Origin of the sequence: Novosphingobium sp. TCA1, assembly GCF_009811895.1 — a bacterium.
Taxonomy (GTDB): Bacteria; Pseudomonadota; Alphaproteobacteria; order Sphingomonadales; family Sphingomonadaceae; genus Novosphingobium; species Novosphingobium panipatense_A.
The window spans coordinates 1-110027 of record NZ_BLJH01000016.1; the positions used below are offsets into that span (position 1 = coordinate 1).

The window sequence follows — 110027 nt, forward strand, 5'->3', positions numbered from 1 at the left end:
TTCACGCGCGGCTTTACGTTGTAGTCGATCACCCGCTTCACGGGCACGAGGATCTTCATCTGATCGGGTCCTCTCAGGTTTCAGGCACGGCGTGTTTAGCCGCTCGATTAAATCCACTCAAGGCCTGCCTAATGGGCAATTGACGTATACGTCAAGCCCTGCCGACGGCGAGATGAGCCCTAAGTGGGATCACGCCGCATGCATATCGCAAATCCGCAGGAATGCGCATCGTCCGGGCAGAAACGGGAGGCCGAGAATTACTATGAAGTCGCAAAGGCGCACTTCGTCCGGTCTTCAAATGCAAACGGCGGGGGTTCGAAAACCCCCGCCGTCGCATTATCCGATAAGGATCGCGTGATCCCAGGAACGGCGCCTATCAGGCGGCGACGTTCTTGACCTCTGCCACGATCTTCTTGGCGGCATCGCCCAGGTCGTTGGCGGGGACGATCGGCAGGCCCGAATTGGCCAGGATGTCCTTGCCCTGCTGGACGTTGGTGCCTTCGAGGCGAACGACGAGCGGAACCGAGAGGTTCACTTCCTTCGCCGCGGCCACGATGCCGTCAGCGATGACGTCGCATTTCATGATGCCGCCGAAGATGTTGACGAGGATGCCCTTCACGTTCGGATCGCGCAGGATGATCTTGAACGCCGCGGTCACCTTTTCCTTGGTGGCGCCGCCGCCAACGTCAAGGAAGTTGGCCGGGAACGAGCCGTTGAGCTTGATGATGTCCATCGTGGCCATGGCGAGGCCGGCACCGTTGACCATGCAGCCGATGTCGCCGTCGAGCTTGATGTAGGCCAGGTCGTACTTCGAGGCTTCGACTTCGGCCGGATCTTCTTCGGTCTCGTCGCGCAGGGCCTGCACGTCGGGGTGACGGTACAGAGCGTTCGAATCGAAGCTCATCTTGGTGTCGAGGACGAGCAGGTTGCCGTCCTTGGTTTCGACGAGCGGGTTGATTTCGAGCATGTCGCAGTCAAGCGCCACGAAGGCTTCGTAGAGCTGCTTGGCGATCTTCTGCGCCTGCTTGTTGAGTTCGCCGGTCAGCTTGAGGGCGAAGGCAACGGCACGGCCGTGGTGGGCCTGGAAGCCTGCAGCGGTGTCGATGGTGACGGTGGTGATCTTCTCGGGAGTGTTGTGGGCAACATCCTCGATGTCCATGCCGCCTTCGGTCGACACGATCATGGCGACGCGGCTCGAAGCGCGGTCGACGACCATCGACAGGTAGTATTCCTCGGCGATGTCGACGCCGTCGGTCACGTAGAGGCGGTTCACCTGCTTGCCGGCTTCACCGGTCTGCACGGTGACGAGGGTGTTGCCGAGCATTTCCTTGGCGAAAGCTTCGACTTCCTCGACCGACTTGGCGAGACGCACGCCGCCCTTGGCGTCGGCCGGCAGTTCCTTGAACTTGCCCTTGCCGCGCCCACCGGCGTGGATCTGGGCCTTCACGACATAGAGCGGTCCGGGCAGCTGCTTGGCGGCGGCAACCGCTTCCTCGACGGTGAGAGCGGCAATGCCGGCCGGGATGCCGACGCCGAACTTCGCAAGCAGTTCCTTTGCCTGGTATTCGTGAATGTTCATCGCTGAAATCGCTTTCTGCTGGAGGTCCGTGGGAAAGGCGTGAGTAGCCCCGAACTTGATCCCGGCCGCATAAGCACATCCCTGCGCGCTTGAAAAGTCCCGTTCCCTGCGCAATGGGATCGCGCGGTCCAACGGATCGCCGGAATAATGAGAACGACTCGCGCATGATCGATCGCGACAGATTGGAACATATCGTCCGCGAAGCCGGACGGATCGCCATGGCCGGTTGGCCGGGTGACGGAAACCCCTGTGAGCACTGGGAAAAGGTCCCCGGCAGCCCGGTGAGCGCCGCCGACATCGCGGTGGATTCGTTCCTCAAGCAGGAACTGGGCGGACTGCTGCCCTCGGCAGGCTGGCTCTCGGAAGAAACCGTGGATTCGCCCGCGCGCCAGGGCCGCGAGCTGGTCTGGCTGGTCGATCCGATCGACGGGACGCGCGATTTCATTGCCGGGCGCACGGGCTGGGCGGTTTCGGTCGCGCTGGTCAATACGCGGCGCCCGCTGATCGGCCTGCTCCACGCTCCGGCGCGGGCGCGGGAGGCCGGGGGCGAGTTCTGGTACGGCGAGGCGGGCAAGGGAAGCTGGCGCAACGGCAGGCCGCTGCGGGCAAGCCACCGCGAGACGCTGGCGGGCGCGCGGGTTCCGGCGAAGAAGCTGGCGCCGGAAGATGCCGATCTCGCGCTTGTCGACCAGCCCAACTCGATTGCCCTGCGCATGGCGATGGTTGCGGCGGACGAGGCGGACCTGCTGGCAACCTTGCGCTGGGGCTACGAGTGGGACATCGCCGCCGCAGGCCTGATCGCGCGCGAGGCCGGGGCCGCAGTTACCGACGCTTTCGGCAAGCCGCTCAACTACAACAAGCACGACCCGCGCGCCTTCGGCGTGCTGGTGAGTTCACCGGCGATCCACGATGCAGCGGTCGCGCGCCTGGCGGACCGGGCGGAGCGCTATTCGGCGTAGTTTGCGTATCCCGGGCTTTCGCCCGGCAAAACGGCCATCCGGCCGTTTTGAGCGGCACCGGCCCACGCCCCCACCCGACCTCCCATCTAGGATACACTGAATGGGAGGTCGGGTGGGGGCGTGGGCCGGTGCCGCAAGCCTTCGACGGATGTCGAAGGCGTATCGAGCAAAAGGCGTACCGAACAAAGCCGTACCAAGCGAAAAGGGGCCGAACCCGCAGGCCGACCCCTTTCCCGATCCCGCTTTCCAGCGGAAACACTTTATTACGATCAGCGCGCGGCCGAGGCTTCGTCCTGGGTGACCGGCGTGATCTTGATTTCGACGCGGCGGTTCTTGGCGCGGCCTTCGGCGGTGGTGTTGTCCGCCACCGGATAGTTCTTGCCCATGCCCTGCGTCTGGATACGCGCCGAGGAAACCCCGCGCGAGATCAGGTAGCGCGCGACCGAATCGGCGCGGCGCTTGGAAAGATCGAGGTTGTAGGCATCCGAACCGGTCGAGTCGGTGTGGCCATAGACGTCCACCAGACTGTCGGGATACTTGACCATGCTCTGGGCGACGCTGTCGAGCGAGGCCTGGAACGAGGGGCTGATCTCGGTCGAATCGACGGCGAAGGTCACGTCCGGCAGGTTGAGCAGGATGCCGTCGCCTTCCTGGCTGACGTCGATGCCCGAACCGGCGGTGTCTTCCTTCAGTTCCTTGATCTGCTTGTCCATCTGGTAGCCGACCACGCCGCCGGCCACGCCGCCGATACCGGCGCCGACGATACGGGCGGTCTTGCCGCCGATCACGCTGCCGAGGAGATAGCCGAGGCCCGCGCCGCCGGCGCCGCCGATGGCGGTGCGGGAAACCTTGCGCTCACCCGTGTTCGGATCCGTGACGCAGGCCGATACCGCGACAAGCGAGAGCGCGGCCAGGGCGGACGTCATCAGGCGTGATTTCTTCATGGTCTTCCCTCCTGTTCAGAAACACTTCCACGGGCGTCTGTGTGGTAGTGGACATGAATAGCAGATGGCTGATCCCGGCGAAACGATTGCTGTCGGCTTGGGTTCCCGCCGACGTGGCCAAGTGCATTTTGCATCGTTTCTATCCAAGCTCCCTGACCGAGTCCGCGCCCAAGTCCTTCGGCCAAACCGCATTTCCAATCCGTGACGTTTATGTCGATGTGCAACAGCCGCTTCGCAGGTGCGGCGATTTCTGCTAGCGCAGGGTTACTGTGACACCATTTCCCTGGACCGACCTCCTCATCATCGCCGGCCTGATCCTGCTCAACGGCCTGTTCTCCATGTCCGAGCTGGCCATCGTGTCCGCGCGCACGGCCCGGCTGAAAGTCTCCGCCGACAAGGGCAGCGGCGCCGCGCGCACAGCGATCGAGCTGGCGGCGGACCCCGGCAAGTTCCTCAGCACCGTCCAGATCGGCATCACCCTGATCGGCATCATCGCCGGTGCCTATTCGGGCGCCAGCCTGGGCGGGCCGGTGGGCGAACGGCTTGCCGCGCTGGGCGTGCCCGCACGCTTCGCCAGCGAGGCGGGCTTCACGCTGGTGATCATCGCCACCACTTTCGCCAGCCTGGTGGTGGGCGAACTGGTGCCCAAGCAGCTTGCCCTGCGCATGGCCGAACCGGTCGCCATCATCATGGCCCGGCCCATGGCCTGGCTCGCCCGGATCATGGCGCCCTTCGTCTGGCTGCTCGACAAATCGTCCGGCCTGATCCTGCGCCTCTTCTCCATTCGCGGCGGCGGGCAGGAACAGCTCACGGCCGAGGAACTCCAGATGATCTTCGCCGAGGCCACCCGCTCCGGCGTGATCGAGGAAGAAGAGCGCGCGATGATGACCGGCGTCATGCGCCTGGCCGACCGGCCGGTGCGCGAACTGATGACGCCGCGCAACCAGATCGACTGGATCGACGTCAACGCCGGTGAGGACGCGCTGCGCGCCAAGATCGCGGCCTCGCCCCATTCCATGCTGCCGGTGGCGGAAGAAGGTTCGCCGGACAATATCGTCGGCATCCTCAAGGTCCGCGAGGCACTGGCCGCGCTGGTCGAAGGGCAGGCCGTCGATATTGCCGCCATGATGAAGAAGGCGGAAGTGATCCCCGACCAGCTCGACGCCATGGATGCCCTGCGCAAGTTGCAGCAGGCGGAAGTGACGATGGCGGTGGTCCATGACGAATACGGCCATCTGGAAGGCCTTGTCACCACGTCCGACATGCTGGCGGCGCTGGCGGGAACTTTCGTCGGCCACCAGGACGAAGGCGATGCCCCGCTGGTGGTGGAGCGCGAAGACGGATCGCTGCTGGTCTCGGGCGCGATGCCCGCCGACGCGCTGGCCGACCGCCTCGGCATGACCCTGTCCGACGACCGCGAATATGCGACTGCGGCGGGTCTTGTCCTTGCCGTGATGAAGAAGGTCCCGCGCGAAGGCGAATTCTTCGCCGACCAGGGCTGGCGTTTCGAGGTCGTCGACATGGACGGCCTCAAGATCGACAAGATTCTCGTTTCCCGCCTCGACGAAGACGGCGGGGACGACGGAGTTGCCGGAGAGGCATAAAGGAACGGCCCCCGCGCCAATGGCGTGGGGGCCGTTCTGATCCCGATACAAATCGGGCCTTCGAGGCCGGCCCTTAAAAAGGCCGGCCCTTTTCATGTCCGGATCAGCTGGCGCGGCGGACGGCGCCCTTGTGGGTGCCTACCGACTTGCCGCCGCGCGGACGGAAGCGGCGCTTGCGCTCACCCTCTTCGCCGCCCTGCTCGCGGCGATCGCCGCGCGGTGCATCGCTGCGGGGACGGTCGTCACGGCGGCGCTCGTCGCCGCGGCGCTCGGTGCGCTCACCCTGCGGACGCTCGCCCGAGCGCTCACCATGCGGGCGATCCCGGCGCTCGCCGCGCGGCTGCTGGCTGCGGTTGCCGCCGCCACGGCCGTCACGGCGGCCTTCGCCCTGACGCTGGCCGTCACGCGAACGGCCGTTGCCCTGAGGCTCGGTCGGCGCACGGCGCGACGGGGCAGGCAGGCGCGCGGCCTGCTTCTGAAAGTCTTCCGGCAGGCCGAGCGCGGCCAGCTTCACGCGGGTCAGCTTCTCGATATCGCGGATATAGGGCTTCTCGTCCGGGGCGACGTAGCTGATCGCCACGCCGTCCGCGCCCGCACGGGCGGTGCGGCCGATGCGGTGGACGTACTGTTCGGCCACGTTCGGGATCTCGAAGTTGTAGACGTGGCTGACACCCGAGACATCGATGCCGCGCGCCGCGATGTCGGTGGCGACGAGGATGCGGATCGTGCCCTGGCGGAAGCCGCCGAGCGCGGCGGTGCGCTGGGCCTGGCTCTTGTTGCCATGGATCGCGGCAGCCGGGATGCCGGCGGCGACGAGGTGGCGGACCACGCGGTCGGCGCCGTGCTTGGTGCGGGTGAAGACCAGCGCGCGGTCGATCGCGCCGTGCTCGGCCTTCTCGGCGGCGTCCTCGGCCAGGCCTTCACGCAGGCTGAGGGTCAGAAGCGCCTGCTTCTCGGCCTGGTTGATGAAAGTGGCGTACTGTTCGACGCGCTCGGCCGTGGTCGACTGCGGTGCGACTTCGACCTTGACCGGGTTGTTGATGAACTGCTTGCCCAGCTCGGCGATCGCCTGCGGCATGGTGGCCGAGAAGAACAGGCTCTGGCGCTGCTTGGGCAGGAGCGCGGCAACGCGCTTCAGCGGGACGATGAAGCCGAGGTCCATCATCTGGTCGGCTTCGTCGAGCACGAAGATCTCGACATGGCGCAAGGTCAGCGCGCGGCTGTCGATCAGGTCGAGCAGACGGCCGGGGGTGGCGACCAGGATGTCGGTGCCGCGCTCCAGCGCGCGGGCCTGCTTGCCGGCGGGCACGCCGCCGAAGATGCACTGGACCGAGAGGTTCAGGAACTTGGCATAGCCGCGCATGTTCTCGGCGATCTGGGCCGCGAGTTCGCGGGTCGGCGAGAGCACGAGCATGCGGCAGCCGGCGTTCTGGCGCGGCTTGGGATCGTTCGCCAGGCGATGCAGCGAAGGCAGCGAGAACGCGGCGGTCTTGCCGGTGCCGGTCTGCGCGATGCCGAGAATGTCACGACCTTCGAGCAGCGCGGGAATGGCCTGGCGCTGGATCGGCGAAGGATCGGTGTAGCCCTTGGCCGCGAGCGCACGGAGAATCGGCTCGGCCAGACCAAGTTCGGAGAAATAGGACATGTGTCACTTTCACAAGGTGCGGGGCGCGCGGAAGGTACTTGGCCCGCGCACACAGCAAGGTGTCGTTACGGGCGACCCTGCGTGAAGAAGGAAGCTGGTTCAAAAGGACAACCGCTCATCCGGGCCGGTCCGCATCGGGACCTCACGCTGCTCACGGATTGCGGCAGGGAAGAACCCTACGCGCCGGTTGTCGGGAGGCATTTAGTGTGCGCTGCGGAAAAACGCAAGATAATTGCGTCTGGAGTCTTTCTGGTTTGCGGCACCGGCCCACGTCCCCACCCGACCTACCACTCGGTGTATCCTTGATGGGAGGTCGGGTGGGGGCGTGGGCCGGTGCCGCAAGCTCGTCACGGATGTGACGAGCGTACTCAACAAAGACTCACCGGATTTTCAAATCAACTCGTGAACAGCGCCTTCCTGATGACAGCATGGACGCCGTAGTTGCCGTTGACGATCTGCGAGACACCGAAGTCCACGCCTACCGACAGCAGCGAGATCGCCTCGTCCTCGGTCAGCTGCTTGGCGGTCATCAGGAAACGCCGGGCCTTGCGGAAGGCGTCGCGCATGGCAGCGTCGATCGAGGACTGCTTGTAGACCTCGCTCTGCGCATCCTCGCCCAGTTCCTTGAGATAATCGGGGTGGCTGAAGCCCATGACGACCCATTCGGTCTCGGTCTCGATCAGCGGATAGTCGACATCCTTGAGCTGCTCCATCAGTCCCGCCGCCTTGTGGTGGACCACCTGAACCAGCCCGGTCATCGAGCATTCGATAGCCGTGCCGCAAAGCTCGCTGTCGCCCTGCGAGGCATGGGGATCGCCCAGCGAGAGCAGCGCGCCGGGCACCTGCACCGGCAGGAACACCCGCGCGCCCGGCCCGGTGCGCCAGTTGTCGAGATTGCCGCCGAAGCTGGCGGGCGGCACCGAATCGACCAGCCCGTTGTGAGCAGGCGCGACGGCGATCACCCCGAAGTGCGGCCGGATCGGGATCTCGACATTGCGCAGCACATCGTAATTGCGCTCGATGGTCTCGGGATCGACCGGCACGCCCGGATAGTCGTAGCGGGCATGAGTCACGCCCGAGGGATCGACTTGCGGCGTCCAGCGGTAGGAATAGACCGCATGGGCGGTGGGCAGGCGCCCGCCCGCCGCCTCTACTTCGTAGATCGTCACGACCTCGCGCTGCTTCGGTTCGGTCAGGAGGTCGTTGTAGTGGAAGCCCCAGTAGGTCGCCGCGTTCGATCCGAAGCACTTGCCCGCAAAGCGCGGATTGCCGCTGGGCCGGGGTTTGAGATCGAGGATGCGTACTTCGATCAGGTCGCCCGGCATAGCGCCTTCGACGTGGATCGGGCCGGTGCAGATGTGGACGCCGAAGCCCTCGCCCGGCCCGCGCCCCAGCGCGCTTGCATCCATCGGCCCCGCCCCGCGCCGGTCTACAGCCTTGCCGTTCTCGTCCCAGCGGTAGACGCTCTCCACGCCGGAATCGCCCTCCACCATGCGCTCGTGATCGTCGTTGGCATGGTGAGTCAGCGCCTCGATCGTCACGAAGTCGCCCGAACGGACATGGAGCGCGGGTTTCAGGTCCTTGCTGAGATAGCCCCAGTGAATCGTCTCGGGCGTGGCGGGCAGATGGTGATGGCGCGAAATGCCGGTATCGCCGAGCATCGCGGGCCCCATCGGCCGGTCGGGCTGCCCCGCCGCGTCTTCACCCGCGTCCTCAGGCGATAGTTCCGGCTCGCTTTCCGCCTCGACCTGTTCGGACCGCGCCCGGTCCTTGCGCGCGGGACGGCCCCGGCGCAGCAGTTCCACCGCCTCCTGCTCCTGCGGCGGCGCCTTGCGGTACTCGCGCGGGGATATGCCGTATTGCTCGCGAAAGGCGCGGCTGAACGAGGCGCTGTCGTTGAAGCCCCATTCGAACAGGATGTCCGAAATCGACTTCTGGACGTGGAGCGGACTGCGGAGGTCCAGTCGGCAGCGTTCGAGCCTGCGCACTTTCACATAGTGCCCGAAGCTGTCGTTGATCGATTCGAACAGCTTCTGGAGATAGCGCGGCGAGATGCCGTGCTCGGCCGCGACCTGCTGGTAGCTGAGGTCAGGGTCCGAAAGGCGGATCTCGATGGTCTGGAAAATGCGCTCCAGCAGCGCGGCGCGCATGCCCGCCGCACCGCCCATGGCTTTGGCGGGGGCATTGTCGAGCAGGCTGGTCACGAGAAATTCGGGAAAAGCCAGCTCCACCGGACGCGCCTGGTCGGTGGTGATGTCGGAGATCGTGTCCGCCAGAGAACGCAACATGCCCGAGAACACGCGCGCCGCGCCGCTTTCGGTGGCGATCTTGCGCGGCGGGCCGCTGATCGGTGTCTTGAGACGGGCGCTGAGTTCGCTGTGCGGCACTTGCACGATCAGGCTGCGGTTGTCGCCGGAGAAGGCAAGATGGACCGGACTGTCGCCGCGCCCGCAGATCATCTCTCCATCGGACAGGCGAAGTTCCTGCCCGGCGTCGCGCACGGTGGCGCTGCCGTCCAGCACCATGGCGAGCCAGTAGGTGGCGGGCTGATCGCGAAAGTCGATGGTCCACGACTGCGGCGTGCCGGTGACGCGGATGAAGTCGATCCCGGTGCTGGCGCGGAACTGGATGAGTTCGCCATAGAGCGTGGCGTCGTCCGCCTCGTCCAGCGTGAGCGACAGCCGCTTGAGCGCGAAACGCCAAGCGTCGCGCCGCTGTTCCTTGGGATAGACGTTCGTCGTGATACGCAAGCGAGGACCACCTTGAAACGGGTGGCACCCTTCCCGGACGGGCGACCAATTCTGCTGACCTTGGCGACCTTTATGACAAAGGTCTATCGGCCGGATCGGCGCGGGGCAAGATGCCCTGAAGGGTGCATGAGGCCTATTCGGGGACCTGTTCGAAAGGCGTCTCGTTACCGTACACGCTGGTCCCGGTCTGGGCCCTCGGCGCTTCCCCCCGGCCGCAGACCGCCAGCATGGTAAGCGCGTAGACGAGCGCGCTGGAGGCCATGTCCTCGGGGGTCGGCCGCCAGCGCGGCATGCCGGTGGTCACGGCAGGCACGCGGTGCATGTTGAACACGTTGTGATCGCGCCACATGCTGGAATAGACCGGGTGTGCAGGTTCCACCGCCGCGCCCCGCGCCAGCCGGGTGGCGGCATCGACGGCCCCCACCAGCGGCGCCACTTCAAAAGGGCGTGCCTCGAAGCCGTGGCGCACGACCATCGGCTCGACATCGAACGCCTCCACGTCCACGCCGCGCATGGCTTCCATGATGCCGTGCCAGGCATCGGCGGCCTTCTGGCGCGGGTTCAGCGAAACGTCGATGTAGAGCGCGCAGACCTCTGTGCCCGCGCCGAAATCTATCGGCATGCCGCCGCGCACCGAGGCGATCTGGACCTTGGGATGGATCGCGCCGCTGGCGGTCTCCATCATGGATTCGCGCTCGAACGTCTGGCCCCAGGCGTGGAGCGCGTCGATCACCGGGCCAAGCCGGTAGATCGGGTTCGGATGGCGGCGCGGATCGGCAGGCGCGTCGAGGATCGGCGAGAACACGCCCTGCCCGAATATCCGTACCCGATAGAGCGCATAGCCGCAGCCCTGCCAGGTCAGGCCGAAATCGGTGCCCTCCGCGGCGATCGCATAGTCCGGCGCGACGCCGCCGTGGTGGAACAGGTAATGCGCGCCGATATCCTTGCCGTTCCAGCCGATGCCAGCAAATTCCTCGATCGGCTCGGGGCCGATCTCACCGGGGCAGGCGGTGAGCCAGGTCTTGCCCGCCAGGCCGATACCCGCCTTGCGCAGGGCCTTGGCGGCGATCAGGAAGCACGACATCGGCCCGCGATCGTTGCTGATCGGATAGCCGCGCAGGCGCCCTTCCTCGTCCAGCCAGCACCGCGTCCACTCGGGATCGGCCAGCGTGGAATCGCGATAGCGGAACTTGTCGTGCTCCGGCATGCCGCTTGGGGATTCGGTGTCGAGATGGGCGGTGAACAGCAGGTTGGCGCCGCGTCCAGTCCCGCCATATTCGCCGATCACATTGGGCCGCTCCGGCGTGGCGCCGACCTTGCGCGGCTTGAATCCCTCCTTCGTCATCCAGTCATGGACGAACTCGGCCGCCGCCAGTTCCTCGCGCGAACGGCTGGGAATGTTGCCCAGGGTCAGCGCCAGTTCGACCAGTTCGTCGGTATCGATGGCCGCCGCAACGGCCGCGCGCTCATCCTCGCTGACGGCATAGGGCGCTTTCGCGGGATCGGCGAAAGCGGGGACGGGGTCGGGCATGTCTGCCAAAGTCATGTGCTCCGTGAACATCAGTGGCCGACCGCGAAGAGCGCTTCACGCTCCGTCTCGCGGCCGTAGCGCGGCAGCAGCATGAGCAGCAGCGCACCCGCCAGCAGCGCGGCGCCGACGCCGACCAGCGCCGGGCGATAGGAATGGCGCGCATCGAACACCAGGTCGAGCAGGATCGGCGTCGTCCCCTGCGCGGCGATCACGGCGGAATACATGGCGCCGATCACCGAGCCGAAATGCCGGGTGCCGAAATAGCGCGCGATGAAATAGGGCAGCGCCCCGAACTGGCCGCCCAGCCCCACGCCCAGCAAGGCGCCGCCGAGGATCAGCAGCGGCATGCCCTGCGCGGTTTCCAGCAGGACCAGCCCCAGCACCGCCATGAGGTACATCGGCACCGCCACGCGCGGGGTCGGGATCTTGTCCATGATGCGGCCGGTGGCGATCTGCCAGCCGGAGGTGACGAGCGCGAAGACGCTGACCACCGCCGTGCCCGTCGCCACCGAGAAACCCCGGTCGGACAGGATCGGTACGACATGGCTGAACACCGCCGTGGTGCCGCCCGCCCCTGCCGCCAGCGCGATCAGGATCAACCAGAACATCGGCGTCTGCGCCGCCTCGCCCAGAGTCATGCCGTCCCGTCCGGCCACCGCCCCGGCACCGGCCACGACGACACGGTCGCGCAGCAGCACGAACAGCAGCGGCAGCGCCACCGCCAGAATGAAAGCGGCAATGCCCAGATAGCCCGCGCGCCAGCCCCAGCCCTGCACCAGCACGGCGGCCATGACCGGCAGCAGTACCGAGCCGATTCCGCAGCCACCACCCGCACTGATGCCAAGTGCGGTGCCGCGATTCTCGTCGAACCAGTCGGCGATCACTTTCTGGAAGATCGGCGTTCCCGCCATGGCCCCGAACACCGCGAGCACGGTGAAAGTCGCATAGAACTGCACGAGGCTGCCGTTCGTCAGGGCCAGTGCCGCAATCGAGAGCGCCAGGCCGAGCGTGCCGACCAGCAGCGTCGTGCGCGCGCCCGCCTTGTCGATATGACGCCCGATCAGCGGATAGGTCACCGCGCCGACCAGCGCGAGAATGCCCAGCACGCCCGATACGCTCGCCCGGCTCCAGCCGAATGCCTCGGTCAGCAGCACCAGGAACAGCCCGAAGACGGCATGGACGGCAGGCGTTACGCTTACCGAATTGCCGAGCGTGCAGGCGAACAGCACGCCGCCCTTCGATCCGCGCGGAGAGAGGTTCACGGACATCGACGGCAACTCCTTACTGGATTCAGGGCTGGATTCGGGGCTGGATTCAGGTCGGGCGGATCAGGCGTCTGCGCCCCTGGCCCAGGCCTGTTCGACGGCCCGGGTGGTGGTGAGCAGCACGCAGTTCTTTTCCATTGCCGAGAGCGAACTTTCGTGAAGCCCCGGCTCGTAGGCGGCGCTGGCATCGGAGACGAGGAACACGTCGTAATCGTGATGGAAGGCCGATCGCGCCGTCTGGTCCACGCAGCAGTCGGTGGAAAGGCCGCAGATCACCAGGGTCTGGATCCCTCGCGCCCGCAACTGCGCATCGAAATCGGTGCCGTGGAAGCTGTCGTAGAGCAGCTTGGCGATCTCGATGTCGCCGGGCTCGGGGAAGATGCGGTAATAATCCGCCCCGCCGTCCGCGATGCGGCAGATCGCCTCGCCCCCGGGCTGGCCGCGCCGCGCCATCAGCGTCTTCAGCGCGCGCGAATCGGTTTCGGGGCTGGTGACGACGCGCATCAGCGCAACCGTGGCCCCGGCGCCGCGCGCCGCCGCCACCAGCTTCTCGCAATTGTCGATTGCCGCAGAAGCAGGCGAGAGATCGACGCCGTAGCGGCCCAGCAATCCCTGCGGCGCGGCGAAATCGACCTGGATATCGACGACGACCAGTGCCGTCGTCGCCGGGTCGATCATCCCCGCCAGCCCTGCCGGATCGACATGGGGAAGATCCTCGGTCCTGAGCGGCATCAGTTCGCCACCGGCGCGGCAACCCTGCCGGGGAAGCGTTCCCGCAGGACCGGCAGGATTTCCGCGCCGAACACCGGCAGGCTCTTGATGTAGTCGTCGAAGATCAACATCAATCCGTCGGTGCCGGAGGCTTCGAGCAGGTCGCCGACCTGCTCGGTCACGCTTTTCGCGCTGCCGATGATCTGCGCCGACATGAACGAGCTGCGCGCCTTGCGGGTGAAGTCGTTCTCCTTGCCGATCTCCGCATCGAGGAAACCGTAGGCGCGCATCATGCCCGCCAGCGCCCCTTCGTCGAGGCCCGCCGCGTAAAGTTCCGCGCGGGACTTCGCCGCCGCATCGCTCTCGTCGATCACCAGCGTCATCATCGAGTAGGTGCGGATATTGCGGCCATATTCGGCGGCGATAGCCTTGGCGCGGTCGCTGTTCTTCGCCAGTTCCGCCCCCGTGCCGCCCGAGAGGAAGATCGCGTCCATTTCCTCGGACGTCAGCCGCATGCCGATCTCCGAGGATCCGGCGCAGACCAGGAACGGGCGCTGCTCCGGCTTGGGCCAGGATTCGCAGTCCTTCAGCGTGACGTAATCGCCATGCATGGTGACCGAATCCTCGCTCCACAGCGCCTTCACGGCGCGGACCCATTCGTAGGCGAGGTCGTAGCGCTGGTCGTGATTCACATCCTCGGGCCAGGCGCCCATCTGCGCGAATTCGCCCTTGTAGGAGCCGGTGACGACGTTGAGCCCGGCGCGGCCCCCGCTCACCTGCTGAAGCGTCGCCATCATCTTGGCCGCCACGGCCGGATTCTGGAGCAGCGTGTGCAAGGTGGTGACGATGCGGGTCTGCTTCGTCACTTCGCTGAGCGCCGCCATCAGCACGATCGGATCGAGCGAGGAATCCCAATGCTTCGTATCGCCGCCGTAGCCGCGAAACTTCGACATCGACATGATGAAGTCCATGCCCGCCGCCTCGGCCAGCACCGCGCACTGGCGGTTGTAGGCATAGGAACCGTCAAGCTCGGGCTTGTTGCGCGACAGGATCCAGCCGCCGTTGGCCACCGGCAGGAACAGGCCGAGATCCTTGCCGCCATTGTCCGAAGGCAGTCCGAAAGGCGTCATGGGAAACTGGTTCATCGTATCCTCTTGTGGCCGGGCGTATCGGGGCCGGATGGGCGCGGCTTCGCTGGAAAGTCAGCTTAGGGAAGCGGCCGAAGGCTTCTTGATCGGCAGCGCATGTTCTGTTGCCGGCTTTTCGGGGGCGGGCCTTCCGACCAGATCCTCCACCGCCGCGCGCATCGGCATGGCGGGCGCGGCGCCCTGCCCCAGCGTGCAGAGCGCGGCGGCGGCGGCGGCATAGGGCAGCGCCTCCTCCAGACCGCGTCCTTCGTCCAGCAGCGCGGCCAGCGCACCGCAGAAGCAGTCCCCGGCGCCGATGGTATCGACCGGAATGACCGGCAGCGCCGGAACATGGAGATGCCGGTCGGCATGCACCGCCAGCGCCCCCGCCGCCCCCAGCGTTACCACCACCGCCTGATCCTCCCGGCACAGCAGGCCCCGTGCGGATTCGGCGATCGCGGCCATGTCGTCGTTGCCCGGCACGGCGTCGAGCCCGAGAAAGGCAGTCACTTCGTGCTGGTTCACGATCAGGATGTCGACATGCTCGAACAGCGCCCTGCCCTCTAACACCGCCGGAGCGCCGTTGAGGATGCGGATCGCCCGGGACCCGGCGAACACCGGCAGCAGCGTCGCCACCGGCACTTCGAGCTGGGCCAAGAGCACGCCGCCGGAAACCGCCGCCGCCTCTCGCCACTGGGCATTGGCGCCCGGCACGACGATGATCTGGTTTTCGCCCTGCGCATCCACGGCGATATAGGCCGTGCCGGTATCGGCGCCGGGCAGCGTGACGACGCCGCTGACGTCGATGCCGTCCGCCCTCAGGCGCGAGAGCATCCAGCGACCCGAATCCCCTTCTCCCACGGCGCCCGCCATGTAGGTTTCAGCCCCCATCCGCGCGGCGGCGACGGCCTGGTTGGCGCCTTTTCCGCCCGGCAACCGCGCCGTGGCACCGGCCATGACGGTTTCGCCGGGGCGCGGAAGATGGTCCAGCGACGTGATGATATCGAGATTGATCGAACCGAAGATGTGAACTGCCAAAGCTGCCACCCCACTTGCCCAGGGGCCTGCCTGTGTCGCGCCCCTGCTTGCATCATGGGCTGCATGGCGCCCCGATGCAGGTCAAGCGCGACCCGGCCCCGTGCGCGCTGCCGCAACAATTGCGGTCGCCAGCGCAAAGAGTGCCGCCGGTCCCTCTCCCTAGGTTCGCGATCATAGCATAGACCCGCTTTCGAAAGGATAGGCAGCATGACGAATTGGCTCATCACCGGGATCGGCGGCGGCCTTGGCCGCGCCGTGGCGAAAGCGGCGCTGGCGCGCGGAGACGTGGTCGTCGGCACCACCCGGAGTGCAGGCGATGCCGAGTTCGAGGCGCTTGCACCGGGCCGCGCCCATGTCGTGACCGTCGATCTGGCGGACGAGGCTTCCGTGCGCGCCGCCGCCGCCCGGGCGGAGGACCTGACCGGCGGCATCGATCGCCTGCTCAACAATGCGGGCTACGGGCTGGTCGGCGCGATCGAGGAAGTCTCCATCGACGAAGCCAAGGCCCTGTTCGAGATCAACGTCTTCGGCGCGGTGCGCATGATTCAGGCGGTGCTCCCGGCGATGCGCGCGCGGCGCAAGGGGCATATCGTCAATGTGACTTCGGTATCGGGCCATGCGCCGTGGGCGGGCACGGGCATCTACGGGGCCAGCAAATATGCGCTGGAATGCGTGGGCCAGACCCTGGCGCAGGAAGTGGCGCCGATGGGAATCCGGGTGACCAATGTGGCGCCCGGCGGCTTCCGCACGGGATTTGCGGCATCCGGCCTCAGGATCGCCGCCAAGGACATCGCCGACTATGAGGACGGCGCCCATTTCGCCCGCCGCAGCCTGACCGAGGGCGCCGGCAACGAGAAAGGCGATCCCGCGCGCGGGGCCGAGGCGATCCTGGCCGCGCTCGATTCGGCCGAGCCGCCGCTCCACCTGTTCCTGGGCGAGGACGCCCTGCACTATGCGCGCGATCAGATCGCCTTCGTCGGCAGGCAGATGGACGAATGGGAAGCACTGTCGCTCTCCACCGCCTTCGAACCGGCCTGAGGGGAGCCTCAGGCCCTAACCCTTACCGCTTCGACTTCGATTTCGGCGTCGACTGGGGCTGCGGCAGGGCCGCGTCGGTGGCATCGGCCTTGGCGTCGGCTTCGGCCTGCTGGCGGCGCTGCTGTTCGAAGTAGGCGTTCTCGGCTTCCTCGACGCGCTTCTGCTGTTCGGCGGCATCGGCATCGATGGTGGAAAGGCGCTTTTCGCGCTCGGCCTGGATCAGTTCGCTGAATCGCACCTCGGAGCCGTTCTTACGCTCGGCGGCGGCGCGCTGGATCAGCTTCTGGGTGCAGCCCGAAGCGCCGCCCGCGCCGACCGGCGAGCAGCTCATGTTGCCGAAGGCGCCCACGGTTTCATAGGCCTGCACCTTGTTGCTCCAGGCTTCCGACTGCGGCTGGTCGATCCCGCGCAGCGGCTCGGGGATACGGAAACGCTCTTCCTCGCCTTTGCGCGCGCAGACGGTGATCTCGTTCCCGCTCGAGGCCGGGCAGGGATCGTTGCCGAAGACGATCAGCTGGTTGACCTTCTCTTCGCTGGTGCCGAAGTCATCCGCCGACGAAGATGCCTGCTGGGACTGGGCCGCGGCGGGCAGCGCGCCCATGGTCAGCCCCAGGGCAAGAGCTGCAACAGTGGTCAGGAGGCGCGTCATGGGATTGCTCCAGCTTGGTCGAAGTGTTCGCGGGTCGAGACAGGATAACATGCCACCCTTTTCGGGCGACTCTATAACGTTCGGATTTCAGATTCTTTCCGAAAGCTTGATCGCCACGCGGCAGCCGAGCCGGATCGCGTTGAACAGCAGCGGATAGGCAGGCGCCTTTTCCGCGCCCGCCGCCAGGGCCGCATCGCGGTGCTCGCGCTCCTCGTCGCGGAACTTGCGGATCACCCCGCCCAGTTCGGGATCCTCGTCGCCCAGGTCCTCGATCTGTTCGGTATAGTGGCGGTCGATCTCGGTCTCGATCGCGGCGGTGCAGGCCATGGCCGCTTCCGGCCCGATCAGCGCCGTCGCCGCGCCCAGCGCATATCCTGCCGCCGACCATACCGGCTGGAGCAGCGTCGGCCGCACGCCGCGCTCGGCGATCATGGCGTCGAAGCGGGCCTGGTGCTCAGCCTCCTGCTCGGCCATCCCGGCGATCTCGGTCGAATGCGGGGCGCGCGCGCCCATCACCGCCAGTTGCCCGGCATAGATGCGCGTGGCGCCGAATTCGCCCGCCTGATCGACGCGGATCATCCGCGCGGCCTTCGATGACGTCATGACGGAACCTTGCGGCTGCGGGCGACGAGGCCGAAAACGGCCAGCGCGCCCAGGGTGGAAATGAGGAAGTTGAACCCGGCCAGCGAAATGCCGCCCAGGGTCCAGGGGGCCACGTCGCAGCGGATCACCGGCGCGTTCAGGATGGCCTCCATGGGATCAACACCCGCCGCGAAGGGCGTGGAGGTGCAGGCGGTCATGCCCTGCCACCAGCCATATTCGACGCCGGCGTGGAAACCGCCGATCAGCCCCGAGGTGAGGATGCCCACTGCCGCCACGGCCACCAGCGGGCGCACCGGCCGCCAGAAGAAGGCCAGCGCCGCGAAGACGATCGCGAACATGTGCGGATAGCGCTGCCACCAGCACATCTCGCAAGGGTGCAGCCCAAAGACATATTGGCTGACATAGGCCCCGCCCAGCAGGACCACGGGAACGGCCAGCGCAAGCGCGCGGGCGGCGCGCAGGGGTGCGGCAACGGCAACGGTCATCGCGGCGGCCTCAGTCCTTCTGCGCGGTCTTTGGGGCGGCGGGCACCGTCGCGGGCGGCGCGGTGTAGCGGGCCAGCGCCGGCTTGCCCGCGGTGCGCCGCAGCGTATCGATCGCGTAAGTCAGCTGGAAGTCCTCGATGCCCTGCTTCTTCAGGTCCTCTGCCGAAGCCTTGAAGCGCGGATCGTCGGCCTTGTCGGTTTCCAGTTCCTTGTCGTCCAGCGAGGCCTCGTTGATGAGATGGCCGCGCAAGTCGGATTCGCGCACCGCCCGCTCCGCACGCGCGCGCGCATCGGGATCGGAAAGCTGCGGAACCTTGATGTCCGGCTGGATGCCGCCTTCCTGCACCGAATGGCCCGAAGGGGTGAAGTAACGCGCCGTGGTGAGCTTCACCGCGCTGTTCTTGTCCAGCTGGATGAACGACTGCACCGAACCCTTGCCGAAAGTGCGCTCGCCCATGACGACCGCGCGGTGCTGGTCCTGCAGGGCACCGGCGACGATCTCCGAAGCCGAGGCCGAACCCGCATCGACCAGCACGACGATCGGCATGCCCTTTACGACATCGCCCTTGAACATCGATTCGGCCCGGTAATACTGGTTCTCGCTGGCGATGCGGCCGCGCTGGGATACGATCACGCCCTTGTCGAGGAAGAGGTCCGACAGCGCCACCGCCTCGTCCAGCGAACCGCCAGGGTTGGAGCGCAAGTCCAGCACGATGCCGTCGAGCTTGGAGCCCTTGGTCGCGGCCTGTTTCTTGAGGTCGGCAATGCCCTTGTTCACGAAATTGCCGACATCGCGCGAGAACTCGTTGACCGAGATCACGCCCACTTCGTTCTTCAGTTCCCAGGTGACCGGCTCAAGCTCGATAACGCCGCGCGTCACGCTGACGTCGAACGGTTTGTCGCGGCCGGGGCGGAAGATCGTCAGGCGGATCGAGGTTCCTGCCTCGCCGCGCATCTTGGACACCGCCTCGTCAAGGTCGCGCTCGTAATAGAGCACGCCGTCGAGATGGGTGATGTAGTCGCCCGCCTTGAGGCCCGCCTTTTCCGCAGGGCTGCCCTTGAACGGCGAGACGATCTTCACCGCCCCGTCATCTTCCACCACCGACAGCCCGAGCCCGGTGTAATTGCCGTCGATCATCGTCTCAAGACGCTGGAGCGAGGGACCGTCGAGGTAGTTGGAATGGGGATCGAGACTGGCGAGCATGCCGTCGATCGCACCCTTGATGAGCTTGTCGTCGTCAACCTGATCGACGTAGTTCGCCTTGACCAGTTCGTAGATCGTGAAGAGCTTGCTGAATTCGGGATTCACGCGGCTGTCCACCGCGGCAAGACCGGACGTCGCCACGGGAAGGGCGGCAACGGCCGACACCAGCAGGGCAGCGCGCATCAGGGGGGCGAATTTCATCGGGCGATAAGGCCTTTTCGTACGTCACGCCGGCCGGGAGCCGGGAGGAATTCCTGACTGTAATCCTACAGGGCCGCGCACACAATTGCCAAGAACGGCGTGGCGGGCATGGCTGCAATATAGGAGATCGGGATGAATGGGAGCAGTCTGTTTGAAAATCCGTTGCAGGCGGATTTTAGCGGCACCGGCGCGAGTCTTTTGTTTGGTGCGCTCGTCACATCCGTGACGAGCTTGCGGCACCGGCCCACGCCCCCACCCGACCTCCCACGAGTGTATCCTGATGGGAGGTCGGGTGGGGGCGTGGGCCGGTGCCGCATCAAAAATGCCCTTCCGGGCATTTTTGAAAAAATCACAACGAGCGAATGTACCGCAATGGGTTCACCGCCTCGCCCTGTCGCCGCAGTTCCACCATGACACGGGGGTCGCCGGGACCGGTCGTGCCGATCGGCGCGCCCGCCACGATCTGGCGCCCGACGTCGGCATCCAGCCGGGAAAGCCCGGTCACGAGCGAGGTCCAGCCGCCCGGATGCTCGATGATGACGATCCGCCCATAACCGCGATAGGGGCCGGCAAAGGCCACGCGCCCGGCGGCAGGGGCGACGACTTGCGCATTGGCCCGCGTCGCCAGGGTCAGCCCTCGCGAGGGCGCCTGCCCCGGCAGCATCTCGCCGAAACCGGTCAGCAGCCGTCCAGTGACGGGCAGCATGTAGCTGGCAAGGCCTTCGGGCACTGGCACGAACTGCGATGCCGCGATCACCCGTGTCTCTTCGGGCCGGGGCGGACGCATGGTCGGGCCCGGCAGGGCTGCCAGTTGCGCGCGCAGTTCGCCCTGTTCGCCCATGCTCTCGACCAGATCGCCCAGATCACGGGCCTTCTCCGCCAGCGCCAGCGCCCGTTCGCCCTCGCGCGCGGCAATGCCGCTGGCGGCGCGGCCCGCCAGACGCTGGCGCGATTCGAGAATCGCAAGATCCCGGCGCCGCGCGCGCATCTCGCCTTCCATCTGCGCCAGTTCATGACCGGCCGCGCGGGCCTGTTGCTCCAGCGCGCGGCCCCGCTCGATCTCGGCGCGCAAGGCCCGCGTGCGGCGCTCCACTTCCGGCAGCATCGTGTCCATCAGGGCACGCAAGTAGACGGCATCGCGCACCGACCCCGGACGCAGCACCGCCAGCAGCGGCGGACGGCGCGAAAGCCGCTGGAGCGAACCGGTCAGCCGCGCGAGCGGCGCCTGCTTTTCCGCAAGCCGCTCGCGCAAGTCCACGCGTTGCAGCGCGATCAGCCGGACTTGCGCGCGCTGGGCGGCGATGGCCGCTTCGGTTTCCTGGATGCGCGCGGCCACGGCGGCGGTTTCCCGCGCGGTCCGTTCGGCCTGCTCGCTGACCTGGCGCGCCTTCTGCTCCAGCTTTTCGGCACGGCGGCGCGCAGCATCGCTTTCGCGCCGGGCCACCAGCATCTCGCGCTGCACCGAAGTCGCATCGGCCGCCGGATCGAGCACCGCCAGCGCGCCGGTTTGGGTCAAAGCCTTCTGGGTCAGAGCCTGCCCGCCAAGCACGGCCATGCCGACCGCGAACGCGGCCGTGGCGGTGATCAGGAGGTTTCGGGACGCGGGTTTCACGCCGGGATGACTAGGCCAGCGCGAGTCCCGCGAAAAGAGGAAAGCACGCCGCTTTCGGGAGATAATCCTCGCGGCGACGGCATGCCTCTGTCCCGCGAGAAAGGTGAGCACGCCGGACTACCGTCATCCTGAACTTGGTTCAGGATCCATTTCTGACCATCGACGGCAGTTAGATCGGCAAGATGGATCCTGAACCAAGTTCAGGATGACGAATTGAGAGAAGGAAGATTCCCCTCACCCCGACCGATGATAGGGATGGCCCGCCAGAATCGCCGTCGCCCGCCAGAGCTGTTCGGCCAGCATGGCGCGGGCCATGAGATGGGGCCAGGTCATCTTGCCGAAGCAGAGCAAGTGGTCGGCGCGGGCCCGGGCCTCGTCGCCGTGGCCGTCGGCAGCGCCGATCAGGAAGCGGCACTCGCGCACGCCCTCGTCGCGCCAGCGGCCGAGCAGGGCCGCGAATTCTTCGGAACTCATGGCCTTGCCGCGCTCGTCCAGCAGGACCTCGCGGCAGGGGGTATGCTGCGGCGGGGGCACTTTTCCGCCCACGTCCGGCAGCTCGCTATGCCGGAACGGCCAGGTCAGGCGCTTGGCATAGCGATCGAGCAGTTCGCCTTCCGGCGAACGCGCAATCTTGCCGCGGGCGATGATGTGAAGAAGCATGATTGCTGGAACTCGGGACCGGAGATCGGGAAAAGCCCCGGGGACTCCGAAGACGCAACTTTATCGCCACGCCTCAGGAATGCCTGTCGGGCCCGGCCAGGGGCCGGGCATCGGCTTTATCCGCCTTCTCCGATCGACCTTGGGTGCGGCTCAGGCCGCGCCGGAAGGTCCGTCGAAGCCCCACATCCTCTCCAGGTTGTAGAAGCTGCGCACTTCGGGACGGAAGAGATGAACGACAACGCCGCCCGCATCGACCAGCACCCAGTCGGCAGCCGGAAGGCCTTCGACGCGCGAGTTGCCGAAGCCGCCATGTTTGAGGCGTTCGCCAAGCTTCTGCGCCATGGCCGCCACCTGACGGGTCGAACGGCCCGAGGCGATCACCATGAATTCGGCAATGCTCGACTTGCCGGCAAGATCGATGGTCACGATGTCCTGCGCCTGGTCGTCGTCCAGGGACTGCAGGACGAGGGCCAATTGCGGGTCGTCCGACTCGACCTTGGGGGGCGTTGCGCCGGTGGAAGCCGGCTGTATCTGTGCCTGTGGCATCTTAAGTAGGGTCTGCTCCTTTCAGCGACCGACCCGGCCGGGCATGGAATGCCCCCGCCGCGCGCGATCTGATCATTGGATTTCCGGGTACACGAAGAGAGGCATGCGAACGAGAGGCTGGAAGCCTGCTCACGCTGCATCTCCGGGTATCGGGCGGTGGGTGACGTCATCTCTCAGCGAACCGGCATTCCCGGATTCCACGTTACCCGAGCCAGCCTGCGGAAGCCTGTTCATCAGCTTCCGGGCCCACTCGGGATCGGCCTGGCGTATCGCCGTGGCCGACCGCGTATCGGGGTCGAATCGCAATGCCACCAGCGCGGGTGCGCTCCACCTTCCCGGACCACGAAGACTGGAGTGGGGCCTCCGGGACCTCCCCAACCAGGCCATCGCGGGGCTCGCGAGGGCAGCGCCATCATACCCCGGACGCGCGATAACCGCAATCGGCATGAGTCGGGCGATGGTCCGCCAGTCCTTCCACTGATGGAACTGGGCCAGATTGTCGGCGCCCATGAGCCAGAGGAAGCGGCATTTGGGATAGCGCCGGACCAGCTTTTTCAGCGTGTCGACCGTGTAGCGCGTACCCAGTTCGCGCTCGATCGCGGTGACCCGGATCGGCGCGCGGCGCGCCTGCCTGCGCGCCGAAAGCACCCGCGCGGCCAGCGGCGCCATGCCCGCCTTCGGCTTCAGCGGATTGCCTGGCGAGACCAGCCACCAGACCTCGTCCAGCCCCAGCGCCCCGGCCGCGAACAGGCTGATGCGCCGGTGCCCGCCGTGGGCCGGGTTGAAGCTGCCGCCGAGCAGGCCGACGACCGGGCCTTTGCGGTCAGGCATGGAAAGGACTCACGCGGCGGCGCGCAAGGATCAGGGCCGTTCCTGCCCGGTGCCGCGCACCAGCCACTTGTAGGTCGTCAGCCCTTCCAGCGCGACCGGTCCGCGGGCGTGGAGGCGGCCGGTGGCGATGCCGATCTCTGCGCCCAGCCCGAATTCGCCGCCGTCGGCAAACTGGCTGGAGGCATTGACCATGACGATGGCGCTGTCGACTTCCGAGAGGAACCGCTCGGCAGCAGCGGGATCGGCGGCGACGATCGCATCGGTATGGTGGGAGGAATGCGCCGCGATGTGGTCCATCGCCGCGTCCAGCCCGTCCACCACCGCCACCGACAGCACCGCGTCGAGATATTCGGTGTCCCAGTCCTCGTCGGCGGCGGGAAGCACGCGCGAATCGAGCGCCTGGGCGCGGGCATCGCCGCGCAGTTCGCAGCCCGCGTCGGCCAGCGCCCGCACCACTTCGGCCGAGGCCGGGAACTGGGTATCGATCAGCAGGGTCTCCATCGACCCGCAGATGCCGGTGCGCCGCAGCTTGGCGTTGAGCGCGATGCCGCGCGCCATGTCCGCCTCTGCCGAGGCATGGATGTAGGTGTGGCAGATGCCGTCGAGATGCGCGAGTACCGGCACGCGGGCATCGGCCTGGACGCGGGCTACCAGGCTCTTGCCGCCGCGCGGCACGATCATGTCGATCAGGCCCGCCGCCGTCAGCATGGCGCCGACCACCGCGCGGTCCTGCGTGGGCACGAGCTGGACCGCCGCAGCGGGCACGCCCGCCTGTTCGAGGCCCGAAACCATTGCCGCCAGTATCGCGCGATTCGAATGAAGCGCCTCGCTGCCGCCGCGCAGCAGCACGGCATTGCCTGAACGCAGGCACAGGGCAGCGGCATCGGCGGTGACGTTGGGGCGGCTTTCGTAGATGATGCCGATCAGGCCGATCGGAATGCGCACGCGCGAGAGCCTGAGCCCGTTGGGCCGCTCGCTCTCGGAAATAACCTCTCCGACCGGATCGGGCAGCTGCGCCACTTGCTCCACCGCATCGGCGATCCCGGCCAGACGCGCGGGATCGAGGCGCAGGCGATCGAGCATGGCCCCGGTCAGGCCCTTGGCCTCACCCGCCGCGATATCCTGCGCGTTGGCTTCCAGAATCGCCGGCTGTGCCGCGCGCAGCGCTGCCGCCGCCGCGCGCAGGGCATTGGCCTTCTGCGCATCCGTCAATCGTGCCAGCGCGCGCTGGGCAGCCCGGCCATCGGCAGCCAGACGCGCGACCAGAGCCACGGAGAGAGCTTCTGGCGCTTCCTGCGCCTGATGTTCGGCGACCTGATGTTCGGCGGATATCGTGCTCTGAAGGGTCATATGCAGCGGACTAGCACCGATGAACTGCACTGTCACCGACCGACCGCCCGCGCTTGAGCGCTAGTAAAAAGTATTTGAAAAATCGCACTTTTTTGACGAATCACCCAAAACGGTAGATGAACGGCCCGGCGTGTAATCGCCACGGGTTCCTCGCTTCGTCGCACGGAATCGTCGTTTCAGCCGGATTCCGCAAGGACTCACGGCCAGTCGATTCGCCTTGCCGCCCCGCCCCTGCTAGCCCGCCAGCCCGAGTGCAAGCCCCAATTCGGGCCGAAAAATAAGTCGCCAACGAAATTTACGCCCGGAGAAACTTACGCGGGCCAGAGAAACTTACGCGGGGTCGTTTTGAAACTCACATCTGCCGGGGCGCTGTCGAAGCGCCTGAAGGCGGCATTCCCGGATCGCGAGCTGATCGTTCGGTCGCAGGGGCAGGTCCGCTTCATTCGCATCTCTTCGGGCGTGCAGAAAGCCGCCGCAGGCGTGGCCCTCTCGCTGGCCGGCGTATGGTGCGTATCGATGGGCGCTCTGGCCTTCTCGCAGTTCTCGGCCAGCAGCGAACACGCTGCCCTCGCCGCGCGGGAGGCACAAGTCGCCACCGCCGCCGGCAAGGTACGGAAGTTCCGCAACGACCTGGACGGCACCGTGGCCGACCTTTCCCGCCGCCAGCAGTTCATCGAGAAGATGATCGACGCCCATATCGGTGAGCTTCCCGAAGAAGACGCCGGAGCGCCCGACGCCGAAGGCGGCAAGCCCGCAGCCTCCAAGATCAGCGCCTCCACCATCGACGGAAACCTGCCCGAAGCCGGAAAGCTCGCCCGGATCGAAGCCGGACAGGTCGCGCTGGTCGATCGCCTGACGCGCTATGCCGATCGCCGTGCCGCGCTGGCTTCCGACACGATCCGCAACCTCGGCCTCAACCCTGCTCCGATGATGGCCCGCGCCCGCTCCAAGGTTGCCGAAGGCGGCCCGCTGGAAGCCCTCGCCACCGGCGCCGACGGTTCGCTCGATCCGCGCTTCAAGCGCCTCGGCCTCAGCCTTGCCCGCATGGACGCGCTGGAAAACGGCCTCGCCTCGATCCCGCAGGTCCAGCCCGCCCACGTCGCCTATGTTTCCTCGAGCTACGGCTACCGCTCCGACCCCTTCACCGGAGGCGCTGCGTTCCATGCCGGTCTCGACTTCCCCGGCCCCATGGGCTCGCCGATCTACGCCGCCGCCAAGGGCAAGGTCTCCTTCGTGGGCCAGCGCCAGGGCTACGGCAACTGCATCGAGATCAGCCACGGCAATGGCCTGATGACCCGCTACGGCCACCTTTCCGCGTTCGGCGTCCGCGTCGGGCAGGCGGTGGACGGCGGAACCCGCATCGCCGCGATGGGCAGCACCGGCCGCTCCACCGGCCCCCACCTTCACTTCGAAGTCCGGGTCAACAATCGCCCGATGAATCCGCGCCCCTTCCTGGAGGCCGCCCGCAACGCTCAGCAAGAAGCCCGATAGAACCATGGTCAAGAACTTCTCCAGCCACCGTACCGGCCCGACTTCGGGCTTCTCGATGCTCGGCAACGACATCACGATCGCGGGCAACATCGAAGCCTCGGCCGATCTTCACATCGACGGCCGCGTGATCGGCGACATCACCTGCAAGGCCCTGGTCCAGGGCGAGGAAAGCGAGATCGCCGGCGGTGTTTCCGCCGAATCGGTCCGCATCGCCGGAATCGTGCGCGGCACGATCACCGCCCGCGAAGTGGTGATCCTCAAGAGCGCACAGATCATCGGCGACGTCGCCTACGACGCGCTCACCATCGAACAGGGCGCGCGCCTCGAAGGTCGCCTCAGCCCCAACGGCGGGCAGATGCCCCCCGCCCTCGCCCGCCTGCCCCACGCAGGTTCGAGCAGCGAGGCGGAAGTCGTCATCGCCGCCGAGTGATCCGCCGCCATAAGGCGCACAACGAAAAGGCCCGCGACAGTCACCTGTCGCGGGCCTTTTCGTATTCAGGTCGGTGAGGAGGAGGCGATCGCTCGCCCCCGATCACTCTTCCCCGGCAGCTTCGGCAGCACGCTTGGCTTCGAGCCATGCGGCGACTTCGGCTTCCTGCGCGGCTTCGCTGGCGGCGCGCGAGGCGGCCTCACGCTCTGCGCGCAGTTCGTCGATCAGGGCCTGGCGATCGTCGACCAGGCGCTCGTCGGTCTGGCCCTCACCCTCGATACCGGCCTTCTTGGCGGCCTTGAAGACGATGAAGTCCAGTTCGCGCTGCGAGCAGAGACCCAGGGTAACCGGATCCTTCGGCGTGATATTGGCGATGTTCCAGTGCGAACGGTCGCGGATCGCGGCGATGGTGTTGCGGGTGGTGCCGATCAGCTTGCCGATCTGCGCGTCCGAAACCTCGGGATGGTTGCGCAGGATCCAGGCGATGCCGTCCGGCTTGTCCTGACGCTTGGAGACCGGGGTGTAGCGCGGGCCCTTGGTGCGGTTCGAAGTGACCGGCACCTTGTGCATGCGCAGCTTGTATTCGGGGTTGGCCTGCCCCTTCTCGATCTCTTCCATCGTCAGCTCGCCCGAACGAACGGGGTCGCGCCCGGTGTACTTGCTGGATGCCAGATCGTCGGCCATCGCCTGCACTTCGAGCATGTGCAGGCCGCAGAATTCGGCGATCTGCTCGAAGGTCAACGCGGTGCTGTCGACCAGCCACGAGGCGGTCGCGTGCGGCATCAGCGGAGTGGGCTGGCTCATGTCTCTATCTCCGGCGGAAACAATAAGGGCCGCCCCTTCGCGGAGCGGCCGTACAGAGCCGATTTAGGCAATCTTTGTGCATTCGGCAAGCAAAACCCTTGCTTTCGGCAACTCGATTCTGCCCTTTGCCGCCACGATTCGACCGGAAACGCCGTCAGATCTCCAGCACGATCTTGCCGACATGGTCGCCCGCCTCCATCCGCGCATGGGCGGCGGCGGCGTCCTTCAGCGGGAAGCGGGCATCCATCACCGGACGCAGCACGCCTTCCTCGACCAGCGGCCAGGCATTGGCGCGGATCTCCTGCGCCAGCAGCGCCTTGAACGAATCCGACCGGGGACGCAGGGTCGATCCGGTCAGCGTGTAGCGCCGCGCCATGACCACGGCCATGTTGATCTCCGCCCTGGCGCCGCCCTGGACGGCGATGGTGACATGGCGGCCATCGGGTGCAAGGCACTTGAGATTGCGCGTGACGTAGTCGCCCGCGATCATGTCGAGCACGAGGTCCACGCCCCTGCCCTCGGTGATCCGCGCCACTTCCGCCACGAAGTCGGCCACCTTGTAGTCGATCGCATGGTCCGCGCCGATTTCCAGCGCCCGCGCGCACTTGTCGGGCGAGCCGCAAGTGACGATCACCGTAAGGCCGAACTGGCGGCAGAGCATCGTCGCCATCGTGCCGATGCCGCTGGTGCCGCCGTGGATGAGGATCGTCTCCCCCTCCCGCGCCCAGCCGCGTTCGAAGACATTGTGCCAGACGGTGAACAGGGTTTCCGGCAGGGCCGCCGCCTCGTCCATGGCCAGCGATTCGGGCACCGGCAGGCAGGCGCCGACTTTGGCCAGGCAATATTCCGCATAACCGCCGCCCGCCACCAGGGCACAGACCTTGCGGCCCACATCCAGCTCCGTCACCCCTTCTCCCAGGGCCACGACCTGCCCGGAGATCTCCAGCCCCGGCAGCGGTGAGGCGCCGGGCGGCGGCGGGTATTTCCCTTGCCGCTGCACCACATCGGGCCGATTCACGCCCGCGAAGGCTACCTTGACGAGGACCTCGCCCGGTCCCGGCACAGGCACCGGCACGGTCACGGGCTGGAGAACCTCGGGACCGCCGGGCGCTTCGAAGCCGATCGCGGTCATGGTCTTGGGTGAGTTAGCTAACATACCTATCCTGTTGCCACAGTCCCACTTTGAAGTGGAACATATTTTCTGGCCATTGACAGGTCTAAAGTACAGTCCGATGCTGCGGTGCAATGGACGAGGACGATCGACCGCGGCGGCGGTCGCCCGAAGGAGACTTCGGAGCCGCCAGCCTTCTCGCCAGCGAAAGCCTGGATCGCTTTTCGCTGGACGAACTCGATGCACGCATCGTTCTTCTCGAATCGGAAATCGAACGGATCAGGGCACATCGCCAGAAAGCCTCTGCGCACATGCGCGCGGCGGAGGCGCTGTTCAAAACCCCATTCAGGCCGGATCAAGCATGATCGGCGCCACACTGGATCCGATCCTTTCACGTCACCCTCGCAACCCTTCGGAGTGTCCCTATATATGAAATGAAACCCAGCCCTCCCAACACTCATCCGCCCATACTCTGGCCCCATACTCTGACGAGGCCGGGTTCGGGCAAGGAGAGTCCCCCTCCCAAATGAAAGTTTTCTAGATGCCAAGTTTCGCGCAAAGCCTGGAAAAGACACTGCACTCGGCCCTGTCGCACGCTTCCGAGCGCAGCCACGAGTATGCCACGCTGGAGCACCTGCTGCTCGCCCTGATCGACGATCCGGATGCGGCACAGGTCATGCAGGCATGCGGCGTGGAGCTTGGCGACCTCGGTGACGTGGTCCGTCAGTATCTCGACCAGGAATACCAGTCGCTCAAGACCGAGGAAAAGGGCGATCCCGCCCCCACCGCAGGCTTCCAGCGCGTGATCCAGCGCGCCATTCTCCACGTCCAGTCCTCGGGCAAGGACACCGTCACCGGCGCCAACGTGCTGGTCGCGCTGTTTTCCGAGCGGGATTCCTACGCCGTCTACTTCCTGCAGCAGCAGGACATGAGCCGCCTCGACGCCGTCAGCTATATCAGCCACGGCATCGGCAAGGGCGGCAAGCGCGTGGAAGACCGCAATCCCAAGGGCAGCGAGGAACATGCCCCCACGCCCGAGGAAAAGGCCGAGGCCAAGAACGCGGGCAAGAAGGATTCCGCGCTCGACCAGTTCACCGTCAACCTCAACGAGAAGGCGCTGAACGGCAAGGTCGATCCGCTGATCGGCCGCGGCCCCGAAGTGGACCGCACGATCCAGATCCTGTGCCGCCGTTCGAAGAACAATCCGCTCTACGTGGGCGATCCCGGCGTGGGCAAGACCGCCATAGCCGAAGGCCTGGCGCGCAAGATCGTCGAGGGCGAAGTGCCCGAAGTCTTGGCCGAAGCGGTCATCTACTCGCTCGACATGGGCAGCCTGCTGGCGGGCACCCGCTATCGCGGCGACTTCGAGGAACGGTTGAAGCAGGTCGTCTCCGAACTGGAGAAGATGCCCCACGCGATCCTCTTCATCGACGAGATCCACACGGTGATCGGCGCCGGCGCCACCAGCGGCGGCGCGATGGATGCCTCGAACCTGCTCAAGCCCGCGCTGTCGGGCGGCACGATCCGCTGCATCGGCTCCACCACCTACAAGGAGTTCCGCAACCACTTCGAAAAGGACCGCGCCCTGCTGCGCCGGTTCCAGAAGATCGACGTGAACGAGCCGACGGTGGAAGACACGATCAAGATCCTGCGCGGCCTGCGCTCGGCCTTCGAGGAACACCACAAGGTCAAGTACACGCCCGATGCGATCAAGACCGCCGTCGAGCTTTCGGCCCGCTACATCAACGACCGCAAGCTGCCCGACAAGGCGATCGACGTGATCGACGAAGTCGGCGCGATGCAGATGCTGGTGCCCCCCAGCCGCCGCAAGAAGACGATCACCGCCCGCGAGATCGAGGCCGTGATCGCCACCATGGCGCGCATCCCGCCCAAGTCGGTCAGCTCCGACGACAAGAAGGCGCTGGAGAATCTCGAACGCGACCTGAAGCGGGTGGTGTTCGGGCAGGACAAGGCGATCGGCGTCCTGTCCACCGCGATGAAGCTCAGCCGCGCGGGCCTGCGCGACCCGGACAAGCCGATCGGCTCGTTCCTGTTCTCCGGCCCCACCGGCGTCGGCAAGACCGAAGTGGCCCGCCAGCTCGCCTCGATCATGGGCATCGAGCTGAAGCGCTTCGATATGTCGGAATATATGGAGCGCCATTCGGTCAGCCGCCTGATCGGCGCGCCTCCGGGCTATGTCGGCTTCGACCAGGGCGGGTTGCTGACCGATGCGATCGATCAGAATCCGCACTGCGTGCTGCTGCTCGATGAAATCGAGAAGGCCCACCCGGACCTTTTCAACATCCTGCTCCAGGTGATGGACAACGGCCGCCTGACCGACCACCACGGCAAGACCGTGGACTTCCGCAACGTGGTCCTGATCATGACCACCAATGCGGGCGCGTCCGACATGGCCCGCCAGGGCATCGGCTTCGGCGACACCTCCAAGGCGGATGCCGGGGACGAGGCGGTGAAGCAGATGTTCACGCCGGAATTCCGCAACCGTCTCGATGCCATCGTGCCCTTCGCCTACCTCGCCAAGGACACGATCAGCCGGGTGGTGGACAAGTTCATCCTTCAACTGGAACTCCAGCTGGCCGACCAGAACGTCCACATCCAGTTCGACTCCGACGCGCGCACCTGGCTGGGCGATCGCGGCTACGACAAGCTCTACGGCGCGCGCCCGATGGGCCGCGTGATCCAGGAGAAGGTCAAGCAGCCGCTGGCGGAAGAACTGCTGTTCGGCAAGCTGGCCCACGGCGGCGAAGTCCATGTCTCGGTGAAGGAAGACGGGCTGAACTTCGAACTGACCCCCGCCGCCCCCAAGGTGGTGGGCAAGAAGAAGGCCCCGGCCAAGAAGTCCTCGAAAAAGCCCGGCCCACAGCCGGAAGCCAACGCGGACGATTGAGGTCATTTCTCCCGTCTCAGGGGGCTTCGACAGGCTCAGCCTGAGCGGGAGGAGATGACAGAATTCCAGTCGCTCGGGCTGAGCTTGTCGAAGCCCAGGCGTGACGTAAAAAATGGGGTGGGAACCACGCGGTTCCCGCCCCATTTTTCATCCATGGCCCGCGATTTCTCCTGGATCAGACCCGAACCCTGGGGAATCCATGTCGTCCCCGCCGATTGCTGGATCGACCCCAGCCGCCCCGTGGACCGGGCGCTGGTGACTCATGGCCATGCCGACCATGCCCGCGGCGGGCACAGCGAAACCGTGGCCACCCCGGAAACGCTCGCCATCATGAAGCTGCGCTATGGCACCGACGAAGGCGCGGTGCCGGTCGCCTACCGCGAGACGCTCCGTCTGCGCGGCGGCGTATCCGCCACGTTCGTGCCCGCCGGGCATGTCCTCGGCTCCGCGCAGATCCTGCTGGAACATGCGGGCGAGCGGATCGTGGTTACCGGCGATTTCAAGCGCCGCCCCGATCCCACCTGCCCGCCTTTCGAAGTGACGCCCTGCGACGTGCTGATCACAGAGGCCACGTTCGGCCTTCCGGTATTCCGCCACCCCCCGGTCGAGCACGAGATTGCCAAGCTGCTCGCCGCCCTCGCCGCCAATCCCGACCGCTGCGTGCTGGTCGGCGCCTATGCGCTCGGCAAGGCCCAGCGCCTGATTGCGGAGCTGCGCCGCGCTGGCCATCATAAACCGGTCTATCTGCACGGCGCGATGGAGCGCATGTGCCGGCTCTACGAGGAAATCGGCGTCGATCTGGGCGAACTGCGTCTGGTCAGCGACGTCGCCAAAGCGGATCTCGCGGCAAGCGTGGTGATCGCGCCGCCCTCAGCTCTCAACGACCGCTGGAGTCGCCGCCTGCCGGACCCGGTCACGGCGATGGCCTCTGGCTGGATGCGCGTGCGCCAGCGCGCCCGGCAGCGCATGGTCGAACTGCCGCTGGTGATTTCCGACCATGCCGACTGGGACGAACTAACTCAGACCGTGATCGACGTAAATCCGGCGGAAACCTGGATCACCCACGGCCGCGAGGAAGCGATGCTGCGCTGGTGCCAGCTGAACCAGCGCAAGGCGCGGGCGCTGGCACTGGTGGGGTACGAGGATGAAGATGACTGAGATGTCGCGAGTACCCTCGTCACGCTTCGTAAGGTTCGATATGTCTGGCCCATTGAGCCACTGCTGATGGAACGCTTCGCCGCCCTCCTCGACGCGCTGGTCTACACCCGCAGCCGCAATGCCAAGCTCCGGCTCCTGGCCGATTACTTGCGCGAGACGCCCGACCCCGATCGCGGATGGGCGCTGGCCGCGCTGACCGACGGTCTCGACTTCCCGGCCGTGAAGAGTTCGACGATCCGCAACCTGATGAGCGAGCGGATCGACCCCGTGCTCTGGACCCTGAGCCGCGACTATGTGGGCGATTCCGCAGAGACCGCCAGCCTGCTCTGGCCCAATCCCGCAACACCTTCCGATGGGGCACCCTCCGTCAGCGAGGCGGTAGACGCCCTCGCCCGCATGACTCGCGCCAACGTCATGACCGAGCTGCCCCATCTGCTCGACCGGCTCGATGCCGAGGGACGCTATGCCCTGCTGAAGCTGGCGACCGGCGCGATGCGAATCGGCATTTCCGCCCGTCTCGCCAAGACCGCTTTCGCGCAGGCTTTCGGCGTTTCGGTGGAAGACGTGGAAGAGCACTGGCATGGCCAGCAGCCGCCCTATCTCGCCCTGTTCGACTGGGCGGCGCGCGGCGCGGCCGCGCCGAGTTCCGAAGACCTGCCGCTATTCCGCCCCTTCATGCTCGCCCATCCGCTGGAGGATGCGCAGCTCGACCTTGCCGACTATGCCGCCGAGTGGAAGTGGGACGGCATCCGCGTGCAGGTGGTCCGCGTCGCCGGGGACACGCGGGTCTATTCCCGATCCGGCGACGATATTTCCGGCACATTCCCCGAGATCGCTGCCGCACTTCACGTCGATGCGGTGCTGGACGGCGAACTGCTGGTCCGGGGCATCCACCAGGGCGGCGAGGAAGGCGGCGCCGCCAGCTTCAACGCGCTTCAACAGAGGCTCGGCCGCAAGCTGGTGTCGAAGAAGATGCTGGCGGAATATCCCGCTTTCGTGCGGCTCTACGATGCCCTGATCATCGAGGGGGAGGACTTGCGCGCCCTCCCTTGGCACGCGCGCCGCGCCCGCCTTGAAGCGCTTTCGGCCCGTCTCGATCCCGAACATTTCGACCTGAGCACCGTAATCCCCGCCGCCGACTTCGCCGAACTGATCAGGATCCGCGAAGGCGCGCGGGACAATGCCATCGAGGGCCTGATGCTCAAGCGCCGGGACAGCGCTTATGTCGCAGGCCGCAAGACCGGGCTCTGGTACAAATGGAAACGCGATCCGCTGCTGATCGACTGCGTGCTGATGTACGCCCAGCGCGGCAGCGGCAAGAGATCCTCGTTCTATTCCGACTTCACTTTCGGCTGCTGGGACGGTGATCCTGATGCTGGCCCTGATTCTGGCGCCGAACTGCTCCCGGTCGGCAAGGCCTATTTCGGATTCACCGACGAGGAACTCAAATGGCTGGACCGCCACGTCCGCAGCCATACCGTCAACCGCTTCGGCCCGGTGCGCGAGACGGACAAGTCGCTGGTGCTGGAAGTCGCTTTCGATTCGGTCCATCTCAGCAAGCGCCACAAGTCCGGCCTTGCCATGCGCTTTCCCCGCATCCACCGCATCCGCATGGACAAGCCAGCCCATGAGGCGGATCGGATCGAAACCCTGAAGGCGATGGTCCGGGATTGACCCGCATCAAGTTCCACGTGGAACAGACCCGCTAGAAGGCAGGCTCCCTTCCTGCGTGTGAAAGACCTGCCCGTGCCCAGAACGCCCGACGCCCCCACCACCCCGCACGACATGATCGGCGGCGCGCCCGTGTTCGAAGCGATCGCGAATCGTTTCTACGATCTCATGGAGCAGGATCCGGCCTATGCCGCGCTGCGGGCGATGCATGCCGAGGATCTGGCGCCGATGCGCCGGTCCCTCCCCCGCTTCCTCGCCGGTTGGGCCGGAGGACCGCGCGACTGGTTCGAGGCCAATCCCGGCAAATGCATGATGAGCCTGCACCGGGATTTTCCCATCGATCGCACCACGGCCGATCAATGGGCCCAAGCGATGACCCGCGCCATTGCCGATATCGCGCCAAAACCGGCGAACGTGGCACAGGCGATGACCGATGTGCTGACCCGCATGGCCCGGAACATGGCGCGTTGACTCTATAAGGCGGCAGAGAACCACGCCCGCTCATCCTGAGCTTGTCGAAGGATGGATGATGAAGGGGCAGTCCAGTGCCCCTCCACCATGCTACGCATGGTCCCCCTCCCCGGCACGGGGAGGAAGTTCCACGTGGAACAGCTTTTCGCGGGACGTGGCGCCGCGCAGCAGTTCGACGCGGGACGGGGCCAGATCCATCGCCGCCGCGATCAGGGCGCGCACGGCCTCGTTGGCCTTGCCGTCCTCCGGCTTGGCCCTGACCTTCACCAGGAGGCGACCTTCGACGATCTCCAGCGTTTCCACTTTGGCCCCGGGGGTAACGCGCACCGCAAGGCGCCCCTCCCCATCGAGCAAAGCGCGAACGGCCTCGGCAGTCGGTAGCGCAACCTTGGCCCTGGCCATCAGTCCTTCAGTCCCAGCGCCTCGGCATGGCGGCGGCCGCGTTCGACATAGGCCTGGACGCCCGCCTGGTTCGCCGCGATCGCCGCATCATCAAGATCGCGCGCATACTTCGCCGGGCGGCCCATCCACAGCTGCCGCGCCCCGATCCGCTTGCCGGTAAGCTGCGCGCCGGCCGCCAGCATGCCGTCCGATTCGATATGACTGCCATCCATGACGATCGCGCCAAGCCCTACGAAAGCGCGGTCCTCCAGCGTGCAGCCATGGACCATGGCCATGTGCCCGATCAGCACGTCCTCTCCGATCAGGGTGGGGTAGCCTTCCGGCCGCGAAGGCTTGGGGCTGTCGCAGTGAATCACCGAGCCGTCCTGCACATTGGTCCGCGCGCCGATGACGATGCGGTTCACGTCGGCGCGGATCACGCAATTGTACCAGATGCTGACGTCCGGCCCGATCTCTACGTCACCGATGATGCGGCAGCCGGGCGCGATGAAGGCGCTCGGATGAACGCGCGGTGCCTTGCCGCCGAAAGCGAGCACGGTCACGTCGCTGCGATTCGTCATGTCCTCTGCGCACTCCATTCCGCATGGGTGATCGAATAGACGATGGTGTGGCGCAGCGGCGGTTCGAAGCGCAAATCGTCGTAGTCGAGTTCCTCACGGCGACGCATGCCGAGGCGGCACATCAGGCCCCAGCTCGGCGCGTTTTCGATCACGGTGATGGCGAAGATCTCCTTCGCGCCGAACCGATCGAATCCGGCATCGAGGGAAGCCGTGGCGGCCTCCTTCGCATAGCCCTTGCCGTGGGAATCGCTGCGCAGGCGCCAGCCGATCTCGAATTCACCGGGGAACGAGGCCCCCGGCGCATCGATCTTCTTGAGCCCGCAGAAGCCCAGCATCTCGCCGGAGAAATCGCCGCCGTCGGCCTTGCGCTCGACGATCCAGAACGTGTGGCCATGGCTCTCGTGGAGGGCCAGCATGCGGCCTTCCGAAGCCGCCAGCCGCTCCGCGTCCATCACGCCGCCCAGCCAGCGCATGACCTCCGGCGTATTGGTGACTTCGGCAAAGCGGGCCATGTCCCCGGCACGCCAGTTGCGCAGCACCAGCCGCTCGGTCTCCAGCCTGAAGTCCGTCACGGCGTCACTTTCGAAGCAGGCGCGCGGCGTGGACGGCGTGATAGGTCAGCACCCCGGAACAGCCCGCGCGCTTGAAGGCCAGCAGCGTTTCCAGCACCATCGCATCGCGGTCCGCCGCGCCGGCTGCCACTGCCGCCTCGATCATCGCGTATTCGCCGGAGACCTGATAGGCGAAGACGGGAACCTCGAACGTCTCCTTCACCCGGCGCACGATATCGAGATAGGGCAGTCCCGGCTTCACCATCACGCTGTCCGCGCCTTCGGCCAGGTCCATCTCGACCTCGCGCAGCGCTTCCTCGGTATTGGCGGGGTCCATCTGGTAGGTCTTCTTGTCGCCCTTCAGCAGCCCGCGCGTGTTCACCGCATCGCGGAACGGGCCGTAGAAGGCCGAGGCATACTTGGCGGCATAGCTCATGATCTGAACGTTGACGAAGCCCTCGTCCTCCAGCGCATCGCGGATCGCGCCGATGCGGCCGTCCATCATGTCGGAAGGCGCGATGATGTCGGCCCCGGCGCGCGCCTGATTCAGGGACTGGCCGACCAGCACCGCGATGGTCTCGTCATTGAGGACATAGCCGTCCGGCCCCAGCAGCCCGTCCTGCCCATGGTTGGTATAGGGATCGAGCGCCACGTCGGTCAGCAGGCCGATCCGGTCGCCAAGCTCCGCACGGATGGCGCGCAGGGCGCGGCACATCAGGTTGTCGGGATTGAGCGCCTCGGCGCCGTCATCACTGCGGCGCTCGGGCTGGGTATCCGGGAACAGGGCAAGGCAGGGAATGCCGAGATCGGCAGCTTCCCGGGCGCGCTCCACCAGCAGGTCCACCGACCAGCGCGAGACGCCGGGCAGCGAGGCGATCGGCTGCTCGACGCCCTCGCCCTCGGTCACGAAGACCGGCCAGATGAGGTCTGCCGGGGTCAGCACCGTCTCGCGGTACATGGCACGGCTCCAGGCCGTGGAGCGCGCGCGGCGCAGGCGGGTGTGGGGATAGGATCCGGTCATGGCCGCCTGATTGCCGGAAAAGTCCGGTCGGTTCAATGTGACGGACTGTCCAAGGGGACGCAGGCCAAGGGCATGCGGGCGATTCCCCCTCACCCCGCTCAGGCTGAGCCTGTCGAAGCCCCCGGCGGCGTGGCGCAATGCCCCCATCCTTCGACAAGCTCAGGATGAGCGCCCTTCGACAAGCTCAGGATGAGCGGAGCTTTGGCGGAAAGCAGCAGGGCATCACTTTCGGCGAAAGGCCCGCGCCTATTCCCCCGCCCCCGGCGCCAGCTTGTCGATTTCCCGCAGCGCATCCGCCTGCGTTTCCGCGGGCGCGGCAATGGCGGCCAGGGCCTCGCCGGGCTGGATGCCCAGCATCGCGCCCAACTTCGCGCGGAAGGCGTCCTTTTCCTTGCCGTCGATCTGCGGACGCGAGACGAAGCGCAGGCCTGCCGGGTTGATCGTGCGGCCGCCGCGATAGGCTTCGAAATGGAGGTGCGGCCCGGTCGAGAGTCCGGTCGAGCCGACATAGCCGATCACCTGCCCGGCCTTGACCCGCGCGCCGCGCTTCACCGCGATCCGGCTCATGTGGCCATAGCCGGTATCGAGCCCGCCGCCGTGGCCAAGGCGTACATAGTTGCCGTGGCCGCCGTGCCGCCCCGCGAAGTTCACCACGCCGTCCGCCACCGCATAGATCGGCGAGCCGTAGCGCGCGCCGTAATCGATCCCCGCATGCATCCGCACGAAGCCGAGAATCGGATGACGGCGCTTGCCGTAAGGCGAAGTCATGTGCCCGGCCACGGGCGCCCCGCCCGGCGCGCCCCGCGCCTGGGTGAGCGCGGAGGACGCGATCATCTGGCCGTCCTTGCCCCAGCGCAGCAGTTGCACGCGCGGCTTGCCGCCATGTTCGAGGCCTGCATAGAGCAGGCTGCCCACCTCGCGCTCGCCCTTGGCCGAACGCTTGTAGGCCACGACGATGTCGAACTGGTCCTGCGCGGCGATATCGCTTTCCAGGCTGAGATACTTATCGACGGCGCGCAGGTAGTCCTGGATCGCGCCGACCGGCGCCCCGGCATTGCGCGCCGAACGATAGAGACTCGAACCCACCGTGCCGCGAATGCGCAGCGGCGTCTCGTCCACCCGGATCGGATGGCGGATCAGCGCGAGTCCGCCGCCGGGGCGGCGCTCGACCGAAAGATCGAGGTCGAAGCGGGCGCGAAAATCCATCGAATCGAGCACGCGCGGCGCATGGGCCGCAGGACGGCGGCCCATGGTGATGTCGAAGCGCGTGCCCGAGGCGAGATCGTCCACCGGCACGGCCTGGCCGATCAGCCCGGTGATCTGAGAGACGTCCCCCGCGCCTACCCCGACACGCTCCAGCATGCGGGCGAAACTGTCCCCCTGCCCCAGGGTCGAGACCAACTGGATCGAGGGCCGCTCCGGCACATTGGCAAGCGGACGGACCAGCGGACTGGCCCCCATGTGGCGCCCGCTGTCGGCGCCGAGCGCCAGCGGCGAGATGGTCTGGCTGCGGAATTCGTCGCGGCTGCGATCGGCCAGCGGCGTCGCCGCCTCCACAGCGGAAAAGTCGGGCCACATCGCCAAGGCGGCGGCGCCCAGCCCCAGCATCGTCGCGAGGCCCCGGAACCAGCGGCGGCTGCCAATGTCGCAGGCCAGGTCGGGCGCGATCTCCACCTCGTGGCACCAGCGCTCGACGGCGTGCTTCCAGCGGGAGAGCCGCGGCTTTCCGGCAAGTCCTGAGGACTCGTTCGTCGCGGAATCCTGCAGCATCTGGTCGTGCGAAAGCGCCGCGACATGCGCGGTTGCTTCCCCAGAGTGCTCCAGCCCCTTGAACAAGATGCGCGTTTCCCACCGCAAGAATATGCCGCCACTAATGGCGAGAAGGACTCCTCCGATCCCGCAGGGAGCCCGATGTCCGAGGGCGCTTCTGCCCCTTCAAGGTTAATCTCCCGCTAATTCCGTGGATTTTCACCCTCCTTTCGACGAGCCGAGACTTGCGGGGGGCTGGAGGCGGTGCCACATTCGCCCTCATAATGGTTCACGACCGGCATGCCTCGTCGCGAAAGGACGCCCCCAGCGGGGTGAAGGCGGTGCTCGGTCCCACGAATACCGGCAAGACTCACCTCGCCATAGAGCGCCTTTGCGCCCATTCCAGCGGGGCCATCGGCTTCCCGCTCCGCCTGCTCGCGCGTGAGGTCTACGACCGCGTCTGCAAGATCAAGGGCGAGAAGAACGTCGCCCTGATCACCGGCGAGGAGCGCATCGAACCCAAGGACGCGCGCTACCTGCTCTGCACCGTGGAAGCGATGCCGGTAACGGAGCGCAGCCTCGCCTTCGTCGCCATCGACGAGGCCCAGCTCGGCGCCGACCGCGAGCGCGGCCATGTCTTCACCGACCGCCTGCTGCACGCGCGCGGGCGCGAGGAGACGATGATCCTCGGCTCCTCCACGCTGGAACCCATGGTGAAGGCGCTGGTGCCGGACGTGGAAGTGGTGACGCGCCCGCGCTTCTCCACCCTCACCCATGCCGGATCGAAGAAGCTTTCCCGCATCCCGCCCCGCAGCACCATCGTCGCCTTCTCGGCCGAGCAGGTCTACGCCATCGCCGAGATGCTGCGGCGCTTCCGGGGCGGCGCCGCCGTGGTCATGGGGGCGCTGAGCCCGCAGACGCGCAATGCCCAGGTCGCGCTCTACCAGTCGGGCGAAGTGGATTACCTCGTCGCCACCGACGCCATCGGCATGGGCCTCAACCTCGATGTCGAACATGTCGCCTTCGCCGGACTCTCCAAGTTCGACGGCCAGCGCCACCGCCGCCTTACGACCTCCGAGATGGCCCAGATCGCCGGGCGCGCAGGGCGGCACCAGAAGGACGGCACCTTCGGCACCCTCACCGGCTCCGGCGGACACGATTCCGAATTCGAACCGGACGAAGTCTACGCGATCGAGGAACACCGCTTCCCGCCGCTGACGAAACTGTTCTGGCGCGACCCGGAGCCGCGCTTCGACAGCGTGGCCATGCTGATTTCGGACCTCGAAACCCCGCCCGGCCGCGATGGATTGGTGCTCGCGCCCGAGGCGATCGACCTTGCCGTGCTCAAGCGTCTCTCCGAAGACGGCACGGTGATGGACAGCCTACACGGCCAGGCCATGGTGCGCCGCTTCTGGGAAGTCTGCCGCCTGCCCGATTTCCGCCAGCAGGGGGTGGAGACTCATTCGCGCTTCGTCGCCCGGCTCTGGCAGGATCTGAGACACGGCGAACTCGGCGCCGACTTCATCGCCCAGCAGATCGCCAGGCTGGACCTGACCGGCGGCGACATCGATACCCTCCAGGGCCGCATCGCCGCGATCCGGTCCTGGGCCTATATCGCCCAGCGCCCGGACTGGGTGCTCGCCCGCGAGGAAATGGCCGCCCGCGCCCGTGCCGTGGAGGCTCGCCTTTCCGATGCCCTCCATGGCAAACTCACCGAACGATTCATCAACCGCAGGACCGCCGTGCTCATGAAAAAACTCGGCCCCGACGCCGGACTGCTCTCGGTCCGCCTCGAAGAGGCGGAAGTGCTGGTCGAAGGCGAGCACATCGGCTCGCTCCACGGCTTCGCCTTCCAGGTCGATCCCGCCGCCCGGCTTTCCGACCGCAAGCTGCTGCTGGTCGCCGCCGAGCGTCACTTGCCCGCGCTGCTCCAGTCCCGCGCCGAAGCGCTGACCGCCGCGATTCACGAAGGCGTCGCCCCACTCGCGCTGGAAGGTGGCCGCCTGACCTGGGAGGACGAGAAGATCGCCGCGCTATCGGCGGGACGCTCGCTGCTCGCCCCCGTGCTGGTGCCGGACCGCGTGCTCGATGCGATTCCCGCGCCTGCCCGCAAGGCGCTGGTGGCGGCACTCGAAGCCTGGCTGGTCACCGCGCTGGAACCGCTCGCGCCGCTGCTCAAACTCGACGAGGCGAGCCGGGCCGAGGATGCCGGGCCGGACCTGCGCGCCCTGCTCATCACCCTGGTCGATCGCGGCGGCATGACCGCGCGCGACGGTTCCGGTGTGGACCGGCTCGACAAGAATCGCCGCACGATGCTGGCCAAGCTGGGCGTGCGCGTCGGCGCGCTCGACCTGTTCGTCCCGGTCATGCTGCGCCCCGGCCCGATCGCGCTCTGGCGCCAGCTTGCGAAGATCGCCGGAAAGGACGTGCCCGGCGGCGAGCCGGATCCGGCGATGCCGCCCACCATGGATGCCGCGAAACGCCACAAGGCGCCCGGCTATCGCAATCTCGGCAAGCAGTTGATCCGCCTCGACATGGCGGAAAAGCTGCTGCGCGAGGCGCACGAGGCGCGCTCCGCCGCCAGCGGCAATAGGGGCCCCTCGCGCTCCTTCTCGCTCGATCCGGCCCGCGCCGTGTCCATGGGCCTGACCACGGCCTCCTATGCCCGGCTGCTGCGTTTCGGCGGATTCCAGGCGCTGATGCCCCGGCCTCTGCCGGAAGGCGCCCACGGCGCGCCTGCGCCGGTACGCTGGCGCTGGCGCCCGCCGCAGCGCCAGCAGGAGCGCGAGGTCCAGACCGCCCGGCCCGATCCCAGGCGCAGCGACAGCGCTTTTGCGGCGCTGGGCGAACTGCTCGGCAGATAGAAAGAGAGGCAGGCATGAGGATCGACAAGCTTCTCTGGTTCCTGCGTCTCGTCAAAACGCGTCCCCTTGCCCAGACATTGGCCGAAGAGGGCCATATGCGGCTCAACGGACGCCGCGTGGAACGGGCCCATCAGAAGGTCGTGACCGGCGATGTGCTGACCCTGCCCACAGCTGGAGGCGTGCGGGTGATAGAAATCCTTTCCCTTCCAGAGCGCCGCGGGCCTGCCCCCGAGGCACAGGCCTGCTACAGAGTGCTTGACGCGGGGGCAGATGTTCCCATAGCAGCGGCCAACCGAAACGAGGCCTTCTAAGAGGAATACGCAGCCATGACTTATGTCGTCACCGACAATTGCATCCGGTGCAAGTACATGGATTGCGTCGAGGTCTGTCCGGTGGACTGCTTCTACGAGGGCGAGAACATGCTCGTCATCAATCCCAGCGAATGCATCGATTGCGGCGTCTGCGAGCCGGAATGCCCGGCCGAGGCGATTCTGCCCGATACCGAGAGCGGCCTTGAGCAGTGGCTGGAACTGAACGCCAAATATTCGGCGGAATGGCCCAACCTCACCACCAAGAAAGACGCCCCGGACGACGCCGACGCCATGCGCGGCGAGGAAAACAAGCTCGAAAAATATTTCTCGCCCGAACCCGGCGAAGGCGACTGATCGCCGCGGGGAGGCGCCCGTCCGCGAGGGCAGGTTTCCCCAAGGACTGAGGGACTTGGCGGGCCGGATTGACCCGCATCGGCACATTTCGGGGCGGGCTGCGGTTAAACGCATGCTCGCCTCTGGTAATTTTGTCACATCGATGCTATATAATCCAGCAACTGCCCGGGCCTTCTGCCCGTCTGGCAGGCATTTGCATTGCGAGGCAGGGTTCGAAAGCAAACGGCTGGGAGAGGTATCTGACCGGGCGGCGAAGGCGCTTTTGCGTTTTCAAGTCGCACCCACCCGGGTTTCTCTCACCGTAAGTATGGCAACGGATCTTGCAGGTGAAAGGACGATACATGGCAACCAGGGCCGATGCCTTCGATGTTGGAGATTACGTCGTTTATCCCAAGCACGGCGTAGGCCGTGTGATCGAGCTCCAGAAGCAGGAAATTGCCGGGATGCAGCTCGACCTTTATGTGCTGCGTTTCGAGAAAGAACGCATGACTCTCCGCGTTCCCGTGAACAAGGTCGAATCGATCGGCATGCGCAAGCTGTCGTCGGACAAGACCCTGCGCGAAGCGCTCGATACGCTCAAGGGCAAGCCCAAGGTGAAGCGCACCATGTGGTCGCGCCGTGCCCAGGAGTACGAAGCGAAGATCAATTCGGGCGACCTCGTATCGATCGCCGAAGTGACTCGCGACCTGTTCCGCGCCGACGATCAGCCGGAGCAGAGCTATTCCGAGCGTCAGATCTTCGAAGCGGCCTCGTCGCGCCTGGCCCGCGAACTCGCGGCCATGGAAAAGACCGACGAACCGGCAGCCCTCAAGAAGATCCTCGCGATCCTCAACGAGTACGCACCGAAGTATTACGAGAGCGCTGAAGCAGTCTGACCAGACGCAGCGTTAACTCGCAGGCAAAGGGGCCGCTTCCACACCGGAAGCGGCCCCTTTCGCTTTGTGGGATATTTGGACGGATCGACATTCAGCCCATGCGGGCCTGCGATATTAATTGTGGCGACAGTCGCTTCGTGACAGGTTCCGCGCGATGAACCTGCGCTCCCTGCCCTTCTTCGCCCCGGCTCTCGCTCTCGCCAGTGCCCTGCTGCTTTCCGGCTGCCTCAGCACCGCCGGCAAGATCGTGACCGCGCCGGTGCGCATAGCCGGTTCGGCAGTGGATGCCGTCACCACCAGCCAGTCGGAAGCCGATGAAAAGCGCGGCCGCCAGATGCGCGAGCAGGAAGAGAAGCTCGGCAAGATGCAGCGGCAATACCAGAAGCACTTGCGCCAATGCGACCGGGGCGACCGCCAGGCCTGCAACAAGGCGCGCGATGACTATGCGGACATGCAGTACCTGATGCCTGGCGCCGTGCCGCAGCGGCGCTGAGGATTTGCGAAGACCTTTGAGAAGCCCGCCGTCCCGGACCTGATCCGGGACCGGTGCCTGTCTTTAGGCGCGCGCTTTCGGCGAGGCGCCCCGCCGTGAGCTAGGCCGTTCACGGCCAGCGGTCCCGGATCAAGTCCGGGACGACGGCCAGCCTCAGGCCGCCGCGCGCTTCAGCCTGTCGTTGATGGCAGCGCCCACCCCCTCGCCCGGAATCGGCGCCACCGCGATCTTCGGCTGACTCGCCGCCGCGCCTTCGTGGAGCAGCGCGTAGAGCCGCGACGCCGCCTCCACGAGATCCCCCGAGGCGGAAAGGCTGGCGTCTCCCGCAATCGGGCCGAAACCGATATGGAATTCGTCCGCCTCGGCAGAGGCGGCCTCGAGCCGCACCGGCTTGCCCGGCGCGTAATGGCTGGCGAGCTGCCCCGGTGCCTCGATCGCCTGTGATATCACCGCGTCGCAATCCGTGCCGAGAACGGCGCGGATCGCCTCCTGCGGGATCGGGCCGGGCCGCAGGATCTGCCAACGGCCATCCTCACGCAAGGCGACGATCGTCGATTCCAGACCGGCCTCGCAAGGACCGCCATCGATCACCGCATCGAGATTGCCGCCCAGAGAGGCCACGACATGCTCGGCCCGAGTCGGACTTACGCCGCCGCTACGGTTGGCCGAAGGCCCCGCCAGCGCCAGCCCGGATGCCGCGATCACGGCCCGCATGAGCGGATGGGCCGGACAGCGCAGCGCCACCGTGGGCAGCCCCGCCGTCACCGCCGGAGCCACCGCCGCGCCTGCGCGCAAGGGCAGTACCAGGGTCAGCGCACCGGGCCAGAACACCTCGGCCAGCGCCAGTGCCCGCGCGTCCAGCACCGCCAGCGCCTGCGCCGCGGCGAGATCCGCGACATGGACGATCAGCGGATTGAAGCTGGGCCGCCCCTTGGCGCGGTAGATCGCCGCCACTGATTCATCCCGGTCCGCACGCGCCATCAGGCCGTAGACGGTTTCCGTCGGAACCGCGACCAGCCTGCCCTCCCCCAGCAGCGCAGCGGCGCGCGCCACGCCGCTATCGTCGGGTGCCAGAAGTTCGGGTCCAAGGTTGCGCTCCATACTCCGCCGCTATAGCCGCAGGACCGCAAAGCCAAGAAAAACCGCGCAGAGGATGATTCAAGCCATGAGCTATACGCCGCCCAGCACCGACCAGATCCTGGCCCTGCGCATCAATGCCGGGACCGAGGAGTTGGCCCGGCATCCCCGTTTTGCCGCCGCCAGCGATGATGTGGTGCAGGCCGTGGTGGAAGGCGCCGGCGCTTTCGCGGCGGGTGAATGGGCACCGCTGAACCGCAAGGGCGACATCGAGGGTGCCCGGATCGAGCACGGCAAGGTCCTGTTGCCGCAAGGCTTCGAGCAGGCCTACCGCGATTTCGTGGCGGCCGGATGGAACTCCATCGCCGCGCCCGAGGAATTCGGCGGCCAGGGCCTGCCGCAAGCGCTGGCCGTAGCCGCACTGGAATGCCTGGGCAGCGCCAACATGGGCTTCTCGCTCCTGCCGATGCTGACGGTGGGCGCGATCGAGGCGCTGGTCCATCACGGCAGCGAGGCGCAACAGGCGCGGTATCTTCACCGCGTGGTCAGCGGCGAATGGTCGGGCACGATGAACCTTACCGAGCCGCAGGCCGGATCCGACCTGGGCGCGCTGCGCACCGCTGCCGTGCCGATCACCGAAGGCCCGCACGCCGGAAAGTACCGGATCTCGGGCCAGAAGATCTTCATCACCTGGGGCGAACACGAACTGGCCGAGAACATCATCCACCTGGTGCTGGCCCGCGTGCCCGGCGCACCGGCAGGATCGCGGGGCATCTCGCTGTTCATCGTCCCGAAGTTCCACGTGGAACATGACGGCTCGCTCGGTGCCCGCAACGATCTCAAGGCGGTCAGCATCGAGCGCAAGCTCGGCATCCATGCCTCGCCCACTTGCGTCATGAGCTTCGGCGACAACGGCGAATGCATCGGCGAACTGATCGGCGCGGAGAACGAAGGCCTGCGCTGCATGTTCACGATGATGAACAATGCCCGCATCAATGTCGGCGCCCAAGGCGTCCAGATCGCCGAACGCGCCATGCAGCAGGCCATGGCCTATGCCATGGACCGCGTGCAGTCCGCCCGCGCCGGAGCCGCCGACAGGAGCCCCGTCGCCATAGCCGAGCATCCCGATGTGCGTCGCATGCTGCTGCGGATGCGCGCCCTGACCGAGGCTGGCCGCGCCCTTCTCTACTACGCCTGCGGCCAGCTCGATCGTGGCAATCTGGGTGACGAGGCCGCCCGGATGCGTGCCGAGCTGCTGGTGCCGCTGGTCAAGGCATGGTGCAGCGACATGGGCGTGGAAGTCACGAGTCTGGGTGTTCAGATCCATGGCGGCATGGGCTTCATCGAGGAAACCGGCGCCGCGCAGCACTACCGCGATGCCCGCATTGCCCCGATCTACGAAGGCACCAACGGCATCCAGGCCGCCGACCTCATGACCCGCAAGCTCGGCATGGCGCGCGGCGCTGCGCTCTTCGCGCTGATGGACGACATAGAGGCCTATGCCGCCGATCGCGGCGTCCTGGCCCTTCAGGAGCTTGCCGAGTCCTGCCGCCAGACAGCCCAGCACCTGATCGAAACCGGCACGCTCGACGACCGTCTCGGCGCCAGCGTGCCGTTCCTGGCCGCCTGCGCCGTCGCGGTCGCTGGCTGGCAGCTGCACCGTCAGGCCGATGCCCTGTCCGGCGCTTCCGACCTGTCCGAGTCCTTTACGAAGCGGAAAAAGGTAGTCGCGCGGTACTTTATCGAGCATCTGGTGCCCGAAGCCATGGGCCATCTCGCCCAGGCCCAGAAGGGTGCGAGCCTTCTCTACGAACTGACGAGCGAAGAACTGACAGCATGACCGACCGGATCGAAGTCCTCAGCCGCATTGCCGACGCCCTCGAACGCCTTGCCCCCCTGCCCGCGCCGCAGGTCGACTGGCTGGCCCATCCCGCCTACGTCTGGACCGGGCAGGAAGGGCGCGGCGTGCCCGAGCTGCTGGCCCCGCCCCTCGATCTGCTGCGCGGCATCGATTCCCAGAAGGAACGCGTGGTCGGCAATGTCGAGCGCCTCGCCGCCGGCTATGCCGCGCATGACATGCTGCTCTGGGGATCGCGCGGCATGGGCAAGTCCGCCGTGATGCGCGCCGCGATCCGGGCCGCCCAGTCCGCCCATCCGGGCCGCATCGCCCTTGTGCAAGTCGCGCAGGAAGCCCTCCACGGCGTGACCACTCTGTTCGCCCTGCTCGGCAAGGTGGACCGCCAGTTCCTCGTCTTCATCGACGATCTGGGCTTCGAGGAAAACGACGGCGCCGGGCCGCGCCTGTTGCGCTCCTGGCTGGAAGGCGGCGTAGAGGCACGCCCGGGCAACGTGCGCCTTGCCGTCACCGCCAATCGCCGCGCCATCGTCTCGCGGTCGATGGCGGAACAGGACGATCCCATCAATCCCCGCGACGTCGTGGACGACCGGCTCGCCCTGGCCGACCGCTTCGGCCTCTCGATCGGCTTCCACAACTGCGACCAGCCTGCCTATCTCTCGATCATCGAGGGCTATACCCGGCAGTTCGGGCTGGAATTCGACGAGCACGATGCGCTGGAATGGTCGCGCCGCCGTGGTGCGCGTTCAGGCCGCGTGGCCTGGCAATATGTCACCGAAGTGGCTGGTCGCGCCGGGAAAGTCATCTGAAACCATAAAAAAGGGGACCCGAGAGGTCCCCTTTTTCATTCACTGGCCGGTCGGCAACAGCTTGTCCGGGCCCTTGGTGAACCCGGCCTCGAGATTGCCGGTCGCGCCCGGAATGGTTGGATCCTTGATCTCTTCCAGGGGCTTCATGTGCTCGGTAACGACCGGCTTGATCTCCGCCGAAGGTGCCGCGCCCGGCGCCTGCACGCGCCACACGACCCCGGCCGTATCGTCGCTGACGAGAAGGCTGCCGGTCTTGTCCCAGGCCAGCCAGGTCGGACGGCCATGGGTATGCGAGGCATCCTTGAGGAAGCCGGAGAGCACGGGAATAGGCTTCACGTCCTGCGGATTGCCGTTGGCATCGAAGGGCACGAAGACCACGTCGTAGCCCACGGCCGGACGGCGATTCCACGAACCGTGGCGGGCCACGAAAGCGCCGTTGGCGAACTTGCTGCCCATGCGGTTGCCGCCGCCCGCGAAGACCATGCCGAGCACGCTGGCATGGGCACCCATCGCATATTCGGGCTTGCGGGTATATTCGAGCATGTAGGTCTGCATCGGCCACTGGACGCGCTCGTCGAACGTCGTCTTCCAGTAGACCCAGGGCCAACCGTATTGCGCGCCCACCGGCACGTTGGTCAGGTAGTCCGGCACCAGATCCGGGCCGAGCATGTCACGCTCCTGCACGGTGGCCCACATCTCTCCGGTGGAGGGGTTCCAGCCAAGCCCGTTGGGATTGCGCATGCCCGCGGCGAACTGGCGGCGGCGGGCCGTGTCCATATCCACTTCCCAGATCGCGGCGCGGCCGGTCTCTGCTTCCATGCCGTCGTCGGCGATATTGCTGGCCGAACCCACGGTGACATAGAGGTGCTTGCCGTCCTGGCTGAGCAGGAGGTTGCGCATCCAGTGATTGCCGCCTGCGGGCAGGTCTATCATCGTGCGCAGCGCCTTGCCTTCCAGCTTGGTCGCGCCGGGCTGGAAAGCGAATTCGAGGACTTTGTCGTGGTTGGCGATGTAGAGCTTGCCGTTCTGGTAGGCCATGCCCGAAGGCGAATGCATGTCGGCAATGCGGAAATCGAAGCGCTGTTCGGCCTTGCCGTCGCCGTCGCCGTCGCGCAGCAGCACGATCTTGTCGGGCGAGGCCTGTCCGGCGCCGACGCGGTTGAACATCCAGCCCATGACCATGCCCGTGATTCCCTTGGGCTTGTTGCCCGGCGGCGCATTGGTTTCCGCCACCAGCACGTCGCCGTTGGGCAGGGTCAGCATGGTGCGCGGATGGTCCAGGCCTTCCGCGAAGCGGGCCACGGCCAGCCCCTGCCCTGCCTTCGGTGCCTCACCCGCGCCCCAACCCACGGTTTCGACCAGCTTGACGCTGGGAATCCATTGCGGGTCCGGCTCGACCAGCTTGGGATCCTTGCCGACCGTATCGTCGAACGGCAGGTCGGAAGTGTTGGAGTACTGGGCCCAGGCGACAACGCCGCCGCCAACGAGAACGACCGCACCGAGTGCCAGGGCGGATTTGATGAGAATGGAGCGCATGAGCCTGAAATAGGCCGGAGGCGCCTATGCGGCAACAAGGACTTGGAGTATCGGGACCTCCATGTACGACTTTGCTCCCCAGGGCGACCAGCCCAAGCCCGAACTCTACGCAGACCTGGCCGAGGCCGCCCGGGCGCTCGTCAGCGGCGAACCCGACGGCGTGGCGAACATGGCCAATGTCGCGGCGCTGATCTGGCAGTTCCTGCCCGACCTCAACTGGGCCGGATTCTACCGCAACGTCGAGGACGAGCTGGTGCTAGGCCCGTTCGTGGGCAAGCCCGCCTGCATACGCATTCCCTTCGGCCGCGGCGTCTGCGGCACGGCGGCGGAAAGCGGCCAGACCCAGATCGTGCCGGACGTCCACGCCTTCCCCGGCCATATCGCCTGCGATGCCGACAGCCGCTCGGAACTGGTGGTGCCGGTCATGCAGGACGGCAAGGTGGTGGCCGTGATCGACCTCGACAGCCCCATTGCGGAGCGGTTCGATGCCGAGGATGCCGCCGGTATCGAGGCCCTCGCCGCGATCGTCGCGCCCTCAATCTGATCCTCATGCGGCCTCGGGCTGTCTCGCGCCGGGACTGACGGCGCGGACGCCTGAGGCTTGGCCTTTCGCCGGTTATAGTGCTAACATCGTGTTAACATACACGACTAATGCCCATAATCTGGTGAGAAGGCCCTGCGAATGCGTTCGACTCTCTGCACTGCGAGTCTCGCCCTGATCCTGTTTGGCGGCGCCAGCGCCGTCTCGGCGGCCGAAGTTGATGCCGGCGCGGACTATGTGCAGGACGCTTCCCCAGTGTCTCCTGCGCCCGCTACCGCCTCATCGATTCGCTACGAGTTCGATCCCGTCCAGCGCGATGCATGGCTCGCGGACTGCCACGGCAAAGTCGCCGCAAGCCGCCCGCGCTCGGGCACCGCACGCGAAGGCCAGGGCAACCACGGCGAGTGTGAAGCCTATCTCGCGGACTATCTCGCGCGCTATCGGCAGGGTCAGGTCATCGTGCCCGTCTACGGACAGGCCGCGCCGGGTTATGCCTATGTATATCCCGCCCAGTCGCAGCGCATGGTGTCGATTCCGGTCGTCCAGGCCATCGACAGCACGGGCGAACCGATCGCCTATGCCGAGGATGCGCAAGTCCGCCCTGCCCGCCGCTCGATCCCCCGGCGCGCGCCCGCAGAAGCCGCAAACGTCCGATAAAAACGGCGCCCGAACTGAAGTTCGAGCGCCGCAGAAAATCCGTAAATCCCGAGCGCTTCAGATCGCGCCGCCGGTCAGCCGCTGGCAGATCAGGTCGAGCTGGTCGAGCGTGGCGTAACGGATCGTCACCGTGCCGGACTTGGGATCGACATCGGCATTGATCTTCACCGGCAAGCCCAGGAATTCCTCAAGGTGGCTTTGCACCGCCACGATATCGGCATCCTCGTGCGTATTGCGGGCCGTGCGGGCGCGGCGCGGCGCAACATCGCCCCTCGCCTTCTTGCGAACCAGCTTCTCGACCTCGCGCACCGACATCTGCTTGTTGATGGCAGCGTCGGCGATCTCTTCGGCATCGTCGCAGCCGATCAGGGCGCGGGCATGGCCCATCGAAAGGCTGCCCTTCTCGACCATCGAGATCACGCCGTCCGGCAGGGCCAGCAGACGCTGGAAATTGGCGACGTGGCTGCGGCTCTTGTCGACCATGCGGGCGATCTCAGCCTGAGTCATGCCTTCGAATTCCGCCAGGCGGTTATAGGCCCGCGCTTCCTCGATGGGGTTGAGATCCTCGCGCTGAAGGTTCTCGATCAGCGCCAAGGCCATGACCTCGCGCTCGGTGAGTTCGCGCACGAGCGCGGGAATCTCGTGAAGCTGCGCCTTCTGGGCCGCGCGCCAGCGGCGTTCACCGGCAACCAGCTGATAGCGTCCGCCGTCCACCGGGCGCACGATGATCGGCTGAATCACCCCGCGATGAGCGATCGATGCGGCCAGTTCCTCCAGCGCTTCCTCATCGAAGATCCGGCGCGGCTGATCCGGGTGCGGCGTGATGTCCGCGATGGCCAGAACGGCAAGACCCCCGGCGCGCGGCAGAGCGGCGCGCCCCTCGGTGCTTCCCGGAACGCCCAGCGGCTCTTCCCGGCGAGTCTCACCAAGCAGGGCACCGAGGCCGCGGCCGAGGCCCTTGGGTTTCTGCTTGGGCGCTGCGGCGGCATTATGGGGTACGCTGATGCGGACGATCGATTCGTCGTTCATGCCGCTTTCCTCTTCTCGGGCAGTCGGGTGATAAGTTCGCGCGCCAGGGCCATGTAGGCCCGGCTGCCCGCGCAGGCATGATCATAGATCAGGGCGGGCACGCCATGGCTGGGCGCTTCGGAAAGGCGCACATTGCGCGGAATGGTGGTTTCGAAGACGAGCTGGCCCAGTACCGAGCGCACGTCTTCGGAGACCTGATCGGTCAGGCGATTGCGGCGATCGAACATGGTGAGCGCAATGCCGATGATCCCGAGATCGGGATTGAAGCGCTGCTGCACCCGCTCGACCGTCTGGAGCAGCTGACTCAGCCCTTCCAACGCGAAGAATTCGCATTGCAACGGCACTAGCAGGGTATCCGCCGCAGCCAGGGCATTGAGAGTCAGGAGGCCCAGCGAGGGCGGGCAGTCGATCAGGCAGACGTCGTAGCCAAGATCGCCGCCCAGCGCGGTACGCAGACGATTGGCGCGATCGTCGGCATTGACCAGCTCCACTTCCGCGCCGGAAAGATCGACGGTCGCTGCCAGCAGATCGAGATTGGGAATGCGGGTCGGCATGACGCAATCGGCGATACGCGCCCGGTCCACCAGCACGTCATAGGAGGTGCGGTCGCGCTCGGATGCGGCGATGCCGATTCCCGTCGAGGCATTGCCTTGGGGGTCTATATCAATGAGCAGGGTGTTCCAGCCGGTCGCAGCCAGGGCCGTCGCGACGTTGATCGCGGTCGTGGTCTTCCCGACTCCGCCCTTCTGGTTGGCGATGGCGATACGGATCACTTGGTCTTACCCCTTCCTGTCGGCCAGCTTGCCGACAATGATGCCTGCCTGCGGGTCCGTCAGGGACTGTTCCACGTGGAACATGTGCCGCCACTTGCGAAGGTCTTCCAGTTCTTGCTTTGCAGACCGCCCCTTCGGCAACAGCCAAACCGTGTCGCTTGTGGAAAAGCGTGCGGAAATCGTCAGAAGTTTTTCAAGCGGCGCAAAAGCGCGCGCGGAAATCACGCTGACCGGGAACGTCTCGACCAGTTCGAGACGCTGTCCGGCGATACGGGCATTATCCAACCCCATCGCCATCCGCGCCCGGTCGAGCCACTCGATACGGCGGTTGCGCGATTCAACCATGACCACTTCGCACTCGGGCCGAAGCGCGGCAATGACGAGGCCCGGAAAGCCCGCCCCGGTGCCGAGGTCGAGCCAGGGGGTCGATGTTTCACGTGAAACATAGGGCAGAAGCTGCGCGCTATCGACGATATGGCGCAGCCATACCTGCTCGAGACTCGCCGCAGACACCAGATTCTGCTGGAGGTTCTCTTCCACCAACATGGCGATCAGCGTCTCGAGCCGGACCCAGGCATCCTCGTCGCATTCGGGCAGCTTGCGCAGCCATTCGCGTGCTTCGTCTTCAGTCGTGATCACGCCGCCTCCCTGCGGGCATGGACCAGCAGCGCCGCCAGCGCTGCCGGGGTGATTCCGGGAATCCGTCCCGCTGCGGCAAGATTGGCCGGACGCGCCTTGCTGAGGCGCTCCACCATCTCGCGCGAGAGACCGGGAATCTCGGCATAAGGAAAGTCTTCCGGCAGCGGCAGGGCCTCGCTTGCGCGAAGGTCCTTCAGCTCGCGCTCCTGTCGTTCGAGGTAGGGCGCATAAGCCGCGTCCTCCACCATCTCTTCGACGAGCGCATCGTCTTCGAGCAGCGCGGGATCGATCCAGGGTGCGAGACCGCCGAGATCGACGCCGCCAAACCGGAGCCATTCACGCAGCGGCAAGCGCCCGACATCGGCGCGCACCGGCAGGCCCGCCTGAGCGAGTTCATGACCCGACAGCGAGGCATCGAAAGCCGCGTCGATCCTCGCGCGCTCGGCAAGGCGGCGTTCGAACCATGCGCAGCGCGCGGGCCCGGCCGCCCCGATCGCGATAGCCAGCGGCGTCAGGCGCGTGGAGGCATTGTTGGCGCGCAGGCGCAGACGGTACTCGGCGCGGGCCGTGAGCATGCGGTAGGGCTCGCTCACGCCGTGCAGGGTGAGGTCGTCGATCATCACCGCCATGTAGCTGTTTGCGCGGTCCAACGCCGGTGCCTCGCGGCCGAGCACGGCAGCAGCGGCATGCATGCCCGCGACCAGGCCCTGCGCCGCCGCTTCCTCATATCCGGTCGTGCCGTTGATCTGCCCTGCGCAATAGAGCCCGGGCATGTCCCGCAGCTCCAGAGTCGCGCGCAAGGCGCGGGGATCGATATGATCGTATTCGACCGCATAGCCGGGAACGATCATCTCGACCCGCTCCAGCCCTTCCATCGTGCGCAGCATCGCCAGCTGCACATCGGCGGGAAGCGAGGTGCTGACGCCGTTCGGATAGACCAGCGGGTTGTCGAGGCCCTCCGGCTCCAGAAAGATCTGATGGCCGTCGCGATCGGCGAAGCGGTGGATCTTGTCCTCGATCGAAGGGCAATAGCGCGGCCCGGATGCCCCGATGGCGCCCGTGAACAACGGCGAGCGATGGAGGTTCTCGCGGATCACGTCATGGGTGCGCGGATTGGTGCGGGTGATCGCGCAGAAGACTTGCGGAACCTGACGGCGGCGCCCCTTCCCGCCTTCGGACTCCGGCGCCGAAAGCGCGGACCCCGAAAGCGCGGACCCCGAAAGTGCTGACATCGTCCAGTCCTCACCATCGGAAGGCTGCTCGTCGAGGCGTGCCCAATCGATGGTACGGCCATCGAGACGTGGCGGCGTACCCGTCTTGAGCCGCGCCATCGGCAGCGCCGCATCGCGCAGCTGGCTTGCCAAGCGCTGTGCGGAATCCTCGCCGATGCGGCCGCCCGTCATCCGCTCTTCGCCTCGGAACAGGGTGCCGCCCAGGAAAGTGCCGGTGCAGAGAACCACGGCGCGCGAAGTCAGCCGCGTGCCGTCGGCCAGATCGATGCCAACCACCCTGCCCTGCTCGATCACCAGTGCAGCCGCTTCGCCGCCCACCAGAGTGAGATCGCCCTGCTGCTGGAGCAGGCGATGAATTGCCGCCTTGAAGAGCTTGCGGTCGGCCTGGACGCGCGGCCCCTGCACGGCGCTGCCCTTGGAGCGGTTGAGCATTCGGTAGTGGATCGCCGCGGCATCGGCCGCACGGGCGATCAGCCCGTCGAAGGCATCGACCTCACGAACGAGATGGCCCTTGCCCAGACCACCGATCGCCGGATTGCAGCTCATGGCGCCAACGGCATCCAGGTCGAAACTGACGAGGGCAACGCGCGCGCCCATGCGAGCGGCGACCGCCGCCGCCTCGCAGCCGGCATGGCCGCCGCCGATAACGATCACGTCGAAGGATTGCATGGACCACGCGCTTACCCGAAGCTGCGACTCACGTCAAAGCTAGCCCCGATGTTTCACGTGGAACATCGCTTATTTGCCGATGCAGAACCGCCCGAACAGCGCATCGAGCATGTCTTCGGTCGTCGCCCGCCCGATCAGGGCATCGAACGCGACCCGCGCCAAGCGCAGCGCTTCGGCCACCAGCAAGGGATCCCGCTCGCGCGTCGCCGCGCCGATCGCGTGTTCGGCTTCAGCCACTAGAGCATATTGGCGGCGATTCAACGCAGCGTCTCCGGGGCGCGGCATGGCCGAGGAAGCAGTGGCGATAAGGTCATTGCGCAAGGCGTCCAGCCCCTCCCCGGTCACGGCAGAGACACGGTGCCGGGGGCGCTGCTTATGTTCCACGTGAAACACGTCAGCCTGCGCCGAAATCTCCCAGGCACCTTCCGGCCCATCTCCTTCCGGGCCGAGCCAGAGGACCAAATCCGCTTTTCCGACTTCAGCCAGAGCGCGCGAGATACCGATGGCCTCGATCTCGTCGCCGGTCTCGTCGCGAAGGCCGGCGGTGTCACCGAAGAGGAACGGCATGCCGCCGATCGATACTGGCCGCGTCAGCACATCCCGTGTCGTACCGGCCTGCGGCGAGGTGATAGCCGCCTCATCCTCGACAAGCGCATTGAACAAGGTGCTCTTGCCCGCATTGGGTGGCCCGGCCAGTATCACGCGATAGCCCTCGCGCAGGGTTTCCGCTCTCGGCCGCTCCAGCCACCGGCGAAGCTCGCGGCCAAGGTCGTTCAATCGGGTCAGAAAGTCTACGGGCAGATCGGAGACATCGTCCTCGTCCCCAAAGTCGAGCACCGCCTCCACGGCTGCCGAAGCAGACAGTACCCGGTCGCGCCACTGCTCCACCTGCCGAGAGAAGGCCCCGCCCGCCATGGCCAGCGCGCTCTTTCGCTGCAGCTCGGTTTCGGCGGAGAGAAGATCGGCCAGCCCTTCCGCCTCGGCCAGATCGATACGGCCGTTCGCGAAGGCCCGCCGGGTGAATTCGCCCGGCACCGCGCGGCGCAGGCCCGCTACGCCGAGCAGGGCCGCCTCGATCGCCGCGACGACCGCCCTGCCCCCGTGAAGATGAAGCTCGGCGAGGTCTTCCCCGGTGGCGGTGTTTGCTCCGGGGAACCACAATACTAGGGCCTGATCCAGAATCGCGCCGTCCGCATCGCGCAAGGGGCGGTAGCTGGCCCGGCGCGGCTGCGGCAGGGTTCCCCCCAGCGCCGTGAGCGCGGCAGCGGCCGCAGGACCGCTGATGCGGACGACGGCAATGGCAGCCGGAGGAGAACCGCTGGAGAGCGCGAAGATCGTATCGGACATGCCCGGCCGCTACCCCAGAGCGGCCTTCAGGTGAACCCCTGCAAGCTGAAGCTCACTCGCCCTTCTTGGGCTTTCCTGTGCCGCTCATCGCCCCGCTCATCGCCATTGCGGCGCCGCTTTCGAGGAACTGCTGGAACAGCTTGAGTCCGAACTGGCCCATCGGCGCGACCTGCTTGCTCAGTTCCTGAAGCTGGTCGAAACTGCCCACGCCCTGCATCGCGTTGGCGAGTGCATCGACATAGACTTCGTTTGCCTTTGTAACGTCGGGCAGACCGAGGAATCGCCGCGCCTCTTCGGGCGAGCATTCAACGTCGACACTGACCTTCATGGCGGCCTCCCGGTTTGGATTTCTGTAGCTTGGGTGGCACATGGCGGTAGCAAAGTCCATCGCTCGTACCTACCCTTGCTCAACGCCTGACAGGGCCGGAAGGCTCCAGGTCCACCCCGCAGGAGACTTCCATGACCAACACCGAAATCCCGACGCTCGACGGCGACGGCATGATTCCCGCCTATGTCGCCCGCCCCGAAGGCACGCCGCGCGGCGCGATCATCGTCCAGCAGGAAATCTTCGGAGTCGATGCCGGGATTCGCCGCAAGGCGGATAGCTGGGCCGCCAAGGGCTATCTCGCGGTCGCCCCGGATACCTTCTGGCGCCAGAAGCCGGGCATCGAACTCAGCCCTTATGTCGAGGAAGAGATGCAGCAGGCGCTGAATCACATGATGGCGCACGATTTCGACATCGGCATTCGCGATATCGAGGCGGTGATTCACTGGATCCGCCGCGAGGAAGGCGTGCCGAAGATCGGTCTCGTCGGCTTCTGCATGGGCGGCAAGATCGCCTACATGGTGGCCGCGCGCACCGATATCGATGCCTCGGTGGGCTACTACGGCGTGATGATCGACCAGATGCTGAACGAGAAGCACGCAATCGCCCGCCCGCTCATGCTGCATATCCCCACCGCCGATCACTTCGTGGATGCCGCCGCGCAGAAGGCCATTCATGACGGCCTCGACGATCACCCGCGCGTGACCTTGTGGGACTACGAGGGCCTCGACCATGGCTTCGCCGCCGAGATCGGCGCGCGCCGCGACGAGGCCGGCGCCGAACTGGCCGACAAGCGCACCGCCGAATTCTTCGCCGAAGCCATCGGCTGAATCATCGAGAGCCGCCCGCCCGCGCCACCTTCGGCACGGGCGGGCGGCTTCGTATTTGCACCTAGCGTATTCAGGGATATTCAGATCATGACCACCGGCTACAGGATGATCGCAAGGACCCATGGCGGCCCGGACGTGATCGAGCGCGAGGACTTCGAGGTCCCCTCCCCCGGCCCCGGCGCGCTTCTGATCGAAACCGAAGCGGTCGGACTCAACTTCATCGACACCTATTATCGCAAGGGACTCTACGCCGATCCGCTGCCGATCAAGCTCGGCTCCGAGAGCGTCGGGCGGGTGATCGCGCTGGGCGAAGGCACGCAAGGTTTCGCGATAGGCGAGCGGGTGGGCACGACTCACGCAGGGGGCGCCTATGCCAGCCACCGACTGATCGACGCGACCAAGGCCATGCGCATTCCCGAAACGATTCCGCCGCAGATCGCCGCCGCAGTCATGCTCAAGGGCCTGACCGCCTGCTATCTGGCCGAGGATACCTACCCGGCCGAGAAGGGCCATGTCGCGCTGGTACATTCGGCGGCAGGCGGGGTCGGCTCGCTGCTGGTGCCCTGGCTGCTCGACCGCGGCGTCACCGTCATCGCCCACTCCGGCAGCGCCGAGAAAGCCGCGCAAGTGCCTGCCGAGCATTCGCTCTGCTGCGCCTTCGAGGACCTGCCTGAGGCCGTGCGCGAGATCACCCGGGGCGAGATGTGCCACGTCGTCTACGACGGTGTCGGCGCCGCCTCCTGGTCGGCCTCGATCGCCTCGCTGCGCAGGCGCGGATTCATGGTGACTTACGGCAATGCCTCCGGCCCCGTGCCGCCGGTGCCGCCGCTGGACCTGATGAAGGCCGGATCGATCTACCTCACCCGCCCGACCCTGGCCGACTATGTCGCGACGCCCGACCAGCTGGCGATCAGCGCGGGCAAGCTGTTCGACCGGATCGCCCGGGGCATCCTTACCCCGCACATCGGGCAGACCTTCCCGCTGGAGCAGGCTGCCGAGGCGCACCGGGCACTGGAGTCTCGCGGGACCACCGGGTCGACCGTGCTGATCCCTTGAAGATTCGAAGGGGAAGAGCAGGGGCCATCGCCCCTGCACCCCGTAACTGTTGACGTTGCGCCCTGCACTAAGCCGCAAGGAGCGCGCTACGCATATACTGCGCACAAGATCGACATTCCGAGGGTCTGGGGGATCATCCCCTAGGACTCCTTATTCTAATAAAAAAAGGGCCCGGAAACCCGAGCCCTCTTCCATCAGATCAGAGTGACGATCCCCAGCTGCGGATCGATCCAGCCTTCGTAGATCATCTTCACCGCCACATAGAGGATCACCGCAAGGCCGATCCAGGCGATCCAGCGATAGCGTTCGATGTAGCGGGCGATGAAGTTTGCCGCCACGCCCATCAGGGCCACCGCAAAGATCAGGCCGACGATCAGGATGCCGGGATGATCGCGCGCCGCGCCAGCCACGCCGAGCACATTGTCGATCGACATCGAGATGTCCGCCACCGCCACCGAGATCGCGGCTCCGGCGAAGCTCTTGGCGGGTTTGACGCCCGAATGCTCGTCGCCCTCGATCTCCGGCGATCCGGGTGAGTGTTCGCCGCCCCGGATCTCGCGGTACATCTTCCAGGCGACCCACAGCAGCAGCAGACCACCGGCGAAGATCAGGCCGACGATACCCAGCAGCCAGGTCACCATCAGCGCAAAGCCGATGCGCAGCACCAGCGCCGCGATCACGCCGATGGCGATGACCTTCTTGCGCTGGTCTGCGGGCAGTCCGGCGGCCAAGGCACCGACGACGATGGCGTTGTCGCCTGCCAGCACCACGTCGATCATTAGCACCTGCAAGAACGCCGACATTGCTGCCGGCGTCCCAAGGTTCGAAAAATCGTTGACGATGTGCTGCCAGATCTCGGCAGGTCCACCCAGCGAGGATGTCACCGCCAGAATCTGAAGAATGCTCAAGCCCCCGTTCTCCCCTTACTGATTCATGCCTTACTGATTCATGGTCGAGAAGAAGTCCTCGTTGGTCTTCGAGTCCTTCATCTTGTCGAGCAGGAACTCCATCGCGTCGACGGTGCCCATCTGCATGAGGATGCGGCGCAGCACCCACATCTTGGTGAGCTGGTCCTTGGGAACCAGCAGCTCTTCCTTGCGGGTGCCGGACTTGCCGACGTCCAGCGCCGGGAAGATGCGCTTGTCCGCCACCTTGCGGTCGAGGACGATTTCGGAGTTACCGGTGCCCTTGAACTCTTCGAAGATGACTTCGTCCATGCGGCTGCCGGTGTCGATCAGGGCCGTGGCGATGATGGAGAGCGAACCGCCCTCCTCAATGTTGCGCGCGGCGCCGAAGAAGCGCTTGGGGCGCTGCAGGGCGTTGGCGTCCACACCGCCGGTCAGCACCTTGCCCGAACTGGGCACCACGGTGTTGTAGGCACGGCCCAGACGGGTGATCGAGTCCAGCAGGATCACCACGTCGCGCTTGTGCTCGACCAGGCGCTTGGCCTTCTCGATCACCATTTCGGCGACCTGGACGTGGCGCTGCGCGGGTTCGTCGAAGGTGGAGGAGATGACCTCGCCCTTCACGCTGCGCTGCATGTCGGTGACTTCCTCGGGACGCTCGTCGACGAGCAGGACGAGGAGGAACACCTCGGGATGGTTGTCGGTGATGGCCTTGGCCATGTTCTGCAGCAGCACGGTCTTACCCGTGCGCGGCGGCGCCACGATCAGCGCGCGCTGGCCCTTGCCCTGCGGGCTGACGAGGTCGATCACGCGGGCCGACTTGTCCTTGACCGTCGGGTCCAGGGTATCGAGGCGCAGGCGCTCGTTCGGGTAGAGCGGCGTCAGGTTGTCGAAATTGACGCGGTGGCGGACGGCGTCGGGATCGTCGAAATTGACGCTCTGCAGCTTGGTGATGGCGAAGTAGCGCTCACCATCGCGCGGGGCGCGGATTTCGCCTTCCACGGTATCGCCCGTGCGCAGGCCCCATTTGCGGACCTGGTTCGGCGAGACGTAGATGTCGTCGGGACCGGCGAGATAGTTCGCCTCGGGGCTGCGCAGGAAGCCGAAGCCGTCGGGCAGCACTTCGATGGTGCCCTGGCCGATGATTTCCTCACCGTCTTCCGCCACTTCCTTGAGGATGGCGAACATCAAGTCCTGCCGGCGCAGCGTGGAGGCGCCTTCTACGCCCAGTTCCTCTGCCATTTCGACCAGCTCGGCCGATGATTTCTTCTTGAGTTCTTTAAGATGCATTTGTCTGGATTCCGAATGGAAATTGTGTGTCGGCCGGCGGGATCGAAGGGCTTGGGGAAAGCGGATCCGGGCAGGAGAATGGGCTCGCCGCCCTATGCCGGAACAAGGCTCAAATAGGCCTGTCCCGGCGCCTGGTCAACGAGTCAATCCGCCAAGCGGCGCCTAAGCGGGGCGAATGGAAATGTGAGGGGGAAGAGTTCCGCGTCGTCCCGGACCTGATCCGGGACCGCTGGCAATCCTTGAGACGCTCCCCATCGGGCAGGGCGCGGCTTGGATAGCGGTCCCGGATCAAGTCCGGGACGACGGATTCACTTCGGATTCGCTTCGAATTTACTGCGGATTCACAGCCGCCTCAGAACGGCTTCACCACCACCAGAATGACGATCACCACGGCCGCGAGGCCCGGAATCTCGTTGAGCAAGCGCAGCTTCTTGCCGGTCAGCAGGCGTTCGCCGCGCGCCAGCTTCTTGGCATAGCCCACCAGCCAGCCATGATAGCCCGAGAGTCCCAGCACGAAGAGCAGCTTGGCGTGAAGCCAGCCTTCGCTCCAGGCGCCCATCGCCGTGGCGGTGGCGATGCCCAGGACCCAGGTGAGGATCAGCGAGGGCGTCAGGATGATCTTGCGCAGCTTCGCCTCGCGGTCGATCCAGCGCGCTTCCTCCGCCGAACCGGCTTCCGCTTCCTGGTGATAGACGAAATAGCGCGGGAGCATGAATAGCCCGGCCATCCAGAAGATCACGAAGATGACATGTCCGGCCTTGAGCCAGAGATAGAGCATGGAAAGCAGTTCCTGCATGGGTCCCACGGGTTTCGATGGTTCAGGAGGCGCCCTCCTGCACCCTTGCCCGGCGCGGGGCAAGACGATTCCTCCATGAATCTCAGGGCTGAATCGCTGGGCTGATCAGTGGGGTGGTGGTGCGCGACCTGCGGCCTTGCGTAAGCCGCCTGTGCCCCTCCACCACCCGTTGGGTGGTCCCCCTCCCCGTACCGGAGAGGATTAGCGGGACCAGTTCCGCACTACGTGGAGCAGACGCTCGACGTTTTCGATCGGGGTGAACTGGCCGATTCCGTGGCCGAGGTTGAACACATGCGGACGGTCGGCAAAGGCGCCGAGCACGCGCTGGGCCTGAATCTCCAGCTCCGCGCCGCCCGACAGCAACAGCAGGGGGTCGAGATTCCCCTGCACCGGGAGCCCCTGCGGCAATTCGCGCGCGGCCCAGATGGGGTCGATGGTCTCGTCGATTCCGACCGCGTCCACACCGGTCTCGCGGGCATAGGCCGGGAGTTTTTCGCCCGCACCCTTGGGGAAGCCGATGATCGGAGTCTCGGGATGGCGCGCCTTCACCGCCGATACGATGGCGGCGTTGGGCGCGATCACCCATTGCTCGAACTGCGCGGGAGAGAGCGACCCCGCCCATGAATCGAACAACTGCACGGCCTCGGCGCCGGCCTGAATCTGGCCACTGAGATAATCGACAGTCACCCCCACGATAGCCTGGATGATTGCCGCGAACGCCGAAGGGTCGCGATAGGCCATGGCGCGAGTCTCATGCTGGTCCCGGCTGCCCTCGCCTGCGCACATGTAAGTGGCGACAGTCCAGGGACTTCCGGCGAAACCGAGCATTGTCTTATCGGAATCCAGTCCGGCGCGAACCTTGCGCACGGTTTCGTAGATCGGAGTCAGCCGTTCGGGAACTGCGCTCAAATTCCCCAATGCTGAATCGACGAGGCGCGGACTCAGCTTCGGGCCTTCACCGGCGAGGAATTCGAGATTCTGACCCATCGCATAAGGCACGATCAGGATGTCGGAAAACAGGATTGCGCCGTCGAATCCGAACCGGCGGATCGGTTGCAGCGTGATCTCCGCAGCCGCGTCGGTGTCATAGACCAGCGCGAGGAATCCGCCCTTTTCGGCGCGCAGGGCGCGATATTCGGGAAGGTATCTTCCGGCTTGGCGCATCAGCCAGACTGGACGCTTGCTTGTGTTCGTTCCGAGCAGGTTTTCGAGAAGGAGGCCAGGCATCGAGATTCAGGTCCGATCAAAAAAATAAAAGATTCTTAGAAGGATGATGGAGTCTGTTGGTCCTGTGGATATCGGGGACTTTTGAATCTTGCCCGATTCAATCCACGACGAACAGGTTCAAATTCGCGGAGCGACTCTCCGAGGAGTCTGAGTCAAAGACTCTTTATCCCGGTTACCCACAGGGTGTGGGCGGGAATTGAATCATGTTTACGACTCTCCCGACGAAATCGGTTCAATGTGGAGCAATTCCGGTAAGCGAGTTGTCACCAGCACTGTCCCGTGGTTTATGCCGCCACATATCCACAGCCTGCCGGGATGTCTCGGGGGTTCGTTCAAGAAAAACACCGGAAAAAAGCCCCGAATGGCGCGATTTCATCTCCACCTGCTCTCGGACTCCACCGGCGAAACGCTGGAAATGATCGCTAAGGCTGCCCTCGCCCAGTTCGACGATTCCGACGTGCTGCGGCATTTCTGGCCGATGGTGCGCTCGCAGCAGCACCTCGACCGGATCATGGGCGAAATCGCGGCCAATCCCGGACTCGTGTTCTTCACCCTGGTGAACGAGGAAACGCGCGGGCGCCTGGAAGAACGCTGCCAGCAGCTCGGCCTGCCCGCGATCGCCGTGCTCGACGGCGTCACCGATGCGCTGGAGGCCCTGCTCGGGCAGGAGGCCAAGGGGCGCCCGGGCCGCCAGCACCGCCTGGACGATGCCTATTTCGCCCGCGTCGATGCGATTCAGTTCACCATCGCCCATGACGATGGCATCGCCTGGGAAGACTGGGAGGAAGCGGACATCGTGCTGGCGGGAGTCTCGCGCACCAGCAAGACGCCGACGTCGATCTATCTCGCCAATCGCGGCTACAAGGTGGCGAATATCCCGATCGTGGTGGAGAGTCCGCCGCCGCCGCTGCTCTACGGCCTGAAGCGACCGCTGGTCGTCGGCCTCACCACCGCGCCGGAGCGTCTGATCCAGATCCGTCGTAACCGCCTGCTCTCGCTCAGCCAGTCGCCCGACACCGACTATGTGAAAAGCGACAGGGTGGAGAACGAGCTGAAATATGCCCGCCGCATGTTCGCGGACAATTCCTGGCCGGTGATCGACGTGACGCGCCGCTCGATCGAGGAGACGGCGGCGGCGATCATCAATCTCTTCAACGAGCGCAAGGCCGAAGGGACCCAGGGTCCGGTCGGCCCCAAGCCCATCTGAGTCTCGCAATGATCGTCCTCGCCTCGCAAAGCGCCTCGCGGCGCGCCATGCTCGAAGCTGCCGCGATTCCGTTTCGGGCCCGGCCTGCCCATGTCGACGAACGCGCCATCGAGGCCGGTCTGTCCGGTCGTTCTCCGGCCGAGATCGCGCTGGAACTGGCGCGCGCCAAGGCACTGGCGGTCTCCGCCGAGGAGCCGGGCGAACTCGTGCTCGGCAGCGATTCCCTGGTCGAATGCGGCGGCCGCCGGTTCGACAAGCCGGCAGACCGGGACTCCGCCGCCGAACATCTGCGTTTCTTCTCCGGCAAGGTCATGCGTCTCCACAGCGCCGCCGCCCTCGTGCGGGACGGCGAGGTGCTCTGGGCCGAGGATGCCGTGGCGGCGCTGCATGTCACCGATCTTTCGGAGGCCTTCATCGCCGAATATCTCGATGCCGAATGGCCGGAAGTGGCGGGCTGCGTCGGCGTGTTCCGCATCGAGGCGCGCGGCGTGCAGCTTTTCGAGCGGATCGAGGGCGACTATTTCACCATTCTCGGCATGCCGCTGCTGAAAGTGCAGGCGGCGCTGCGCCGTCTGGGAGAGATTGCGCCATGAATCAGCCTTACGCCGAAGTCATCGGCGATCCCATCGCGCAGTCCAAGTCCCCGGTGATTCACGGATTCTGGCTGGAAAAGCTGGGCATCGCGGGCCGCTACGATCGGCACCGGGTGCCGCTGGACGGTCTTGCCGACTATCTCGCTACGCGCCGCGCCGATCCCAACTGGCGCGGCTGCAACGTGACGATGCCGCACAAGCTGGCGATCATCCCGCTGCTCGACCGCCTCGATCCGCTCGCCGCGAAGATCGGCGCTGTCAACACCGTGGTGCGCGAAGCCGACGGATCGCTCACCGGCTATAATACCGATGCGCCGGGCTTTCTCGAACCGCTGCAGCCGCTGCTTGAACAGACTCACTTGTTCCGCATGGCACGGGTGCTGGGCACCGGCGGCGCCTCGCGGGCGATCGTCGCGGCACTGGCGGAGCGGGGATTCGTCCTCGTCCTGGCCGGGCGCGATCCGGCCAAGGCCCAGGCCATGCTCGACGAACTGACCGCGCAGGACGATCATCACGCCATCGATCTGGCCCATTTCGCAGAGCCGACCGACTTCGCTTTCGACGACCGCGCGCAGTGCCTGGACCTGATCGTCAACGCCAGCCCGCTCGGCATGACCGGCCAGCCCCCCCTTGCCTTCGACTTCACCCACGCCCCGCCCGGCAGCGTGGTCTACGACATCGTCACCAGCCCGCTCGACACGCCTTTCCTGAAGGATGCGCGCGCGGCCGGGCTCCAGACTCTGGACGGCCTGTCGATGTTGATCGGCCAGGCCGACGTCGCCTTCGAACGCTTCTTCGGCATGAAACCGCCGCGCGGCTTCGACCCGGAACTGCGCGAACGCCTGCTGGCATGAGCCGGATTCTCGGCCTCACCGGCTCGATCGGCATGGGCAAGTCGACCGTCGCGGCGATGTTTCGCGACCGCGGCGTCCCGGTCTTCGATGCCGATGCCGCGGTCCATGTGCTTCAGGGACCGGGCGGAGCGCTCGTCCCGGCGATAGAGGCGGCATTTCCCGGCACGACCGGGCCGGAAGGCGTCGTGCGCGGCAAGCTTGGCGCGGCGGTTTTCGGAAATCCCGAGGCGCTGGCCCGACTCGAGGGAATCGTCCACCCGGCCGTGGCGCAGGCGCGGATGCTGTTCCTGTCGGAGCACGATTCGGCGCCGCTGATCGTCTTCGACATCCCCCTGCTCTATGAAAAGGGCGGCGACCGGGGGCTGGACGGCGTGGCGGTGGTTTCCGCCCCGGCCGAGGCGCAGCGCGCCCGCGTGCTGGCACGGCCGGGCATGACTCCCGAAAAATTCGAGCAGATTCTGGGCTTGCAGGTCCCCGACGCGGAAAAGCGCGCGCGGGCTGATTTCGTGATCGATACCGGTACGTCGCTGGCGGAAACCCGCGAGCAGGTGGACCGCATCGTGGATGCGCTGACCGTATCAGAATAATCGCCTCAGGGCCTTGCGAAGTGGGTCCGGCAGGCAGATATGGAGAGGGATGAGAGAGATCATCTTCGACACCGAAACCACAGGTTTCGACCCCAGGGACGGGGACCGGATGGTGGAGATCGGCTGCATCGAAATGGTCAACCGGGTGCTGACCGGCAAGACCTATCACGCCTATTTCAACCCCGAGCGCTCGATGCCCGCCGAAGCCGAGGCGGTTCACGGCCTGTCCGATGCTTTCCTGGCCGACAAGCCGCTTTTCGCAAGCTGCGCCGAGGAATTCGTGGCCTTCATCGGCGATGCGCCGATGATTGCGCACAATGCCAAGTTCGACTTCCGCTTCATCAATTTCGAGCTGGAACGCTGCAGCCTTGCCCCTGTCGATCTCGGCCGCATGGTCGATACGATGGAGCTGGCGAAAGTGCGCCATCCCGGCGCCAAGCTGACTCTCGACGCGCTCTGCTCGCGCTACGGAATTGATCGAAGTCATCGTACCAAGCACGGCGCCTTGCTAGACGCCGAGCTGCTCGCGCAGGTCTACGTGGAGCTGAGGGGCGGTCGTCAGATCGGCCTGGAGCTGCTCGCGGATACCGCCGAGGTCACGGCGGAAACGCGGATCCTTGTTCGCAAGGACCGGCCTTTCCGTCAGCCGCGTCCCCACGCGGCAACCGAGGAGGAACTTCTCATTCATGCGGAGTTTCTCAAGTCGGTCGAAGCCCCGCTCTGGGGCGCCTGAATCACAGCAGAGGAGTAATCGCCCATGGACATCCGCGTTTCCGGCCATCAGGTCGACACCGGTGAAGCTCTCCAGACCCACGCCAGCGAGCGTTTGACGGCGATCGTAGACAAGTACTTCAGCCGCGCGCTGTCGTCCCAGGTCACCTTCGGCCGCGCCCCTGCCGCCGCCTTCCGCTGCGATATCGTGGTCCATGTGATGCAGAATCTCGTGCTCAAGGGCACCGGCATGGCGCAGGACGCGCATATCGCCTGCGACCAGGCCGCCGAAAAGATCGACAAGCAGCTTCGCCGTTACAAGCGCCGGATCAAGGATCGGCACGAACAGACGGCCCATGCCGTCGCAGTGGAAGAAGCCGCCTACACGATCTTCGAAGAGCCTGCGAATGAACAGGAAGAAGAATTCGACGCCGATGCTCCGGTGGTGATCGCCGAAACGCGTGTCGACGTTCCCGAAGCTACCGTTTCGGACGCCGTCATGATGCTGGACCTGCGCAACACCACGGCTCTTCTTTTCAAAAACGCTGGTACGGGACGCCATAATATGGTTTACCGCCGCGGCGACGGATCGATTGGCTGGGTCGAACCGCACTGACGCCTGAACCTGACGCCGATCGGGCGTCGATACTTCTTTTCGAAGAAGAACACATAACCCCCGGTTTTCCGGGGGTTATAAACGTTTAACCCCAGGCAATCCCGTTTGGGCCAGAACCAGAAACGCAGATGAGCAGTCTTTTTACCCTGTTGCCTGACGCCGTCGTGACCAGCAGCGCAGACAGCAAGCACGTGATTCTCGGCCGACTCGCCGACCTGTTCGCCGAGGTTTACCACCTCGATCGCGAAGAGGTTCTCGCGCGTATCATCGAGCGCGAGGAAATGGGCAGCACCGGCTTCGGCCGCCGCATCGCCATTCCCCATGCCCGCATGGCAGCCCTCGGCCGCCCGGTGGCGGTCGTTCTGCGACTGGACAGCCCGGTCGATTTCGATTCCGCCGACGGCGTGCCGATCGATCTCGTCTTCGGCCTGCTCTCGCCCGAGAATGCCGGGGCCACGCATCTCCACGCGCTGGCCGCGATCTCGCGCATGATGCGCGATGAACGCATGCATGCCGCCCTGATCGACGCGCCGGGGCCGGAAGCGCTCTACAGCCTGCTCAGCAATGTCATCGAGCGCGATGCCGCCTGATAACGCGGGTTCGATTGCGGACGCCGGGCCTTCCGGCGCCGGACTGCACTGGCGGGCGCTGGAAGGGCTCTATGCCTCGGCGCCGATCAACGGGATGTTCCGTTCGCGCCTGGAGATCCCCGGCGAGGGTCTGTCCCGGATCACCTTCGACGTGGAGCCGGACTGTTTCCACGCCGCAGGCGCCGCCCACGGCACGATCTACTTCAAGATGCTCGACGATGCGGCATTCTATGCAGCTAACACGCTTGTCACCGATCGCTTCCTGCTGACCACCTCGTTCAACCTGCTGCTGAGCAAACCGATCAAGGGCGGCACCATCGTTGCGGAAGGACGCTGGGTCAGCGGCCGCCGCCGCGTGCTGGTGGCCGAATCCCGGCTGGTGGACGAGGATGGCGACGAAGTGGGGCGCGGCACCGGCACGTTCATGCGCTCTCGCATCGCCCTTTCCGGCCTGCCGGGCTACTCGGGTGCGGTTGGCGGTACGAGCGGTCGGGCCTGAGCCGATGGAAGCCCGGATTCCCGCACATATCGAGGTTTCCGGCCTTATTCGTGCGGTCGAAGCCGAAGGCGGATTCGGCACTGTCCTGAGCAAGGGCGAGCGCGACGCCGGGACGATCATGCTCGTTCTGCTCGAAAATGGAGGCAATGCGCGGATCTATGAGCGCATGCCCCAGATCGACGGCACACGTCTTTGGCAATGCACGAAAAAGCATGAAACGAGCGAGGATCCCGCCGAGTCGCTGGACTTGAGGCTCGCATTCTCGGCCTATCTGGAGCGGCGCGGCGAACAGGATCGCGACTTGTGGATCGTCGAACTGGACGTCGCGAAGCCCGAACGTTTCATCGGGCTTGGTGTATAACTGGGTTGACTTGCACGGCGCGCAAGTTAATGGCCTCTCCACAGACGCGGAAGCGGCTCGGGTAGCATTTCGGCCAACCCGGCTAGCACGCAGACGGGGAATCGTCGGCAGGATCGTTTGGAAAGTGAACGCCCCTAAAAGGCATTCCGTTCCCGCCTGCGCCAGATTGGTTCACCGCCTTTGATCATGATTTGATGCGAAGCAAAGTTCAGTGGGCAAGCGCGATCGCGCTGGCCGCTACGGTTTTGACAACCCTATTCGGCGCACAGGGTTCGGGCGCCGCGGCCTTGGCACCGGTTCTGGTGCAGGCCAAATCGAACCTCGAGCCGATCTTCGTATCGCAGCCGGTCGTCCAGTCCCTCCCCTCGGAAGATGGGGCAGATGCGACGGACGCAAGCGAGGCTGACAACGAAGCGGTCGATCAGGACACCCAGGTCGATGCCGACACCCTGGCGCAGCTCGTTGCGCAGCAGGCGATGCCCGGCAGCCTCAGCAGCGAAATGCGCTGCCTGGCCAGCGCGATCTATTTCGAAGCGCGCGGCGAGACTCTCGAAGGCCAGCTGGCCGTCGGCCGCGTGATCATCAACCGCGCCGAATCCGGCCGCTTTCCCGCCAGCTATTGCGGCGTGGTCTACCAGCCTTCGCAGTTCTCGTTCATCCAGGGCAAGAAGATGCCCAAAGTGCGCGAGCATTCGAGCGGCTGGCGCGAAGCCGTTGCAGTGGCCAAGATCGCCGTCGAGAAGTCCTGGAAGAGCCCGGTCAAGGGCGCGCTGTTCTTCCACGCCGCCCGCGTCGCGCCGAACTGGCGCCTGACCCGCCTGGCCCGCGTGGACAACCACATCTTCTATCGCTGAGACTTAGGGCTCAGGCGACAGACGAAAAAGGGGAGCGAAACCGCGGTTTCGCTCCTCTTTTTGTGTTCGTAATACCGAGAGACTCAGTCCCGCAGTTGCACCCAGACCGCCGTGTGATCGCTGGCCTTCTCACGCCCGCGATAGGCCTTGTCGACGCCGCAGGAGACGAGGCGGTCGGCAAGCTCGGGAGAGAGCAGCGCGTGATCGATGCGGAAGCCGTGATCGCGTTGCCAGGCGCCTGCCTGATAGTCCCAGAATGTCCAGATCCCGCCGCGCGGATTATGGGTGGCGATCGCGTCGGTCCAGCCATCGCCCAGCAGGCGGAAGTAGGCATCGCGCGATTCCGGCTGCATCAGGGCGTCCGCGGCCATGGCGGGCGGCGACCAGACGTCCCGGTCGGTGGGGATCACGTTGTAGTCGCCGGTGACGATGGCAGGCACTTCCTCGGCCTTGATCTCGTCCATGCGGCGGCGCAGGCGCTCCATCCAGCGCAGCTTGTAGTCGAACTTCGGGCCGGGCACCGGATTGCCGTTGGGCAGGTATATGCAGACCACGCGCAGGCCGAAGACGTCCGCTTCCAGATAGCGCGAATGCTCGTCCTCGGGCTCGCCCGCCAGTCCGCGCTGGACTTCCACCGGCATTTCACCGTCGGCCAGGATGGCGACGCCGTTGAAGCCTTTCTGGCCGTGCCAGATCCCCTTGTAGCCGATCTTCTCGAACTCGGCGATCGGGAAGCCTTCGTCCTGGCTCTTGATCTCCTGCAGGCAGGCGACCGCCGGACGGGTTTCTTCCAGCCATTCGAGCAGACGGGGCAGGCGCGCCTTGACGCCGTTGATGTTGAACGTGGCGATCTTCTTCATACGGAGAAGCTCGAACCGCATCCGCATCCGGCCGCAGCCTGGGGATTCTCGACCCGGAATGCCGCGCCGCCGAGCGATTCCACGTAGTCGACCACACAGCCGCTCACGAGGTCGAGGCTGACCGAGTCGACCACCAGGCGCACGCCGTCGGTTTCCGCCACGGTGTCGTCGGCTTCGGGTGCTTCGGCCAGGCCGAACTTGTACTGGAAGCCCGAACAGCCGCCACCTTCCACCGAGAGGCGAAGGATCGCCGGCTTTCCTTGCTTTTCCGCGATCGCGGCAACGCGCGAGGCGGCCGAGGGGCTGAGGGTTACGGTTTGCTGGTCCATGCCCGCGATGTAGGCCTCCCCGCCCCTTGCGGCAAGGGATGCCGGGGGGCGGGGAGTCTGTTTGAAAATCCGCCGTGGGCGGATTTCGGCGGCACCGGCCCCATTGGACTCAGGCGCCCCCACCCTACCACCCAACGATAGTACCCTAGCGGGAGGTAGGGTGGGGGCGTGGGCCGGCGCCGCTAAAAATGCCCTTCAGGCATTTTTCAAACCACCTTTCAGGCCGTCTGGATATAGTCGCGCATGGCGGCGGCTTCGGATTCCACCTTTTCGAGGCGATATTTCACGATATCGCCGATCGACACGAAGGCGACCATGCGGCCGTCCGTCACGACCGGAAGGTGACGAATGCGGCGCCGGGTCATCAGGGCGAGCGCCGCGAGGGCCGTGGCCGAAGGTTCGACCGTCACGGGAGGCGCGGTCATCACTTCGCTGACCTGCATGCCCAGCACGTCCGGCCCGAATTCGCGCAGCCGGTAGATCACGTCGCGTTCCGAGAATATGCCGACGAGCCGGTCGCCCTCGAAGATCGGCAGCGCGCCGATCCGGCGATCGGACAGAAGCGATGCGGCCTCACTGACGGTGCAGTCCGCCTGGCAGGTGATAACGGCCTCCCGGCCGGCGATAATCCGCTCGATCGTCATCTTGCAGTCTCCCGTATCGGGTCCTCGACCCGCTCCTCGCGTTAGGGTCAGGACCCATTACTCACGCCTGCGAGGCACCGGAATGGCGAACAGCTCGGGCCGAAGGGGCTGCCGGGCGGGCTGGTTGCCCGTCCAAAGCCGCTTCGGTTCGAGATGGAAGCCATTCCGGTGTCCCGAAGGGATTTGATCAAAATGGCCCAGCGCAGCGTCAGGAAGTCTTGAAATATGGACATATTCCTGCGCCTTCCTTCCTCGCGATGAACCATTTTGATTCAAACCTCGCAGGCGTGAGTAATGGGTCCTGACCCTATATCCGGCCCTCTTTCGGGGCTGATCCGAAGAAGGGTATCATAGCCAGGCGCGCTGTTCCACGAGTCCCTTGCGGGCAGGCGCGCGAAGGCGCAAATGGGCGCGATGATACCCCGCTCGCCTCTGGACGATCCCGCGAAAGCCGCCCACGCCTGGGCGCGCTATCGCCGTATCATGCGCTACATGATGACGGTCACCGTGGCGCTGGTGATTGCCTCGGTGATCCTGCTCTACCGGTCCAACGGCATGGTTTCGGTCCATTTCTACATCGCGGCGGCGGCGGGCATCGGGTTCACGATGCTGCTGGCCTCGGCCCTGATGGGACTGGCCTTCCTCTCCAGCGGCACCGGCCACGACGAATCCGTCGTGGACCCGCTGGACGACGAGCAGAAATTCTAGGATCCGTTTGAAAATCCGCTGAAGGCGGATTTTGGCGGCACCGGCCCCACACCCCCACCCGACCTCCCAACGATAGTACCCTATGGGAGGTCGGGTGGGGGCGTGGGCCGGTGCCGCAAGCTCGTCACGGATGTGACGAGCGCACTCAACAAAGACTCAAGTCAGGGCAGGTCTCAGGCGGAATTCTTCAACCGGCTGGCCGCCGATCAGGTGCTCCTGGATGATCTTTTCCAGCACGTCCTCGGTGCAGGAATGATACCAGACCCCGTCGGGCCAGACGACCGCGACCGGGCCTGCAAAGCAGATGCGCAGGCAATCGGCCTTGCTGCGGGCGATCCCGCCCTTCCCCTCCTCTGTACGGAGCGGTCCGTCGAGGCCGAGCTGCTTGAGGCGCTTCTTGAGATACTTCCAAGATGCCGCGCCCTGCTCCGGCGCGCAGCATTCGCCTTTCTGGGGCTCGGCGCAGATGAAGATGTGGCGCCTGACGCTCTCGCCGCCCGCCTTGGCAAGAGCCACGGAGGCCCGCGCGATGTCCTCGGGGGAGGCGGTCATGCGCTGGCGCTTTCGGGGAGCATCCATTTTCCGGCGCTTTCGACATAGCCCTGGGTGAGCGGCGCCGGACCTTCCGGGCCGACCATGACGATCACGGTGCGGGCGAAGACGACCGGCCTGCCCTCCTGCGTGACAAGCTGGACGATCTGCTGGCTGGTCCGGCCGAGGCGCTCCACGGCGCCGTGGATCGTCACTGCCTCGGGATAGTGAGTCTCTCCGAGGTAATCGATCGCGATGCTCGCCACCATCGTCGAGAGGCCCGCGAGATGCTCGGGGCCGCCTGCCTCACGGAAAAACCGCAGGCGGGCGTCTTCGAGGATCCCGGCCATGGCGACGTTGTTGATGTGCATGTTGATGTCGAGATCGCCGAAACGCGGCTCGATCCGACAGGAAAACGGGTAGCGCGCGGGGTCTAGCAGTGCGGGATCGGGTCTTGCCATGCGCAGGGAGGTAGGGCGCCGGGCGACGATGGTCCAGAGTTGAGTCTTGGTTGGTACGCTCGTCACATCCGTGACGAGCTTGCGGCACCAGCCCCATTTGGACTCAGGCGCCCCCACCCGACCTCCCACGAGTGTATCCTGATGGGAGGTCGGGTGGGGGCGCCTGAGTCCAAATGGGGCCGGTGCCGCTCAAAAATGCCCTACGGGCATTTTTCAAAAAACGCCCTCAGCCTTTCTTGCCGACGATCCTGGCGATTTCGGCGGCGACGAGGCGTTCGACCATCGGTGGCAGGTTCTTGTCCAGCCATTCCGCCAGCGCCGGACGCAGCAGTTCGCGGGTCAGGCCTTCGAGCGAGGTTTCACCGGAACGGACGATCTGCGGCGCTGCGCTGGGTTCGGACAGCATGGCGAGTGCCGCCAGCGATTCCCGCATCGAATTGCGGGTCACGTCCTGAAGCAGCGCCGGTTCGTCCTGCCCGGCATCGTCGGGCGCAAGCTCTGCCGTTTCGGAGAGGTCGAGCACGTCGTCATCCTCGTCCTCCAGCATGACCGCGCGCAGTTCCTCCACACCGCGGCGGTGACGCTCTGCCTTTTCGGCACGCGAATCCGTACGGGTGTCGCGGGCGATCACCTGCTTGATCGACTGGAGAATCTCCTCGACCGAGGGTTCACCGCTCTGACGCATGCCTTTTGCCCCTGCCCGCGGGTCCGGCCAGAGGGGCTGGACTCGACGAAAATTGCGCTCCGAATCGGAACGGCTGATTACTGCCGCGGAATGTTCCCGTCCTGCACCGGCGTGTCAACGGTACGGGTGGAATGGGCGACGGGCTCGGGATCGTTGCCCCAGTCCATGAACTTGCCCTTCACGCGGTCGTAGTTGACCTCGGGATCGTAGAGGATGCCGCCGTCGAGGTTGAGATCGCGGGCTTCGGCCTTGCCCATCGCCGCCAGCAGGGTGAAGCCCGCGACATAGGCGTTGCGCCGTGCCGTTACCAAGGTAACCTGGGCGTTGAGCAGTTCCTGTTCGGCATTGAGAATGTCGAGGATCGTGCGGTTGCCGACCGAATTTTCCGCCCTCACGCCTTCGAGGCTGAGCGTCGCCGCTTCCACCGCCACTTGCGAAGAGCGGATGAGGTCGTTCGAGGCGTTCCACGAGGTATAGGCGGAGCGCACTTGCGCGATCACGTCACGCTCGGTGGCGATTTCCTGCTCCAGCGTGGCCGAGGCGGTGGCCTGGGCCTGACGGCGCTGCGCGGCGGGAAGGCCGCCCTGGAAGATCGGGATCGACAGCTGCGCACCGGCCTGCACGGATGAATCGCTCTGTGAAACGTTTGCGGCTACCACGCCACGCGCCAGCGTGTTGAAGTAATTGTTGTAGCTGCCCTGGCCGAACAGGCGCAGCGTGGGCAGGCGCCCTGCCCCGGCCACGTCGATGTCCTTGTCCGCGGCCTTGGTGCGCTGGCGCGCGCCGATCAGGTCGGGGTTGGAATCGAGGGCGATCGCGGCGGCGTCGTTGGCCGTGGCGGGCAGGTTGGGCAGCGGCGGCGGAGCTTCCAGGGTTTCGGGCGCCCGGCCGACGAAGCGGATATAGGTTTCCCGTGCGGCGGCGAGGTTCGCTTCGGCGGTGCGCAAGTCGCTCTGGGCGACGGCCAGGCGCGATTGCGACTGGGCGACGTCGGTACGGGTGAGATCACCGATCTGGAAACGATCGCTGGTGGCCTGGAGGTTGGTCTCCAGCACGCTGACGTTCTTGCGGTTGAGGCCGACGATCGCTTCGGTACGGATCACGTCCATATAGGCGGCGACGACTTGCGAGAAAACCGAGGCTTCCGTTGCGCGCAAGTCCGCCTGTCCGGCATCGACGCGGATCTTCGCGGCCTTGATGCGGTTCTTCACCGCACCGCCCGAATAGATCGGCACGCCCAGCTGCCCATCGGCAGTGAATGTCTTCGAGGGTGCAGTCAGCGAGTTTTCGCTCTGCTTCACGTTCCTGACGAAGGTTTCCGTCGTGGTGACGCTGGGCAGGCCCGCTGCCCGTGCGATCGGCACGCCCTCGTCGGTGGCGCGCTGCTGGGCGCGCGCCGATTCCAGCGTGGGATTGGTCTGATAGGCGGCAACGAGCGCATCGCGCAGGGTATCGGCCAGCGCCGGAGCGCTCGTTGCCAGTGTCAGACATCCCCCCGCGAGCAGCCCGGCACGCAACGCGAACCGGGCCATGCTCAGAAGCTCCAGTTTTTGGGAGCTGCGAATTCGGGCAGAACCGGAATCCCCATTTCACTGACCGGCAGCAGCGAAACCGCACCGGCAGCCTTCACGCCGGAGGCCAGGCGGGTCACGCCGCGCTCGACCAGACCGGTGACCACGCGGCCGCCATCGGCGACTTGCTCGGCAAGGGCGGCGGGAAGCTGTTCGACGGCGCCGTCGACCACGAGAAGCGAATAGCCGCCCTCGCCTGTCTTGGCGCCTGCCAGATCGGCAGCCTGGGCCGGATCGACGACGGTGAGCGCACCGGCTAGCGGACGCAGCAGCGCGGCAAGATAGCCGTTTTCCTCACCCACCAGCAGGACCTTGTCCTCGGCCGTGGGCGCGGCTTCGGCCAGGGCCTTGCCGTGGAACAGCGGCGCGGCCAGGAAACGGCCGTTCTCGAGCGGAATCGCACGGTCGATATAGGCGGCTTCGCGCATGGCGGCGGGCACAAAGTCTTCACGGGCGACGGCGGCCATGGCGCGCAGCACCCAGGGCTCGTTGACGCCGCTGGTGCGCAGCTGGCTGACGATCATCGCGTGACGTGCTTCGGTGGCGGACCGATCCTCGGTCAGGGTCATTGCGGCCTATTCCTCATGCTGTCGCGGGAAAGGACGGCGAGACGCCTGTACCCCCGCAAAATACGGACTTTATGGGGGGCCTTCTAGGCGAAGCGGCGTTTCAGGCCAAGCGGTTTGAAAGTCCTTGGTCGATCAATCGTGACGCTTTGACGATACCGTTCCCGAACTTGCAACCGGCGGCGCGTGGAACACAAGAATCGCCGCGTGAAATGCGCTTTTGCGGAAAAACCAAAGCGCGTCTAAGGAGGCCGCAAAATCACGCGATCCGAAAAACGGGAGCACAATTCCATGACGCAGATGGTGACGATCCGCGAAGACGACCTCATCGAGAGTGTCGCCGACGCCCTCCAGTATATCAGCTACTTCCACCCGATGGACTATATCCGCGCGCTGGGCGATGCCTACGAGGCGGAGCAGGGCCCGGCGGCCAAGGACGCCATCGCGCAGATCCTGACCAACAGCCGCATGTGCGCGGAAGGGCATCGCCCGATCTGCCAGGACACCGGCATCGTCAACGTCTTCATCGAATGGGGCCAGAACTGCCGCCTCGAATCCGAGAAGTCGCTGCAGGAAGTGGTCGATGAAGGCGTGCGCCGCGCCTACAACAATGCCGAGAACAAGCTCCGCGCCTCGGTGCTGGCGGACCCCGCCTTCACCCGCCGCAACACCAAGGACAACACGCCTTCGGTGCTCTCGGTCAGCATGGTTCCCGGCTCCAAGGTCTCGGTGGACGTCGCGGCCAAGGGCGGCGGCTCGGAGAACAAGTCGAAGTTCAAGATGATGAATCCCAGCGATTCCATCGTCGACTGGGTGATCGAGATGCTGCCGCAGATGGGCGCCGGCTGGTGCCCGCCGGGCATGCTGGGCATCGGCATCGGCGGCACCGCCGAGCACTGCGTCAAGCTCGCCAAGCAGAGCCTGATGGAGCCGATCGACATGGCGCAGCTCAAGCAGCGCGGCCCCCAGAACGATATCGAGGCGCTGCGCATCGAGATCTTCGACAAGGTGAATGCGCTCGGCATCGGCGCGCAGGGCCTCGGCGGCCTGGCCACCATCCTCGACGTCAAGATCATGGACTGGCCGTGCCATGCTGCGGGCAAGCCCGTCGCCATGATCCCGAACTGCGCCGCCACCCGCCACGCGCACTTCACGCTGGACGGTTCCGGCCCGAGCTTCCTGGAAACCCCGAACCTCGACGAGTGGCCGCAGGTGGAGTGGGCTCCCGATGCTGGCGCCATCCGCGTCGACCTCGACACCCTCACCCCGGAAATCGTCCAGAGCTGGAAGCAGGGCGACCGCCTGTTGCTGAACGGCAAGATGCTGACCGGCCGCGATGCCGCGCACAAGCGCATTGCCGACATGCTCGCCAAGGGCGAGGAACTGCCGGTCGATTTCAAGGGCCGCGTGATCTATTACGTCGGCCCGGTCGATCCGGTGCGCGAGGAAGTCGTCGGCCCCGCCGGCCCGACCACCGCGACCCGCATGGACAAGTTCTCGGACACCATGCTCGATCTCGGCCTGCTCGCCAGCATCGGCAAGTCGGAACGCGGCCCTGCCGCCACCGAGTCCATCGCCAAGCACAAGTCGGCCTATCTGATGGCCGTCGGCGGCGCCGCCTACCTCGTCGCCCGCGCGATCAAGGAAGCCAAGGTCGTCGGCTTCGCGGATCTCGGCATGGAGGCGATCTACGAGTTCACCGTCAAGGACATGCCGGTGACCGTGGCGGTCGATTCCGAAGGCAAGAACGTCCACCAGCTCGCGCCGCTGGTGTGGAAGGAAAAGATCGCCAAGGAGCATCTGCTTCCGGCCTGAATCAACACCGATCCGGCGGTCGTTTCCGCCGGATCGGTCCATCCCGGCGGGTCGGTTCGACGAAAGTCGATTCCGGCCCGATCAGGGAACTGGCGCGACAGGGTTTTTTCGCGCTATCCCCCAAGGATGACGACATCCGAGATGAACGGCGACAGGATGGACGAACCTGTGGCCATCGGCACCCATCAGCCGCGCGTGCCTGCGCGGCTCGTCCTGCTTTCCCTCGCCGCGCTCTGGGCCTGCTACTTCATCGTCGCGACACTGCGCGGCGTGGCCGTCGGCTTCGACATGAGCTGGGCGCTCGTCTCGCGCCGCCTGACCATCTGCATTCTCTCCATGTTGCTGATGGCTGCCGTCTGGCCGCTGCTGCAATTGCTGGATCGTCGTTCGGCAGGTGCCCGTTTCGTGGTCGTGCTGGTCGGCGCCCTGCCCCTTTCGGTTGCGCTGACCCTGATCAACCAGGCGATCTTTGCCGACATCGATAGCGCCAAGGACGGACATTACGAGGAACAGGCCGAGAAGCCCTCCGGCAACAACGTGCGGATCAGCCGCGACGATGCAGGCAATATCCTCGTGGACCTGCCCAAGGGCGTATCGCCTCCGAAAAGCGATTCCGCTCCTGATTCCGGCGCGTCACCGACCGGCGCCGCAACGGAAGATGGGGATGGCTCGGAATCGGCGATCACCATCGATGCCGAGAAGATGCTCGGCGACAGCTACGATTACTGGGCAAACATAGCCGACACCGCTTTCGGTCGCTACTTCCTGGTCCTGGCCTGGGCCGCGCTCTATTTCGCGCTGGTGAAGGCGGAGGAAGCTCGCGCGGCCGAGTGGCGCGAGGGCGAGTATCGCCGCGCCGCGCAGGCCGCCGAGCTGCGTTCGCTGCGCTATCAGGTCAATCCGCACTTCCTGTTCAACACGCTCAATTCGCTCTCCGCGCTGGTCATGATCGGCAAGCAGGACGATGCGGAGAAGATGATCCAGAACCTTTCGACGTTCTACCGCCGAACACTTTCCGGGGATCCCACCAGCGATCTTGCCCTTGTCGATGAGATCGAACTTCAGAAACTCTATTTCGCCATCGAAGCCGTGCGCTTTCCGAATCGATTGTTAACGACGATTGATGTTGACGATTCCGTACTTGGTGCAATGGTGCCGGGCATGATCCTGCAACCGCTTGTCGAGAATTCGGTGAAGTATGCCGTTGCCGCCACCCAGCGGCCGGTGACGATCGCCCTTTCCGCGCGGCGCGACGGCGACATGCTGGAATTGAGCGTTACGGACGATGGACCGGGATGCCCGGAAAACAGCGGTGGCTTCGGGATCGGCCTCGGCAATGTGCGGGACCGGCTGCGGGCCCGCTACGGCGCGGCGGCCTCGCTAGAGTTCGGCAAGCGGCCCGAAGGCGGCTTCGCCACGGTCCTGAGAATGCCCCTGGAGTCCGGTCTTGTCTGAAATAGCTGCAGAATCCAATGGACCGTCGAACAGCACGTCCAACGGCACGGGACCGCTGCGCGCGCTGATCGTCGATGACGAACCCCTGGCGGTCGAGCGCATGCAGGTGATCTGCTCGCGGATCGAAGGCGTTTCCGTGATCGGCACCGCCAGCGACGGCCAGGCCGCGCTGCGCCTGATCGATGCCCTCACCCCCGATCTCGTCCTGCTCGACCTGACGATGCCGGAAACCGACGGGCTCACCGTCGCCCGCCGTCTCTCGGGCAAGCCCGATGCGCCTGCGGTGATCTTCGTTACCGCGCATGACGAATTCGCGGTAGAGGCCTTCGACCTCGACGCGATCGACTATGTGCTCAAGCCCGTCGCGCCCGACCGGCTGGAGCGCGCGGTGGGCCGGGTGATGTCGCGCCGAGGGGATCAGCGCGCGGCGCCGACCAGCGAATGGCTGGAGGAATTCTGGGTGCCGCACCGCTCCGAACTGGTGCGCGTACCGGCCGCCGACGTCGAACGCATCGATGCCGAACGCGACTATGTGCGCCTGCATGTGCGCGGGCAGAGCTATCTGCTGCTCCAGACCATCACCAGCCTTGAAGAACGCCTCGATCCCGAGCGCTTCATCCGCATCCACCGCAGCTGCATCCTGCGCCGCGATCATGTGACCGGGCTGCGGCACGAAGGCCTCGGCGTCTGGTCGGTGGAGACCGCCAGCGGCGATGCCTTGCGGATCGGCCGTACCTATCTGCCGACCGTAAAGAAAATGGCGGGCCGCTAGGGCCCGCCAGTCTTGTATCCGGGTTTATTTTTTAGGGACTTCGTGGTTGTTTGAAAAAATGCCCGCAGGGCATTTTTTTGCGGCACCGGCCCACGCCCCCACCCTACCACCCGCCAGGGTACTATCGTTGGGTGGTAGGGTGGGGGCGTGGGCCGGTGCCGCAAAATTCGCTTTTCGCGAATTTTCAAACTACGCTTACTGCCCGACCGCGAGCTGCTGGCCGCCGGCCTTGTCGACGGCACCGGCAACCTGGTTGCGGACGTCCTCGCGGGCCTTGGTGTAGCATTCGGTGGCGTCGGCGCTGCGCAGGCGCGAGCCGGTGGTCGAAGCGTTCATGCCGCAGGCGGTGCGGGCGGCGGTGTCGATGCGGCGGTCCAGCTTCTTCTGACCTTCCGGCGTCGAGAGGTTCAGGTCGGAATAGCGCACTTCGACTTCCTTGGCGAAAGCGGGGGCGGGGGTGGTTGCGGCGGCAGCGGCGCCCAGGGCGAGTCCGACGGCGGCAGCGGCGATCAGGTTGGTCTTGAACATTTTCTCTTCCTCCTCAGGGTGAGCCGTGGGCAGAGAGAGTGTCGCGTCCGGCTCGGTGAATCCTGTTTGCCCCCGAATCGCGCGCGCTTCATGCGGGGCTCGACCGCCACCCGTCCAAGGTCGACCAAAGGCGGGCGCGGGAGACGAACGACATCGGGCGTCGACGAACGACGTCTGGCGAATACAGGGATTCTCAAGAAAGAAGGGCGAATCGGGACTGCCGGAACCATGGCTTGTTCGAAAGCTGGCCTTTGATCGCGCTTTCCATTACGAATTGTATGTACTTATGGGACTTGTCGTTGTCTTCTTCCTTGGCATCTTCAACTTCGCCGCGCACAAGGCGGTGCTCGAAAGCGGTCATTCGATGCTTTCGCAGGTGCCGTGGTACTTCCAGCCCCTGGGCGGAAGGCTCAGCCTGATCGTGGAATTCGCGATGCTGCTGGGGGCGATGATTGCGGTGGCGGGCGGATCGGCCGGATGGGCCTGGGTCTACGTGCTCTATTCGGCGCTCAACGGCCTTTCGGCATGGCTGATCTTCAGCGGAAAGGTTTAAGAGTCTGTTTGAAAATCCGCCGCAGGCGGATTTTGCGGCACCGGCCCACGCCCCCACCCGACCTCCCATCAGGATACACTCGTGGGAGGTCGGGTGGGGGCGTGGGCCGGTGCCGCATCAAAAAATGCCCATGGGCATTTTTCAAACGAACTCCGATCGGGAACCGGACGGAGGCACGCCGGTTTCTGGCGGCATGACCCAAACCGATTCCTCTCGCCCTCCCCTTTCGCCAACGGTCTGGCTGGTGCGCAACGCAGCCAGCGGCAGCAACGACGACGCCTCGGTCGCCGAAGTGGAAGCGGCGCTGGTGCAGGCGGGCTTTCCGGTCGGGCGTACCTTGCGGTTTCCCGATGAGGAAGCGCCAACCCCGGCCGTGCTCGACGCCGGCCAGGTCGATCTGCTTATCGTATTCGGCGGCGACGGCACGACCCATTCCGTGGTGGCGGCCGCCGGTGGTTGGAGCGGCCCGGTGCTGGTGCTGCCGGGCGGCACGATGAACATGCTGCCCAAGCGGCTCCACGGCGACGTTCCGGCGACGGAAATCGTCGCGCGCCTGGCCGCAGGATCGCTGGAAACCGTGCGTCCGACGGTGATTTCCAGTCGCCACGGGGTGGGCCTGACCGGCGTGCTCGCCGGGCCCGGCACCGTGTGGAACGAAGTGCGCGAGGCCATGCGCGCGGTGAACATCGTGGAGTTCGTCAATACCACGGCCCAAGCGATCTCCTGGTCCGCCAACGGCCCCAAGGTGGTCTGCGCGGAGGCCGACTGCGGCCGGGAAGAAGGCTATTCGGCGATTACCGTTACGCCCGGCGACGATGGGCTGGAGGCCAATGGCTATTACGCGGAATCGCTGGCGGACTATGCGGGACAGGGCATCGCCCTGCTCAACCGCGACTTCCGCGACGGTCCGCACGATTCGCTGGGAATCCACCGCGAGATCAGACTGGTCTGCCCCGATGGCGAGCCGATGGGCCTGCTGATCGACGGCGAACCGTTCGACGGCGCCGCGGAAGAGGCGTTTTACCTCGCGACTTGCGAAGTCGATCTGGTAACGACGCGCAATGCTTCGTGAAAATACCCCTTCGCCGAACGGTCCGATCCGCCTTTTCCACCTGAGCGACATCCATTTCGGACTGGAGGACCAGCGCGCCATCGACTGGGCAAAAGCCTGTATCGCGCGGGAACGGCCGCATGCCGTCGCCATTACCGGCGACTTGACGATGCGCGCGCGTCATCCCGAATTCGATGCGGCCACGGCGTGGATCAAGGGGTTGGACGTGCCGGTGACGGTGGAAGTGGGGAATCACGACATTCCCTATTTCAACCTCTACGAACGGTTTTTCGCGCCCTACAAGCGCTTCCACGCGATCGAGAATCTGGTGGAGGCCGAACTGCACCTGCCCGGCGTGGCGATCGTGCCGCTCAAGACCACCACCCGCGCGCAGTGGCAGCGCTTTCCCTGGTCCAACGGCTGGGTGACGGAGAAGGCGCTGGCCGAGACTCTCGCCGCGATCGATGCCCTGCCGCCAGGAACCCGGGTGCTGGTGGCGGCGCATCATCCGCTGATCGAGCGGCGCGCGAAGGACAACAAGCTGCTGACGATCAACGGCACGCGCACGATGGAAGTGCTGGCCGGGCGCAAGGTGATGGCGGTGCTGTCGGGTCATATTCACGACGCTTTCGACCTGACGGCGGAAACCCCCGCCGGGCCGCTGCGCATGATCGGTGCCGGAACCCTGTCGAAGCGGATCCGCTCGACGCCGCCCAGCTTCAACGAGATCACCATCGAAGGAAACGAGATCCGGGTGGTCGCCCGCAATCTGGAACACGTGCCGACCCCGGCCATGCAGATCGACCAGGTCCCCGAAAACGCCCTGCCCCCGCGCGAGCCGGACGAACCCGTCGCGCCGGTGGGCGCCGTGCCGCCGGTCGATCCGCCGGTGCATTGAGGGCGGGAAGAACGCAGGGAAGGCAAACTCCAGAACGGAAAAAGGCCCGCACCGTCTGCCGGTGCGGGCCTTTTTCGTATCCGGCCTTACGCGGAGGCCGTCGTCCAGTTTAGTTGTAGTCGTGGCTGACGTTGCCGATGCCGTTGATCACCTGCCGGAGATTCGCGGGCTTGCGGACGAGGGTGACGTTGCCGATGCCGTTGATCTGCACATCGACATCGCCGCTGGCGCCGATGGTCATGTTGCCCGCGCCGTCGACGCGGATCGTGGCGTCCTGGACCTGGAGCTTGCCGAAGTCGAGGTCGCCCGCGCCTTCGGTGCTGACCGCCAGCTTGCGGACCTTGCCCGAGGCATCGAGGCTGAGCGCGCCGTTGCCGTTCACGGTCAGGCTGTCCTGATCGAGGCCGGTCAGGGTGACGTCGCCGGGGGCGTCGAAGTCGAGGCCTTCGATCTCGGGGGCGGTGATCCGCACCTTCAGGCCCTTGCGGCCGTGCCAGCTGCCCTTCATGGCAAGGCGGCCATTTTCCCAGGTCAGGCGATCGACCAGCTTCTGCGGGCCGCTGACGACCATTTCCGCCTTGTCGCCCTTGGTGAAGACCAGTTGCACCGGGACGTCCATGGCCAGGCGCGCACCGGGCTGGATCGTGAAATTGCGGGTGGTCTGGGGGCTGTCGGCGCCATCGTCGTCACTGCCGATGGTCCAGTCGAAATCGCCGTTGTTGACGTCCTGGCGGAACTTGTCCCCACCAATGACCCAGGCTGCGCTGAAGGCGACGATCGTCAGGATCACGCCGCTGGCGAATACGATGAGCAGTTTCCTGAACATCACTCGGTTCCTTTCTCTCGTACGGTTCAGTCTTGCGAATGCATGGCGGGTTCGAGCACGCGGTAGTGCAGGCGGCCGAACCACATGATGGCGTTGATGATCCAGATGCTGACCAGCGTCAGCAGGGCGGCGATCGCCACGGCGGCGCTCATCGTGCCCAGCCCGCCGAGGATGGCGACCAGCACACCGCCCGGGAAACCGCTGAACGGCCCGGCGATGAGGATGAAGCCGCCCGCCAGGAAGGCGACCAGCGTGGCGACGTAGAGGCCGAACATCACCCCCAGCACCGGCAGCACGATCGGCAGCAGGATCAGGATGTCGATGGTGGCCAGGCCCATGAAGGCCAGGATGGCGCTCCAGGCCGAGGATGGGGTGCGGCCGCTTTCCCAGTTGCGGAAGCCCGCCTCGAAACGCAGTTCGCGGGCGAGGCGGCCGGGATCGCCCAGGGCGGCGGCCACTTCCTGTTCGCTGCGCCCTTCGGCGATACCTGCTTCGAAGTGTTCCTCGTAGTCGGCGACGATCTCGGCGACCACGTCCTGCGGCATGCCCTTGAGGCCGGCCTTCAGGCGACGGATGAACTCGTTACGCGTCATGGCTCGGTTCCTCTTGCACGGGTGCGGAAGCGGGGGTGTTGCCGGGGTTCGGGGCGGCATCGTCCAGCAACCCGTCGACCGCAGCGGTGAAACCGCGCCATTCCTGGACCTGTTCGGCAAGGCGGCTGCGGCCGGTATCGGTGATGCGGTAGTACTTGCGCGGCGGCCCCGAGGGCGATTCCTCAAGGTAGGTCGCGACGAGGCCGTCGGACTGCATGCGGCGCATGAGCGGGTAGATCGTGCCTTCGCCCATGTCGACCGCGGCGGCCATGCGGCTGGCGATCTCGTAGGCGTAGCTGTCCCCCCGCGACAGCAGGGCGAGCACGCAAAGGCCGAGCACGCCCTTCTTCAGCTGTACTTCGATTTCGGACATCGAATCGTCTCCTGCGGATGAGGAGTGTATATAGCCAGCTACTATGTAACGCAAGATACCTTGTTACGATTGATACATGGCAATGGAAGATACCTTGCAATGACGAGGTATCTGGCGCTGCTCTGGGCTTTGGAAGTGGGGGTGATAGGGAGAGCAGGCGGAACCGGCGCAACAAAAAAGGGCCGCGGTTTCCCGCGACCCCTTTTCGTAAAGCCGAAGCTCTCGGTAAGCGAATTAACGCTTCGAGAACTGGAAGCTGCGGCGTGCCTTGGCGCGGCCGTACTTCTTACGCTCGACGACGCGCGGGTCGCGGGTAAGGAAGCCGGCAGCCTTGACGGCGGCGCGCAGGGTGGGCTCGTACTTCGAGAGGGCCTGGGCGATACCGTGCTTCACGGCACCGGCCTGGCCCGAGAGACCGCCGCCCTTGACGGTGGCGATCACGTCGTAGGCGCCGTCACGGCCAGCAACCTGGAAGGGCTGGTTGATGACGAGACGCAGGGTCGGACGTGCGAAGTAGACTTCCTGGTCACGGCCGTTGATGATGACCTTGCCGGTGCCCGGCTTCACCCACACGCGGGCCACGGCGTCCTTGCGGCGGCCGGTGGCGTAAGCGCGGCCGTAGGCGTCGAGCTGCTGCTCGCGCAGCGGCGCGTTCGACACAACGGGCTTGAAGGTTTCTTCCGCGGTTTCAACGGCGGCGACTTCGCCCAGGTCCTTCAGATCGGACAGGCTCTGTACGGTTTCGGTATCGGACATTACGCGCCAACCTTGTTCTTGCGGTTCATGGAAGCGACGTCGAGTGCTTCGGGCTGGGTGCCACCGTGCGGGTGCTCGGTGCCTGCATAGAGGTGCAGGGCGCGCATCTGGTCGCGGCCGAGCGGGCCACGGGGGATCATGCGCTCGACAGCCTTTTCAAGCACGCGCTCGGGGAAACGACCGCCGAGGACCTTGTCCGCAGTCACTTCCTTGATGCCGCCGGCGTAGCCGGTGTGCTTGTAGTAGGTCTTGTCGCCAAGCTTCTTGCCGGTGAACTTCACCTTCTCGGCGTTGATCACGACGACGTGGTCGCCGCAATCGACGTGCGGGGTGAAGCTCGGCTTGTGCTTGCCGCGCAGGAGGTCGGCGATGACGACCGCGAGACGGCCAACCACCAGACCTTCGGCATCGATCAGATGCCACTTCTTTTCCACCTCGGCCGGCTTGATCGACCGGGTGACCTTCGTAAGCGCCTTCATGGCTGGTCTATCCCTAATGTTCAGGTCGCGGGAACCGAATCGATCGCTTTCACGAATCTCCGGCACCGCGGGAAGGCGGCCAAATCGTCGAAACCGGCCTTCAAGTCAAGCAGACTGCGGCTTTCCAGAGAGGTAAAATAATACCGTCAAGGGTTCGCGGAGCCGATACCTGGCAGCCCAATACCGGCCAACCAGGCCACGGTCCCCGGCGCTGCCGTATCGCAGTGCCAGCCCAGCACGGCGGGTTCCTCGTAAGGATGAAGCTGTGCAAGCCGCATCACGGCGCGGTCGAGCAGGGCCGCGTTGGTCTTCACCAGCAGGCCGAACTCGCGGGCAGTGTCCTTTTCGCCGTTCCAGACGAAGACGGACGTCATGCCGGGCAGCAGGTTGCCGCAGGCGGCGAGGCCTTCGTCCAGCAGGGCATTCACGGCGGCGAGGGCGCTGTCCTCGTCCGGGAAGGGGCACCAGACGAGCGCGGGGGTTTCGGCGGTCCCGCTCACATCCCGAGACCGACCTGATCGCGGCGGCCGAGGCAGTGGGCGCCCCAGACCGTCGCGGCCACGAGCAGCGCGCCGCAAAGCTGGTGCGCCACGGCCAGCCAGAGCGCCACGCCCGACCAGACGGTGAAGATGCCCAGCAGGACCTGCGTTCCGAATGCCGAATGCAGAGCGATCGAGGCGAGGCGGGCGTGCCGTCCCTTGAGGCGGCGGCCCATGACCACCAGCACGACGACGACGGCCCATGCCCACCAGCGGTGGACGAAGTGCGTCAGGAAGGGATCGTTGACCAGGGCATGGAGCGCGCCGCCGGCCCATTCCACGCCCTCGGGGAAGAAGCTGCCCTGCATCAGCGGCCAGGCGTCCATGCTGAACCAGCCCATGCCCGCGACGTAGCCGGCGCGCAGGCCGGCCACCATGGCGCCCATGAAGAGCTGGAAGAACAGCATGGCCAGCACCACGCCGCTGAAGCGGGTCACGCGCGCCGGAGCCTGCCCGCGCCTGAGCTCGCGAAGATCGAGCGCCGTCCAGACCAGGCCGCCCAGCGTGGTCAGCGCCACCAGCAGGTGCGCGGCAAGGCGGAAGTGGTTCACCCGGTCGGCAGCTTCGGGCGTGAGGCCGGAGGAGACCATCCACCAGCCCACCACGCCCTGGAGCCCGCCCAGCGCGAGCAGCGCGATCAGCCGCGGCTTGTAGCCCAGCGGAATCGTGCGCTTGTACCAGAACCACGCTAGCGGCAGCGCGAAAGCCAGCCCGATCACGCGGGCCAGCAGGCGGTGGACCCATTCCCAGAAGTAGATGAACTTGTACTGGGCCAGCGTCATGCCGGCCGGGCCGTTGACGTCTATGTACTGCGGGATCTGCCGGTAGCGGGCGAATTCGGCCTGCCACTGCGCATCGGTAAGCGGGGGAATCGCGCCGGTGAGCGGCTTCCACTGGGTGATCGACAAGCCGGATTCGGTCAGGCGGGTAATGCCGCCGACCGCGACGATGAGGACGACCAGCGCGGCCACGAACAGCAGCCAGCGAACCATGGGGGCGATATCGTCGGATGTTCCGAGGATGGGGCGACCGTCTGAAACTCTCATGGCGCAAATCCCTGCGATCTTGCGACGAAATGCGCAAGAGGGAGGGCGACCGAATGTTTTGCGACAAGGTCGGGGCTTGATGTATGTTACAACGTCACATACATGGGCAGTCATGCGTACCGCCATCATCGCGATTCGAAACCGGCTCGACCGGGCAGGCATCGTCCTCAGCGGTCTCTGCGCGGTCCATTGCGTGCTCGGCGTCTTTTTCGTGGGATTCCTGGGCCTGGGCGGCGAAGTCCTGCTGGCCCCGGAAGTGCATCGCATCGGTCTGGTGCTGGCCCTCGTCGTCGGCGTGATCTCGCTCGGCTTCGGCGTCATGCGCCACGGCCGGGTTGCGCCGCTGGTGATCGGCGGCGTTGGCCTTGCCCTGATGGCGGCGGCGATCGCGGTCGGCCATGGCCTTGCGGAATCGATCCTGACGATCTTCGGCGTCGCGCTGGTGGCCCTGGCCCACATCAGGAACCTGCACGGCGCGCACTGAAGGTGCTTTAGGTGCTTTCCAAATCGATTCTCCGCGCTATCTGCGGCCCATGGCTGCTGAACTCTCCCTCATCGTGAACGGCGAACCGCGCCGCGTGGCGCCCGGCTCGTCGATTGCCGATCTCGTTGCCGGGATCGGGCTCGATCCGAAGAAGGTCGCCGTCGAGCATAACGGCGAGATCGCCCCGCGCTCGACCCTGGCCGATGTTCCCCTGTCCGATGGCGATGTGCTGGAGATCGTCCACTTCGTGGGCGGCGGCTGAACGCGCCGGCACCTTTTCCCGGCACCTTCCCTCTGCGCCCGCTTTCCTGAAATACCCGTTCCCCGAAAGGATGCGAACCTTGACAGATACCGCTGATACCTGGACCGTCGCTGGCCGAACCTTCCGCTCGCGCCTGATCGTGGGCACCGGCAAGTACAAGGATTTCGAGCAGAACGCGGCTGCGGTCGAGGCTTCGGGCGCGGAGATCGTCACTGTCGCGGTGCGCCGGGTCAATGTCTCGGACCCCAAGGCGCCGATGCTGACGGACTACATCGATCCTCAGAAGATCACCTACCTGCCCAACACCGCAGGCTGCTTCACGGCCGATGACGCGATCCGCACGCTGCGCCTGGCGCGTGAGGCGGGCGGCTGGGATCTCGTGAAGCTGGAAGTGCTGGGTGAGGCGCGCACGCTCTATCCCGACATGCGCGAGACGCTTAAGGCCACGGAAATCCTCGCGAAGGAAGGCTTCCTGCCGATGGTCTACTGCGTGGACGACCCGATCGCGGCCCGGCAGCTCGAGGAAGCGGGCGCCGTGGCGGTCATGCCGCTCGGCGCGCCGATCGGCTCGGGCCTGGGCATCCAGAACAAGGTCACAGTGCGGCTGATCGTGGAAGGGGCGAAAGTCCCGGTTCTGGTCGATGCCGGCGTCGGCACGGCCTCGGAAGCCGCCGTGGCGATGGAACTCGGCTGTGACGGCGTGCTGATGAACACGGCCATCGCCGAAGCGCGCGATCCGATCCGAATGGCCCGCGCGATGAAGCTGGCGGTGGAGGCCGGGCGCGACGCCTACCTCGCCGGACGTATGGCCCAGCGCCGTTATGCCGATCCGTCCAGCCCGCTCGCCGGACTGATCTGAAAATTCGGCTATACCAATTTTCCGGGACAAATTTTCCGCGACCATCCTTCCCATTGCTGAAAGAGGGCCGATTTCCTAGGAAAAATACGGAAATCGGCATCTTTCAATCTGTCCCGAATTGAAATCCTTCGCGAATCTTGCCGGAAATATGGGGGACAGCCCTTTTTCCAGTTAAGCCTGTAGCAACCGATGTGGCAGAAAGTGGTTTTAGTGACAGGGAGGATAGTCCTTCCGTGTCACGAGGATCAGGACCATGACTCACACGGGAAAGGCCACCGTCACCATCAGCGAACTGCGGGAGTTCGCCAGCTTCACGCCTTGCGAGCAGCGCTATATCCGCCGCAGCCTGGACGTGGGACTGGGCCGGCAGGACGCGGTCGGCCTCTGGGCGCGTGACGGCGGCGAGGCAGCCTCCATCCGAAGCCAGTACGAAGCTTATGCCGAATTCCCGGCCTTGCGGGACATGCGGCCCGACGAGTTCGGCTTCGACGATATCAGCGCCTTCATGGGCAAGCTGCTCCATCTCGCCGCTTTCGACTTGGCGCAGGACCGCATCGAATCGTTCTCGGCCTTCCGTTTCCTCTACGAACGCCTGCTGGGCGGCTGGGCGCGGCCCTGGCTGCCGGGCGCCTTCTGCGGCGCGGCGGCGCTTCCCCAGATCAAGCCGGAACGCCGCAAGATCCTGCTGCACTCGATCAGCGAAGCAGCGGCCACGGCATCGGGCTGGTCGGAGCGCGAACCTTCGTTCTATCCCGAATGGATCGAGAAAGAGATCGCCTGACGCGATATCGTGATGGGGCCGGCGGGAGCGAAAGGGTTCTTTCGCTCCCGGACGCACTTCAGTTCTCGCTGCCCCACTGCAAAGTCTGCGGATCGCCCAGAGTGACGAGCCGCCGCAGCGAGGCGCGCGCTAGGCGTTCAGTCTCCACCTTGCGGCGAGCCGCGGCAAGCTGGCGCAGCGGGGCAGGGCGCAGGATTTCCGCATCGTAGCCGTCCGCCACGATCACGCCGCACTGTTCGGGCAGGAACAGTTCCGTCTCCAGCGGCGCGCGGTCTAGCGAGGGCGGCAGGCCCCAATAGAAGCGATCGCAATAGTCGAGATAGTCCGTCCACTTGCCGTCGCCGAGCAGATCCGCGCGCGAAACCTTGATCTCCACGATGATGACATGGCCCTTGGCGTCGATGCCCATGAGGTCCGCCCGCCGCCCGCAGCGCAGCGGCATTTCCGGCAGGCACCAGATGTCGTTCCGGGCAAAGAGCCGGCCGATCCCGCGCGCGACATCGCCCGAGGCAAAGGACGTGAGAGGCGGTGCCAGGGGCGTCGAGAGAGGGGAATCAGCTTCGGCCATCGCTGCATCATAAGAACATAGAGAGAACTTTCAACCCGCCTGCTACGAGAGGCCGACGCCGGGAAAGGCATCCCGGAAAAGTTTTCCCAAGCCCATGATGACGATGGATCGATTTGGCGCTGGAAACGCCGCGCCTGCTCTGCTAGTCGACCCAGCACTGCACCCGTAGCTCAGCTGGATAGAGCGCTGCCCTCCGAAGGCAGAGGCCACAGGTTCGAATCCTGTCGGGTGCACCATTTCCCTACATTTCAGGCAAATTGATCTGGCCGGATGGCCGGGCGGCGCTTGCGTGCCGCCCGTGGTGCTTCAGGCCCTGTGTTGGTTTACGCCAGGACGCGGTGGACGAGGTTGGTGTTGAACGCGCGCAGCCAGCCGGGGATCAGGAAGGCGTCGATCAGGACCCAGATGCCCAGCGGCACCAGCAGCAGCAGGCCCAGGCCGAGCAGCCAGATCGTGGCCCAGCCCACCAGGAACATCGCCAGTTGCACTATGCCGCTGCCGGTCTTTCCGGCATAGAAACGGTGCGCGCCCAGGGCGCCGAGGAAGAACCACAGCAGATAGGTTACGCCGGTGGACTTGGCATTCGCCTGATAGAGCAGGCCGGCCATGGCCGCATTTTGTGAACCGGTTTCGGACATCGATACCCCCGTCAGTAAGAGAAGGGGATGCGATATGGCCATGTCTTTAAGAAATCACTGAATTTCTTGCACGAAGCCTCAATGGAAGTCCCGTGAGCGCGGCAGGGTCCGCACATTGCGGGGGTGCTGGTGGCGCACGACTTCGTCTCCGTTCGAGAGCTGCGGATGAGTCTCGTGGTCTTCGGACAGGCGGCCCAGTTCCGGCGTCCTGTCGTGGATACGCTGGGCCATGAGGTGGATGACGCCTTCGGGGCTGCGCTGGACGAGGCCCTCCACCACCATGAGCCGCGCGGCCATGACCGGGCGGCGATAGATCTCGAACAGCCTTTCCCAGATCACTACGTTGGCGATGCCGCCTTCGTCTTCCAGGGTGACGAAGATCGCCTTGCCCTCTCCCGGTCGTTGGCGGACCAGGACCACGCCCGCGACCTTGACGCGCTTGCCCGCTTTCGCCCGCGCCAGTTCGGCACAGCTGAGCACGCCTTCCGCCGCGAAGACGGGGCGCAGGAAGTCCATCGGATGCGCCTTCAGGGACAGGCGGGTGGTCTGGTAGTCCGCCGCCACTTGTTCCGACAGCGGCATGGCGGGCAGGGCGGCCGGGGGCTCCTCGCCCAGTTCGCGGGCGCGGGCGGCGGCGAAGAGGGGGAGTTCGCCGCTGGGGGTACGCCGCGCTTCCCATAGGCCCTCGCGCCGATCAAGGCCGAGCGAGCGCAAGGTATCGGCATCGGCCAGCAGATTGAGCGCGCGCTGCGGCAGGTCGGCGCGGCGGGCGAGGTCTTCGAGATTGGTGTAGGGGCGGTGGTCCTTGATGTTTTCGGCCCAGTCTTCGCGGAAACCGTGGATCTGGCGCAGGCCCAGGCGCAGCGCGAGCTGGCCCTTGTCGTTCGGCTCCAGCGTGCAATCCCATTCGCTGTGATTGGCATCGATGGCGCGAACCTCCACGTCGTGCTCCTGTGCGCAGCGCACGATCTGCGCCGGGGCGTAGAAGCCCATGGGCTGCGAATTGAGCAGGGCGGCGGCGAAGACGGCCGGGTAGTGGTGCTTGATATAGGCCGAGACCCAGACCAGCCTTGCGAAAGCGAGGGCGTGGCTTTCCGGGAAGCCGTAGCTGCCGAAGCCTTCGATCTGCTTGAAGCAGCGCTCGGCAAATTCCGGCTGGTAGCCGCGCGCGACCATGCCGCCGACCATCTTGCCGCGCAGGGTGTTGATCGTGCCGACGTTGCGGAAGGTCGCCATGGCGCGGCGCAGCTGGTTGGCTTCGGAATCGGAGAAGTTCGCGGCGGTGATCGCCAGTCTCATCGCCTGTTCCTGGAACAGCGGGACGCCCATGGTTTCGCCGAGGACTTCCTTCAATTCGTCGGGATCATGGGGCGGGGCGGGAGCGGGAAACTCGGGCTTTTCGATCCCCTGCCGTCTGCGCAGATAGGGATGCACCATGTTTCCCTGAATCGGACCGGGACGGACGATGGCGACCTGAATCACCAGATCGTAGAACTTCACCGGCTTCAGGCGGGGCAGCATGTTCATCTGGGCGCGGCTTTCGACCTGGAACACGCCGATGCTGTCGCCCTTCTGAAGCATCTCGTAGACCGCTTTGACGTGGGGAGGATTGTTCCTGTGGTCCTTCTCGTCCCCCGGCACCGAGCTCAGCTGGTACTGGCGGCCGATGTGAGTCTCGATCATTTCGAAAGCCTTGCCGATGCAGGTCAGCATGCCGAGCGCCAGAATATCGACTTTCATCAGGCCGAGCGTGTCGATGTCGTCCTTGTCCCACTCGATGAAAGTGCGCTCTTCCATGGCCGCATTGTGAATCGGCACGGTCTCGTCGAGCCGGTCCTGGGTCAGCACGAAGCCGCCGACATGCTGCGAGAGGTGGCGGGGGAATTCCAGAATCGCCTCGGTGAAGCGATTGACCCGCGCGATCGTCGGATTGTCGGGATCGAGCCCGGCTTCGAGGCAGCGATTGCGGTCGTATTTCGCGGCATGGCTGCCCCAGACGGTGCTGGCGAGCCGCGCGGTCACGTCCTCGCTCAGGCCCAGCGCCTTGCCGGTATCGCGGGCGGCGCTGCGCGAGCGGTAGTGGATGACGGTGGCGGCGATCCCGGCCCGCTCGCGGCCATAGCGCTTGTAGATGTACTGCATCACCTCCTCGCGCCGCTCGTGCTCGAAGTCGACGTCGATGTCCGGCGGCTCCTTGCGCTCGGTGGAGATGAAGCGGGAGAACAGCAGGGTGTTCTTCACGGGATCGACGGCGGTGATGCCGAGCACGAAGCAGACTGCGGAATTGGCCGCCGAACCCCGGCCCTGGCAGAGGATTCCCTGCCCCTGCGCCCACTGGACGATATCGTGAACGGTGAGGAAGTAGGCGGCGTAGTCCTGCTTGCCGATGATCTCCAGTTCGCCGGTGAGCAGTCTGGTCAGTTTGTCGGGAATGCCTTGCGGGTAGAGATCGCGCGTCCGGCTCCAGACGAGTTCGGTCAGCCAGCCTTGCGGGGTATAGCCGTAGGGCACCGGCTCGTGCGGATAGGTATAGCTCAGGTCTTCGAGCTTGAAGGCGATGCCGTTCATGAAGTCTTTGGTGGCGGCGATGGCTTCGGGGGCGGCGGCGAAGAGGCGGGCCATTTCGGCGGCGGGTTTCAGGTGCCGTTCGGCATTGGCGGCGAGGCGGCGGCCTGCGGCCTGCACCGTGGTCTTCTCGCGGATCGCGGTCATGACGTCGTGCAGGGCGCGCGCTTCCGGCTTGTCGTACTGCGCATCGTTGATGGCGATCAGTGGCACACCGATCATGGCCGCCTGTTCGCGCAAGGCCGCGAGGCGGCGGGCATCGCGGCCCTGCCGCAGCATCGTCGCACCCAGCCAGACCTTGCCGGGGGCGGCATCGGAGAGTCGGCGCAACATCTCGTCTGGGGCAGGTGTGGCAACGATAAGCTGCATGTCCTCCAGAAATTCGAGCAGGTCGTCGAGGCGCAGCACGCAGTTGCCCTTGGTGGTGCGCAAGTTGCCGGTGGTGAGCAGGCGGGTGAGCCGCCCCCAGCCGTAGCGGGTGGTGGGGTAGGCGAGGATCTCGGGGGTATCGTCAGCGAAGACCAGCCGCGCGCCGACCATCAGGCGAAACGGGGGCAGGGTCACGCCTTCCTCTTCCATCTCCTCCCCGAACTTGCGCAGCGCGGCGAGGGCGCGGGCGACGCCGGACACGGTATTGCGGTCGGCAATGCCGATGCCGGGATGGCCGAGAGCCATGGCCGTGAGCGCCATCTCGCCCGGCGTACTGGCGCCGCGCAGGAACGAATAGGCGGTTGTCGTCGCGAATTCGACATAAGGGGACGCCTGCGCGCTCATGCGAAGACGCCGTGGAGATACCAGCGTGGATCGGCCTTCTCGCTGCCGTAGAGGCCGTGGCGGAACAGCCAGAAGCGCCGCCCGTCCTCGTCCTCGATGCGGTAGTAGTCGCGCGTAGGGCCGGTGGCCTCGACCGTCTTCCACCAGGGATAGGCAAGGCGCTCCGGCCCTTCGTGTCGCGCCACCCGATGCTGCCTGCCCTGCCAGCCGAACCGGCGCGGCGGGCCGTCGGGCACTTCGGCAAGGACGGTGACCGGCTGGGGCGGGTCGAACAGGAACAGCGGGCGCAAGGGCGGTTCGCCCGCTTCCGGTTGAGGCCATGAATCAGGTTGGGACTGGGGCCAAGACGCGGCGGGCACGAGCCGGTCGGCATATTCCGGCAGGTGCTCGTCGCGCGGGGCGAAGCGGTGGAGGCATTCGGCGCCGAAGCGGACTTGCAGGCGGTCGAGCAGGGGGGCGAGGTCGGGCCTGCCGGAACTGTCCTCGTCCAGCCGCTCCTGCCCTTCCGATACGTCTTCGTGCAGGGGGACGGACAGGCGCAGGAGATCGTAGCCGAAGCCCGGATCGAGCGGGTCGGCCAGAGATTCGATGCGCTCGCGAAACAGCCGCACGACATCGGCGGGTTCGCGCAGCGGCAGCCCGCTGTCGACGGCGAGGCGGGCGACATGGCCGTCGGTGCGGAACAGCGAGACTTCGTAGCGCCGCCCGCCGCGCCCGCGCGCGACCAGCAGGTCCCGCGCCTGCCCGGCCAGCCATTCGATCACCCCGAGCAGGGGCTTCACCGTGGCCATCGGCTCGGCGAAGCGCTGCTCCACCCAGATCGGGGGGAGGGCGCGATGCGGGGTGATGCGCCGGTCCTGCTCTTCCAGCAGATGGGCGAGGGCGACCGACATGGCCTTGCCGAAACGGGCGGCCAGCGGCGCGCGGGGGCGATCGGCCAGCTGGCCTATCGTGCGCAGCCCGGCGCGTTTCAGGGCAAGGTGGGCGTCTTCTCCGAGACCCAGCGCGGCCACCGGCAGCTCGCGGGCAGATCGCTTGCCGAAGCGGGCCAGGGCAAGGGCGGCATCCGGGGTTGCGGCGCAGGCCAGCAGAGGGCGAAAGCCCAGACGGGAGAGGCGGCAGGCGAGATCGTCCAACACGCCGGTTTCGTCCATGGTCAGGCTGTCGAAGCAGCCGGTAAGGTCCAGCACCAGCGCGTCGTCGCCTTGCGGGGCGACCATCGGGGTATAGCGCTCGCAGGCCTCCACCAGCCGCAGCAGCAGGGCGTGGTCGGCCTCGGGGCGATGCTCCAGCGCGGCCAGATCGGGTTCCTGCGCGCGGGCGTCTGCCAGCATCATGCCTGCCGAAAGGCCGAGCGCGAGGGCGGCGGGGGACAGCGCCATGATGCGCTGCGCCCCGCGCTGTTTCGCGATGAGGGCGAAGGCCGCGTCAGGCGGCGCTGCGCCTTCCCGCATCGCCCGTTCGGACGGCAGGAAGGGCAGGACGACCGCCAGATAGCGGCGCGCGGCCAAATGTCGGGTCTTGGAAGGTGCCTCGCTCACGGTTCCATTCCACTTGCAGGTTGAGCCCCTCCCGCCCGCCGCGCTGGCGCAGCAGGGTCACGTCGAAGACCGGTCCTCCCGGTGCATTGGCGGGCAGGGGCAGCGAGGGCGCGCTGGCGACCTGCCAGCGGGTATGGGCGGCGCTGGGCGCGGGATCGGCGCCGCTGCGCACGATCAGAACCATGGTGCCGCTCTGCTCCGCCGCCAGTGTGAGCCGCCGGGAGGCGGTAAGGTCGAAAGCCGGGGCGCGGCCGTCCATCTCCAGGATCACCGCGCCCGCGCTGCCGTGCCGCACGCAGTCCACGCCCGCGCGCAGCAGGCTCTGGAGATCGGGCAGGCGCATCAGCACCATCGCGGCGGGATCGATGCCCAGTTCGACAAGGCCGGGGGCATAAGGGCGTTGGGCATAAGGGCGTTGCTGGGCCTGCTTTCCCTTCGCCAGCCTCAGCCAGAGCAGCGGCTCTCCCGCCCGGCAGGCCTGAACCGCACAGAGCAGCGCCAGCGCGAGCGGGGCAGAGCTGTCCTGCTCTTGCCCAAGCCCTTGTGCTGACCCTTTGGCAGCATAGAATTCATGCACGCCGTCCTGCTGCAAAGGTGCGTCCGGCCAGCCCTTCGGAGAGGCCTGCACGAGGCTTGCGGCACGTTTGAAGCGACTCGAATCGAACATATGTTCCTTTTATGTTCTATTCCTGTCTCATGCAATCGCAGTCCGGTTCTGGTCGGGATGCGCATGGGAGAAAGGTTTCGGGCATCGCGCGCCAAGTCAGCCTGCGGTATTCCGCCTAGGGTCCGGCGCATAGCTACAGACCCAAAAGAAGGACTCACGAAGCATGGCCAGTTCCGCTCCCGCGCCGCTGGAGGCCGTCCCGCCCGTCACCACTGCCGCTGCCTGGCGGGGGGACCGGCTGGCCGCGACCGACGAGTGGATCTACATGCTGTCCGACGAACAGGTGCGGGAACTGGAAACGCTGGGCGCCCGCTTCCTGGCCGAGAACCCGGACTTGCGCACCGTCACCGCCGAGGACTTTCCGCTGCTCGCCTGTGCGGATGCGGTGAAATCCTGGGGCGGGGATGTCGATTACGGGCGGGGCTTCGTGCTGGTGCGCGGGCTTCGCACCCAGCTCTATTCGGACGCGCTGTCCAGCGCGATCTACTACATCCTCGGCCTGCACATGGGCGATCCGATCCGCCAGAACGAGATGGGCGACCTGATCGACCACGTCTATGCCACCAGCGACAAGACCATGGACGATCCCACCGCGCTCTCCTCCAAGGTGCGCGACAAGCTGGTCTATCACTCCGACAGCTCGGACATCGTCGCGCTGATGTGCCTGCGTCCGGCCAAGGAGGGCGGGCTGTCCTGCCTCGTTTCCGGCGCGGAGATCTATAACGAGATCCTGCGCCGCCGCCCGGACCTGGCGCCGCTGCTGCTGGAGCCGTTCCACTGGGACTGGCGCCGCCAGGACCACAATGCGCCTGCGGATACCTATACCTCGCCGATCGTCAGCCTCGTGGACGGGGTGTTCTCGATGTACGCGGGCTCGCTCTACATCCTGACCGCGCAGGAATACGAAGGCGTGCCCAAGCTGACGCCGGAGCAGATCGAGGTGCTCGAACTCTTCGACACGATCACTTACGAGGAAGGCATGGCCATCGAGATGGATTTCCGCCCCGGCGACATCCAGTGGCTGTCCAACTATGCCGCGCTCCATGCCCGCACCACGTTCTGGGACTGGCCCGAGCCGCAGCGCAAGCGCCACCTCCTGCGCCTCTGGCTGAGCCGCGATGCCGGGCGCCCGGTGGTGGACGGCTTCGGCAAGAACGGCGTGGTGCAAGTACGCCAGGCCCCGCGCGACGGCCAGGCCGAGCATCCCGACGCGCACTTCGACGTGTTCTCGGTCTCGGTGCCGCGTTTGATGGGGTGAGGCGGTGAATTGAGGGCGGCCTTGGTGTCAGGGCGCCACGGAAGTCCTCCAAACAGACGTCATCCTGAACTTGGTTCAGGATCCATTCCTCCCAAAAACCGGCGGTGTCGGCGGCGAGATGGATCCTGAGCCGAAGGCCAGCGAAGCTAAACAAGTTCAGGATGACGGGGTGTATGGGGGCAGGGGATTGGCTCTGAACGGGACATAAAAAAAGGGGCCGGAGGAAGTTTCCTTCCGGCCCCTTTTTCCATTCGGAATCCGCCCTCAGCTCAGGGCGATATCCGGTGCGTCTTCCTGCTTCATGCCGACCAGGTGATAGCCTGAATCGACATGGTGGACTTCGCCGGTCACGCCTGCGGACAGGTCCGAGAGGAAGTAGAGGGCCGAACCGCCGACATCCTCGATCGTGGTGTTGCGGCGCAGCGGCGAGTTCAGCTCGTTCCACTTCAGGATGTAGCGGAAATCGCCGATGCCGCTGGCGGCCAGGGTCTTCACCGGGCCGGCCGAGATCGCGTTCACGCGGATGTTCTGCGGGCCGAGGTCGTTGGCGAGGTACTTCACCGAGGTTTCCAGTGCCGCCTTGGCCACGCCCATGACGTTGTAGTGCGGCACGACCTTTTCGGCGCCGTAGTAGGTCAGCGTCAGGATCGAGCCGCCTTCGCGCATCATCGGCTCGGCACGCTTGGTGACGGCGACGAGGCTGTAGGCCGAAATGTTCATCGTCATCAGGAAGTTGTCGAGGCTGGTGTCGACATACTTGCCGCGCAGTTCGTTCTTGTCCGAGAAGCCGATGGCGTGGACGACGAAGTCGATCGTCTCCCAGCGCGCCTTCAGCGTCTCGAACGCGGCATCGAGCGCCGCCATGTCCGAAACGTCGCAATCGATGAGGAAATCGCTGCCGAGGCTTTCCGCCAGCGGCTTCACGCGCTTGGCCAGCGCATCGCCCTGATAGGAGAATGCCAGCTCGGCGCCCTGTTCGTGCAGTTTCTTCGCGATGCCCCAGGCCAGGGACTTGTCGTTGGCAAGGCCCATGATCAGGCCGCGTTTACCCTGCATCAGACCGGTCATTCGTGTTCTTCCTGTACTTCGTTGTTCTGTGCAGCCACGCTGCTTTTCCCGTCTGCGCCCCCGGCAAGCATCGCCTGCTCCTCGGGACTGACGGTCAGGGCGGCGTTGAGTTCCGCGCCCGCGACCATCCCTAGTCCGACAAGCCAGAAAAAGAAAAGCGCGATCATCACTCCGGCGAGACTTCCGTAAGTCAAATCGTAAGCGATGAAATTGCGCAACACTTTCGGCAGCAGCCATGCGGCTCCCAGCCACCATGTCGCCACGAACAGCGGGCCGGGCCATTTCGGGTAGCGCGCGGCCTGGTAGCGGGAGGGGGTCAGCAGGAAAAACAGCGCGTAGAGCGAGGCGAACAGCGTGGCCGCCGTGACCCCGCGCGAAATGCCGATCTGGTAGTTGAAGGCCTTCAGCGCCGGAAACAGCGTCAGCAGCACTTCCTCGATCACCGAGATCAGCACCTGGGAGGACAGCGACAGCAGCAGCAGCAGCACCGAGGCGAAGATCAGCCCGCTGGACGCCAGGCGGTTGCGCCAGAATTTCAGGCCCTTGGTACTGCCGTAGGCGCGGTGGAGAATGTCGCGGATGGTCTCGATCAGGCTGGTGGCGGTCCACAGGCCCAGCGCGCCGCCGATCCACAGCAGCCAGCCGTGCCGCGCGGCCACGGCATCGCGGGCGACCGGCGCAAGGGATTCCTCGACGCGCGGCGGCAGCGAATTGAGCACGGCGTCGATCGCGCTTTCCAGCTGGCCCTGCTCGCCCAGCGCCGAATAGATCGCAGCCAGGGCGATGAAGAAGGGAAACAGCGCGACGATCGTCATGTAGGCGAAGTTGCCCGCATGAATGAAGCCGTCTTCCCAGGTGCCGGAAAAGACCCGGCTGATCACGACATAGGCCCGGCTGGAGGGATCCGGCCGGGGGATCCGGTCCTGCATCTCCTGCCAGCGCAAGGCCGCGCGGCGCCGGGCTTCCGGTGTTATCGCAGCAGGCGTATCTGTCGGCGGGGAGGCTTTCACCGCGCCGAGATAGGCCCTGGGCGGGGAATGTTCAAATTCCCAGCTTGGCGCGCACGTCGCGCGGATCCTTCCAGCCTTCCAGCCGCTTGGCGAGATCGGCGTCGCTTTCGGGAAGCACGATCTGGAGCGTGATCAGGAGGTCGCCCCGGCTGCCGTCCTTGCGGACCATGCCGCGCCCCTTGAGACGCAGGACCTTGCCCGAACTGGACCCCGTCGGAACCGAGAGGATGACCGCCCCGGCCGCCGTGGGTGCCTTCACCTTGCCGCCGTTCAGAGCCTCGTCGAGGGTGATCGGCAGGTCCACGCGCAAATCGTCTCCATCCTGGCGGAAAAAGGCGTGCGGCTGGATCTGGATGGTGACGATGGCATCGCCCGCGCCGCCGGGACCCTGCTCGCCCTTGCCGGCCAGGCGCATCTGGGTGCCGTCTTCCAGGCCGTTGGGCAGCTTGAGGTCGATGGTCTTGCCATCGGACAGGGTGATGCGCTGGGGCTTGAGTTCCGCCGCGTCGGTCAGCGGCACGGCAAGGCGGTAGTTCACGTTGCCGCCGCGCGGCGCCGCACGGCTGCGGCCGCCCATGCCGGCACTTCCGCCCATACCTCCCCCCATTCCGGCAAAGCCGCCGCCCATTCCGCCACGCTGTCCGCCACCGCCGAAGATGCCGCCGAACAGGTCTTCCAGGTCGATGCCGTCATTGCCGCCGAAGCCGCCGCCGAAGCCGCGCTGCCCGCCGGGGTTGCCGCCGAATCCGGCGCCGCCGAAGCCGCCGCTGCCGCCGCCGAAGCCCCCGAAGCCCATGGGATTGCCCTCGGCATCGATCTCGCCGCGATCGAACTTGGCGCGCTTGTCCTTGTCGGAAAGCAGGTCGTAGGCGCCGGTCACTTCGGAGAAGCGTTCCGCGGCCTTGGGATTGTCCTTGTTGGTATCGGGATGAAGTTCCTTCGCCAGCTTGCGATAGGCGGACTTGATGTCCTTCTCGCTGGCCGTGCGCGATACGCCGAGGGTGGAATAAGGGTCTGCTGCCATGGCTTCCTAGCTAGGTGTCGCGGGCCCGGACGGCAAGCCGTGCTTTCTTCCTCCGGGCGCTGCGTCTATGCACCGGCAATGCGCCCCAATACCATCGGGAATTGCCGCGATATCGGTAGTTTCCTGTGCAGAGTTCGAAGGGCGCCCCGCTATAGACCTTATACGGATTCGTCAGGAAACGCAGATGGAAGCTGAACAGGCCCGCGAAGTCATACCCCACGGCGATCCCTTCGCCCTGTTCCGGGACTGGTACGAAGAGGCGCGCGGGACGGAGCCCAACGATTCGAACGCCATGGCGCTGGCCACCGCCACGCCGGACGGGCTGCCTTCGGTGCGCATGGTCCTGCTCAAGGGCTATGGGCCGGAAGGCTTCGTGTTCTACACCAATGGCCACAGCCGCAAGGGGCAGGAAATCGCGGCCAATCCGCATGTCGCCCTGCTGTTCCACTGGAAGAGCCTGCGCCGCCAGATCCGTATCGAAGGCGAACTCGCGGCCGTGACGGCGGCGGAAGCGGATGCCTATTTCCATTCGCGCGCCCGCGATTCGCAGCTTGGCGCGGTCGCTTCCGACCAGTCCGCCCCGCTCGACAGCCGCGAGACGTTCCTGGCCCGCTACGAGGACGTCCGCAGCCGCTTCGGCGAGGGCGAGATCGAGCGTCCCGCGCACTGGACCGGCTACCGCGTGGTGCCCGCCGCCATCGAATTCTGGCAGGACCGGCCCTATCGCCTCCACGAACGCCGCCGTTTCGTTCGCACCGGTGATGCGGCGGGCGGCTGGACCAGTTCGCTGCTCTATCCCTGAGCCCCCTGATTCCCGAGGCCTCCCTTGCACGAACACGCCCATCTCACCCGCAGCGCCGCCTTCGCCAGCATCGGCGTGGCGCTTGTGCTGCTCGGCCTGAAGGGCTGGGCGGCCTGGTCCACCGGCTCCACGGCGATGCTGGGCAGCCTGGCCGATACCACGCTGGACCTCGTCGCCAGCCTGGCCACGCTGCTGGGTGTATGGGTCGCCGCGCAGCCCGCGGACGACAAGCACCGCTTCGGCCACGGCAAGGCCGAGGCGATCGCGGCGATGTTCCAGATCGTGCTGATCTCGATCTCGGCGCTCGCCATCGCCAGTCGCGCGGTGGAGGAGTTCATCGCCGGAAGCCGGGTGGAAAGCGCGCAAAGCGGCATTGCCGTATCGGGCGTCGCGATCGCGCTCACCCTGGCGCTGGTCGCCTGGCAGCGCCACGTCATCCGCAGGACCGGCAGCATCGCCATCCAGACCGACAGCGTCCACTACCAGTCGGACCTGTTGCTCAATGCGGCGGTGATCGCGGCGCTGGTGCTGGAACACTACGCCGGGCTGAGGGGCGCGGATCCGCTGCTGGGGCTGGGTATCGCCGCATGGCTCGGCTGGGGGGCGTGGAAGGCCTCGCAGGACGTGATCGACCAGCTGATGGACCATGAGTGGCCGCAGGAGAAGAAGGACCGCTTCCTCCAGGTCCTGGCCCGCAATCCCGACATTACCGGCGTCCATGACATGCGCACGCGCACGTCGGGCAACCGGGACTTCGTGCAGTTCCACGTCTGGGTCGATCCGAACATGACCGTGCGCGAGGCGCACCGGGTGATGGACGAACTGGAGCACCGGTTGCAGGCGGCGTTTCCCGATACCGAAATCCTGATCCATCCCGATCCCGAAGGGCTGGTCGACGAAGCCGGCGCCGCCGGGGTGGACGTGCTGCCGCCGATCCGGGTCTCGCTGGATTGAGCGGGATGCGGGGCTGGCAGTCGGTATTGAAATTCGGCTGGCCTCACCCCCTTCGCCGGAGCATAAGCCCTTAGATGCCAGCGATTTCCGGTCCCGGTCTGTGGGCGCTCTGCGCTTCCGCCGTCATGATGACGGCGATCGTGGGGCTGCGCTATCTGGGCACGTCCGGCCTCTTCGCCTGGATCACCGCGCGCGTCAGGCCGGGGCTCTACCGGGGCATGGACCGGCAGATCCGGGGCGAGATCGGCTGGTCGCTGCTCTCTTCCGCGATCTACGGCATTCCCGCAGGCGTGGTCGCCTGGGGCTGGCAGGCCCACGGCTGGACGCGCATCTACAGCGATCCGGCCGCCTATCCGCTGTGGTGGATGCCGCTCTCGCTGCTGCTCTACCTGTTCCTGCACGATACCTGGTTCTACTGGACCCACCGCTGGATGCATGTGCCCCGCCTGTTCCGGGCGATGCACGCCGTCCACCACGCCAGCCGCCCGCCGACGGCCTGGGCGGCGATGAGCTTTCACCCGCTGGAGGCCGTGACCGGGGCCGTCGTGATTCCGGCGCTGGTCTTCCTCGTGCCGATCCATGTCGGCATGCTGGGGCTGGTGCTGACCGTCATGACGGTGATGGGCATCGCCAACCACATGGGCTGGGAGATGTTCCCCCGCCGCCTGGTCCATTCGCGGCTGGGTCACTGGCTGATCACCGCCAGCCACCATCACCGCCATCATGAGCTCTATCGATGCAATTACGGCCTCTACTTTCGGTTCTGGGATCATCTGTGCGGCACCGACCGGGGCGTATCGGCGCCCTGACCCTGCTGCCTTGCGCGCCGCTGGTGCTGGGCGCGGTTCCGCTCTCGGGGCCGGTGCAGTCGGACGTCTATGCCTCGGTCACCGGGCTGCGCTCGCAGAAAGGGCAGGTGCTGGCCTGCCTCACCACCAGCCCGCAGGCCTTTCCCAACTGCGAGAAGGATCCCCGCGCCCGCAAGCTGACGGTCACCGCGAAAGGGGACGTCCACCTCGATTTCGGCGCCGTGCCCGAGGGGCGCTATGCGATCTCGCTGATTCATGACGAGAACGGCAACGGCAAGCTGGACACCGCGCTGATGATCCCGCGCGAGGGCTTTGGGTTCTCGCGCGATGCGCCGGTGCGGATGGGGCCGCCCCGCTTCGACAAGGCCGCCTTCGACGTCGGGGCGGAGAACACCCGCATGGCGATCAGGATGCGATATCTCCTGTGACGGGCAGACACTTCGCTTGCCGCTGCTGATCGCGCCGCCTAGGCCTGTGGGGTGAGCAGGGAAGAGGACATCGTGAAGGACGTCGTCGATACGGCGACCACGGGGCTGGTCCCCCGGCCGGTCCACGGCACGTTCTCCCCTTTCCGCTATCCGGTGTTCCGGGCGATCTGGATCGCCAACCTGTTCTCCAACATCGGCGCGACCCTTCAGGGCGTGGGCGCGGCCTGGCTGATGACGGAGCTGACCCCTTCCCACCAGCTCGTCTCGCTGGTGCAGGCTTCGGCCACGGTGCCGATCATGCTGTTCGGCGTCTTCGCGGGCGCCATTGCCGACAATTACGACCGGCGCCAGGTCATGCTGGCGGCGCAAGGCGGGATGTTGGCGGTTTCGGCAGCACTGGCGGCAATGAGCTGGCTGGGCTGGCTCTCGCCGTTCCTGCTCCTGGCCTTCACGCTCAGCGTCGGCACCGGCACCGCGCTCAATTCTCCGGCCTGGCAGGCCTCCGTCCGCCAGCAGGTGCCCCGGGACCAGTTGCCGCAGGCGATCGCGCTCAATTCGATCTCGTTCAACATCGCCCGCTCGATCGGCCCGGCGGTGGGCGGGCTGCTGATCTCGCTGTGGGACGTGTCCTTCGCCTTCGCGATCAACGCGGTCAGCTATATCGGCCTGATCGGCGTCCTGCTCTGGTGGCGGCCCGAGGCGCGAGCGATAGACCGGCGCCCGATCCTGCCCGCCGTGGCCGTGGGCCTGAAGTACTGCTTCGCCAACCGCCCCTTGCGCCGGCTCCTGATTCGCGGCTTTGCCATCGGTTTCAGCGTGGCCGCCTATCAGGGCCTGCTGCCCGCCGTCGTCAGCGATTCGATGCATGGGTCGGAAATCGACTTCGGCGTGATGCTGGGGCTGTTCGGCATCGGTTCGATCCTGACCGCGCCTTTCATCGGCCGGATCCGCCATGCCATGGGGCTGGAAGGCATCCTCGCGCTGGGCTCCGCCATGTTCGTACTGGCCCTGTCGATCATCGCCATCGCCGGGAACCTGCCCCAGGCCGCGCCCGCCGCCTTCCTGGCCGGGAGCGCCTGGGTACTGAACCTGACCACGCTCAACACCGCCGTGCAGCTGCGCTCTCCCGACGAGATCCTCGGGCGCTGTCTGTCGATCTATCAGGCGGTGACCTTCGGCGGCATGGCGCTTGGCGCCTGGACCTGGGGGGCGCTGGCGGACTGGCGGGACCTGCCTTTCGCGCTCCACGCCGCATCGGTGTTGCTGATCGTCTCCTTCGCGGTTCTGCGCTTCCTGGCCCCGCTGCCGCGTCTCGGCGAAGGCGTGCTGCGCCAGAAGTGAAGTGGTTTGATCTGAAAATCCGCCGCAGGCGGATTTTGGCGGCACCGGTGCCGCACTGAAAATGCCTCTCGGGCATTTTCACAAAAACCAGGCTTAAACATTATTTCATCCCGTTCTTTCACAAGAAGGGCGAAGATCAGCGGGGATATCGATGGACAGGGCGGGCGGCGAACTTACCAGCAGCGACGAGATCTTGGCGCAGCCAAGCGCCGGAGCAGGCGCGGGTGCCGAGCGCCGCATGCAGGTGCGCGCCTACAATTTCTGGGCCAGCCTGCTGGGCGACCGCGCCTTTCCCGACGCCGCCGATCTCGATCCCGCCAGCCTGCCGGACTTCGGCCCCCACGGCGTGCTGCTGGACTTTTCCGACGGGATGGAGAATCCGGCGATCGTCTGGCTGGGCGCGGCGCTGGCGGAAGAATGCGGGGCACAAGGCGCGATCCTGCGGCTGGAGGACGTTCCCAGCCGCTCGCTGCTGTCGCGGATCACCGATCACTACATGCAGATCCTGGCGAACCAGGCGCCGGTCGGCTTCGAGGCGGAGTTCGTGAACCGCCACGGCGCAACGATCCTCTATCGCGGCATCCTGCTGCCCTTCACGCGCGACCAGGCGGCGATCGACTGCATCTACGGGGTCATCAACTGGAAGGAGCAGGCCGCCGCTCCTGCCCCGGCAACTGGCCCGGCAACCGCCCCCGCTCTGAGCCGTCTTGCCCCGCCGCGGGAGCGCGAACCGGTGACCGACTGGGCCGACAGCATTTTCCTCTTTCCCGAGGAAGACACGGCTTATGCACAAGCCGAATCCCTCGACGAGGCCACGCTGCACGGCCTGCGCGCCCTCGCACCGCGATCCCCGGAAGAACTGGGCCACCGGAGCGAGTTCACCCTGCTCGTCGCCCGGCGCAACGCGGCGGGCGAACTGATCCTGCTGGGCGAAGTGGCAGGCGATGAGGCGTTGCTGGGCCGGGCTGCCCGGCACCTGCTGGGATAGCGGGCAACGCCAAGCGCTCTTGCCAGAGCGCAGACCCTCGCTAGGTTGGGCTCCCGATCAGCAAAACAGCGGCCTTAAGCGCCCGTTCAGGCCGCAAGGCCCCAAGAGAGCCCATGTCCTTCGCGCGATTTGCCGCACTCTTCCTGAGTCTTCTGGCACTGCTCGGCTGGTCCGCCGCGCCGGCAAGCGCGCAGTCGATCCTGCGCGATGCCGAGACCGAGGCCCTGCTCAAGGACATGTCGCGCCCCCTGATCAAGGCGGCGGGGCTCGATCCCAACCATGTCGACATCGTCCTGATCAACGATTCCTCGGTCAATGCCTTCGTGGCGGGCGGACAGGCGGTCTACGTCAATAGCGGCCTGATCAACCAGGCCGATACCGCCGCCGAAGTGCAGGGCGTGATCGCGCACGAGCTTGGCCACGTCACCGGCGGCCATGCCGTGCTGAACCAGGGCGCGCAGCCCGCTTCCAACATCTCGATCCTCTCCCTCCTGCTCGGCGCCGCCGCCGCCGCCGCCGGGGCGGGAGAGGCCGCCATGGGCGTGATCATGGCCGGGCAGCAGGCCGCCATGGGCAAGTACCTGGCCTATAGCCGCTCGCAGGAAGCCTCTGCCGACGCGGCGGGCGCGCAGTACCTGTCCACCGCGGGCATCAGCGGGCGCGGCTCGGTGGAGTTCTTCAAGAAGCTCCAGAACCTGGAATTCCGCTACGGCTACCGGCCCCAGAGCGGCGACGAGTTCTATTCCACCCACCCGCTCACCGGCGATCGGATCCAGACCCTTCAGGACGTCTACGAGAAGGATCCGGCCTGGACCAAGCCGGACGATCCGAAGATCCAGCAACGCTTCATGCGCATGAAGGCCAAGCTGTTCGGCTATCTCGGCGAGCCGCGCGACGTGCTGCGCGTCTATCCCCTGACCGACAATTCCGTGCCCGCGCATTATGCCCGTGCCTATGCCTATCACCGCGAATCGCAGCTCGACCGGGCGCGGGCCGAGACCGACGCCCTGCTGATGGTCGATGCGAACGATCCCTATTTCCTCGAACTGAAAGGGCAGATCCTGCTGGAATCCGGGCAGGCGGCGGAAGCGCTCGTGCCATTGCGCAAGGCGACCGAACTGACCGGCTACCAGCCGCTGATCGCCACGCTGTTCGGCCATGCCCTGATCGCCACCGAGGATTCGGCCCATTTCGCCGAGGCGCAGACCGTGCTGAAGAACGCCGTCGCCCGCGACCGGGAGAACCCTTTCGCCTGGTACCAGCTCGGCACGATCTATGCCGCCAATGGCGACATGCCCCGCGCGCGCCTTGCCAGCGCCGAGCAGCAGTCGCTGACCGGCCAGATGGACGCCGCACTGATGAGCGCGCAGGCCGCCGAAGCGGGCCTTCCGACCGGTACGCCCGACTGGCTGCGCGCGCAGGATATCGAGATGCAGGCCCGCGCCGCGCTGGAACGCAAGAAGAAGCGATGAATCGAGATTAACCGGCCGGGCTATGGCCGGGCACTCCGGGCTCCGCTAAGGGCGGGATGCACATTCAACAGGATTTTCGACGACAATGGGTAATGGCACGAAGTTCGCAGTGATCGCGGGATGCGTCGTCGCGCTGGTGGGCGTCGGCGGCTGGTTCGGCGGGCGCATCGCCGTCGAGAAAGTCGTGCATGACTACATCCTCGAAAACCCCGAGATCATTCCCGAGGCCATGGACAACCTGCAGCGCAAGCAGGCCAGCCAGCAGCTGGCCGGGGTTCGCCAGAACGTGGAGACTCCCTTCCCCGGTGCCGTGCTCGGCAATCCGAACGGCAAGGTCACGATGGTCGAATTCAGCGACTATGCCTGCGGCTATTGCCGCCGCAGCCTGCCGGACGTGGCGGAGCTGCTGAAGAAGAACCCGGACTTGCGCATCGTCGTGCGCGAACTGCCGATCATCGGCCCGGAAAGCCCCGCCGCGGCGAAGATGGCGCTGGCCGCTGCCGAGCAGGGCAAGTTCCCGCAATTCCACGATGCCATGTTCGCCATGGGTCAGGTCGATGCCCAGAGCATCGAGGCCGCCGCGCAGAAGGCCGGGCTCGACATGGAGCGTGCCCGCAAGGTCGCGGCCGGGCCGGCCGTGGCGCAGGAGCTTTCGCGCAACATGGAAATCGCCGGAAGGCTCGGATTCAGCGGCACGCCGAGCTGGGTGGCGGGCGAGCGGCTGATCTCCGGCGCGGTCGGCGTCGATCAGCTGTCGCAGGCGGTCGCCGAAGCGAGGGGCGGCGGGAAGCCGGGCTGACGGGCGGGGATGGGCGGAATTTTCGAGAGTTTCCGCTTCGGCATGATTTCGGCTAGGAAGCGGGCATGAGCGTCCTGCCGATCCAGCCCATTCCCTTCTTTGCCAACAAGGACAAGGCCTTCTGGCGTCTCCAGTTCGTGGGCTGGAGCGGCGCGATGCTGCTGCGCGCCATGTCCACGATCGCCAATGCCCAGCCCTTGTCCTACCTGGTGCTCGTGCTGATCGCGACGGTTACCGGTTTCTCGATCTCGCTGGTGCTCTCGGTCGCCTACCGCGCGCTGATATCGAAGCGGGCGCTGGTGACCTGGGGCCTGACCGCGCTGATCCTGCCGTTCGCGGTGGGCCTGCACGCCTTTATCGATGCCTGGGTGATCTCGCTCTACCGCACGGACAGCGATTCCAGCTTCGCCCAGCTGTTCATCGGCGTGTTCTACCTCGACGCCACGCTGCTGGGTGCCTGGTCCGCGCTCTATTACGCGATCAACTTCTACCTCCAGGTGGAAGAGCAGAACGATCAGATGATCCGGCTGGAAAATCAGGCGACCCAGGCCCAGCTCGCCATGCTGCGCTACCAGCTCAACCCGCATTTCCTGTTCAACACGCTGAACTCGATTTCGACGCTGGTGCTGCTCAAGCAGACCGAGCCGGCCAATGCCATGCTCAGCCGCCTGTCGTCGTTCCTGCGCTATACCCTGATCAACAAGCCCTCCGCCCGGGTGACGGTGGCGACGGAAGTGGAGACGCTCAAGCTCTACCTCGACATCGAGCTGATGCGATTCGAGGAACGGCTGCGCACCACCTTCAACATCGACCCGGAAACCGAGACCTGCCTGCTGCCCTCGTTGCTGCTCCAGCCCTTGGTCGAAAACTCGATCAAATATGCCGTGACGCCGCAGGAATCCGGGGCGGAGATCACGATCGTCACGCAACTCGTCGGGCCGATGCTTCGCATCACCGTCTCGGACACCGGGCCGGGCTTGCAAAGTCCGACGACCGACAACAGGTTGTCGGGCATGACTTACGATGGAGGGGAGCCGGTCTCCACTGGCGTCGGCCTGGCAAATATCCGCGACCGTCTTTCCCAGGCCTATGGCGAGCATCACCGGTTCGAGACGATTGAGCCGATCGAAGGCGGTTTCGCCGTGCTCATCGAACTTCCCGCAGAGCGCCAACCCACCCCGGAAGACATGATCGAGCAGCCGCGGCAGCCTGTTTTCGCCGCGCGATGAAACATATTTGGCCCACAAGCGTTAGCCGGGCCGGAGAACGTAACTGATGACCATTCGCACCATCCTCGTCGACGACGAGAAACTCGCCATCCAGGGCCTTCAGCTTCGCCTGGAGAAATACCCGGACGTCGAGATCATCGATACCTGCTCGAACGGCCGCGAGGCCATCCGCAAGATCAAGACCGAAAAGCCCGACCTCGTCTTCCTCGACATCCAGATGCCCGGTTTCGACGGCTTCTCGGTGGTCAAGGGCGTGATGGAGATCGAGCCGCCGCTGTTCGTCTTCGTCACCGCCTACCAGGAACACGCCGTCCGCGCCTTCGAGGCGAACGCGGTGAACTACCTGATGAAGCCGGTGGACGAGACCAAGCTCGACGACACCCTCGCTCGCGTGCGCCAGCGTCTGGCCGAGAAGCGCTCGTCGGACGAGGCGGAAAAGCTCAAGACGGTGCTGGCCGAAGTGGCCCCCGACGCGATCGAGCATATCCCGGAAGAAACCGATCCCAATGCGGACCGCTACGAGAAGCTCATCAACATCAAGGATCGCGGCCAGATCTTCCGCATCGATGTCGATTCGATCGAGCATATCGAGGCTGCCGGCGATTACATGTGCATCCGCACCGCCGACAATTCGCTGATCCTGCGC

Annotated in this window: 114 protein-coding genes and 1 tRNA gene (1 of these 115 running past the window's edge); 54 read left to right on the plus strand and 61 right to left on the minus strand. The window is 65.9% G+C overall.

The window, feature by feature from the left end:
• Nucleotides 1-376 precede the first annotated feature (376 nt).
• Entirely contained in the window at nucleotides 377-1579 is a 1203-nt protein-coding gene (gene sucC, locus NTCA1_RS17300) for an ADP-forming succinate--CoA ligase subunit beta (protein WP_086490943.1), read from the minus strand.
• Between the two features lie 164 nt (nucleotides 1580-1743).
• On the opposite strand from sucC, the gene NTCA1_RS17305 reads away from it, so the two are divergent.
• Complete coding sequence (locus NTCA1_RS17305) at nucleotides 1744-2538, plus strand: 3'(2'),5'-bisphosphate nucleotidase CysQ (RefSeq protein WP_159831202.1); 795 nt, start codon at nucleotides 1744-1746, stop codon at nucleotides 2536-2538.
• Nucleotides 2539-2807: 269 nt separating this feature from the next.
• Here the strand turns inward: NTCA1_RS17305 and NTCA1_RS17310 are convergent, their stop codons facing one another.
• Complete coding sequence (locus NTCA1_RS17310; RefSeq protein ID WP_086490942.1) at nucleotides 2808-3482, minus strand: OmpA family protein; 675 nt, start codon at nucleotides 3480-3482, stop codon at nucleotides 2808-2810.
• Between the two features lie 269 nt (nucleotides 3483-3751).
• Here NTCA1_RS17310 and NTCA1_RS17315 point away from each other — a divergent pair, with 269 nt between their 5' ends.
• The gene (locus NTCA1_RS17315; RefSeq protein ID WP_086490941.1) at nucleotides 3752-5086 is read left to right on the plus strand and encodes a hemolysin family protein; all 1335 of its coding nucleotides are present in this window, start codon (nucleotides 3752-3754) and stop codon (nucleotides 5084-5086) included.
• 103 nt (nucleotides 5087-5189) lie between these two features.
• Here the strand turns inward: NTCA1_RS17315 and NTCA1_RS17320 are convergent, their stop codons facing one another.
• The 7 genes from NTCA1_RS17320 to NTCA1_RS17350 form a co-directional block, all read right to left on the minus strand.
• A complete protein-coding gene (locus NTCA1_RS17320; protein WP_086490940.1) occupies nucleotides 5190-6731 on the minus strand; it encodes a DEAD/DEAH box helicase in 1542 nt (513 codons plus the stop codon).
• A gap of 395 nt (nucleotides 6732-7126) precedes the next feature.
• Nucleotides 7127-9481: an acetamidase/formamidase family protein gene (locus NTCA1_RS17325; protein ID WP_159831203.1), complete on the minus strand. Its 2355-nt coding sequence runs from the start codon at nucleotides 9479-9481 to the stop codon at nucleotides 7127-7129.
• Nucleotides 9482-9614: 133 nt separating this feature from the next.
• Nucleotides 9615-11027: a peptidase M20 gene (locus tag NTCA1_RS17330; protein WP_236549416.1), complete on the minus strand. Its 1413-nt coding sequence runs from the start codon at nucleotides 11025-11027 to the stop codon at nucleotides 9615-9617.
• A gap of 14 nt (nucleotides 11028-11041) precedes the next feature.
• Nucleotides 11042-12280: an MFS transporter gene (locus NTCA1_RS17335; RefSeq protein WP_159831204.1), complete on the minus strand. Its 1239-nt coding sequence runs from the start codon at nucleotides 12278-12280 to the stop codon at nucleotides 11042-11044.
• Between the two features lie 60 nt (nucleotides 12281-12340).
• The gene (locus tag NTCA1_RS17340) at nucleotides 12341-13009 is read right to left on the minus strand and encodes a cysteine hydrolase family protein (protein ID WP_086490937.1); all 669 of its coding nucleotides are present in this window, start codon (nucleotides 13007-13009) and stop codon (nucleotides 12341-12343) included.
• Complete coding sequence (locus NTCA1_RS17345) at nucleotides 13009-14133, minus strand: LLM class flavin-dependent oxidoreductase (RefSeq protein WP_159831205.1); 1125 nt, start codon at nucleotides 14131-14133, stop codon at nucleotides 13009-13011. Before NTCA1_RS17345 ends, NTCA1_RS17340 begins: the two co-directional genes overlap by 1 nt.
• A gap of 57 nt (nucleotides 14134-14190) precedes the next feature.
• Complete coding sequence (locus NTCA1_RS17350) at nucleotides 14191-15162, minus strand: ribokinase (protein ID WP_236549417.1); 972 nt, start codon at nucleotides 15160-15162, stop codon at nucleotides 14191-14193.
• Between the two features lie 198 nt (nucleotides 15163-15360).
• Between NTCA1_RS17350 and NTCA1_RS17355 the strand changes: the two genes are divergently transcribed.
• A complete protein-coding gene (locus tag NTCA1_RS17355) occupies nucleotides 15361-16191 on the plus strand; it encodes an oxidoreductase (protein ID WP_159831206.1) in 831 nt (276 codons plus the stop codon).
• A 22-nt stretch (nucleotides 16192-16213) separates the two neighbouring features.
• Here NTCA1_RS17355 and NTCA1_RS17360 read toward each other — a convergent pair whose 3' ends face one another.
• From NTCA1_RS17360 to NTCA1_RS17400, 9 genes are all read right to left on the minus strand, one after another.
• Complete coding sequence (locus tag NTCA1_RS17360) at nucleotides 16214-16840, minus strand: hypothetical protein (RefSeq protein ID WP_236549418.1); 627 nt, start codon at nucleotides 16838-16840, stop codon at nucleotides 16214-16216.
• Between the two features lie 87 nt (nucleotides 16841-16927).
• Nucleotides 16928-17443, minus strand: coding sequence for a demethoxyubiquinone hydroxylase family protein (locus tag NTCA1_RS17365; protein WP_159831207.1), 516 nt, complete (start codon nucleotides 17441-17443; stop codon nucleotides 16928-16930).
• Entirely contained in the window at nucleotides 17440-17928 is a 489-nt protein-coding gene (locus NTCA1_RS17370) for a disulfide bond formation protein B (protein ID WP_159831208.1), read from the minus strand. The genes NTCA1_RS17365 and NTCA1_RS17370 overlap by 4 nt, the downstream gene beginning before the upstream one ends.
• A gap of 10 nt (nucleotides 17929-17938) precedes the next feature.
• On the minus strand, nucleotides 17939-19333 hold the full coding sequence (locus tag NTCA1_RS17375; RefSeq protein WP_159831209.1) for a S41 family peptidase: 1395 nt from the start codon (nucleotides 19331-19333) through the stop codon (nucleotides 17939-17941).
• Nucleotides 19334-19682: 349 nt separating this feature from the next.
• Nucleotides 19683-20945, minus strand: coding sequence for a murein hydrolase activator EnvC (locus tag NTCA1_RS17380; RefSeq protein WP_236549419.1), 1263 nt, complete (start codon nucleotides 20943-20945; stop codon nucleotides 19683-19685).
• Nucleotides 20946-21179: 234 nt separating this feature from the next.
• The gene (locus NTCA1_RS17385; RefSeq protein WP_159831210.1) at nucleotides 21180-21605 is read right to left on the minus strand and encodes a 23S rRNA (pseudouridine(1915)-N(3))-methyltransferase RlmH; all 426 of its coding nucleotides are present in this window, start codon (nucleotides 21603-21605) and stop codon (nucleotides 21180-21182) included.
• Between the two features lie 150 nt (nucleotides 21606-21755).
• A complete protein-coding gene (gene rsfS / locus NTCA1_RS17390) occupies nucleotides 21756-22151 on the minus strand; it encodes a ribosome silencing factor (RefSeq protein ID WP_086490928.1) in 396 nt (131 codons plus the stop codon).
• A 129-nt stretch (nucleotides 22152-22280) separates the two neighbouring features.
• A complete protein-coding gene (locus NTCA1_RS17395) occupies nucleotides 22281-22982 on the minus strand; it encodes a nicotinate-nucleotide adenylyltransferase (RefSeq protein ID WP_159831211.1) in 702 nt (233 codons plus the stop codon).
• A 30-nt stretch (nucleotides 22983-23012) separates the two neighbouring features.
• The gene (locus tag NTCA1_RS17400) at nucleotides 23013-24332 is read right to left on the minus strand and encodes a glutamate-5-semialdehyde dehydrogenase (RefSeq protein WP_159831212.1); all 1320 of its coding nucleotides are present in this window, start codon (nucleotides 24330-24332) and stop codon (nucleotides 23013-23015) included.
• A 345-nt stretch (nucleotides 24333-24677) separates the two neighbouring features.
• Between NTCA1_RS17400 and NTCA1_RS17405 the strand changes: the two genes are divergently transcribed.
• Nucleotides 24678-25823, plus strand: coding sequence for a M23 family metallopeptidase (locus NTCA1_RS17405; RefSeq protein WP_159831213.1), 1146 nt, complete (start codon nucleotides 24678-24680; stop codon nucleotides 25821-25823).
• A gap of 4 nt (nucleotides 25824-25827) precedes the next feature.
• Nucleotides 25828-26253, plus strand: a complete 426-nt coding sequence (locus tag NTCA1_RS17410) for a polymer-forming cytoskeletal protein (RefSeq protein ID WP_086490924.1) — start codon at nucleotides 25828-25830, stop codon at nucleotides 26251-26253.
• A gap of 102 nt (nucleotides 26254-26355) precedes the next feature.
• Here NTCA1_RS17410 and NTCA1_RS17415 read toward each other — a convergent pair whose 3' ends face one another.
• Complete coding sequence (locus tag NTCA1_RS17415; RefSeq protein ID WP_086490923.1) at nucleotides 26356-27057, minus strand: DUF1013 domain-containing protein; 702 nt, start codon at nucleotides 27055-27057, stop codon at nucleotides 26356-26358.
• A 154-nt stretch (nucleotides 27058-27211) separates the two neighbouring features.
• On the minus strand, nucleotides 27212-28213 hold the full coding sequence (locus NTCA1_RS17420; RefSeq protein ID WP_159831214.1) for an NAD(P)H-quinone oxidoreductase: 1002 nt from the start codon (nucleotides 28211-28213) through the stop codon (nucleotides 27212-27214).
• Nucleotides 28214-28302: 89 nt separating this feature from the next.
• Between NTCA1_RS17420 and NTCA1_RS17425 the strand changes: the two genes are divergently transcribed.
• The 5 genes from NTCA1_RS17425 to NTCA1_RS17445 all read left to right on the plus strand — a co-directional run bounded on the left by NTCA1_RS17425 (nucleotide 28303) and on the right by NTCA1_RS17445 (nucleotide 34376).
• Complete coding sequence (locus tag NTCA1_RS17425) at nucleotides 28303-28533, plus strand: DUF1192 domain-containing protein (protein ID WP_086490921.1); 231 nt, start codon at nucleotides 28303-28305, stop codon at nucleotides 28531-28533.
• Nucleotides 28534-28709: 176 nt separating this feature from the next.
• Nucleotides 28710-31076 (plus strand): ATP-dependent Clp protease ATP-binding subunit ClpA, encoded by a 2367-nt coding sequence (gene clpA, locus NTCA1_RS17430; RefSeq protein ID WP_086490920.1) that lies wholly within the window; start codon nucleotides 28710-28712, stop codon nucleotides 31074-31076.
• 153 nt (nucleotides 31077-31229) lie between these two features.
• On the plus strand, nucleotides 31230-32234 hold the full coding sequence (locus NTCA1_RS17435; RefSeq protein WP_159831215.1) for a ligase-associated DNA damage response exonuclease: 1005 nt from the start codon (nucleotides 31230-31232) through the stop codon (nucleotides 32232-32234).
• Between the two features lie 66 nt (nucleotides 32235-32300).
• Nucleotides 32301-33908, plus strand: a complete 1608-nt coding sequence (locus NTCA1_RS17440; protein ID WP_159831216.1) for a cisplatin damage response ATP-dependent DNA ligase — start codon at nucleotides 32301-32303, stop codon at nucleotides 33906-33908.
• A gap of 111 nt (nucleotides 33909-34019) precedes the next feature.
• Nucleotides 34020-34376, plus strand: coding sequence for a group II truncated hemoglobin (locus NTCA1_RS17445; protein WP_086490985.1), 357 nt, complete (start codon nucleotides 34020-34022; stop codon nucleotides 34374-34376).
• 90 nt (nucleotides 34377-34466) lie between these two features.
• Here the strand turns inward: NTCA1_RS17445 and NTCA1_RS17450 are convergent, their stop codons facing one another.
• From NTCA1_RS17450 to NTCA1_RS17470, 5 genes are all read right to left on the minus strand, one after another.
• Nucleotides 34467-34778: a DUF167 domain-containing protein gene (locus NTCA1_RS17450; RefSeq protein WP_159831217.1), complete on the minus strand. Its 312-nt coding sequence runs from the start codon at nucleotides 34776-34778 to the stop codon at nucleotides 34467-34469.
• Nucleotides 34778-35338, minus strand: a complete 561-nt coding sequence (locus NTCA1_RS17455; protein ID WP_086490916.1) for a gamma carbonic anhydrase family protein — start codon at nucleotides 35336-35338, stop codon at nucleotides 34778-34780. The genes NTCA1_RS17450 and NTCA1_RS17455 overlap by 1 nt, the downstream gene beginning before the upstream one ends.
• Nucleotides 35335-35910: a GNAT family N-acetyltransferase gene (locus NTCA1_RS17460; RefSeq protein WP_086490915.1), complete on the minus strand. Its 576-nt coding sequence runs from the start codon at nucleotides 35908-35910 to the stop codon at nucleotides 35335-35337. Before NTCA1_RS17460 ends, NTCA1_RS17455 begins: the two co-directional genes overlap by 4 nt.
• Nucleotides 35911-35914: 4 nt before the next feature.
• A complete protein-coding gene (gene hemB / locus NTCA1_RS17465; RefSeq protein ID WP_159831218.1) occupies nucleotides 35915-36910 on the minus strand; it encodes a porphobilinogen synthase in 996 nt (331 codons plus the stop codon).
• A 246-nt stretch (nucleotides 36911-37156) separates the two neighbouring features.
• A complete protein-coding gene (locus tag NTCA1_RS17470) occupies nucleotides 37157-38746 on the minus strand; it encodes a M23 family metallopeptidase (protein WP_236549420.1) in 1590 nt (529 codons plus the stop codon).
• A 197-nt stretch (nucleotides 38747-38943) separates the two neighbouring features.
• On the opposite strand from NTCA1_RS17470, the gene NTCA1_RS17475 reads away from it, so the two are divergent.
• The 5 genes from NTCA1_RS17475 to NTCA1_RS17495 all read left to right on the plus strand — a co-directional run bounded on the left by NTCA1_RS17475 (nucleotide 38944) and on the right by NTCA1_RS17495 (nucleotide 43556).
• Complete coding sequence (locus NTCA1_RS17475; protein WP_159831275.1) at nucleotides 38944-41523, plus strand: helicase-related protein; 2580 nt, start codon at nucleotides 38944-38946, stop codon at nucleotides 41521-41523.
• Between the two features lie 14 nt (nucleotides 41524-41537).
• The gene (locus NTCA1_RS17480) at nucleotides 41538-41834 is read left to right on the plus strand and encodes an RNA-binding S4 domain-containing protein (RefSeq protein ID WP_086490913.1); all 297 of its coding nucleotides are present in this window, start codon (nucleotides 41538-41540) and stop codon (nucleotides 41832-41834) included.
• A gap of 15 nt (nucleotides 41835-41849) precedes the next feature.
• Nucleotides 41850-42188, plus strand: coding sequence for a ferredoxin FdxA (gene fdxA / locus NTCA1_RS17485; RefSeq protein ID WP_086490912.1), 339 nt, complete (start codon nucleotides 41850-41852; stop codon nucleotides 42186-42188).
• Between the two features lie 341 nt (nucleotides 42189-42529).
• Nucleotides 42530-43063 carry a CarD family transcriptional regulator gene (locus tag NTCA1_RS17490; RefSeq protein WP_054442043.1) on the plus strand — a complete coding sequence of 178 codons (534 nt, stop codon included), beginning with the start codon at nucleotides 42530-42532 and terminating at the stop codon, nucleotides 43061-43063.
• Between the two features lie 154 nt (nucleotides 43064-43217).
• A complete protein-coding gene (locus NTCA1_RS17495; protein WP_086490911.1) occupies nucleotides 43218-43556 on the plus strand; it encodes a DUF6726 family protein in 339 nt (112 codons plus the stop codon).
• Between the two features lie 153 nt (nucleotides 43557-43709).
• Here NTCA1_RS17495 and NTCA1_RS17500 read toward each other — a convergent pair whose 3' ends face one another.
• Complete coding sequence (locus NTCA1_RS17500) at nucleotides 43710-44657, minus strand: L-threonylcarbamoyladenylate synthase (protein ID WP_159831219.1); 948 nt, start codon at nucleotides 44655-44657, stop codon at nucleotides 43710-43712.
• Nucleotides 44658-44721: 64 nt separating this feature from the next.
• Here NTCA1_RS17500 and NTCA1_RS17505 point away from each other — a divergent pair, with 64 nt between their 5' ends.
• Nucleotides 44722-46473 carry an acyl-CoA dehydrogenase gene (locus NTCA1_RS17505; protein ID WP_159831220.1) on the plus strand — a complete coding sequence of 584 codons (1752 nt, stop codon included), beginning with the start codon at nucleotides 44722-44724 and terminating at the stop codon, nucleotides 46471-46473.
• Nucleotides 46470-47297, plus strand: coding sequence for a DUF815 domain-containing protein (locus NTCA1_RS17510; protein ID WP_086490908.1), 828 nt, complete (start codon nucleotides 46470-46472; stop codon nucleotides 47295-47297). Before NTCA1_RS17505 ends, NTCA1_RS17510 begins: the two co-directional genes overlap by 4 nt.
• Nucleotides 47298-47336: 39 nt before the next feature.
• Here NTCA1_RS17510 and NTCA1_RS17515 read toward each other — a convergent pair whose 3' ends face one another.
• Entirely contained in the window at nucleotides 47337-48833 is a 1497-nt protein-coding gene (locus NTCA1_RS17515; RefSeq protein WP_159831221.1) for a sorbosone dehydrogenase family protein, read from the minus strand.
• A gap of 61 nt (nucleotides 48834-48894) precedes the next feature.
• Between NTCA1_RS17515 and NTCA1_RS17520 the strand changes: the two genes are divergently transcribed.
• Nucleotides 48895-49377 (plus strand): GAF domain-containing protein, encoded by a 483-nt coding sequence (locus NTCA1_RS17520; protein ID WP_086490906.1) that lies wholly within the window; start codon nucleotides 48895-48897, stop codon nucleotides 49375-49377.
• Nucleotides 49378-49515: 138 nt separating this feature from the next.
• Nucleotides 49516-50031: a hypothetical protein gene (locus NTCA1_RS17525; RefSeq protein WP_159831222.1), complete on the plus strand. Its 516-nt coding sequence runs from the start codon at nucleotides 49516-49518 to the stop codon at nucleotides 50029-50031.
• 57 nt (nucleotides 50032-50088) lie between these two features.
• Here NTCA1_RS17525 and NTCA1_RS17530 read toward each other — a convergent pair whose 3' ends face one another.
• The 6 genes from NTCA1_RS17530 to NTCA1_RS17555 all read right to left on the minus strand — a co-directional run bounded on the left by NTCA1_RS17530 (nucleotide 50089) and on the right by NTCA1_RS17555 (nucleotide 56048).
• Nucleotides 50089-51060: a ParB/RepB/Spo0J family partition protein gene (locus NTCA1_RS17530; RefSeq protein ID WP_159831223.1), complete on the minus strand. Its 972-nt coding sequence runs from the start codon at nucleotides 51058-51060 to the stop codon at nucleotides 50089-50091.
• Nucleotides 51057-51833: a ParA family protein gene (locus NTCA1_RS17535; RefSeq protein ID WP_086490903.1), complete on the minus strand. Its 777-nt coding sequence runs from the start codon at nucleotides 51831-51833 to the stop codon at nucleotides 51057-51059. The genes NTCA1_RS17530 and NTCA1_RS17535 overlap by 4 nt, the downstream gene beginning before the upstream one ends.
• A 6-nt stretch (nucleotides 51834-51839) precedes the next feature.
• Nucleotides 51840-52472: a 16S rRNA (guanine(527)-N(7))-methyltransferase RsmG gene (rsmG, locus tag NTCA1_RS17540; protein WP_159831224.1), complete on the minus strand. Its 633-nt coding sequence runs from the start codon at nucleotides 52470-52472 to the stop codon at nucleotides 51840-51842.
• Nucleotides 52469-54373, minus strand: coding sequence for a tRNA uridine-5-carboxymethylaminomethyl(34) synthesis enzyme MnmG (gene mnmG, locus NTCA1_RS17545; RefSeq protein WP_159831225.1), 1905 nt, complete (start codon nucleotides 54371-54373; stop codon nucleotides 52469-52471). The genes rsmG and mnmG overlap by 4 nt, the downstream gene beginning before the upstream one ends.
• A gap of 69 nt (nucleotides 54374-54442) precedes the next feature.
• Nucleotides 54443-55720: a tRNA uridine-5-carboxymethylaminomethyl(34) synthesis GTPase MnmE gene (gene mnmE, locus NTCA1_RS17550; protein WP_159831226.1), complete on the minus strand. Its 1278-nt coding sequence runs from the start codon at nucleotides 55718-55720 to the stop codon at nucleotides 54443-54445.
• A gap of 52 nt (nucleotides 55721-55772) precedes the next feature.
• Nucleotides 55773-56048, minus strand: coding sequence for a DUF6489 family protein (locus tag NTCA1_RS17555; RefSeq protein WP_159831227.1), 276 nt, complete (start codon nucleotides 56046-56048; stop codon nucleotides 55773-55775).
• Nucleotides 56049-56179: 131 nt separating this feature from the next.
• Between NTCA1_RS17555 and NTCA1_RS17560 the strand changes: the two genes are divergently transcribed.
• Together NTCA1_RS17560 and NTCA1_RS17565 are read left to right on the plus strand one after the other, a co-directional pair.
• Nucleotides 56180-56875, plus strand: a complete 696-nt coding sequence (locus NTCA1_RS17560; RefSeq protein ID WP_159831228.1) for a dienelactone hydrolase family protein — start codon at nucleotides 56180-56182, stop codon at nucleotides 56873-56875.
• 87 nt (nucleotides 56876-56962) lie between these two features.
• Complete coding sequence (locus NTCA1_RS17565; RefSeq protein ID WP_201282529.1) at nucleotides 56963-57931, plus strand: quinone oxidoreductase; 969 nt, start codon at nucleotides 56963-56965, stop codon at nucleotides 57929-57931.
• A gap of 194 nt (nucleotides 57932-58125) precedes the next feature.
• On the opposite strand, the gene NTCA1_RS17570 is transcribed toward NTCA1_RS17565, so the two are convergent.
• The 4 genes from NTCA1_RS17570 to hemE form a co-directional block, all read right to left on the minus strand.
• Nucleotides 58126-58839, minus strand: coding sequence for a TerC family protein (locus NTCA1_RS17570; protein WP_086490897.1), 714 nt, complete (start codon nucleotides 58837-58839; stop codon nucleotides 58126-58128).
• A gap of 30 nt (nucleotides 58840-58869) precedes the next feature.
• The gene (rho, locus tag NTCA1_RS17575) at nucleotides 58870-60126 is read right to left on the minus strand and encodes a transcription termination factor Rho (RefSeq protein WP_086490896.1); all 1257 of its coding nucleotides are present in this window, start codon (nucleotides 60124-60126) and stop codon (nucleotides 58870-58872) included.
• A gap of 352 nt (nucleotides 60127-60478) precedes the next feature.
• Entirely contained in the window at nucleotides 60479-60904 is a 426-nt protein-coding gene (locus NTCA1_RS17580) for a CopD family protein (RefSeq protein ID WP_374705199.1), read from the minus strand.
• A gap of 219 nt (nucleotides 60905-61123) precedes the next feature.
• Nucleotides 61124-62149, minus strand: coding sequence for a uroporphyrinogen decarboxylase (hemE, locus tag NTCA1_RS17585; protein ID WP_159831230.1), 1026 nt, complete (start codon nucleotides 62147-62149; stop codon nucleotides 61124-61126).
• Between the two features lie 361 nt (nucleotides 62150-62510).
• Between hemE and NTCA1_RS17590 the strand changes: the two genes are divergently transcribed.
• The 10 genes from NTCA1_RS17590 to NTCA1_RS17635 all read left to right on the plus strand — a co-directional run bounded on the left by NTCA1_RS17590 (nucleotide 62511) and on the right by NTCA1_RS17635 (nucleotide 69021).
• Entirely contained in the window at nucleotides 62511-63356 is an 846-nt protein-coding gene (locus tag NTCA1_RS17590) for a pyruvate, water dikinase regulatory protein (RefSeq protein WP_086490893.1), read from the plus strand.
• Between the two features lie 8 nt (nucleotides 63357-63364).
• A complete protein-coding gene (locus tag NTCA1_RS17595; protein ID WP_159831231.1) occupies nucleotides 63365-63949 on the plus strand; it encodes a nucleoside triphosphate pyrophosphatase in 585 nt (194 codons plus the stop codon).
• A complete protein-coding gene (locus NTCA1_RS17600) occupies nucleotides 63946-64803 on the plus strand; it encodes a shikimate dehydrogenase (protein WP_159831232.1) in 858 nt (285 codons plus the stop codon). Before NTCA1_RS17595 ends, NTCA1_RS17600 begins: the two co-directional genes overlap by 4 nt.
• Nucleotides 64800-65390: a dephospho-CoA kinase gene (coaE, locus tag NTCA1_RS17605; protein WP_086490890.1), complete on the plus strand. Its 591-nt coding sequence runs from the start codon at nucleotides 64800-64802 to the stop codon at nucleotides 65388-65390. Before NTCA1_RS17600 ends, coaE begins: the two co-directional genes overlap by 4 nt.
• Before the next feature lie 49 nt (nucleotides 65391-65439).
• Nucleotides 65440-66123, plus strand: coding sequence for a DNA polymerase III subunit epsilon (gene dnaQ / locus NTCA1_RS17610; RefSeq protein ID WP_159831233.1), 684 nt, complete (start codon nucleotides 65440-65442; stop codon nucleotides 66121-66123).
• 24 nt (nucleotides 66124-66147) lie between these two features.
• Nucleotides 66148-66717, plus strand: coding sequence for a ribosome hibernation-promoting factor, HPF/YfiA family (hpf, locus tag NTCA1_RS17615; RefSeq protein ID WP_086490888.1), 570 nt, complete (start codon nucleotides 66148-66150; stop codon nucleotides 66715-66717).
• A 128-nt stretch (nucleotides 66718-66845) separates the two neighbouring features.
• Nucleotides 66846-67307: a PTS sugar transporter subunit IIA gene (locus NTCA1_RS17620; protein ID WP_086490887.1), complete on the plus strand. Its 462-nt coding sequence runs from the start codon at nucleotides 66846-66848 to the stop codon at nucleotides 67305-67307.
• On the plus strand, nucleotides 67297-67806 hold the full coding sequence (locus tag NTCA1_RS17625; protein WP_159831234.1) for a PaaI family thioesterase: 510 nt from the start codon (nucleotides 67297-67299) through the stop codon (nucleotides 67804-67806). Before NTCA1_RS17620 ends, NTCA1_RS17625 begins: the two co-directional genes overlap by 11 nt.
• Before the next feature lie 4 nt (nucleotides 67807-67810).
• Nucleotides 67811-68167 carry a DUF1491 family protein gene (locus NTCA1_RS17630; RefSeq protein WP_159831235.1) on the plus strand — a complete coding sequence of 119 codons (357 nt, stop codon included), beginning with the start codon at nucleotides 67811-67813 and terminating at the stop codon, nucleotides 68165-68167.
• A gap of 194 nt (nucleotides 68168-68361) precedes the next feature.
• Nucleotides 68362-69021, plus strand: coding sequence for a cell wall hydrolase (locus NTCA1_RS17635; protein WP_086490884.1), 660 nt, complete (start codon nucleotides 68362-68364; stop codon nucleotides 69019-69021).
• 83 nt (nucleotides 69022-69104) lie between these two features.
• Here the strand turns inward: NTCA1_RS17635 and xth are convergent, their stop codons facing one another.
• The 3 genes from xth to NTCA1_RS17650 form a co-directional block, all read right to left on the minus strand.
• Nucleotides 69105-69881: an exodeoxyribonuclease III gene (xth, locus tag NTCA1_RS17640; RefSeq protein WP_201282530.1), complete on the minus strand. Its 777-nt coding sequence runs from the start codon at nucleotides 69879-69881 to the stop codon at nucleotides 69105-69107.
• On the minus strand, nucleotides 69878-70210 hold the full coding sequence (erpA, locus tag NTCA1_RS17645) for an iron-sulfur cluster insertion protein ErpA (protein ID WP_086490882.1): 333 nt from the start codon (nucleotides 70208-70210) through the stop codon (nucleotides 69878-69880). Before erpA ends, xth begins: the two co-directional genes overlap by 4 nt.
• 218 nt (nucleotides 70211-70428) lie before the next feature.
• Entirely contained in the window at nucleotides 70429-70854 is a 426-nt protein-coding gene (locus NTCA1_RS17650) for a CBS domain-containing protein (protein ID WP_086490881.1), read from the minus strand.
• A gap of 414 nt (nucleotides 70855-71268) precedes the next feature.
• Between NTCA1_RS17650 and NTCA1_RS17655 the strand changes: the two genes are divergently transcribed.
• Complete coding sequence (locus tag NTCA1_RS17655; protein ID WP_086490981.1) at nucleotides 71269-71562, plus strand: hypothetical protein; 294 nt, start codon at nucleotides 71269-71271, stop codon at nucleotides 71560-71562.
• Between the two features lie 156 nt (nucleotides 71563-71718).
• Here the strand turns inward: NTCA1_RS17655 and NTCA1_RS17660 are convergent, their stop codons facing one another.
• The 5 genes from NTCA1_RS17660 to NTCA1_RS17680 form a co-directional block, all read right to left on the minus strand.
• Complete coding sequence (locus tag NTCA1_RS17660; RefSeq protein WP_159831236.1) at nucleotides 71719-72114, minus strand: ferredoxin; 396 nt, start codon at nucleotides 72112-72114, stop codon at nucleotides 71719-71721.
• Nucleotides 72111-72671: a thioesterase family protein gene (locus tag NTCA1_RS17665; RefSeq protein ID WP_236549421.1), complete on the minus strand. Its 561-nt coding sequence runs from the start codon at nucleotides 72669-72671 to the stop codon at nucleotides 72111-72113. Before NTCA1_RS17665 ends, NTCA1_RS17660 begins: the two co-directional genes overlap by 4 nt.
• 109 nt (nucleotides 72672-72780) lie before the next feature.
• Nucleotides 72781-73239, minus strand: coding sequence for a DUF2497 domain-containing protein (locus NTCA1_RS17670; protein WP_086490878.1), 459 nt, complete (start codon nucleotides 73237-73239; stop codon nucleotides 72781-72783).
• A gap of 77 nt (nucleotides 73240-73316) precedes the next feature.
• The gene (locus NTCA1_RS17675) at nucleotides 73317-74771 is read right to left on the minus strand and encodes a TolC family outer membrane protein (protein WP_159831237.1); all 1455 of its coding nucleotides are present in this window, start codon (nucleotides 74769-74771) and stop codon (nucleotides 73317-73319) included.
• A 2-nt stretch (nucleotides 74772-74773) separates the two neighbouring features.
• Nucleotides 74774-75379 (minus strand): protein-L-isoaspartate O-methyltransferase, encoded by a 606-nt coding sequence (locus tag NTCA1_RS17680; RefSeq protein ID WP_159831238.1) that lies wholly within the window; start codon nucleotides 75377-75379, stop codon nucleotides 74774-74776.
• Between the two features lie 288 nt (nucleotides 75380-75667).
• Here NTCA1_RS17680 and NTCA1_RS17685 point away from each other — a divergent pair, with 288 nt between their 5' ends.
• The 3 genes from NTCA1_RS17685 (at nucleotide 75668) to NTCA1_RS17695 (ending at nucleotide 79418) form a co-directional block, all read left to right on the plus strand.
• Nucleotides 75668-77191, plus strand: coding sequence for a fumarate hydratase (locus NTCA1_RS17685; protein WP_086490875.1), 1524 nt, complete (start codon nucleotides 75668-75670; stop codon nucleotides 77189-77191).
• Nucleotides 77192-77332: 141 nt separating this feature from the next.
• Complete coding sequence (locus tag NTCA1_RS17690) at nucleotides 77333-78646, plus strand: histidine kinase (RefSeq protein WP_236549422.1); 1314 nt, start codon at nucleotides 77333-77335, stop codon at nucleotides 78644-78646.
• A gap of 1 nt (nucleotide 78647) precedes the next feature.
• Nucleotides 78648-79418 (plus strand): LytTR family DNA-binding domain-containing protein, encoded by a 771-nt coding sequence (locus tag NTCA1_RS17695; RefSeq protein WP_255490531.1) that lies wholly within the window; start codon nucleotides 78648-78650, stop codon nucleotides 79416-79418.
• A 195-nt stretch (nucleotides 79419-79613) separates the two neighbouring features.
• Here NTCA1_RS17695 and NTCA1_RS17700 read toward each other — a convergent pair whose 3' ends face one another.
• Nucleotides 79614-79946, minus strand: a complete 333-nt coding sequence (locus NTCA1_RS17700) for a UrcA family protein (RefSeq protein ID WP_159831239.1) — start codon at nucleotides 79944-79946, stop codon at nucleotides 79614-79616.
• A 286-nt stretch (nucleotides 79947-80232) separates the two neighbouring features.
• On the opposite strand from NTCA1_RS17700, the gene NTCA1_RS17705 reads away from it, so the two are divergent.
• From NTCA1_RS17705 to NTCA1_RS17715, 3 genes are all read left to right on the plus strand, one after another.
• Nucleotides 80233-80499 carry a hypothetical protein gene (locus NTCA1_RS17705; RefSeq protein ID WP_086490873.1) on the plus strand — a complete coding sequence of 89 codons (267 nt, stop codon included), beginning with the start codon at nucleotides 80233-80235 and terminating at the stop codon, nucleotides 80497-80499.
• Between the two features lie 193 nt (nucleotides 80500-80692).
• On the plus strand, nucleotides 80693-81571 hold the full coding sequence (locus NTCA1_RS17710) for a diacylglycerol kinase family protein (protein WP_159831240.1): 879 nt from the start codon (nucleotides 80693-80695) through the stop codon (nucleotides 81569-81571).
• A complete protein-coding gene (locus NTCA1_RS17715) occupies nucleotides 81561-82448 on the plus strand; it encodes a metallophosphoesterase (protein ID WP_086490872.1) in 888 nt (295 codons plus the stop codon). Before NTCA1_RS17710 ends, NTCA1_RS17715 begins: the two co-directional genes overlap by 11 nt.
• Before the next feature lie 109 nt (nucleotides 82449-82557).
• Here the strand turns inward: NTCA1_RS17715 and NTCA1_RS17720 are convergent, their stop codons facing one another.
• The 7 genes from NTCA1_RS17720 to NTCA1_RS17750 form a co-directional block, all read right to left on the minus strand.
• The gene (locus NTCA1_RS17720; RefSeq protein ID WP_086490977.1) at nucleotides 82558-83274 is read right to left on the minus strand and encodes a GIN domain-containing protein; all 717 of its coding nucleotides are present in this window, start codon (nucleotides 83272-83274) and stop codon (nucleotides 82558-82560) included.
• Between the two features lie 26 nt (nucleotides 83275-83300).
• The gene (locus NTCA1_RS17725) at nucleotides 83301-83867 is read right to left on the minus strand and encodes a DUF1700 domain-containing protein (protein ID WP_159831241.1); all 567 of its coding nucleotides are present in this window, start codon (nucleotides 83865-83867) and stop codon (nucleotides 83301-83303) included.
• Nucleotides 83857-84240 carry a PadR family transcriptional regulator gene (locus NTCA1_RS17730; RefSeq protein WP_086490870.1) on the minus strand — a complete coding sequence of 128 codons (384 nt, stop codon included), beginning with the start codon at nucleotides 84238-84240 and terminating at the stop codon, nucleotides 83857-83859. Before NTCA1_RS17730 ends, NTCA1_RS17725 begins: the two co-directional genes overlap by 11 nt.
• Nucleotides 84241-84474: 234 nt before the next feature.
• Nucleotides 84475-84996 carry a 30S ribosomal protein S9 gene (gene rpsI / locus NTCA1_RS17735; protein ID WP_086490869.1) on the minus strand — a complete coding sequence of 174 codons (522 nt, stop codon included), beginning with the start codon at nucleotides 84994-84996 and terminating at the stop codon, nucleotides 84475-84477.
• Nucleotides 84996-85475 carry a 50S ribosomal protein L13 gene (gene rplM, locus NTCA1_RS17740; protein WP_021234910.1) on the minus strand — a complete coding sequence of 160 codons (480 nt, stop codon included), beginning with the start codon at nucleotides 85473-85475 and terminating at the stop codon, nucleotides 84996-84998. Before rplM ends, rpsI begins: the two co-directional genes overlap by 1 nt.
• 146 nt (nucleotides 85476-85621) lie before the next feature.
• Complete coding sequence (cutA, locus tag NTCA1_RS17745; RefSeq protein WP_159831242.1) at nucleotides 85622-85975, minus strand: divalent-cation tolerance protein CutA; 354 nt, start codon at nucleotides 85973-85975, stop codon at nucleotides 85622-85624.
• Nucleotides 85972-87060, minus strand: a complete 1089-nt coding sequence (locus NTCA1_RS17750; protein ID WP_159831243.1) for a COX15/CtaA family protein — start codon at nucleotides 87058-87060, stop codon at nucleotides 85972-85974. Before NTCA1_RS17750 ends, cutA begins: the two co-directional genes overlap by 4 nt.
• A 112-nt stretch (nucleotides 87061-87172) precedes the next feature.
• Between NTCA1_RS17750 and NTCA1_RS17755 the strand changes: the two genes are divergently transcribed.
• The 4 genes from NTCA1_RS17755 (at nucleotide 87173) to NTCA1_RS17770 (ending at nucleotide 89446) form a co-directional block, all read left to right on the plus strand.
• Nucleotides 87173-87544, plus strand: a complete 372-nt coding sequence (locus tag NTCA1_RS17755; protein WP_159831244.1) for a MerC domain-containing protein — start codon at nucleotides 87173-87175, stop codon at nucleotides 87542-87544.
• Between the two features lie 49 nt (nucleotides 87545-87593).
• The gene (thiS, locus tag NTCA1_RS17760; protein WP_159831245.1) at nucleotides 87594-87806 is read left to right on the plus strand and encodes a sulfur carrier protein ThiS; all 213 of its coding nucleotides are present in this window, start codon (nucleotides 87594-87596) and stop codon (nucleotides 87804-87806) included.
• A 79-nt stretch (nucleotides 87807-87885) separates the two neighbouring features.
• Nucleotides 87886-88665 carry a bifunctional sulfur carrier protein/thiazole synthase protein gene (locus NTCA1_RS17765; protein ID WP_159831246.1) on the plus strand — a complete coding sequence of 260 codons (780 nt, stop codon included), beginning with the start codon at nucleotides 87886-87888 and terminating at the stop codon, nucleotides 88663-88665.
• A gap of 253 nt (nucleotides 88666-88918) precedes the next feature.
• A complete protein-coding gene (locus NTCA1_RS17770) occupies nucleotides 88919-89446 on the plus strand; it encodes a hypothetical protein (RefSeq protein WP_086490864.1) in 528 nt (175 codons plus the stop codon).
• 58 nt (nucleotides 89447-89504) lie between these two features.
• Here NTCA1_RS17770 and NTCA1_RS17775 read toward each other — a convergent pair whose 3' ends face one another.
• A complete protein-coding gene (locus NTCA1_RS17775) occupies nucleotides 89505-90014 on the minus strand; it encodes an MmcB family DNA repair protein (protein ID WP_086490863.1) in 510 nt (169 codons plus the stop codon).
• 159 nt (nucleotides 90015-90173) lie between these two features.
• On the opposite strand from NTCA1_RS17775, the gene NTCA1_RS17780 reads away from it, so the two are divergent.
• Nucleotides 90174-90250, plus strand: a tRNA-Arg gene (locus NTCA1_RS17780).
• A gap of 87 nt (nucleotides 90251-90337) precedes the next feature.
• On the opposite strand, the gene NTCA1_RS17785 is transcribed toward NTCA1_RS17780, so the two are convergent.
• The 4 genes from NTCA1_RS17785 to NTCA1_RS17800 all read right to left on the minus strand — a co-directional run bounded on the left by NTCA1_RS17785 (nucleotide 90338) and on the right by NTCA1_RS17800 (nucleotide 96199).
• Nucleotides 90338-90652 carry a TM2 domain-containing protein gene (locus NTCA1_RS17785; protein WP_086490794.1) on the minus strand — a complete coding sequence of 105 codons (315 nt, stop codon included), beginning with the start codon at nucleotides 90650-90652 and terminating at the stop codon, nucleotides 90338-90340.
• A gap of 78 nt (nucleotides 90653-90730) precedes the next feature.
• On the minus strand, nucleotides 90731-93991 hold the full coding sequence (locus tag NTCA1_RS17790; protein WP_159831247.1) for an error-prone DNA polymerase: 3261 nt from the start codon (nucleotides 93989-93991) through the stop codon (nucleotides 90731-90733).
• Complete coding sequence (locus tag NTCA1_RS17795; RefSeq protein ID WP_306439300.1) at nucleotides 93988-95532, minus strand: DUF6504 family protein; 1545 nt, start codon at nucleotides 95530-95532, stop codon at nucleotides 93988-93990. The genes NTCA1_RS17790 and NTCA1_RS17795 overlap by 4 nt, the downstream gene beginning before the upstream one ends.
• The gene (locus NTCA1_RS17800; RefSeq protein ID WP_159831248.1) at nucleotides 95420-96199 is read right to left on the minus strand and encodes an ImuA family protein; all 780 of its coding nucleotides are present in this window, start codon (nucleotides 96197-96199) and stop codon (nucleotides 95420-95422) included. Before NTCA1_RS17800 ends, NTCA1_RS17795 begins: the two co-directional genes overlap by 113 nt.
• 163 nt (nucleotides 96200-96362) lie before the next feature.
• Here NTCA1_RS17800 and NTCA1_RS17805 point away from each other — a divergent pair, with 163 nt between their 5' ends.
• Entirely contained in the window at nucleotides 96363-97457 is a 1095-nt protein-coding gene (locus NTCA1_RS17805; protein WP_086490791.1) for a TauD/TfdA family dioxygenase, read from the plus strand.
• A gap of 264 nt (nucleotides 97458-97721) precedes the next feature.
• Here the strand turns inward: NTCA1_RS17805 and fabI are convergent, their stop codons facing one another.
• Genes fabI through NTCA1_RS17820 form a run of 3 tightly spaced genes read right to left on the minus strand, consistent with a single transcriptional unit; the run spans nucleotide 97722 to nucleotide 100559 of the window.
• The gene (gene fabI / locus NTCA1_RS17810) at nucleotides 97722-98525 is read right to left on the minus strand and encodes an enoyl-ACP reductase FabI (RefSeq protein ID WP_086490790.1); all 804 of its coding nucleotides are present in this window, start codon (nucleotides 98523-98525) and stop codon (nucleotides 97722-97724) included.
• A complete protein-coding gene (locus NTCA1_RS17815) occupies nucleotides 98522-99535 on the minus strand; it encodes a YihY/virulence factor BrkB family protein (RefSeq protein WP_306439301.1) in 1014 nt (337 codons plus the stop codon). The genes fabI and NTCA1_RS17815 overlap by 4 nt, the downstream gene beginning before the upstream one ends.
• 31 nt (nucleotides 99536-99566) lie before the next feature.
• Nucleotides 99567-100559 carry a DnaJ C-terminal domain-containing protein gene (locus NTCA1_RS17820; protein WP_159831249.1) on the minus strand — a complete coding sequence of 331 codons (993 nt, stop codon included), beginning with the start codon at nucleotides 100557-100559 and terminating at the stop codon, nucleotides 99567-99569.
• Nucleotides 100560-100725: 166 nt separating this feature from the next.
• On the opposite strand from NTCA1_RS17820, the gene pdxH reads away from it, so the two are divergent.
• The 10 genes from pdxH to NTCA1_RS17870 form a co-directional block, all read left to right on the plus strand.
• Nucleotides 100726-101361 (plus strand): pyridoxamine 5'-phosphate oxidase, encoded by a 636-nt coding sequence (pdxH, locus tag NTCA1_RS17825; protein WP_374705202.1) that lies wholly within the window; start codon nucleotides 100726-100728, stop codon nucleotides 101359-101361.
• A 24-nt stretch (nucleotides 101362-101385) separates the two neighbouring features.
• On the plus strand, nucleotides 101386-102315 hold the full coding sequence (locus NTCA1_RS17830; protein ID WP_086490787.1) for a cation diffusion facilitator family transporter: 930 nt from the start codon (nucleotides 101386-101388) through the stop codon (nucleotides 102313-102315).
• A 74-nt stretch (nucleotides 102316-102389) separates the two neighbouring features.
• A complete protein-coding gene (locus tag NTCA1_RS17835) occupies nucleotides 102390-103124 on the plus strand; it encodes a sterol desaturase family protein (RefSeq protein WP_086490786.1) in 735 nt (244 codons plus the stop codon).
• Nucleotides 103091-103552: a DUF2141 domain-containing protein gene (locus tag NTCA1_RS17840; protein ID WP_374705200.1), complete on the plus strand. Its 462-nt coding sequence runs from the start codon at nucleotides 103091-103093 to the stop codon at nucleotides 103550-103552. The genes NTCA1_RS17835 and NTCA1_RS17840 overlap by 34 nt, the downstream gene beginning before the upstream one ends.
• A 51-nt stretch (nucleotides 103553-103603) precedes the next feature.
• Nucleotides 103604-104893 carry an MFS transporter gene (locus tag NTCA1_RS17845; protein ID WP_086490784.1) on the plus strand — a complete coding sequence of 430 codons (1290 nt, stop codon included), beginning with the start codon at nucleotides 103604-103606 and terminating at the stop codon, nucleotides 104891-104893.
• Between the two features lie 151 nt (nucleotides 104894-105044).
• Complete coding sequence (locus NTCA1_RS29155; protein ID WP_374705201.1) at nucleotides 105045-105881, plus strand: hypothetical protein; 837 nt, start codon at nucleotides 105045-105047, stop codon at nucleotides 105879-105881.
• Nucleotides 105882-105994: 113 nt separating this feature from the next.
• The gene (locus NTCA1_RS17855) at nucleotides 105995-107353 is read left to right on the plus strand and encodes a M48 family metalloprotease (RefSeq protein WP_086490783.1); all 1359 of its coding nucleotides are present in this window, start codon (nucleotides 105995-105997) and stop codon (nucleotides 107351-107353) included.
• Nucleotides 107354-107438: 85 nt separating this feature from the next.
• On the plus strand, nucleotides 107439-108152 hold the full coding sequence (locus NTCA1_RS17860; protein ID WP_086490782.1) for a DsbA family protein: 714 nt from the start codon (nucleotides 107439-107441) through the stop codon (nucleotides 108150-108152).
• 65 nt (nucleotides 108153-108217) lie between these two features.
• On the plus strand, nucleotides 108218-109381 hold the full coding sequence (locus NTCA1_RS17865; protein WP_086490781.1) for a sensor histidine kinase: 1164 nt from the start codon (nucleotides 108218-108220) through the stop codon (nucleotides 109379-109381).
• Between the two features lie 46 nt (nucleotides 109382-109427).
• Nucleotides 109428-110027 carry the 5' portion of a LytTR family DNA-binding domain-containing protein gene (locus NTCA1_RS17870; protein WP_021233864.1) on the plus strand. 198 nt of this gene lie beyond the right edge of the window, so 600 of the gene's 798 nt are visible here — the first part of the coding sequence; its start codon is at nucleotides 109428-109430; its stop codon lies beyond the right edge, outside the window.

Coding starts and splice junctions, on each gene's coding strand:
- NTCA1_RS17425 (WP_086490921.1), top strand. CDS start 28,303: ATGGACGAGGACGATCGACCGCGGCGGCGGTCGCCCGAAGGAGACTTC.
- NTCA1_RS17360 (WP_236549418.1), bottom strand. CDS start 16,840: ATGACGCGCCTCCTGACCACTGTTGCAGCTCTTGCCCTGGGGCTGACC.
- NTCA1_RS17755 (WP_159831244.1), top strand. CDS start 87,173: ATGCGTACCGCCATCATCGCGATTCGAAACCGGCTCGACCGGGCAGGC.
- NTCA1_RS17305 (WP_159831202.1), top strand. CDS start 1,744: ATGATCGATCGCGACAGATTGGAACATATCGTCCGCGAAGCCGGACGG.
- NTCA1_RS17725 (WP_159831241.1), bottom strand. CDS start 83,867: ATGACGCGTAACGAGTTCATCCGTCGCCTGAAGGCCGGCCTCAAGGGC.
- rplM (WP_021234910.1), bottom strand. CDS start 85,475: ATGAAGGCGCTTACGAAGGTCACCCGGTCGATCAAGCCGGCCGAGGTG.
- NTCA1_RS17660 (WP_159831236.1), bottom strand. CDS start 72,114: ATGACCGCCTCCCCCGAGGACATCGCGCGGGCCTCCGTGGCTCTTGCC.
- NTCA1_RS17480 (WP_086490913.1), top strand. CDS start 41,538: ATGAGGATCGACAAGCTTCTCTGGTTCCTGCGTCTCGTCAAAACGCGT.
- NTCA1_RS17400 (WP_159831212.1), bottom strand. CDS start 24,332: ATGACCCTTCAGAGCACGATATCCGCCGAACATCAGGTCGCCGAACAT.
- NTCA1_RS17510 (WP_086490908.1), top strand. CDS start 46,470: ATGACCGACCGGATCGAAGTCCTCAGCCGCATTGCCGACGCCCTCGAA.
- NTCA1_RS17355 (WP_159831206.1), top strand. CDS start 15,361: ATGACGAATTGGCTCATCACCGGGATCGGCGGCGGCCTTGGCCGCGCC.
- NTCA1_RS17730 (WP_086490870.1), bottom strand. CDS start 84,240: ATGTCCGAAATCGAAGTACAGCTGAAGAAGGGCGTGCTCGGCCTTTGC.
- NTCA1_RS17530 (WP_159831223.1), bottom strand. CDS start 51,060: ATGAACGACGAATCGATCGTCCGCATCAGCGTACCCCATAATGCCGCC.
- NTCA1_RS17700 (WP_159831239.1), bottom strand. CDS start 79,946: ATGTTCAAGACCAACCTGATCGCCGCTGCCGCCGTCGGACTCGCCCTG.
- NTCA1_RS17365 (WP_159831207.1), bottom strand. CDS start 17,443: ATGACGTCATCGAAGGCCGCGCGGATGATCCGCGTCGATCAGGCGGGC.
- NTCA1_RS17625 (WP_159831234.1), top strand. CDS start 67,297: ATGCCGCCTGATAACGCGGGTTCGATTGCGGACGCCGGGCCTTCCGGC.
- NTCA1_RS17710 (WP_159831240.1), top strand. CDS start 80,693: ATGACCCAAACCGATTCCTCTCGCCCTCCCCTTTCGCCAACGGTCTGG.
- mnmG (WP_159831225.1), bottom strand. CDS start 54,373: ATGCAATCCTTCGACGTGATCGTTATCGGCGGCGGCCATGCCGGCTGC.
- mnmE (WP_159831226.1), bottom strand. CDS start 55,720: ATGTCCGATACGATCTTCGCGCTCTCCAGCGGTTCTCCTCCGGCTGCC.
- sucC (WP_086490943.1), bottom strand. CDS start 1,579: ATGAACATTCACGAATACCAGGCAAAGGAACTGCTTGCGAAGTTCGGC.
- NTCA1_RS17440 (WP_159831216.1), top strand. CDS start 32,301: ATGGAACGCTTCGCCGCCCTCCTCGACGCGCTGGTCTACACCCGCAGC.
- erpA (WP_086490882.1), bottom strand. CDS start 70,210: ATGGACCAGCAAACCGTAACCCTCAGCCCCTCGGCCGCCTCGCGCGTT.
- NTCA1_RS17600 (WP_159831232.1), top strand. CDS start 63,946: ATGAATCAGCCTTACGCCGAAGTCATCGGCGATCCCATCGCGCAGTCC.
- thiS (WP_159831245.1), top strand. CDS start 87,594: ATGGCTGCTGAACTCTCCCTCATCGTGAACGGCGAACCGCGCCGCGTG.
- NTCA1_RS17500 (WP_159831219.1), bottom strand. CDS start 44,657: ATGGAGCGCAACCTTGGACCCGAACTTCTGGCACCCGACGATAGCGGC.
- NTCA1_RS17675 (WP_159831237.1), bottom strand. CDS start 74,771: ATGGCCCGGTTCGCGTTGCGTGCCGGGCTGCTCGCGGGGGGATGTCTG.
- NTCA1_RS17385 (WP_159831210.1), bottom strand. CDS start 21,605: ATGCTTCTTCACATCATCGCCCGCGGCAAGATTGCGCGTTCGCCGGAA.
- dnaQ (WP_159831233.1), top strand. CDS start 65,440: ATGAGAGAGATCATCTTCGACACCGAAACCACAGGTTTCGACCCCAGG.
- NTCA1_RS17750 (WP_159831243.1), bottom strand. CDS start 87,060: ATGAGAGTTTCAGACGGTCGCCCCATCCTCGGAACATCCGACGATATC.
- NTCA1_RS17495 (WP_086490911.1), top strand. CDS start 43,218: ATGAACCTGCGCTCCCTGCCCTTCTTCGCCCCGGCTCTCGCTCTCGCC.
- NTCA1_RS17595 (WP_159831231.1), top strand. CDS start 63,365: ATGATCGTCCTCGCCTCGCAAAGCGCCTCGCGGCGCGCCATGCTCGAA.
- NTCA1_RS17375 (WP_159831209.1), bottom strand. CDS start 19,333: ATGAAATTCGCCCCCCTGATGCGCGCTGCCCTGCTGGTGTCGGCCGTT.
- NTCA1_RS17855 (WP_086490783.1), top strand. CDS start 105,995: ATGTCCTTCGCGCGATTTGCCGCACTCTTCCTGAGTCTTCTGGCACTG.
- NTCA1_RS17560 (WP_159831228.1), top strand. CDS start 56,180: ATGACCAACACCGAAATCCCGACGCTCGACGGCGACGGCATGATTCCC.
- NTCA1_RS17670 (WP_086490878.1), bottom strand. CDS start 73,239: ATGCGTCAGAGCGGTGAACCCTCGGTCGAGGAGATTCTCCAGTCGATC.
- NTCA1_RS17370 (WP_159831208.1), bottom strand. CDS start 17,928: ATGACCGTTGCCGTTGCCGCACCCCTGCGCGCCGCCCGCGCGCTTGCG.
- NTCA1_RS17790 (WP_159831247.1), bottom strand. CDS start 93,991: ATGAGCGCGCAGGCGTCCCCTTATGTCGAATTCGCGACGACAACCGCC.
- NTCA1_RS17565 (WP_201282529.1), top strand. CDS start 56,963: ATGACCACCGGCTACAGGATGATCGCAAGGACCCATGGCGGCCCGGAC.
- NTCA1_RS17490 (WP_054442043.1), top strand. CDS start 42,530: ATGGCAACCAGGGCCGATGCCTTCGATGTTGGAGATTACGTCGTTTAT.
- NTCA1_RS17340 (WP_086490937.1), bottom strand. CDS start 13,009: ATGCCGCTCAGGACCGAGGATCTTCCCCATGTCGATCCGGCAGGGCTG.
- fdxA (WP_086490912.1), top strand. CDS start 41,850: ATGACTTATGTCGTCACCGACAATTGCATCCGGTGCAAGTACATGGAT.
- NTCA1_RS17520 (WP_086490906.1), top strand. CDS start 48,895: ATGTACGACTTTGCTCCCCAGGGCGACCAGCCCAAGCCCGAACTCTAC.
- NTCA1_RS17475 (WP_159831275.1), top strand. CDS start 38,944: ATGGTTCACGACCGGCATGCCTCGTCGCGAAAGGACGCCCCCAGCGGG.
- NTCA1_RS17785 (WP_086490794.1), bottom strand. CDS start 90,652: ATGTCCGAAACCGGTTCACAAAATGCGGCCATGGCCGGCCTGCTCTAT.
- fabI (WP_086490790.1), bottom strand. CDS start 98,525: ATGACCGGTCTGATGCAGGGTAAACGCGGCCTGATCATGGGCCTTGCC.
- NTCA1_RS17865 (WP_086490781.1), top strand. CDS start 108,218: ATGAGCGTCCTGCCGATCCAGCCCATTCCCTTCTTTGCCAACAAGGAC.
- NTCA1_RS17705 (WP_086490873.1), top strand. CDS start 80,233: ATGGGACTTGTCGTTGTCTTCTTCCTTGGCATCTTCAACTTCGCCGCG.
- NTCA1_RS17525 (WP_159831222.1), top strand. CDS start 49,516: ATGCGTTCGACTCTCTGCACTGCGAGTCTCGCCCTGATCCTGTTTGGC.
- NTCA1_RS17650 (WP_086490881.1), bottom strand. CDS start 70,854: ATGACGATCGAGCGGATTATCGCCGGCCGGGAGGCCGTTATCACCTGC.
- NTCA1_RS17720 (WP_086490977.1), bottom strand. CDS start 83,274: ATGTTCAGGAAACTGCTCATCGTATTCGCCAGCGGCGTGATCCTGACG.
- NTCA1_RS17775 (WP_086490863.1), bottom strand. CDS start 90,014: ATGGCCGAAGCTGATTCCCCTCTCTCGACGCCCCTGGCACCGCCTCTC.
- rho (WP_086490896.1), bottom strand. CDS start 60,126: ATGCATCTTAAAGAACTCAAGAAGAAATCATCGGCCGAGCTGGTCGAA.
- NTCA1_RS17410 (WP_086490924.1), top strand. CDS start 25,828: ATGGTCAAGAACTTCTCCAGCCACCGTACCGGCCCGACTTCGGGCTTC.
- NTCA1_RS17655 (WP_086490981.1), top strand. CDS start 71,269: ATGATACCCCGCTCGCCTCTGGACGATCCCGCGAAAGCCGCCCACGCC.
- NTCA1_RS17395 (WP_159831211.1), bottom strand. CDS start 22,982: ATGCCTGACCGCAAAGGCCCGGTCGTCGGCCTGCTCGGCGGCAGCTTC.
- NTCA1_RS17420 (WP_159831214.1), bottom strand. CDS start 28,213: ATGTTAGCTAACTCACCCAAGACCATGACCGCGATCGGCTTCGAAGCG.
- NTCA1_RS17630 (WP_159831235.1), top strand. CDS start 67,811: ATGGAAGCCCGGATTCCCGCACATATCGAGGTTTCCGGCCTTATTCGT.
- NTCA1_RS17620 (WP_086490887.1), top strand. CDS start 66,846: ATGAGCAGTCTTTTTACCCTGTTGCCTGACGCCGTCGTGACCAGCAGC.
- NTCA1_RS17685 (WP_086490875.1), top strand. CDS start 75,668: ATGACGCAGATGGTGACGATCCGCGAAGACGACCTCATCGAGAGTGTC.
- NTCA1_RS17415 (WP_086490923.1), bottom strand. CDS start 27,057: ATGAGCCAGCCCACTCCGCTGATGCCGCACGCGACCGCCTCGTGGCTG.
- NTCA1_RS17820 (WP_159831249.1), bottom strand. CDS start 100,559: ATGGCAGCAGACCCTTATTCCACCCTCGGCGTATCGCGCACGGCCAGC.
- NTCA1_RS17505 (WP_159831220.1), top strand. CDS start 44,722: ATGAGCTATACGCCGCCCAGCACCGACCAGATCCTGGCCCTGCGCATC.
- hpf (WP_086490888.1), top strand. CDS start 66,148: ATGGACATCCGCGTTTCCGGCCATCAGGTCGACACCGGTGAAGCTCTC.
- NTCA1_RS17770 (WP_086490864.1), top strand. CDS start 88,919: ATGACTCACACGGGAAAGGCCACCGTCACCATCAGCGAACTGCGGGAG.
- hemE (WP_159831230.1), bottom strand. CDS start 62,149: ATGCCTGGCCTCCTTCTCGAAAACCTGCTCGGAACGAACACAAGCAAG.
- rpsI (WP_086490869.1), bottom strand. CDS start 84,996: ATGTCCGATACCGAAACCGTACAGAGCCTGTCCGATCTGAAGGACCTG.
- NTCA1_RS17330 (WP_236549416.1), bottom strand. CDS start 11,027: ATGACTTTGGCAGACATGCCCGACCCCGTCCCCGCTTTCGCCGATCCC.
- NTCA1_RS17555 (WP_159831227.1), bottom strand. CDS start 56,048: ATGAAGGTCAGTGTCGACGTTGAATGCTCGCCCGAAGAGGCGCGGCGA.
- NTCA1_RS17715 (WP_086490872.1), top strand. CDS start 81,561: ATGCTTCGTGAAAATACCCCTTCGCCGAACGGTCCGATCCGCCTTTTC.
- NTCA1_RS17455 (WP_086490916.1), bottom strand. CDS start 35,338: ATGACGAATCGCAGCGACGTGACCGTGCTCGCTTTCGGCGGCAAGGCA.
- NTCA1_RS29155 (WP_374705201.1), top strand. CDS start 105,045: ATGGACAGGGCGGGCGGCGAACTTACCAGCAGCGACGAGATCTTGGCG.
- NTCA1_RS17690 (WP_236549422.1), top strand. CDS start 77,333: ATGAACGGCGACAGGATGGACGAACCTGTGGCCATCGGCACCCATCAG.
- NTCA1_RS17805 (WP_086490791.1), top strand. CDS start 96,363: ATGGCCAGTTCCGCTCCCGCGCCGCTGGAGGCCGTCCCGCCCGTCACC.
- NTCA1_RS17860 (WP_086490782.1), top strand. CDS start 107,439: ATGGGTAATGGCACGAAGTTCGCAGTGATCGCGGGATGCGTCGTCGCG.
- NTCA1_RS17450 (WP_159831217.1), bottom strand. CDS start 34,778: ATGGCCAGGGCCAAGGTTGCGCTACCGACTGCCGAGGCCGTTCGCGCT.
- NTCA1_RS17580 (WP_374705199.1), bottom strand. CDS start 60,904: ATGCTCTATCTCTGGCTCAAGGCCGGACATGTCATCTTCGTGATCTTC.
- NTCA1_RS17320 (WP_086490940.1), bottom strand. CDS start 6,731: ATGTCCTATTTCTCCGAACTTGGTCTGGCCGAGCCGATTCTCCGTGCG.
- NTCA1_RS17445 (WP_086490985.1), top strand. CDS start 34,020: ATGATCGGCGGCGCGCCCGTGTTCGAAGCGATCGCGAATCGTTTCTAC.
- hemB (WP_159831218.1), bottom strand. CDS start 36,910: ATGACCGGATCCTATCCCCACACCCGCCTGCGCCGCGCGCGCTCCACG.
- rsfS (WP_086490928.1), bottom strand. CDS start 22,151: ATGCCACAGGCACAGATACAGCCGGCTTCCACCGGCGCAACGCCCCCC.
- NTCA1_RS17335 (WP_159831204.1), bottom strand. CDS start 12,280: ATGTCCGTGAACCTCTCTCCGCGCGGATCGAAGGGCGGCGTGCTGTTC.
- coaE (WP_086490890.1), top strand. CDS start 64,800: ATGAGCCGGATTCTCGGCCTCACCGGCTCGATCGGCATGGGCAAGTCG.
- NTCA1_RS17310 (WP_086490942.1), bottom strand. CDS start 3,482: ATGAAGAAATCACGCCTGATGACGTCCGCCCTGGCCGCGCTCTCGCTT.
- NTCA1_RS17345 (WP_159831205.1), bottom strand. CDS start 14,133: ATGAACCAGTTTCCCATGACGCCTTTCGGACTGCCTTCGGACAATGGC.
- NTCA1_RS17435 (WP_159831215.1), top strand. CDS start 31,230: ATGGCCCGCGATTTCTCCTGGATCAGACCCGAACCCTGGGGAATCCAT.
- NTCA1_RS17515 (WP_159831221.1), bottom strand. CDS start 48,833: ATGCGCTCCATTCTCATCAAATCCGCCCTGGCACTCGGTGCGGTCGTT.
- NTCA1_RS17635 (WP_086490884.1), top strand. CDS start 68,362: ATGCGAAGCAAAGTTCAGTGGGCAAGCGCGATCGCGCTGGCCGCTACG.
- NTCA1_RS17590 (WP_086490893.1), top strand. CDS start 62,511: ATGGCGCGATTTCATCTCCACCTGCTCTCGGACTCCACCGGCGAAACG.
- NTCA1_RS17680 (WP_159831238.1), bottom strand. CDS start 75,379: ATGACCCTGACCGAGGATCGGTCCGCCACCGAAGCACGTCACGCGATG.
- xth (WP_201282530.1), bottom strand. CDS start 69,881: ATGAAGAAGATCGCCACGTTCAACATCAACGGCGTCAAGGCGCGCCTG.
- NTCA1_RS17835 (WP_086490786.1), top strand. CDS start 102,390: ATGCCAGCGATTTCCGGTCCCGGTCTGTGGGCGCTCTGCGCTTCCGCC.
- clpA (WP_086490920.1), top strand. CDS start 28,710: ATGCCAAGTTTCGCGCAAAGCCTGGAAAAGACACTGCACTCGGCCCTG.
- NTCA1_RS17800 (WP_159831248.1), bottom strand. CDS start 96,199: ATGTTCGATTCGAGTCGCTTCAAACGTGCCGCAAGCCTCGTGCAGGCC.